Raw genomic sequence first — 115,343 nt, 5'->3', positions numbered from 1 at the left:
TCCACCGGGCGGGTTCCGTCGATCGGCCGCGGTACGTCACCGGTGACGTCCAGCGCGGCAGCCGCGCCGTCCTCGGTCTCGCTGACCGCGTAGAGCACGCCGCAGTCCGGCCCCGCGCCCCGGCCGAGGGCGAGGTACGAGGGGTCGGGCACCGCGTCCGTGGCGCCGAGGGCGGTCAGCGCCCCGGACTTTCCGTCCACGGCGGCGACGGTGATTCCCGGTCCGCCCGCCGAGGTGAACGAGCCGATGAACGCCCGTGTCGCACCGTTGTCGCTGCCCATCGCACTGCCCCTCTCGGCCGACTGATCACGGCCGTGCGTGCGGCTGTGATCTTCCGGGGCGACGGTAGCAGTGACCGCCTTGGTACGGACCAGCACCTCGGTCGCTGGCCGGTGCGAGGGGGTGTCTCACGCTCCGACCAGCGGCGCCCCGGGGTCGGAGCGCAGCGGTGCGGCGAGTTCGGCGAGCGCCCGTTCCAGGCCGTGCAGATGGGCGAGCGCGGGCCCGGCCGCGGCCGGGTGCGGCGGGAGGTTCGGCGCGGTGTCCGTGCCGTGCGGCGGCTTCGGGGTCGTCAGGGCCTCCACGGACGCCTCCACGCGCCAGCAGGCGGCGGCGAGCCGGGCGTCGTGGCTGGCTTCCGGGTCGGCCGCGACGGAGGCCAGTCCGCGCACCTCACGGGCGCAGTCGTCCAGCAGCGCGAGCACCTGCCCGGCGCGGACCCGGCGGGCCCGCAGCGGGCTCAGCGGGTGGACCAGCGGGGCCAGTGACAGCCGTACCCGGCCCAGGAGTGCCTCCAGTTCGGCGATCCGGGGCGCCGGGTCGGCGGTGGGCGATCCCGAGAGCCGGGCGGCGGCCTCCTCGGTGCAGGCGTGCACGCAGCGCAGGGCCCGCTGGATCCAGGCGTCGGTCGTGGCGTGCGTGGTGACGGGCAGGACGAGGAGCACCGCGAGCATCGCGCCGAGCGCGCCCACGCCGGTCTCGGCCAGCCGCAGCGCGAGCAGCGCCGGGTCCAGTACGCCGAGGAGTCCGTAGAGCGCGCCGGCCATCACCGTGACCGAGAGGACCATCCAGGTGTAGGAGACCGCCGCGGTGTAGAAGATGCCGAAGACCCCGGCGGCGACGAGGACCGCGGTGGGCACGGGCGCCCCGTGCAGGGGGACGACGACGGCCAGGCCGACGGGGACGCCGATCAGCGTTCCCAGGATCCGGCGGAAGCCGCGCACCAGTGTCTCGCCGCGCGAGGCGGTGTTCACGAACACCCACCAGGTGGCACCCACGGCCCAGTACCACCGCTCCTCGGAGAGGAGCAGTCCCGCCGCGAGGGCGAGGGCGCCGCCGACGGTCGCCTGGACCGCCTGGCGCGTGGTCGCCCTGGCCAGGCCCCGGCCGGCCACCGGGGCGAGCGCGACGGCGGCCGGCTGCCGCCGCTCGTAGCACCACAGTCCGAAGCGGACGGTCGAGGAGACGAGCAGCGAGAGGGCGATCGCGGTGTACAGCTCGGGCAGTTGCCCCGGCAGGGTGTGGAGGAACTGCGCGGTGAAGAAGGCCATGAACGCGAACACGCCGAGCGAGTGGCCGCGCGGCCCCCAGCGCCGGGCGTACACGCCCGCGCCCACGATCGCGAGGAAGGCCGCGTCGCGGGCCACCGGGTGGTCGTGCAGCCCCGCGGCGAGGGCGAGCACGGGGAAACCGGCGACGGGCAGCAGGGCCGTCGTGACCGCCTGGCCCCGCACCGTGGTGTCCAGCACCGTGAACATGGCCAGCAGCGCGGCGAGCCCGCCGGTGATGGCCGCGACGAGCGAGTGGCCGGCCAGTCCGCACAGCGCGACGGCCGCTCCGATGCCGAGGACGGCCCGGAGGGCGCCGCGCAGCCGCGCCCGGCCCGGATCCGGGGAAACGAACATCCTCTTCAGCACCGCATGCTCCCGCTTCAGCGCACCGGCTCCGTGCACCGGCATGAAAAAGGCGCCGCGGAGATCCGCAGCGCCATCGACGGGTACATCACAACATCTTTCCGAATCATGGCTCAACTCGGTGCGAAAGCGATGGGCCATTGGCACAGTGAACCGCCCGTCCGGCGCACCACGGGTAAGCCAACGGACCGGCCGCGCACCGCGTCCGGGCCGTCCCGTCGCCCCGTGGACCGGCGGCGACGGGACGGCGCTCCCGCAGCGGGAACCGTGCCTCTCAGCGTGTCGGCGCCCGTTCCCCGGCGGGGGTCAGGAGGTGGGTCAGATGGCGGGCCGACGCCTCCCAGGACCAGGTCTCCTCGACCCAGGCGCGGCCCGCGGCGCCCATCGCGGCCCGGCCGGGGTCGAGGAGTACGCGGGTCAGCGCCTCGGCGACGGCCGTGTGGTCGGTGCCGTCCACGATCCGGCCGGTCCTGCCGTCGAGCACGGTGTCCGGGGCGCCGCCCGAGTCGCCGACGACCACCGGCAGCCCGCTCGCCGCCGCCTCCAGGAACACGATCCCGAGCCCTTCGGCCTCCAGTCCGGCCCTGCGGGTGCGGCACGGCATCGCGAAGACGTCCGCCGCGGCGTAGTAGGGGGGCGTGTCGGTGTGCGAGACACCGCCCACGAAGCGGACGGCTCCCCCGCCGTGGCGTTCGGCCAGTTTGCGCAGCCGGGCCTCGTCGGGGCCCTGACCGACCACCACCAGCACCGCGTCGGGCACCTTGCTCCGGATCAGCGGCATGGCCCGGATCAGCATGTCCTGCCCCTTGCGGGGGACGAGCCTGGCGACGCACAGAATGATGCGCGCCCCGTCGGGGCCGAGTCCGGCCCGCAGGTCCGCCGCGGCGCCGGCGGGCGGCCGGTACGCCTCGGCGTCGACGCCGGGCACCAGCCGGCTCATGTGCACCCCCGGGCCGAGGGCGGGCTCGATCCGGTCGCGCGTGTACTGCCCCAGGTAGGTGACGACATCGACGCCGCGGCCCATCCGGCGCATGAGCCCGCGCGCGCCGGGGGTCCGGGCCCACCAGATCTCGTGGCCGTGCGTGGTGGCCACGATGCGCCGCACGCCGCCGCGGCGCAGGGCCGGTGCCATCAGGGCCAGGGGGGCGGCGGCCCCGAACCAGACCCGGTCGCAGCCGTGGCTCCGGGCTATCTCGACGGCCCTGCGGGTCGCCCGGCGGGTCGGCAGCAGCACGCGGCTGCGGTCCCGCACGACGGGGAACGGGAGCCGCGCGTCGTAGGCGGTGTCGCCGGGCTCGTGCGAGGTGTAGACGACCACGTCGTCGTCGGGCACGCGGGTGGCCATCGCGTGGACGAAGGTCTCGATGCCGCCCTGGCGGGGCGGGAAGTCGTTGGTGATGACGAGGGTGGAGCCCATGGGCGTATCGGTTCCTTCGGTTGGACGGGATCGGTCGGTCCGCGGGGAAGCGGGGGCGGGCGCGGTTCCGCACCGTGGTCGCGTGGTTTCGCACCGTGACGGCGTGGCGGAACGGGGCGGCGCGGCGCGGTCCGTACGGCACGGGTCGGTGCCGCACGGCCGTTCTCGGGCAGGCGGATGTCTCCGGGCGCCCGTTTCCGGGCAGGCGGAAACGGACGGCGCGTGCGGGTGGTGGTAGTGGTGGTGCCGGGCGGGCGGCGGCGCCGGATCAGTAACCGGTCGGGCGCACCAGTCCCGTCTCGTAGGCGTGGACCGCGGCCTGGGTCCGGTCGCGCAGCCCCAACTTGAGCAGTATCCGGCCCACATGGGTCTTCACGGTCTGCTCGGCGACCACCAGGCGTACGGCGATCTCGGTGTTGGACAGGCCCTGCGCGATCAGGGAGAGGACCTCGGTCTCACGTTCCGTCAGATCGCCCGTGCGGCCCTTCGCCGGGGGGCGCGGCGCGGCGCTCACCCGGGCGAACTCGGCGATCAGCCGCTTGGTGATGTTCGGGGCGAGCAGGGCCTCGCCGGCCGCCACCACCCGTACCGCGTGGGCGAGTTCGTCGGCCGACGCGTCCTTCAGGAGGAAGCCGGACGCGCCCGCGCGCAGTGCCTCGTAGACGTACTCGTCGAGGTCGAAGGTGGTGAGGACGAGGACCTTGACGGTGGCACCGTCGCGTCCGGTGATGGTGCGGGTCGCCTCGATCCCGCCGAGCCGGGGCATGCGGATGTCCATCAGGACCACGTCCGGGTCGAGTTCGGCCACCTTCTCGACGGCGTCGACGCCGTCCACCGCCTGGCCGACGACCTCGATGCCGGGTTCGGCGTTCAGCAGCACCGTGAAGCCCTGCCGGACCATCATCTGGTCGTCGGCGATCAGAACGCGAATGGCCGTCATCGGTGGTCCTCGGCAGGGTCGGCGGGGGCGGTGTGCCCCGCTGGGGGCTGTGCGGGCAGTATCGCAGCGACTTCGTAGCCGCCGTCGGGGGTGGGCCCGGTGACGATCTCGCCGCCCAGCATCGCGGCGCGCTCGCGCATGCCGAGCAGGCCGTGGCCCGCGCCCGGCGAGGGCGGCACCGCCCGGCCGGGGGCGGTGTTGGTGACCCGTACGGTGACCTCGGACGCACCGTGGCCGATCTCCACCCGTACCCGGGCGCCCGGTGCGTGCCGCATCGCGTTGCTGAGTGCCTCCTGCACGATGCGGAAGGCGGACAGTTCGACGCCCGGGGACAGCGGGCGCGGCTTCCCGGTGGTCCCGGCGGTGACCTCGACCCCGGCGCCCCGCGCGTTGCCGATGAGTTCGTCCAGCCGGTCGAGGGTGGGCTGCGGGGCGTGCCTGGCCGCCTGCGGGAGGGGATCCTCGGAGCGCAGTACGCCCAGGACGCGGCGCAGTTCGGTGAGGGCGTCGACCGCGTTGCGGCGGATGCCCTCGACGTTCTCCCGCAGTTCGTCGGACGGGTTGTCGACCAGGTGCGGGACGACCTGCGCCTGGATGGAGATGACCGACATGTGGTGGGCGACCACGTCGTGCAGTTCCCGGGCGATACGGTTGCGCTCCTCCAGCAGGGTGCGCCGGGCGCGTTCCTCGGCGGTGAGCTCCTCCTGCACGACGAGTCGGGTACGGGCCACGGCCAGGCCGCGCAGGGCGGCGCCCATCACCGCGGCGACCAGCAGGACGGCGGCGGCGACTCCGGGGCCGGGGCCGTCGTCCCAGGGGACGGCCGCGCCGCAGGCGAATCCCACCAGCACGGTGATCGTCAGCGCCTCGGCGGTGATCCGGGGGCGCACCCGCAGGGCGAGCAGGAACAGCACACCGGCCTGCACCGCGATGCCGGCCCCGTTCCAGGGGAACGCCACCCGGTCGGGGACGGTGATCCCCTCCCGGGGGAACACCATCTGACCGGAACCGGCGTTCGCGGCGAACGGGGTGACGACCACCATGACGAGCACCGATGTCCACCAGGCCGGGACCGGGCGGTACAGGGTGACGACGAGCGCCACCGCCTGGATCCCGGCGAACAGGAGGCCGAGCAGGAGGCCCGTCCCGAGTTCGAAGGTGTACTGGTTGGTGTTGGCGACGAGCAGGAACACCGCGAGCAGCACCAGCGGCACCATGATCACCGGTCGCCAGTCCAGCCAACGCGGCTGCCCGTACCGCCCGTTCGGGTCGGTGGCCGATGTCATGAGGTCCTTGTGCAGGGTGCGGGGCAACTCCCGCAGCACCCGCGCCGCCCGCTTCGTCATGTCTCCCCGGTTCACAGGTCGCACCTTATGCACGTCGTGCCGCCGCCCGTCCGGGGTGCCCTTCGCGGACGACCAGGCTCTTCCTCCGCGACCGTCCCTGCTCGTGGCCCCGGAACGCCGCCCAGCAGACCGCCAGCGCGAGGGCGAACACGGGCAGCCAGGCCAGCCGGGCGAGCACCCAGCCGGGATGGTCGGGGACGGTGTGCAGTCCCGTCAGGGCCCCGCCCGCCGACAGGCCGAGCGCGGTGACCGCGATCATCGCGGTCTGGTGCCACAGGAACACCGTCATCGCGGAGAGGTTGAGCACCGCCACCACCGCCCAGACGGCGGGACGTCGCAGCACCCGGCGCAGCGGGCCGAGCAGCAGCAGCGCCGCGCCGCACTGCGCGAGGCCGAAGGTGACCACGGCGAGGGTCGGCGGGTCGAGGTTGGAGACCTCCGTGCCGGGCACGCCGACCATGGCGGCGGGGTAGCCGCCCCAGCCGACCAGTCCGGCGGTGGCCGCGGCCCCGCCGAGCAGCAGGGTCCAGCCGGTCCGGCGACTTCGCAGCTCACCGCGTGCCCACGCCGCGCCCAGGCAGTACGGCACCAGCCAGCCGGCCGCCACGTTGACCGAGGCGAACGCGGTGGGCGTGTCCAGGCCGAACCGGTAGAGGTCGACGACGAGGACGACGGCGAACGGCCAGAGCGGGTGCAGCCTCGCCACCAGCGGGGTGGCCGCCGTCAGCGCCGCGAAGACCGCCAGGAACCACAGCGGGGACCAGACCAGTTTGCACAGGGTCCGCACGGTTTCCTGGTCCGTTCCGGAGACCAGCATCGCGCACGCCGCCGCGGTCCACACGGCCAGTACGACGACCACCGGGCGCAGCAGCCTGGTCATGCGGGCGCGAAGCCACTGGCCGTACCTTTCGCCGTGGGCCATGGCGTTGGCGTGGCTCCTGGCCGCGACCTGTCCGCCGACCAGGAAGAAGAGCGCGAGGGTCTGGAGGACCCAGGAGGCCGGTACGAGTCCGGGCAGGTGCTGGAGCGGGCTGGCGCCGTGCAGGGTGCCGCTGTCCGCGACCAGGGCGGTCACCAGCCAGTGGCCGAGGACGACTCCGAGGATGGCGACGGCGCGCAGGGCGTCGACGGCCCGGTCGCGGTCGGCGGGGGTGGCGGCGTCGATCCGCCGGACGAGGTCACGCACGGCGTCCTCCCGGGGCCGGGGCGGGCGCCGCGTCCGCGGCCCCGCCGTCCGCGCGGTTCTCCCCGGTCACGATCCGGGCCATGCTCCTCAGCGATTCGGAGCCGCTCCGCAGGTAGTCGCTGTGGCCGGCGGAGCCCGCCGCGAAGATCTCGGCGCCGAACCCGGGCGAGACCGGGTCCGTCCCGAACCCGATGTCCGTGAAAGGCAGTCGGAGCCTCACATGGGGCACGTCGGCGATCCAGTCGCCGCTGCCGCGGCCCGCCCAGACGGTGGCCCGGGTGTTCAGGGCCGCGGCGTTCCCGTAGCCGGTGCCGGGGCTGCCGTACAGGACGATGTCGGCGACCCGCAGACCGTGCGCGGCCCGCGCGCAGACGACGGAGCCGTAGGAATGGCAGAGCAGGGTGGTTCTGGCCGTGGGTTTCAGTCTTCTCAACTCCCCGATGAACGAACGCAGTCCGGGGGCCGCCTCGGCGGCCCGACCCGAGGTCAGCGAGGTCGTGCTCACCGTGGTCGGCGTCCGGTAGCCGAGCCAGGCGATCACGGCCGACCGTCCGCCCAGTTCCTCGCGCAGCGCGAGCGCTCCCTTGCGCAGCCGCCAGTAGTGGTCGAGGTCGACGCCCGCTCCCGGGACCAGCACGGCGATCCGCTCGGCGCGGGACAGGTCGCCGACGACCTCGACGCCGCGGCCCCCGTCGCGTCCGTCGAAGGAGAGGAAGTGGCGGCCGGGTCCGGCCATCTCGCGCAGCGCCCCGGCCCGTCCGTGGTCCTTGTGCCGGGTCGCCGCCCGCCCGGCCGCGTCGATGTCGGCACGGGTCGCGGCGTACCGCTCGGCGAGGGCACCGGGGTCGGCGGTGCGCAGCGGTGCGTGCGCGGCCGGGGCGGGCGCGGGCACGGCCGAGGGAACCGCCGCGCCCGAGACCGGCACGGCCACCGAGGCGGCCACCAGCGCGGCGAACAGGCCGTGGCGCAGTCGGGTTCCGCGCGGATGGGACGGCATGAGGGTGTTCCTTCCGTACCGGGTCGACCGGGGCCTCCCGTGCCGGGTGGCCGGGGGCTTCGGGTACAGAAGTTATGGACGGCGCCCCGTAGTCGGCGTCCCACCGGGGTGTGAACCTTCCTCGTAGCTCTGAGGGACTACGGGTATGAGGCGGCATCGAGCCGGGCCGGACATGTCCGTCAGGCCCGCCTTTCGTACCGTTGGTACATTCGCAGCCCCGACCGATTCACCAGGAAGAGACCGACGGAACCATGGCGGTGGACGCCCTCGACACCCGCATCCTGCGGTTGCTCATCGAGCAGCCGCGCACCAGCGTCCGCGAGTACGCGCGCATCCTCTCGATCGCCCGGGGCACCCTCCAGGCCCGGATCGACCGGCTGGAGCGGGACGGGGTGATCACGGGCACGGGACCGGTGCTGTCCCCCGCCGCGCTGGGGCACCCCGTCCTGGCCTTCGTCCATCTGGAGGTCACCCAGGGGCATCTGGACGAGGTGGGCGAGGCGCTCGCCGCGGTGCCGGAGATCGTCGAGGCGTTCTCGACGACGGGGGGCGGCGATCTGCTGGCGCGGGTGGTGGCCCGGGACAACGGGCATCTGGAGGACGTGATCCAGCGGCTGATCCGGCTGCCGGGCGTGGTCAGGACCCGTACCGAGGTGGCGCTGCGCGAGCGGGTCGCGCACCGGCTGCTGCCGCTCGTCGAGTCGGTGGGGCGCGCGACGGCCGGTGGCCGGAAGTGATCGCCGGTCCGGCGTGCCGAGGGGCTCGGGGCCACCGGTCGGCCGGCCGGCTGTCCGCCGACGGTACGGGACGGGGCGGGACGGGGTTCGGCGGACCGATATCCTGATCTTGCCGCGCGCCCCCCACCTCGACCCGATCCCGTCGGGTCGCCGCCGTGGCAGCAGAAGCGGCCCACGATCCGAAATTGGTGCACAGGTGCTGGTAGCTGGTCGGTACCGGTTGATATCCCCCATCGGCCGCGGCGGCATGGGGGAGGTGTGGCGCGCCGCCGACGAAGTGCTCGGCAGGGCGGTCGCGGTGAAGCTGTTGCTGGGCGACCACGCCGACGAGTCGGCCACCGCCCGGTTCCGCCTGGAGGCGCAGACCGCGGCCCGGCTGAGCCACCCCCACCTGGTGGCCGTGTTCGACTTCGGCGCCTGGGAGGACCGTTTCTTCCTCGTGATGGAGCTCGTCGAGGGCAGGAGCCTGGGCGATCTGCTCGCGGCCGAGGAGCGGCTCGGCGCCGAACAGGTCGCCCGGATCGCGGGGCAGGCGGCCGCCGGGCTCGCCGCCGCCCACCGTCAGGGCATCGTGCACCGCGACATCAAGCCCGGGAACCTGATGCTGGACGCCGAAGGGTCCGTCAAGATCGGTGACTTCGGCATCGCCCAGTTCGTCGACGACCCCTCGGCCGCGCTGACCACCACGGGGCAGATCGTCGGCACCAGTCTCTATCTCGCCCCGGAGCGGGCCCTGGGCCGCACGGCCGGCTCGGCGTCCGACATGTACTCCCTCGGCTGCGTGATCTACCAGCTCCTGCTGGGGCGGCCGCCGTTCCGTTCGGACACGGCGACCGCGACGCTCTATCAACATGTCGACACCGCGCCGGTGCCGCTGCGCCAGCAGGGCGTCGAGCTGTCCCCGGCCTTCGACTCCTATCTGCTGGGGCTGCTGGCGAAGCAGCCCGAGGACCGGCCCGGCGCGCAGCAGGTCGCCGACTGGTTCCAGAGCGGTGCCTGGCGGGGACAGCCCGAGCCGCTCCCGATGTACTCCCCCGCGCCCCCGGCGGCGACCGGCGCCCCCCGCACCGCGCCGCCGGGCGCGGGCGCCCCTCATCCCCCGGCGCCCGCGTTCGCGCCCGCTCCCGGCTCCGACCCGCAGGCCGGGGGCCCGGCGACGTACCGCCTGCCGCAGCAGAGCGGTGGCCACCGGCGGCGCGCGGCCGAGCGTCCGGCGTCCGGCCGGCGGGCCGCGCCGGACCGTCCGCTCACCGGTACGCGCGAGGCGATCAGACGGCGCCCGCGGGTGGCGAGCGCCATCGCCGGCACGATCGCCTTCATCGCGGCGGTGTACCTGGGAATGACCCTGTTCTCCCCGGACGACGGGCCGGACGGCACCCCCGAGACCGGTTCGACCGCGACCACCGGGCCCGCGGCACCGGCTCCCTGACCGGGCGTCGGCCCGGATCCGGGCAGAGCGGCCGCACGTCGGGGCCGGGGCGACCGCCCCGGCCCCGTTGCCGTTTCCGGCTGTCGTGCGATCGCACCACCGCGGCTTGACCAAACTTGCCAAGTCCCCCGACGGCCGACGCAGTTCATTGACGAGTTCATGGCGACGTGTGAGTGTTCGGTCGCTCGATCACGGGCGCCGGAAACCGGCGGCCGCCGCCGTCGCGTCTTCGTGCGCTGCTGTCCGCGATCGAGGACCCCCTACACAAGGAGCCTCGATGAAACGCAGACCGTTGACGGCCGGGACCACCCTGGCCGTCCTCGCCGGAATGCTGGTGGTCACCAGCGGCCAGTCGGCGTCCGCCGAACCGTCCCCGCCCGCCCCGTCCGACCTCTCGGCCGCGGTGTCCGCCGCCGACCGGGCCGCCGCCAGCGGCCTCGACACCCTGGCCAAGGGGCCCGAGGAGCGGTACGAGCGGCAGATGGTGACCCCGTGGGTCAAGGGTCTGTACTCCGTCGCGTACCAGCGCACCTATCGCGGCCTGCCCGTCGTCGGCGGGGACGCCGTCGTGGTGGCCGACTCCAAGGGCCGGGTCCGCGGCACCCAGTCGGCGGTCTCCCGGCGGATCAACGTGCCGACCGCCCCGACCGTCTCCGCGAAGAAGGCCGAGGCCACCGCCCGCAAGGAGCTGCGTACGGTGCGGCGGGTCGAATCGCAGCGCCTGGTGGTGCGCGCCACCGAGAAGACCTCCCGGCTGGCATGGGAGACGGTGCTCTCCGGACGCACCGCCAAGGCCCCCAGCAAGCTGCACGTCTTCGTGGACGCGGGCACCGGCAAGGTCCTCGACAGCTACGACGACGTCAAGTCGGGCACCGGCAACAGCCAGTGGAACGGCCCGTCCCCGCTGGCCATCGACACCACCGCGTCGGGCAGCAGCTTCTCGCTGCGCGACCCGAACCGGCCCGGCCTGAGCTGTGCCGACTACAGCACGGGCAGCGTCTTCAGCAAGTCGAGCGACTCCTGGGGCAACGGCAGCGCCACCAGCAAGGAGACCGGCTGCGTCGACGTCATGTGGGGGGCGCAGCACGAGTGGAACATGCTCAAGGACTGGCTGGGCCGCAACGGGCACGACGGCAACGGCCGCAGCTGGCCGGTGAAGGTGGGGCTCAACGACGTCAACGCCTACTGGGACGGCTCGTCGGTCTCCATCGGCCACAACAACGCCAACCAGTGGATCGGCGCGATGGACGTGGTGGGCCACGAGTTCGGCCACGGCATCGACCAGTACACGCCGGGCGGCGCCAACAACGAGTCGGGGCTCGGCGAGGCCACCGGCGACATCATGGGCGCCCTGACCGAGGCGTACACCAATGAGCCCGCCCCGTACGACGACCCCGACTACACGGTCGGCGAGAAGATCGACCTGGTCGGCAACGGGCCGATCCGGGTCATGTACGACCCCTCGCGGACCGGGGACCCGAACTGCTACAGCTCCTCCATACCCAACACCGAGGAGCACGCGGCGGCCGGCCCGCTGAACCACTGGTTCTACCTGCTGGCCGAGGGCTCCAACCCGGGCGGCGGCAAGCCGTCCAGCCCCACGTGCAACAACTCCTCGCTCACCGGCGTGGGCATCCAGAGCGCCGGCAAGGTCTTCTACGGCGGCATGCTGCTCAAGACGAGCGGGATGACGTACAAGCGCTACCGCACGGCCACGCTCACCGCCGCCAAGAACCTCGACGCCGGGTGCACGCTCTTCGACCGCACCAGGGCCGCGTGGGACGCCATCAGCGTCCCGGCGCAGAGCGGCGACCCGACCTGCACGCCCAGCGGGAACAACGACTTCTCGATCTCCCTCGACCCGTCGTCGGGCTCGGTGCAGCCGGGCAGTTCGGTGACGGCCGCGGTGCGCACCTCGGTCAGCTCCGGAAGCGCGGAGGCCGTCGCGCTGACGGCGAGCGGTCTGCCGAACGGGGTCACCGCCTCGTTCAGCCCGTCGTCGGTGCAGTCCGGCGCGTCCTCGACGATGACGGTTTCGGCGTCCTCCGGCGCCGCGCCCGGCTCGTACACCTTCACCGTCAAGGGCCAGGGAACCCAGAGCCACACCGCGCAGTACACCCTGACCGTCGGAGGCGGCGGCACCCCGGGCGGTGACGCGCCCGACATCAGCGTCGCCAACGTGCAGGCGCACCTCACGCAGCTCAACACCATCGCCTCGCAGAACGGCGGCAACCGCCGGGCGGGCAGCGCCGGTTACACGGCCTCGGTCGCCTATGTGAAGAGCAAGCTGCAGGCCGCCGGGTACACCGTCACCGAGCAGACCTGCACCGGCTGCACCTACCGCGGCAACAACCTGATCGCCGACTGGCCGGGCGGCCCGTCCGACCAGACCATCATGTTCGGCGCCCACCTGGACGGCGTCTCGGCCGGCCCCGGCATGAACGACAACGGCTCCGGTTCGGCCACCCTGCTGGAGAACGCGCTCGCCCTGGCCCAGCGCAACCCGACCATGACCAAGCACGTCCGCTTCGCCTGGTGGAACGGCGAGGAGCAGGGCATGCAGGGGTCGGAGTACTACGTCGGCCAGCTCACCTCCGCCCAGCGCGGCGCCATCAAGGCGTACTACAACTTCGACATGGTCGCCTCGACCAACGGCGGCTACTTCATCAACAACCTCAACTCGGCCGCGTCCGCCCCGATGAAGGAGTACTGGGACTCGCTGAACCTCTCTCCGGAGGAGAACATCGAGGGCCAGGGGCGGTCGGACGACTACTCCTTCCAGCAGGGCGGCATCCCCACCTCGGGCTACGCCACCGGCGCCAGCGACACGAAGACGTCGGCGCAGGCCGCCAAGTGGGGCGGTACGGCGGGCCGTTCCTACGACCCGTGCTACCACTCGTCCTGCGACACCACGGCCAACATCAACGCGACCGCGCTCGACCGCAGCGCGGACGGCGTCGCCCACACGCTCTGGAAGACGTCCGTCGGCACCACCGCGCCCGGCGACGACTTCTCCGTCTCGGTGAAGCCGGTCACCGGCAACGTGCAGCCGGGCGCCTCGGTCACCGCGACCGTGTCGACCGCGACCACCAGCGGCTCCGCGCAGTCCGTGAAGCTGTCCGCCTCCGGCGCGCCGAGCGGTGTCACCGTCTCGTTCGACCCGGCGTCCGTGCAGTCGGGCTCCTCCTCGACGATGACCGTCTCCGCCGGGGCGCAGACCGCGGCGGGCACCTACACCATCACGGTGACCGGGACCGGCAAGGCCGCCCACACCACCACGTACTCCCTCGTCGTCGGTGGCGGCGGCAGCTGCCAGGCCCGGCAGGTCGTCGTCAACGGCGGCTTCGAGAACGGGGTGACCCCCTGGACGCAGACGGACGGTGTGATCAACAACCGGACGTCCGAGAAGCCCGCGCACAGCGGCTCGTACACGGCGTGGCTCGGCGGCTGGGGCTCCGCCCACTCGGACACGGTCTCGCAGTCGCTGACCGTCCCGTCGGGCTGCTCGGCCTACAAGCTGTCGTTCCACCTGCGCACCGACACCGACGAGTCGGCGGGCGATCCGACGGCGTACGACACGTTCACCGTCAAGCTGGGCACCAAGACGCTCGCGATGTACTCCAACACGGACGCCACGGGCTCCTACGTCCAGCGGACCTTCGACGTCGGCGAGTTCGCCGGCCAGACGGTCACCCTCGGTTTCACCAGCAACGAGGACGCCTACCTGCAGACCAGCTTCGTCGTGGACGACGTCGAGCTGAACGCCGGCTGATCATCCGTCGGTGAACCACCGGGGCGGGACGTGCGTGCGCGCGTCCCGCCCTCCGCCGTCTCAGCGCACGACGGCGGCCAGCCGGCGGAGGAAGTCCTCGGTCTCCGACCGGTCGTCCCGCCGGGACGCCAGTCTGCCGTGCAGTCCGCGCAGTTCCTGTCCGAGCAGGGTCGAGGCGGTGATCTCGGTGGTGTCGAGCACGGGCCGGGCGATGGCAATGGCCGCCTGCGGGTCCTGGGCGCAGGCGTGGGCGTCCGCCATGCGGACCAGGAACAGCTTCCGCGCCGAGTGCATCCCGGGCGGGAGCAGGTTCAGCGCGGCGCGGGACGCCCCGACCGCGCGCAGCGCCAGCCGGCGGTCGCCGGTCGCCGCGGCGAGGTCCCGCAGCGCCCCCGCGGCGCCGGACTCCACCCGCAGGCGCACGGAGGCGACGGACAGCCAGGGCGCCTCGGTCTCGTCCCGTTCGCCGACCCGGTCCAGCTCCGACCAGGCGTGTTCGATGTGGTCCAGGGTCCGTCGCGCGTCGCCGCGGACGGCGTGGCCGCGGGCCTGGTACAGGTCGCTCATGGCACCCGCCCAGTAGCGGCCGGCGGCCACCTGCCGGATCGCGCCCCCGTAGGCGAGGGCGGACGGGCCGTCGCCCTCCAGCCGGGCCAGGGTGCTCATGTCGCCGAGTGCGGCCACCTCCGTCCCGATGTGCCCGGCCAGTCCGGCCCAGACCAGTGACCGGTCGAGCCAGGCCATCGCCGTCGCGTTGCGGCCCCACAGCAGCCTCAGACAACCGGCCGACTGCGCGTACTCGGCCGCCAGCGGCGCCAGTTGGCGCTGGTAGGGCGCCGCGGGCAGGGCCATCCAGCGGAGCATCGCGTGCAGGGTGCGCTCGACCACGACGGTCGCTCCGGGCCAGGCCCGTTCCTCGTCGGCCCGCAGGCAGACGGCGAGCAGCGCCGTCAGGGCGTGCACCGTGTCGGTGTCCAGCGCGGGGCGGGACGCGGTGGCCGGGTCCAGCGCGCAGAAGGCCGTGTGCAGGGCGACCACGTCGTCGAGCGCGGGAACGGCGCACCCGTCGCGGCCGTGCAGCGGGCACACCAGCCCGTAGGTGGGCAGGCTCCGGGGCAGTTCGGTGTCCGGCGGCAGCATGGCGAGCAGGGAGCCGCCGGCGGGTTCCCCGGGCAGCGGGCCGGTCCGGGCGGGGGCCGGTGCGGGCGGTGCTCCCCCGGCCTCCTCGCCCTGGCCCGCCGCGCTCTCGGCCCGTGCCGCGGCCTCGCAGGCGGCGAGGAGGTCGCCGCCCGCCGCCATGAGTTCGTCCAGTCTGCGGGCCAGCGGCAGCGGCGTCCTGCGGGTGCCGTGCTCCAGTTTGCTGATGGCGGTGTGGTCGTACCCGACACGGGCACCCACCTGGGCCTGGGTGAGCCCGGCGCGCCTGCGCCACTGCCGCAGTCTGGTCCCGAAGTCCTGCCACACCTCTGCGGTACGGGCGTCCGGCAGAGGGCCCATGCCCTCGGTGATCACCCGGAACTCCGCGCGACCCCGTCGAACTCCCCACCCGTGCCACGCTCATGGCTCATGGTCGGGAGAATAGCGAGCACGCGCGCCCGCTGTCCCCTGTGCGAGGTAAAGATGGCGTCTTCCCGTTGCCTCCCGTTCCGTCCCGCGTACGACGCGACGGCGCCGGGGCGCGGCCGGTGACGGACGGGGCGTCATGTTCCCTCCGGTGCACGCGTGATGGGTCGCGAAGGGCGGATGCGCCGTCCCGCTTCGAAGAGTCCCGGAAGATCCGCATGAGTGGGTCGCGCACCGGGCATATGACGGGTTACCGATCAGGAGGTGATGGCAATGGGCCGCATCAGGATCGTCCGACGTCCACAACCGCCGGCCCGGCCGGCGCCCCTCGATCTGCGGACTCCGTCCGGCCGCCCGCTGCCGTACTGAGTACGGGCCCGGCACACCGCCGCCCCCGGCCGGGGGCGGCGGACCGCTTCTGCCCGGCCGGGATCCCGGCCGATGACTCCCCCGGCCGTCGCGTCCGCGCGGCACCGTGACCCCATGACCTCGTGACACCGTGGCCCCGTGGCCTCGCGGTTGAGGAAAACCGCAGGGTGGCCGGTGCGGAGGACCGCACCCGGTTCGGGGGCGATCCTCGTACCGGTGCCGACCGCCGATTCCTAGCGTTGCCGGTGAGGCGCGACGGACTTCTCGCGCCCGTCACCACCGGCCGGGAGTCAGGTCATGGATTTCGTGCAGTCGAGCCTTCCCCAGGAACCCGCGGGAGGCGTCGCGGGCTGGGCCGCCGATCTCGTCGACGCCATGGGAGGTCCGGGAGCCGGCCTCGCCATCGCCCTGGAGAACCTCTTTCCACCGCTGCCCAGCGAGGTCATCCTCCCGCTGACCGGTTTCGCGGCGGGGCGGGGCGTCATCTCCCTGGCCTCCGCGCTCCTGTGGACCACGCTCGGTTCCGTGGTGGGCGCGGTGGCCCTGTACTGGCTCGGGATGCTCTTCGGCCGCGACCGGATGCACGCGATCTGGGCGAGGCTGCCACTGGTGAAGGCATCCGATCTGGAGCGTACGGAGCGGTGGTTCGCCAGACACGGCACCAAGGCCGTCCTCCTCGGCCGCATGGTGCCGATCTTCCGGAGCCTCATCTCCGTGCCGGCCGGGGTGGAGCGCATGCGGCTGCCGCTCTTCGTGTCGCTGACCGCCGTGGGCAGCCTGTTGTGGAACACGGTGCTGGTGATGGCCGGGTACTGGCTCGGCGACCGCTGGGACCTGGTGGAGACCTATGTGGGGGTCCTGTCCAAGGCCGTTCTCGTCATGGTCCTGGCGGCGGTCGCCGGATACGTGTGGCTGCGCCTGGGTGCCCGTGAGCGGGGTCGGCACCGGGACGCCTCATGAGCCCCCGGCCCGTGCCCCTCGCCCCGCGATACCGCCGCGACGGGGCGGCGGCGGTATCGCGGCCGTACATGACGGCGACACCGGTTTCGGGGGCGACGGTGTCGTTGCCGCTGCCCCGCTGCTGACGTCAGGTGATACCGACGTTACCGCCCGGCTCCGGGGCGTGCACTCGGAGGACGGCCGCGGGCCTCCCCGGGTCCGTGAGCGCGGCGCTCACGGACCCGGTGCGTGGCTCCTCGACCGGAACGGTCTCAGGAAGTGGCCGGGGCCGAGCATCCACGGGCCTTCGCCGAGCGCTCGGCGAAGGCCTTCAGCACGGCACGTTCGTACGCGAGGTCCGCCTCGCCGCTCGGAGGCCCCAGGCGCTTCCCCTTTTCGTACCTCTCGTCCAAGGGACGCAGGACGAACAGGGCCCGGCCGTCCTCGCACATGGCCGTGGTCCAGCTCATCCGGCCGTACCGGTCCCGGTGGTGCGCGGGGGTGTCGCTGCCCGGTGCGGCCTCCTCGCTGCCGAGCCGCCGCCGGTGCTCCTCGTAGCCGTACAACCGCTCCCGCGCATAGGGACCGTAGTCCGCTTCGAGTTCGTAGCGTGTCGTGCGGTCGGCGTCACCGAGCCGGCACATCTCGTGGGGTGCTCCTCCGCGAGCGGTCTCGGTGGCGGTCGTCACGCCCCGTGCGGCGGGAATGCCGGAGCAGGTCCCGTCGGCCGTGCCGAGCGGCTCGTACTCGTCCTCGCGCACCGGCAGGTCGAGGCTGCCGACGGGCTTCCCGAGCTCGGCCCCGCAGTGCCGGGCCTTCGAGACCCTGGCCGCGGTGGAGGTGGCGATCCTGGCGAACTCCGGTCGTACGGCCGGGTCGTCCGGGGACTCGTCGAGGATGGTCCCGACAGTGACGGACAGGCTTTCGGGACCGCTCCCCCGGGCACACCGGAGGACCAGGCTCATGGTCACCTCCTCGTCCTCGCCGGCCTCGAAGGGGTCCTCCGTTCCGAAGCGGGCCGGGATCGCGCCGAAGAGCCCCGTCCAGCCGTGGCCGACCGGCACGGCGAGCTCGTCCGACGTACCCCTGTAGTAGAGGTTGTCCAGGTCCTGTACGGCGCGGGTGGTGTCGAGGACCCGGATCTCGGCGGATCCGCCGTCCTGGACACTCACCCTGCAGCCCACCAGGTCCGTACCGCTCGCCTCGGCGGCTTTCCTGTCCAGGGCGTGGATCGGGTCCTCGACCTCGACGGTTCCCGGCCCGAGGACGTCGCGCACCACGTTCCGGTCGAGCAGGCCGTCGCAGGCTCCGTCGAGCGCCGCCTCGTCGCTCCAGCGCTGGAAGTCGCCGTGCACCAGGAGATAACCGGCGACGGCGACGGCCGTCGCGACCACGGCCGCGACCGCTCCCAGAACGATCCGCCTCATCGCCATCCCTCCACCTCTCCCAGGATCTCGGTGTCATGACACCGCTGCTGTCGGGGCCAGCCGTCGGGGTCGGCGAGGTAACTGTCCATCAGTTTGCGGACGTTCCCGGAGAATTCGGTGCGTTCGGCCTCGTCGAGCGTGCGCGCGTCGATGACGGAGGTCTCCGTGCGGACGGTGACCCGGTGGTAGGTGGCGCCCGCGGCGCACTCCGACCGCGCCCACAGGGCGAGTTCGTGCGGCTTCGATTCGGGGATGACCCTCGTCCGCTCCCCCTCGCGGAAGCCGAAGCTGTCACCGGTGCGGTCGTACTGGTCGTTGACCGACTCGCCGAGCGGCCCGGCCCAACTCGCCGCCGAGACCTCCACCACCGCGCCGTCGGACGGTTCCGGATCGGTGGCCATCGGGTCCTCGCGGTCCAGGACGGTGGCGTCGCAGACACTCAACAGCCGTGAGTCCTGCAGATCACCACTGGCGGTCCACTTGCCGGGGAAGCCCGCCCGCGTGCCGAGCCCCCGGCACTTCTTCACGCCCAGACCCGGCTCGTCGATCCTCTCGACCTCCATGTTGGCCCCGTCCTCGTCCGCGGTGACATGGGCCTCGTAGGTGTCGATGATCCGGGTGGGCATCTTCAGTGGGGAGCCACCGCACTTCTGCGCGGCGGTGATCCCGTTGGCGACCCGGACGGCGGTACGGAAATCGGCGAGGTATCCGGCCTTCTTGCCCTTGTCGGGCCCGGGCAGGTCGACATCGGCCGTCACATACATCCCGGGCGCCTCGCGGAACCGCCCCTCCAGCCCGCCGGGGCACTCGGCGACCACCCAGGCCCGCCCGCCCCTGCCCGCCCGGCCGGTGATTCCGGGCGCCTCGTAACCCTCTTCGCCACCGCCGGGCAGGATGTCCTCGGCCCGCACCGTCATCGGTATCCGGTAGACGAGCGCGACGGCCCGCACCCGCACCGACCCGTGCCCCGGCCAGGTGACGGAGCAGTTCACCAGGGAGCGGCTCTCCTCACCGGGATCGAGCACGGTGCCGTACTGACGCACCGCACCGGCGACCTCGTCCGGCACCCGGTCCCGCAGTTCCTCGTACGGCAGCAGCCCCGCACAGGCACGCTTCAACTGCGCCCGGTTCGCCGCCGAATGCCCACCGTCGTCCGCCCGGTCGGCGCCGCGGAAGAACAGCGCCCCGGCGACCACCGCCACGAGCGGCACCCCTATGAACAGCGGCTTGCGCAGCCATGACGGCACCCGGTCCATGGAGCCCCCTCACCGATGGATCAAAACCTGGAACCTATCAGAGCCTCGGCTCGCCACCCCTGGGCGCCTCCGGGCCCGACCGGGCACCGAATCTCCGGACACGGCGGCCCCCTCTCCTCCGGTCCGGTGGCGGGCGCGGCTACCGGTCGCCCACCGCGGCGGCGAGCTCGTCGAGCAGGGCGGCGACGGCGGCATCGGTCATCCGGTAGCCGTCGGCGGTCTCGGCGATGCGCCCCGAGGCGACCCGGGACTCCCACCAGTCCTCGAGGAAGCCGGGGGCGTACCCGCCGGTCCTGAACCCGTAGGGCTCGGCCACGAGACCGAAGACGATCATGAGTTCGTAGTCCGGCGCCGCGTAGGAACGCTCCTGCCCCGCGGGCGCCTTCAGGTACCGGTCGAAGGATTCGACCCGGTTGAAACCGGTGAACAGCCAGAACAGGTAGTCGTACATCAGCGTGGACCGCGCGTCGGCGTGCAGCGCGAAGAACCCCTTGTCGTGCACGACGGCCTCCGCGAGGGCCCGCATCCGCCGGTCCGCGTCGGGCAGGACGTCGGCGACCTCGCGGAAGGCCCGTACCAGCACCGGGGAGAAGCTGCCGTCGCGCACCGTTTCCAGGGCGTCGATCAGGTCCTGTTCCGAGGTGTCGTAGACGGACTCGTCGACCAGGCCCCTGACGAAGGCCTCGAAGCTCTCCGCGACCGGGGTGATCGCGAAGTCGTCCTCCTGGTCGACATGCACCACGGCCGGTTCGCCGTCTCTGCCGCACGCGCGGTAGTCGAGGGCGAGCATGTCGTGGCCGGCCGACGGCGTGTCGGCGAAGTAGACCCCGATGTCCGGGTACTCCCACATCTCGATCCAGAACCGGCTGCCGAACTCGCCGACGAGCGACTGCGGCCTGGTCCGTCCCACGCCCCTGATGCCGTTGATCACGATGTGGTCGTCGGCCCAGGAGGTCGGCTCGGTCATGGGGAAGTGGTCCCGGTTCGGAACGCCGCCGTTCTGCGCGGTCATCAGCGCGATGTAGGAGTCGGGCAGCCGGTACCCGCCGATTTCCTCCTCCACCGACGCGATCAGCTCCCGCGTGGGCGGGACCTCCTCCACGTACTCCTTCAGCGCGTACGCCGAGTCGTCCCAGAACCCGGCCATGTCGAAGCCCTCGAAATGTCCCACTGCGCCCTCCCTGGCCGCTCGCCCGGCGAGCGTACGTTCCGCGACCGGACACGATCGGCCGTGCCGCCCTCTCCCGGTCATCGTGCTGGGACACCGCCGGGCCCCGTCGGGTTCCACCGGTGTCCGGGCCCGGACCGGTCATGTCCCCATGATGGCGACCACCACTGACAAACGGGGTGCCGGGGCTTCCGGGACGATCACGGAACCCGCCCCTCCGGCAGAGACCCGGGCCGGACCCGGCCCGGCCCCGGTGGAACGCCGACGGCCCGGTTCACGGCTGTGGGAACGCGCGCGGTTCCGGGCAGCACGCCGCCCGGAACCGCGCCGGTGGGACCGTCAGCGGCCCATCAGTGCGAAGACCCCCCAGCCGAGGTATTCACGCTGGTAACGCGTGTAGCGGGCGGGCTCGGTGGTGAGTTCGGCCCGCACCTCGGCGGCCAGCTCGTCATCGGGATTCTCGTCGAGCCAGCGGCGGAGGTTGAGCCACTGCGCCGCCTGGTACCGGTCCCAGCTGTCCTGATCGGCCAGCACCATTTCCACGACGTCGTACCCGAGGCCGCCGAACTGCTCGATCAGCTCCGGCAGCATCAGGAAGTCGTCCTTGCCACCGGCGAGGCAGGCCTCGGCGGTTTCCTGGTCCGGCACTTCCCGGCGCCAGTACGGCTCGCCGATCAGCATCAGACCGCCGGGGCGGAGACTGCTGCCCAGCAGCTCGACGGTGCCGGCCACGCCGTTCCCGATCCAGGTGGCGCCGACGCAGGCGGCGAGGTCGACCGGTTCGTCCGAGACGTGGCCGGAGGCGTCGCCGTGCACGAAGGCGACCCGGTCGGCGACACCGAGTTCGACGGCGCGGGCGCGGGCCTTCTCGGTGAACACCGTGCTGATGTCCACCCCGGTCCCGGTGATGTGGTGGTCACGGGCCCAGGTGCACAGCATCTCGCCCGATCCGCTGGCGAGGTCGAGCACGCGGGTCCCGGGCGCCAAACGCAGCGCCCGCCCCAGGGCGGCGAGCTTTCCCGGGGTGAACGGGTTGTGGATGCGGTGGCTGCTTTCACGAATGGTGAAGATGCGAGGAAGATCCACGAGAGGTGTTCCTTGGGTTCGATGAGGTCATGGCGTTTACGGAGGACAGCCGACCGGAGTCGACCGCCGCTGCTCGGACCGTCATCAAAAGCACCTCTTCCGGACGCACGGATCTTGAACGCGGCAAATATAAGCCGCCCGGATCGACGTCTCCAGCGATTTCACCGGCCCTTCGAACGGGCGCGCGGAGGCGGCGGGCGGGCCCGTCGCAGATCACGCGGCGCGGCCCCGGCCGTGGCGGTGACCGCTGCCGGCGCCGGGAATCACGGGGCGGTCCCCAGCCGCTCCACGACGGTGCCCGCCGGCTCCTGTGTGACCTCGGCGAGGCGCGCGTACGTCTCCTCGTCCTCCTGGGCGACGTCGACGTCGTAACCGACGGTGAACACGACGTTGTCCACACGGACGACGGTCCGCGCCGACGGGTGGTGCCCGGGAACCGATCCGGAAGGGCAGCGCCCGAGCGGCGAGACCTCCCGCCGGATTCGCGCCGGGGCCGTACGGGGGCGACGAGGGCCTCGGTACGGCCCTTCCCTCCTCGGTGGCCTCGGCGGGCGGCGGGGCCCGGCCCGGATCAGCTCGGCTTCGGCGGCTTCTGCGCGTCGAAGGCGAACAGCGTGTTCTTGGCCGCGGCCACGACCACCGCACCGCCCGCGACGGTCACACGCGGACTTGCGCCGATCTCGCCCGTCAGGCCATCGGCCCTCGGGTCGGTCGTCCACAGGATCCTGCCGTCGCGCGACGACAGCGCGACCACCCGGCCGGTGGCCGAGCTGAAGTACAGCGCGTCGCCGCCCGCGGCGGGACCCGACGCACCCTCCACGCTCGTCTGCCGCGACCACTTCGCCCTGCCGGTCGCCGGGTCGAGCGCCGTGACGAGACCGGTCTGCCCGCTCACGTAGAGGGTGCCGTCCGCCATGCCGGGCGTCCCCTCGTACGTCTTGGCCAGTCGGGAGTACGTGACCTTCCGCGAGGCCGGGTCGACCCGCGCCACCCCGTCGTAACCGGTCAGTTCCGGTCCCTCCAAGTGCACCCGGAGGAGTACGAGCTCACCGTCGGCGACGCCCATCGGCACGACGGGGCCGTCGACCGCGATGGGCCTGCCCAGCGCCCCCGAGGCGCGGTCGACCGGGTACAGGGTGGAGTGGCGCACCTCCACGGAGTCCACCTCCGCGTTCGGCGCGCACATCGCGAAGAGTCGAGGGCCCACCGGGACGGGGGCGCACTGCGCGTCCGCGGGGAACGGTGTCGTCCAGGCGACCTCACCGCTGTGCGCGTCCCGGGACTCCAGGCGGGAGTTGAAGGCGTCGACCGTCACGACGGCGGAGCCGAGCACCAGGGCGTCCTGGGTCCGGCCCGTGACGGCCTGCGACTGGGCGCCGGACGGTGCGGACCACAGCTCCCGGCCGCTGTTCGCGTCGATGGCCACCACCTCGCTGGGAGGGTCCTGCGGGAAGTTCTCGGCGGCGAAGCGGTAGCCGAGCACCGTGTCGTCGGTGGCGCCCACCAGGTGCATGCCCCGGACGGGGACGCCCGGGCTCTTCACCGTCCACTTCGACGAGCCGTCCGTGACCTCGATACGGGTCGCGACGACGCTGCCGCCCCCGCAGAACAGCGCCTCGTCCCGCGCGACGCAGCGCAGCTCGTCGGGAATTTCCGGGCGACCGCCCCGCACGGTCGTGTGCCACGGCTCGAAACCGGCCGGAAGCGCGGCGCCCGGCGTCGCGACGCTGTCACCGCCGCCACCGCTGCCGTCGTTGCCCCCGGGGCCGGCCACCTTCAGCACGGCCACGCCCCCGCCGATCGCAGCCACCGCGACCGCGGCCGCGAGCACGGGCCGCCACCGGCGCCCCGGACGGCGGCCGGCGGGAGTACCGGTGGTTCCCACACCGGTGCCTCCCGTGTCGGGACCGGCCGGGGTGACGACCGGGGCCGTCGGCGCCGGGGTGTCCCGCGCCGCGAAGTCGTGCTCGGTGGCCACGTCGCGGGTACGGCCCGCGTCGGCCCCGCCCGCGTCGACCCCTCCGAGGTCGGCCGGCAGGTCCCGCAGCAGCACGAGGAGTTCGTCCGCCGAGGGGCGCTTGTCGGGCTCCTTGTCCAGGCACAGTTCGACGACCGCGCGCAGCGCCACCGGCACGGCGTCCAGCGACGGCTCCTCGTGCAGTACCTGGTACGCCGTCATGTAGGGGCTGTCCGCGTCGAAGGGGCCGCGGCCCGTCGCCGAGTACACCAGCAGTGTCCCCAGTGAGAAGACGTCGGACCTCGGCCCCACGCCGCGCGGCGCCTGCAGCTGCTCCGGCGACATGAAGGGCGGCGTGCCGATGACCCGACCGGTCATCGTCAGCGTCTCCTGGTCCGCGGCGCGCGAAATGCCGAAGTCGATGACGCGCGGGCCCTCGGGCGAGAGCACGACGTTCGAGGGCTTCAGATCACGGTGGACGACCCCCACCCGGTGGATGTCGCGCAGCGCCTCGGCCAGCCCGATGGCGAGCCTCCTCAGCTCCGCCCCGTCCAGCGGACCCTTCATGGCGATGTGCTGGGTGAGCGTGTGCCCCTCGATGTAGGCCGTCGCCATCCACGGCTGATCGGCCTCGGGGTCGGCGTCGACCACGGCGGCGGTGAACGCGCCGCTCACCCGCCGCGCCGCCGACACCTCCTGCCGGAAGCGGATGCGGAACTCGTCGTCCCCCGCGAACTGCTGGTGGATCAGCTTGATCGCGACGGGCCGCCCCGAACTCGTACGGGCCAGGAAGACCGTGCCCATGCCACCCGAGCCGAGCCGAGCCTCAAGCGGGTAGCCGCCGATCTCGGTCGGATCACCTCCGCGCAGCGACACTCTTCCCGACCTCCAGTCCCCCGTGCGCCTCTGTCGCCACGGGCCTGCCTATCTTTCCTGCACACAAACTAGCCGCAGGGCAGTGGGGCGGAGCAAAGCGGGTGACGTCGACGCCGGGGCCGCCCCCACCTGGTGTCCGGGCCTGTCCGGCGGGCTGCGGCGGCTTCTCGTCCACGGGTCTCAGCAGGTGGACGGCTCCGTCGGCGCCCGACGCACCCGAAAGGGGCACGACCGATCGCCGAACCGCCCGTCGCGACGGGTATGTCCCCCGTACTGCTCGTCGGGCTCGCCCGGCTCCGCGAGGCGCCCGGAGGGCCGACGGCCGGGACCGTCCGAACTCCCTCCCCGGGACCCGCCTCCCGAGGTGCGCACGGGCGTCTCCCCGGCCTTCGCGGCTGCTGTCAGTGGCCTCTGTCAGGATGCCCCGGTCGACAACGACCCCTGCCCGGAAGGCCACCATGAGCTGGGACGTGCTCCTCCTCCGCCTGCCCGACGACATCACGTCGGTGCAGGAGATTCCCGCCGACCACGCCCCGGCCCCGCTCGGCCCGCGGCACGACGTACTCGCGGCTGTCGCCCGGGCCGTTCCCGGAGCCGATCTCTCGGACCCCGGCTGGGGCACCCTTTCCGGCCCCACGTGGTCGATCGAACTCAACATCGGCTCGAAGGACCCGGTGGACTCGATCATGCTCCACATCCGGGGCTCCGGCGACGACGTGTTGACGCCCGTCTTCCGTCTGGCCGGGTCCCTGCGGTGCGGGGCGCTCGACTGCACCGACGGGGAGCTGCTCGCTCCGGGGCGGCCGTCGGGCTGGCACGCCTTCCAGCAGTTCCGCGACCAGGTGGTCGGGCCGTCCCGGTGACGCCCCGGCACCGGCAGCACCCACGCATGGGCGCCGGTGGCGCTCGCGCGTGGAACCCGGCAACGCTCGCGCGTGGGGCCCGGCGGCGCCGGCCGTCCCGGGCCCCTGTCCGCTCAGACGGCCAGAATGCCGCCGTCCACCGCCACATGGCTGCCGGTGGCGAATGAGGAGCGGTCGCTCAACAGCCACAGGGCCGCTTCCGCCACCTCTCGCGGCTCGGCCATCCGCTTCTGGATCTGGCGCGCGACGAACGCCTCCTCCAGAGCCGGATCGGCCGTCACCGCCGCGTTGATCATTTCCGTCCGGGTGGTGCCCACGATCAAGGAGTTGACGCGGATGCCGGACGCCCCGTATTCGGCGGCCGCGGCCTTCGTCAGGCCCAGGACGGCGTGCTTCGCCGCGACGTAGGGGGATGGCGCGCCGGTGGCGATGAGCCCCGCCGAACTGGCGGTGTTGACGATCGCCCCGCGGCCGGCGTCCAGCATGACGGGGATCTGACGGCGCAGGCAGTTCCACGTCCCGCGTACGTTGACATCCATGACGCGGTCGAAATCCTCTTCCGGCAGCTCGTGCGACCGGCCGAAGGTGGAACCGGCGTAACCGGCGTTGTTGAAGGCGCCGTCGAGGCCGCCGAAGCGTTCGACGGCCGTCGCGACGGCGCGCTCGACGTCGTCGGTCAGCGTCACGTCGCCGACGCTGTGGGCCGCCCGTCCACCGGATGCCTCGATCTCATGGACGAGGTCCTTGAGCCGGTCCTCCCGGCGTGCCATGAGGACGACGGCCGCGCCCTCGGAGGCGAAGAGCCGCGCCGCGGCCTCGCCTATGCCGCTCGACGCTCCGGTGATCATCACGGTCCTGCCGGTCAGCAGGCCGGTGCTGTGCGCTGGGGCTGTTCGCTCGTTCATGACGCGAGTAAACCCGAAGTGGCGATCCGTCACACGGCTTTTGTCGGACGGGTGTTCCCCGATCGGGGTCACCACGGCCACGACAGGTGCTCGCGCCGCTCCCCGCCCGCGGCATCGCTCCGGGGACCGCCCGCAAGGACACCGGCACACGGCTGCGGCCGGGGAAAGGCCCGCGGCGGGCCGTCGGGCGCGCCTCCGCGGCCGGCCCACTTCGTCCCGAGCCTTCGGGGTCAGACGGGCGGCATCAGATCACTCTCGCTGATGGTGTACGCCAGCGGGGGATAGGCGAAGTCCGTTTCGTTGTTCTCACGGCGTCGCAGTCGGTAGAACTCGCTTCTCTGCTCGTCGTCGGCCGACATGAGGCGCGCGCCCTGCGGGAGGTACACGTGTCCGTCGCGAAACCGAACGAGGGTCTTCGACGTACGAAAGGTCATGCCCAGCCATTGATTTTCCACTGCCCGAGCACTCGCCTCCAACACGATTTTATGCTTGAGCCGTCGATTGGATTCGACAGAAAACGCGACGACGCTGTTGTGGGCAAGGGGAATCTCGATTTTCTCGCCCCCGGACTCCTTCGATTCGAAGATCAGCTTCCTCGGCGGGCCGGCCTCGGGATGCCGGTAGCAGGAGAAGACGGCGATGAACGATCCGTCGGCCAGATCGAGGGCCTGATCGGAATGGCTGCCCATGGTCGCGTAAGCGTTCGTATAGCTCTCGACGAGAGCGTTGTTGAAGCCGACCGGAAGCGCCGCGCGTTCCTGGATCCGCTGCGCCAGCCGTTCGTGCACCGTCCGGAAGCGCTGCGCAGGGTCGCCGTATCGGGTGGTGGTGCGTACGAGAGGCACACCGCCCGCCTCGTCGGTCCTGGTGAGTACGGCACCTCGCCGGCCTTTCCCCACGTCTTCCAGACGAGCCGATGCGGACAGTTCCGCGAAGAGGTTCTCCTCGGCCGGAAAAACGCAGGAGAGGATCTCGTCCGAAATCCTAGATCCGAGGGGCACTGTAGTCTCCCGAGTTCATGCTGAAGAGAAATTTTTCGCCGTAATCGACGAAGGACGAGGTTCTGTTCTCCTCGGCGTACAGCCTGCGCAGATCGTCCATTCCGTCCGGCGTGGGCGGCTCCAGCTCCACCAGACCTCCGGCCCTCTTGAGGAATGTCTGGCCGTCCTTGTGAACGGCTTCGGTGCTCGAACAGCGCACCACGTATCCCAGGCGGGTCGGAAGCAGATCGGCGTCCAACGTCGACGGCCGGATTTCGTGCGTATACAAGCGGTTGGTGGACAGCGGCATGAAGAACACGGAACCGGGATAGAGGGTCAGGGCGAACTTCGGCGGGAGCCCGGCCCCGCCGTGTTCCACGGCCGACTCCTTGAGGCGGAACTGAAGCCTGGTCAGCCCGCTGGCCTTCTTCACGCCGTGATCGAAGGCGTCTTCGGCCAGGGGCCGCAGCCTTTCGAGCCCGTCATAGAAAGTGCAGAAGGCCATGATGCCGTTGACGGGCATGTCCTTGGTCTTGTCGGCGTGGGCCGAGATCTTGGCCTTGGACTGCTTGCGCTCGGCCGTGGCAAGGGTGTTGTGATAGGTCTGGGCAAGGACGTGATTCAGCGGTGCATGATTCCGGAAGACGGTGACGGCCTCGCGGTTCAATTCCTCGACGATGCCCGTGTCGGTCGGGCGAAAGCTCTCGGTCGGCCCCGAGAGATTCGTGGAGCACCGGAGCAGGCGGAAATGCAGTTCGTCGCCGTTTCGCGTGACGGGCGTCAGATAGATTCCGCTGCGACGGGCCGTCCCGGGCTTGGTGGACTCCGTCAGGGACTGGAACGCGTGCTCCGCACGGATCCGTCCGAAGTGGTCGGCGTCGAGTCCGAAAAACCGGCGGTAGTACACGCCGACGCCGTGTACGCGGATGGGAACCCGGCCGAGATCGACGAGGGTCCAGGGGCCGTGGGCATGCCCGTGGTAGCCGTGCGACAGCTCCCGGACGACGAACACCCGGGCGGCATCGCGCAGTTGGCGACCGCTGATCCCGGACATGTCACCGCACAGGTAGACGGTCTTCCGCGTGAGGTCGGGCGAACCTGAGGCAAGTTCCTCCGGCGTGATCACGGCCCCGAAGAAGTCCCCGACCAGTTCGTCGAAGTCCCTTCCCAGTTCGTCGTCCTGCAACGCCGAAGGCGCGACCAGGACGTTGCCCGAATCCTCGATGCGGGCTTCTGCCGACTCTGTCGCGTACATCAAACAGCACCCGCCGTTCACAGACCTTGATGAATTTCCCAAAACCTCGGACATGGTAATGGTCCGCACTCTTCCTTTTGCGTTGCACAGCGCAAAGAGCTCGTAACACGATCTTTTTGTAGCACCCTGGTAGAGCGTGACTGGTGTGATGATCCTGGCGTTGGTGAGGGAGTGAGCACTCGGCCGTGGATCGTGGACGATGACTTGTGGGCGCTGATCGAACCGCTGCTGCCACCCTGAGGGCTGTCCCGTGGCCAGAGCGTTCTCCAGGCCCCAGGCCGGTACCGGACAGGCTCTGTTTGCAGGGGATCTTGTACGTTCTGTTCAACGATGTGGCCTGGCAACTCCGGCCGCTGGAACTGGGGTTCGGATCCGGTCAGACCTGCTGGCGATGGCTGGACCGCTGGCAGCAGGGCGGAGTCTTCGACCAGCTCCACCGGCTGCTGCTCGCCCAGCTGAACGCGGCCGACGAACTCGACTGGACTCGCGCGTGCGTGGACGGCTCCCACGTCCGCGCGAAAAAGGGGGCGCCGCGACCGGTCCGTCGCCGGTCGACCGGCGGAAGGCGGGCAGCGAACACCACTTGATCTGTGACGGGAAGGGAACACCGCTCCACGTCATCACCACTGCGGCGAATGTCAACGACATCACGCAGACGCTCAGCCCGGTCGACGGCATCCAGCCGGTGGCCGGACGGCCTGGACACCCGCGGCGGCGCCCCGAATCCGTCCTGGGCGACAAGGCGTACGACTCGACGGCTGTGCGCCGCGAGTGGCGACGCCGACGCATCATGCCGGTGATCTCCCGCAGGGGCGCCCCGAACATCAAGGGCCCGGGCAAGCTCCGCTACGTTGTGGAGCAGACCTTCGCCCTGCTCCACCAGTTCAAACGCCTCGCCGTGCGCTGGGAAAGACACCTCGAACTCCACAACACCTTCATCGCGTTGGCATGCAGCCTCATCCGCCGGCGCCGGCTCAAGAAACCCCAACCATGATCGTGTTTCAGGCTCACCCGACGCAGTTCGGAGCTTGAGGCAGCCTCGCAGATTCATCAACGCATTGGTCGCCACCCGGAGCTGCCGCTCACGGATCGGCCGCCGCCGGGTGTGGTGCCACCACACGCCGGACCGGGCACACTGATCTACTGGGCGGACACCTTGGTGAGCACCAGGGACCACGACCCATCCGGAAGGCTGAACTCCACCTTCCCTCCGCCGCGCGCGTAGAGCTGGACACCGGAGACCTCACCGATGCCACGCTCATCGATGTCCAGGTAGACGAAGTCGCTGCCGCTGCTGTCGACGAACTCCCATTGGCCGTGGAAATCGGCGGGGTCGGACTGCTCGTCTGTCGACAGATCAGTGGCGGTGAATGTGCCGTCGGAATCGAGCGTGATCTCGCCGCCGGTCTTGCCGTTGCGGTACACGCCGGGAAGCTCGTCGGGGTCGACCGAGTACGCACACCCTGAGATGAGTGCCGAAGAAGCGGCCAGTACAGCGACGGACCACCGTCCGACTATCCCCCTGATCATCCTGTCCCCCCTGATCATCACGGCCCCAGCGTATCGAACTGCCGAATCGTCGCACTGGTCACCCCGACCAGGAAGCCTCAACAAGATCGTGTTACGAGCTCAAAGGAAAGGAGACGGACCGTCGAGATCCGCGATGCTCCCACGGAGCCCGACAGCGGGCAACGAGGTTCTGCCGTACGGACAGTGCGCGGAGCCGCCACCCGGTCGGCGGCGTCGCGCTGCTCGTCCCCCGGGCGGTTTCTCGCGCGGCACCGCATCGGGTCCGGGCCGTCGGCGGTGTGATGGCTTCATGCTCCCCGAGCACTGTGTGACCAGGAACCACGTCGAGGTGGGGCATGGACGTGTGCTGCCGCCACAGTCATCGCCCCTCCCGGTTCCGTCCGCGGAGCACTCGTCGAGGAACAGGGCCTCGTGCGTGTCACAGATCCACCGGCTGCCCGGTCCATGGGGTGACGGCATCGGCCGGAGGGCGGGTTTCCTCTCCCCGGGCCTCCGGCGTCATCACCACTCGCAGCACGTGCCACCCGCTCCGTCAGGAATCGTGCGCACCTGCCAGAAAGGAACTCCGGACATGACCGATGACCAGCCGCTCGTCCTCGACCCCACCGGTGCCGACCACCACGCCGAGGACCGAAGCCTGCGCGCCCGCGGGGCGGCCACGCTCGTCGACATCCTCGGGGTGACCGCGTGGTCCATATCCGATCCCGGCCTCCTGAAGCGTCTCCTGACGCGTGCGTGCGTCTCCAAGGACGCCCGAGCGCACTGGCCCGCCTTCGCCGACACCGTCCCCACCTGGCCACTCGCTCTCTGGGTGACGGTCGACAACATGTTCACCGCTTACGGCAGCGACCACCGCCGTCTGCGCCGTCTGGTCGCCCCGGCCTTCTCGGCCCGCCGCGTCGCCGCCCTGACGCCCGTCGTCGAGGACCTCGTCACCGGCATCCTCGACGACCTGGACGCCCTCCCGGCCGGTGAAGTCGTCGACCTGCGCGAGCGCCTGGCCCATCCGCTGCCGATCGCGGTCATCGGCCGGATGCTGGGTCTTTCCCCCGTCCGGCTGAACGGGCTCCGTACCGTGGTGGACCGGGTGTTCGACACGACCCTCTCCGCCGACGAGGCCGTCGCGAACACGACCACCCTCTACCGGCTCCTCGACGAGTTGATCGCCGTGAAGCAGTCCTCGCCCGGCGACGACATGACCTCCCTCCTGATCGCCACCCGCGACGAGGAGGGCGACGGCAGCGCCCTCGGCCACGCCGAACTGCGCGGCACCCTCGTGCTGATGATCAGCGCGGGGTACGAGACGACCCTCAACGTCATCGACCAGGCCATCGCTTCCCTGCTGACCGATCCGGAGCAACTGGCCCACGTCCGCGCGGGCCGGTGCGACTGGAACGACGTCGTCGAGGAGACGCTGCGCCACGAGCCGGCCATCAAGCACCTGCCCCTGCGCTACGCGCTGGAGGACATCCCCCTGCCCGACGGACGGACGATCCGGGCCGGGGAGGCGATCCTCGCCTCCTACGCGGCCGCCAACCGCCACCCGGACTGGCACGGCCGGGACGCCGACCTCTTCGACGCCACCCGGGCCGCCAAGGACCACCTGGCTTTCGGGCACGGCGTCCACTACTGCCTCGGCGCCCCTCTCGCCCGCCTCGAAGTCGCCACCGTCCTGCGTCAGTTGTTCACACGCTTTCCCGACGCCCGGCTCGCGGTGCCCGCCGAAGAACTGCGGCCGCTGCCGACCCTGATCAGCAACGGACACGTGACCCTGCCCGTTCGGCTGCGGCCGGTCGCCCGGTAGCGGCTCCACCGACGACAGGAGCGGCCACGGCCCCGGACGCATCGCCGGGCGGCGCATGGGACCCGGCACCTCGTTTACCGGCCTCGGGGCCGCCGACAAGGGTGCCGTTCACGCCCTCGACGGGGCCGTGGCGGCACTCCGGCGATGATTCGCCACCCCTGGGCCGACCGCTTCCGGACAGCCGCTCACACGCCCGCCCACGACATCGAGGAAAAGGCCCTGACCTGGCATTTTCCTGGGATTCTCCTACTCTGGGGAGTTCTGCCGGACACCATCGGACGGGGCATCGTGGACGAGGAAGCCACCAGGTACGACGCCAGCGACATCCAGGTACTGGAGGGGTGGGAAGCCGTTCGGAAACGGCCCGGAATGTACATCGGCTCGACAGGTGAACGCGGCCTGCGCCACATGGTGTTCGAGGTCGCGGACCGGGCGGTGAACGAGGTTCTGGACGGCCGTGCCGCCTCCGTCGACGTCACCCTCACGCCCGACGGCGGCGTCCGTGTCACCGACGACGGGCCGGGCATTGCCCTCGACGGGACGGGAGCCGTCGGCGGCCCCGGGCTCGAAGCCCTGCTCACCCAGATGCGGACCGGGACGGGAGCCGAAGGCCGCCACAACGTGACGCAGGGCTTCTGCGGCGTGGGGCCCGCCGTCGTCAATGCCCTGTCGCGACGGATGACGGCCGAGGTGCGGTGCGAGGGAGCCCGCTGGGTACAGGAGTACGCGCGCGGCATGGCCACCACCCCGATCACCGAAGCGGGTACGGCAGCTGGAAGCGGGACCACCATCGCCTTCTGGCCCGACGCCGACATCTTCGGAGCCGCGGAGTTCTCGTTCGACGGGCTGGAGGAGCGATTCCGGGAACTGGCCTTCCTGAACCAGGGCCTGGACATCTCCCTGACCGACCTGCGTCGCCCGGACGAGCCCCGGTCGGTGCGGCTCCGCTTCCCGGACGGGGCGCGGGACTTCGTCGCCTTCCTCGACGGCCGCACGGCGGCGTCCGCCCCCATGGACACCATCGCCTTCGAGCACGAGGACCCCCGGATGGCGGGGACGATGGAGGTGGCCTTCCGCTGGTGCGACCGCCCCGGGGAGCGGGTCCGGACCTTCGCCAACAGCCGGCCCACCGTCGACGGCACGCACGCGGTGGGTTTCCGCGACGGAATGACGGCCGCGATCACCGCGTACGCGCGGGAACAGGGGCTGCTGACAGCCACGGACCCCGGCTTCGGCACCGGGCGGATCGGCGAGGGACTGACGGCGGTCGTGTCGGTGAAGCTGGACCGTCCCGAGTTCAAGGGCTCCACGCGGGGCGTGCTGGGCAACGCCGAAGTACGCGACTGCGTCGGACAGGCCGTCCGGGACCACCTCGGCAGGTGGCTGGAGGAAGGCCCGGAGCGGGCCGCAGCCGTCATCGATCGGATCGCCCGGGGGGTCCGCCGGGACTGACCCACGACGAAGCGCCCTGCCGGTCCGGAAAGACGGGGCCGGCGGGGCGTCGGGGAAGGCGGAGCCCTCGAACCCCCTGCCACCGCGGCCATGCGCACGGTCCGGTTCGCCGCCACCATCCTGCGGCCCGACGCCCCCGACGCCCCACTGCCCGGCTTCCGCCAGGACGGCGAACGTCTGCTTCAGCTCGCCGCCGAATGGCGCGAGACGGCGCTCGAACTCGGCGAGTTCGCACCGGAGCGCCCTGCCCTGCGGCTCGTCTCCTCCTCCGGACCGGACGGGAAGCACCCGACCGAGCCGCCGGCCCCGGACGGAACCACGCCCGCGGGCCCGCCCGGACACTCGCCCCCAGGGGCATGATCGCTCTCGGCCCCATCGGCCGTACCGATGCCCCGAGGCCGTATGCGATCCCATGGTTTGCGAGATCACCGCCGCACCGGGTGAGTCCGGGGGCAGGAGGAGCAGGAGCCGGAGGGCCGGGACCGGAGCCGATGATCCGGGCCGGGGCGCTCCCCCGGGTCCCTGGCCCTCCCCCGCGCCGTCCCGGGAAGATCCTCACCCCCGCGACAGTTAGTAGAAGCGTGAACAATTTTGGGGTGGCTGCGGCCCGTACGGTCGATGTCGTCGTGATCGGCGCCGGACAGGCGGGCCTGTCCGGCGCCCACCATCTGCGGCGCACCGGCCTGGAACCCGATCGCGACTTCGTCGTGCTCGACCACGCCCCGCGCCCCGGCGGCGCCTGGCAGTTCCGCTGGCCCTCGCTGACCTACGGCAAGGTCCACGGCATGCACGCGCTGCCGGGCATGGAGCTCACCGGGGCCGATGACGACCGCCCCTCCTCCGAGGTCATCGGCGAGTACTTCGAGCGGTACGAGCACGCCTTCGACCTGCGGGTCCACCGCCCCGTCGAGGTGAGCGCGGTGCGCGAGGGCGGGGACGGACGGCTGCTCGTCGAGACGTCCGAGGGCACGTACGCCACCCGCGCCCTCATCAACGCCACCGGCACCTGGGACCGGCCGTTCTGGCCGCGCTACCCGGGCCAGGAGAGCTTCCGGGGGCGGCAGTTGCACACCGCGAACTACCCGGGCCCGGCCGAGTTCGCCGGACAGCGCGTGGTGGTGGTCGGCGGGGGCGCCTCCGGCACGCAGCACCTGATGGAGATCGCCGACGTGGCGGCCGAGACGTACTGGGTGACGCGTCGGCCGCCGGTCTTCCGGGAAGGCCCGTTCGACGCGGACCGGGGTCGGGCCGCGGTGGCGATGGTGGAGGAACGGGTCAGGCGAGGGCTGCCGCCGCAGAGCGTGGTGAGCGTGACCGGGCTGCCGCTCACCGACGCCGTCCGGCGCGCCCGCGAACAGGGGGTGCTCGACCGGCTGCCGATGTTCGACCGCATCACGCCCGACGGGGTCGCCTGGGACGACGGCCGGACGGTCGAGGCGGACGTCATCCTCTGGGCGACCGGCTTCCGGGCCGCCATCGACCACCTCGCACCGCTGAAGCTGCGCGAGCCGGGCGGCGGCATCCGGGTCGAGGGCACACGGGCGGTGCGGGACCCCCGTGTCCATCTTGTCGGCTACGGGCCGTCCGCCAGCACGATCGGCGCCAACCGGGCGGGGCGGGCCGCGGTGCACGAGATCGCCCGGCTGCTGGAGGGGCGGGACGCCACGGCACGGACCGACGAGGAATTCGCACCCGTCACATCGTGAGGGGACGACACGCCCCCGAACGGCACGAGCCCTGGCCCCTGCGAGCCGGGGCCGCATGCCCCACTCCGGAAAACAGAACACACGAACAAGGGATCGGGTGTTCGCTGGAACGCGTGATCGTTTCGCCATTCGTTGCCCGAGGCACCTGCGACGCATGATGATTACAGGGCGCAAGCGACGGGCTGCAGACCGCGACTGTGCTGTCCCACATATGCATCGCACAAGGAGAAACACCGAATGAACGTCATCACCAACCTGCTCGCCGGCATCGTCCACTTCGTGGGTTGGCTCGTCTGACCATCGCCCCGCCCGACGCCGTCGCTCCCCGTCCCACGGGAGCGGCGGCGTCGCCGCTTTTCCGGACGGATCGCAATCGGGACCGGCGGAACCGGGCGCGTGCGGGCGGGGCGGACCGAGCAAGCAGGAGCAAAGCCGCCCCGTCCCCGATCACCCCGTGACAGGGGCGAGTCGGGTGTCCCGGCGGACCAGGGCGGCATAGCGGCCTTCCCGCGCCAGGAGTTCCTCATGGGTGCCGCGCTCGGCGATCCGGCCGCCGTCCAGGACGACGATCTGGTCCGCGTCGCGGACGGTGGAGAGCCGGTGCGCGATGGTGATGGTGGTGCGGCCCTCGGAAAGCGCGTCGATCGCCTCCTGCACGGCGAACTCCGTGCGGGTGTCCAGGGCGCTCGTCGCCTCGTCGAGCACGAGCACGGGCGGGTCCCGCAGGATCGTACGGGCGATGGCGAGGCGCTGCTTCTCGCCTCCCGAGAAGCGGTGGCCGCGCTCGCCGACGAGGGTGTCGTAGCCGTCGGGGAGCGAGGCGATGTGGTCGTGGATCTGCGCCGCGCGGGCCGCCGTCTCGATCTCCTCGTCGGTGGCGTCCGGCTTGGCGAAGCGCAGGTTGTCGGCGACCGAGGCGTGGAAGAGGTACGTCTCCTGGGAGACCACTCCCACGGCCCTCGCCAGGGTGTCGAAGTCCAGGTCGCGCACGTCGACGCCGTCGAGCGTGACCCTGCCGCCGGTGACGTCGTAGAGCCTGGGCACCAGGTGGCCGAGGGTGGACTTGCCCGATCCGGTCGGTCCGACGACCGCCAGGCTGCTGCCGGCCGGGACGGTGAGGTCGATGCCGCCGAGCGTCGGCCCGCTCTTGTCGTCGTAGCCGAAGTCGACGTCCTCGAAGCGGATCTCGCCGCGGATCTCCGTGGGCCGGACGGGGTTCTCGGGCTCGGTGATGTCGACGTCGAGGTCCAGGTACTCGAAGATCCGCTGGAAGAGCGCGAGGGACGTCTGCATCTGCACCCCGGTGGAGAGCAGGCTCACGGCGGGCCGGAAGAGGCCCTGCTGGAGCGAGACGAAGGCGACGAGCGTGCCGATGGAGACCGCCGGTCCGCCGGACTGCAGGGCGATCCCCGCCGCCCAGTAGATGACGGCGGGCATGGCGGCCATGACGATGCCGATCGTCGACATCCGCCACCGCCCGGCCATGTTGGAGCGCACTTCGAGGTCGACGAGCTTCTCGGACTCCTCGGCGAAGTTCTTGACGAGGGAGTCCGAGCGGCCCATCGTCCGGCCGAGCAGGATGCCGCTGACGGAGAGCGACTCGGTGACCGTGGCCGCCATGGCGGCCATCTGCTTCTGGCGCCGGGTGGTGATCCTCTTGCGTTCCCGGCCGACCCGGCGGCTGATCCACACGAAGACCGGCAGCAGGAGCAGCGAGACCAGGGTGAGCCGCCAGTCGAGCGCCAGCATGGCGACGACCGTGGCGACGACGGCGGTGAGGTTGGAGACCAGCGACGTCGCGGTGGAGGTGACGGTCGCCTGCATGCCGCCGATGTCGTTGGCGATGCGGGACTGCACCTCACCGGTGCGGGTCCGGGTGAAGAAGGCGAGCGACATCCGCTGCAACTGGGCGTAGACCGCGGTGCGCAGATCGTGCATGACGCGCTGGCCGACCGTGGTGGAGATCAGGGTCTGCAGGACTCCGAAGACGCTGTTCATCACGGCGGTGAGGATCATGCCGAGGGCGAGCAGCGACAGCAGTCCCGTACGCCCCTGGGGAATGGCCGTGTCCAGGATCTCGCGCAGCAGGAACGGCGAGGCGACCGACACCAGCGACGAGGCGCCGACGAGCAGTCCGACCAGCGCGAGCCGGCCGCGGTAGGGGCGGAAGAGGCGCAGGATGCGTCGCACCTCGGCGGGCGGGCGCTCCTCGTCCCGCGGCGGGGGCGTCCAGTTGATTTCGTCGGGTTTCATGGGCTCCTTCGTCGGGCGTGCGAGAGCCGTCGGCCGTGCGGCAGCGGCGGCTCGACCCTGAGGGATCGACCGGTCAGGACTTTTGGGAGCATAGCTCATTGTTACCTATACTCACAATGTACAAGGTCCTGATATTGTTCCCCCATGGACTCCTCCGACGCCGACGGCGTCCTCGCCGAGCAGCTGTTGCGGGTCACCCGCAGGCTCCAGCGGATCCAGAGCCGCCAGCTGGAGCCGATCGGCATCACCCCCGCGCAGTTCCGCCTGCTCCGCACCGTCGCGCACTACGACGGCCCGCCCCGGATGGCGGATCTGGCCCAGCGCCTGGACGTGGTCCCGCGTGCCGTGACGAGCCTGGTCGACGGCCTGGAGGCGAGCGGCCGGGTGCGTCGCGCCCCCGATCCGGACAACCGCCGGGTGGTCCGGATCGAGATGACCGAGGAGGGCCGCGCCACCCTCCGGTCGCTGCGCGACGCGCGCCGGGCGGCCGCGGAGGAGATCCTGGCTCCATTGACCGTCGAACAGCGCGAGGTGCTCGGCGGACTGCTGACCGCCCTGGTCAACGGAATGCCGGAGCGCCGCTGTTAGACGCGCGGCCGCGCTCCGCCCGACGGGCGCGGGCGTGTCCGCCGCCGTACCGACCGAACCGCCGAGGAGAACCCGACATGCCACTGCTGGAGCCGAAGCCGGAAGCACTCCGCCCCGAGGTGCCGCGCACGCCCTCCGTGGACAGGGTTCCCGCCCGCCAGGCTCCGGGCACCCCCGATGCGCTGCGCGACGAACTGGTCGCCCTGCTCGGGCCGGAGAAGGTGCTGTGGAAGGTCTCCGACCTGGTGAAGTACGCCTCCGACGCCAGTCCCTACCGGTTCGTCCCCCAGGTCGTCGTGGTCCCGGAGGACATCGACGACGTCTCCGCGATCCTGTCGTACGCGCACGGCAGGGGCCGCGAAGTGGTCTTCCGGGCCGCCGGCACCAGTCTGAACGGGCAGGCCCAGGGCGAGGACATCCTCGTCGACGTGCGCCACCACTGGGCGGGCATCGAGGTCCTGGACGACGGCGCGCGGGCCCGCATCCGCCCGGGGACGACGGTCCTGCGGGCCAACGCCACCCTCGCCCGGTACGGCCGGCTGCTGGGCCCCGACCCGGCCAGCGCCATCGCCTGCACGATCGGCGGAGTCGTCGCCAACAACGCCTCCGGGATGACCGCGGGCACGACCCGCAATTCCTACCGCACGGTCTCCTCCCTCACCTTCGTGCTGCCGAGCGGCACCGTCGTCGACACCGGCGACCCGGCGGCGGACGAGGACCTGGCCCACGCCGAGCCGCGGCTGTGCGAGGCGCTGATGGCGCTGAAGGCGGAGATCGAGGCGGACGCCGGACTCACCGCCCGGATCCGCGCCAAGTACGAGATCAAGAACACCAACGGCTACCGGCTCGACGCCTTCCTGGACGGCGCCACGCCCGTACAGATCCTGCGCGGTCTGATGGTCGGTTCCGAGGGCACCTTCGGTTTCATCTCCGAGGTCGTCTTCGACACCCTGCCGCTCGACCGCCACGTCTCGACGGCCCTGCTGTTCTTCCCGTCCCTGACCGCCGCCGCGGCGGCCGTGCCCCGTTTCAACGAGGCGGGGGCGATCGCCGTCGAGCTGATGGACGGCAACACGCTGCGCGCGTCGGTGAGCGTCCGGGGCGTGCCCGCGGACTGGGCCGGGCTGCCCAAGGAGACCGCGGCCCTGCTGGTGGAGTTCCGGGCCCCCGACGAGGCGGGCCAGGAGGCGTACGAGCGGGCGGCCGCGGCCGTCGTCGAGGAGCTCGACCTGGTCGCCCCGGTGGCGTCGGTGACCAATGGCTTCACCCGTGACGCCGGGACCATCGCGGGCTACTGGAAGGCCCGCAAGGCGTTCGTCACCGCGGTCGGCGGCTCCCGGCCCTCGGGCACGACGCTGATCACGGAGGACTTCGCGGTGCCGCCCTCCAGGCTGGCCGACGCCTGCGAGGCCCTGCTCGCACTCCAGGAGGAACACGGCTTCGACGCCGCCGTGGCGGGCCACGCGGCGCACGGCAATCTGCACTTCCTGCTCGCCTTCGACGCGGCGAAGCCGTCCGACGTCGAGCGCTACGCCGCGTTCATGGACGACTTCTGCCGGCTGACGGTGGAGCGCTTCGACGGCTCGTTGAAGGCCGAGCACGCCACCGGCCGCAACATCGCCCCCTTCCTGGAGCTGGAGTGGGGTCCGAAGGCGACCGAGCTGATGTGGCGCACCAAGCAGGTCATCGACCCCGACGGGGTGCTGGCCCCCCGCATCGTCCTCGACCGCGACCCGAGGGCCCATCTGCGCGGGCTGAAGACCATTCCCGAGGTCGAGCCGGTCGCCGACCCCTGCATCGAGTGCGGTTTCTGCGAACCCACCTGCCCCAGCCACGACCTGACGACCTCGCCGCGCCAACGGATCGTGCTGCGCCGGGAGATGATGCGGCAGCCGGACGGCTCCCCCGTGCAGACGCAGCTGCTCGACTCGTACGGCTACGACGCCGTCGACACCTGCGCCGGCGATTCGACCTGCAAGCTCGCCTGCCCGGTGGGCATCGACACCGGCGCCATGATGAAGGACTTCCGCCATCGGCGGCATTCGCCCCGCGAGGAGCGGATCGCGGCGCTCACCGCGAAGAACTTCAAGGCGGTGGAGGCCGCGGCCCGGCTCGCGATCGCCGCGGCCGACCGGATCGGCGACCGCATCGGCGACGGGCCGCTGGAGACCATCACCGGGCTCGCCCGCCGGGCCGTGCGCCCCGACCTGGTGCCCGAATGGCTGCCCGAGATCCCCGGCGCCGCCGCCCGGCAGCTGCCCCGTACCTCCCGTACCGGAGCGAGCGCCGTCTACTACCCGGCGTGCGTGAACCGCATCTTCGGCGGGCCCGAGGGGCATCGCGGCCCGTCGCTGCCGGAGGCGGTCGTCGCGGTCTCCGCCCGTGCCGGAAAGCCGGTGTGGATCCCGGACGACGTCGCGGGGACCTGCTGCGCGACGATCTGGCACTCCAAGGGGTACGACGAAGGCAACACCGTGATGGCCAACCGCATCGTGGAGGCCGCCTGGGGCTGGACGGCGGGCGGAAAACTGCCGCTGGTCGTGGACGCCTCCTCGTGCACCCTGGGCATCGCCCACGAGGTGGTGCCGTACCTCACCGAGGACAACCTCGAACTGCACCGGGAGCTGACCGTCGTCGACTCCCTCGTCTGGGCGGCCGACGAACTGCTCCCGGAGCTGACCGTGCTGCGGAAGACCGGTTCGGCGGTGCTGCACCCGACGTGCTCCATGCAGCACCTGGGCGATGTGGAGCAGTTGCGCGCGGTCGCCGAGGCGTGCGCGGAGGAGGTCGTGATCCCCGACGACGCCGGATGCTGCGCCTTCGCGGGCGACCGCGGCATGCTGCACAAGGAGTTGACGCAGTCCGCCACGGCGAAGGAGGCCGCCGAGGTGAGGCAACGGGAGTACGACGCCCATCTCTCGGCCAACCGGATGTGCGAGATCGGGATGGACCGGGCCACGGGCCGTTCGTACTACTCGGTCCTGATGGAGCTGGAACGGGCGACGCGACCGGGACCGGTCGGGCGGTGACGCCCTCGTCCCCCGGGCAGCGGTAGACGGCGGCCCCGCGGACCGACCCGCCGGACGGGCCCGAACCCTCGGGCCCGTCCGGCTTTTCCGTGCCCGTGCGCGCGAGGAGTTCGCAGGGCGGACCCGCGGACGCGGCACGTTCGCGTGTGCAGCAGGTTCGCACACACCGCACGTGCGCGTACCTGGAAGCGCACGCGCGCACGAAAGTTCGCACGTGCACGAAAAGTCCTTCCCGCGCGCACAAAAGTCCATGGTTTCAAAGCAGGAGTCCAATCGCTCCCCTTGCGCACCAGCAGTGCCAACTACCAAGGTCCTTACCGAGGTTCATTCAGAAGCCGCGCACGTCAGACCCCCTTCCGGAGGATCGATGAACGACGCAGCACAGCAGGACGACGGCACTCAGGGCGGCGACGAGGGCTCGATGAGCCGTCGCTCGGTCCTGCGCACGACCGCCGGTGTGGCCGGTGCCGGGCTCGGGCTCGGCGCCCTCGCCGGTGGTACCGCGTCCGCCGCCACCCCTGCCCGGAGCCCCGAGGACACCGCCGCGGAACAGACGTCCGTCCCCAGGCGCCAGGGGCGCACCATGGCGGGGGTGCCGTTCGACCGGCGCTCCACCGTCCGGGTCGGCATCGTCGGCCTCGGCAACCGCGGTGGCAGCATGATCGACCTCTTCCTCGCCGTCAGCGGTGTGCAGGTCGTCGCCGTCTGCGACCCGGTCAAGGACAAGGCGCAGCGGGCCGCGGCGAAGGTGACCGCGGCGGGCCAGCCGGCGCCCGCCGTCTACACCAACGGCGAGGACGACTACGAGAACCTCTGCAGGCGCGGGGACATCGACTTCGTCTATGTGGCGACGCCCTGGGACTTCCACTTCCAGATGGCGAAGACCGCCATGCTGAACGGCAAGCACGTCGGCGTGGAGTGCCCGATCGCGCTCCAACTCGATCAGCTCTGGGAGCTGGTCGACCTCTCCGAGCGCACCAGACGCCACTGCATGCAGTTGGAGAACTGCTGTTACGGGCGGAACGAGATGCGGGTGCTGCGCATGGCGCACGCCGGGCTCTTCGGCGACCTCCTGCACGGCGCGGGCGCGTACAACCACGATCTGCGCGGCCTGATGTTCGACCCTGACTACTACGAGGGGCCCTGGCGCAGGCTGTGGCACACCCGGCTGCGCGGCGACCTCTACCCCAACCACGGTTTCGGTCCGGTCGCCAACTACATGGACATCAACCGCGGTGACCGCGCGGTGAGCATCACCAGTGTCGGTTCCCCGGCGCTCGGACTCGCCGAGTACCGCGAGAAGCACATGCCGGCCGGTGACCCGAGCTGGAAGGAGACCTACATCGAGTCCGACCGGACGATCAGTCTCGTCCAGACCGCCAAGGGACGGGTCATCCGGCTGGAGCACGACGTGTCCACCCCGCACCCCTACTCCCGGATCAACAGCCTCGGCGGGACGAAGGGCGTCTTCGAGGACTACCCCGCGCGCATCTACATCGAGCCCGACCACACGAACGACAGCTGGGGCGACTTCTCCAAGTACCAGGACTGGGACCACTGGCTGTGGAAGGAGCACGCCAACCCGCCCGGTGGTCACGGCGGCATGGACTACATGCTGGTGTTCCGGCTGATGCAGTGCATGCGGCTCGGTCTCGTCCCCGACTTCGACGTGTACGACGCGGCGACGTGGACGGCGCCCGTGCCGCTCAGCCACCTGTCGATCAAGGCGAAGGGCGCGCCGCAGCAGATCCCCGACTTCACCCGCGGCGAGTGGAAGAAGGCCCGTTCCGGAATGGACTCGGAGGACCCGGAGAAGGCCTGACGTCCCAGGTCGGGGCCGTGGGTCCGGTGCTGCTCGGCCGAGCCGTTCCGGACACTGCGGCCCCGTCCGGAACGTCCAGAAAATCAATTGCTCCGACTGACGTTCCGGGGCGAACCTGGGACGGTTCGCGGCATTCGCTGCACGAACCGGCACATCGAACCATGGGACGTCATGCAGATTCGCGATCTTCCGTACTCGGATCCCGGCGACCCCGATATCCGGTCGGGCCCACGCTTTCTGCTCTGGCTCGGCCGCAACCAGCTCCGCGGGCAGCTCAAATCGATGGCCTGGGGCCTGCTGCACCAGTGTTCGCTGGCCGGTCTCCCCCTCGCCGCGGGTCTCGCCGTGCAGGCCGTCGTGGACCGTTCCGGCAACCGGCTCGCATGGGCGGGCGGTCTGATCGTGGTCCTGGGCGTGCTGATCGCCCTGGGCGACACCATGCTCCACCGCACCGCCATCACCAACTGGATCACCGCCGCGGCGCGCGTGCAGCAGCTGCTGGCGCGCAAGACCGCCGAGCTCGGCTCCGCACTGACCCGCCGGGTCGCCGCGGGCGAGGTCGTCGCCGTGTCCACCGGCGACGTCGAGAAGATCGGCTGGTTCGTCGAGGCGCTCTCCCGCTTCGCCTCGGCCGCCGCCGCCCTCGTGCTGATCTGCACGGGGCTCCTGCTCTATCTGCCGTCGCTGGGCCTCCTGGTGACCCTCTCCGTGCCCCTGCTGGCCCTGGCGGTGCTGCCGCTGCTCCCCCGGGCCACCCGGCGCGCCGACCTCCAGCGGGAGAAGGCGGGCCGGGCGACCGAGCTGGCCTCGGACACCGTCGCCGGGCTGCGGGTGCTGCGCGGGATCGGCGGCGAGGAGCTGTTCCTCGGCCGCTACCGGCGTGCCTCGCAGGAGGTCCGCGAGGCCGCGGTGCACAGTGCGCGGATGTGGTCGTTGATCTCGGCGATCCAGGTGCTGCTGCCCGGCGTGCTGCTCATCTCGCTGGTCGTGTACGGGGCGGCGCTGGCCCGGGACGGCCGGATCGAGGTCGGCCAGCTGGTCACGGTGTACAGCGCGGCGGCGCTGCTGCTGTTCCCGCTGCGGCACTTCGAGGAGATCGCGATGGCGTACTCCTTCTCCCGGCCCTCCGCCAGGCGCGCGGTGCGGGTCCTGTCGCTGGGCCGCGCGGACCGGCCGGCGAGCCTCGACACCGCGCCCACCGGTGATCTGTACGACCCGGTCACCGGGCTGATGGCCCCGGCGGGCCTGTTCACCGCGGTGGTCTGCGGCGACCCGGACGAGGCGGGACGGCTGGCCGACCTCGATCCGGCCGTCCCGGGCCAGCGCCGCCCCGTACACGACCAGCGAGATGAGCAGCACGCCGGGCAGCAGCACCTGGATCGCCGAGATCAACGACCACATCCGCGCACTGTGCACCGCGGCCTCGCGGACCTCGACGGGAACGGGGACGCGGGCGGGAACGGGGACGCGGCGAAGGACGGGGCGCCCGAAGCCGTGCCGAAGCCGGAAACGGTCCCGTCCGTCCTGCTCGGCGGCGTCCCGCTGGACGAACTCCCGCTGGACACCGCCCGGACCGCCGTGCTCGTCCAGGACAAGGACCCGGTGCTGCTCTCCGGCACGCTGGGCGAGTTGCTGGACGTGCCGTCGTCCGGCCTGGTGGCCGCCGAGGACGCGCTGGCCGCCGCCCGGTGCGGTGACGTGCTGGACGCGTTGGCGCAGGCGTCCGCCGACGCGAGCGGCGATCCGATGACCACGCGCATCACCGAACGCGGCCGTTCGCTCTCGGGCGGCCAGCGCCAGCGCCTGGCCCTGGCCCGCTCGTTGGTGGCCGACCCGGAGGTGCTGGTTCTCGACGAGCCGACCTCCGCCGTCGACTCGCACACGGAGTCCCGGGTGGCCGCCGGGATCAAGGAACTGCGCCGGGGACGCACCACCGTGGTGCTCGCCTCGTCGCCGCTGCTGCTCGACCTGGCCGACCGGGTGGTGCTGGCGCACCGGGGCACGGTCGTCGCGGTCGGTTCGCACCGCGAGCTGTTGCGCACGGAGCCCCGCTACCGGGCGGTCGTGACGCGCGAGACGGACGACGAGATCGCCGCCCCGGGTGCCGGGGACGCGTTCAGGACGATCGAGGAAATAGGGGAACGGGCATGATCGGCGTCGCGGAACCGGCGTACGACCCGGCCGCGCCGGAATCGGCGACGACCCTGCCGGTGGGTACTCCCGCCACCGTGCGGAGCTATGTGCGGGAGCTGTTGCGGCGCCATCGCGGGCCGTTCACCGTGCTGATCTCGTTCAACGCCATCGCGGTGATCGCCTCGATCGTCGGCCCGTACCTGCTGGGCGGGCTGGTCGAGGATCTCTCCGACGGGGTCCGGGACCTGCATCTGGAACGCACGGCCGGGGTGTTCGCGCTCGCGCTGGTGGTGCAGACCGTGTTCACCCGGATGATGCGGCTGCGCAGCGCGATGCTCGGCGAGGAGATGCTGGCCGATCTGCGCGAGGACTTCCTCGTGCGGTCGGTGGGGCTGCCGCCGGGGGTGCTGGAGCGGGCCGGGACGGGTGATCTGCTCTCCAGGATCACCACGGACGTCGACCGGCTGGCCAACGCGATGCGCGAGGCCGTGCCACAGCTGGCGATCGGTGTGGTGTGGGTGGGGCTGCTGCTGGGCGCGCTCGCCGTGACGGCCCCGCCGCTGGCGCTCTCGGTGCTGCTCGCGCTGCCGGTCCTGATCGTCGGCTGCCGCTGGTACTTCCGGCGGGCCCCGTCCGCGTACCGTTCGGAGGCCGCCGGTTACGCGGCGGTCGCGGCGGCACTCGCGGAGACCGTGGACGCCGGGCGGACCGTGGAGGCACACCGGCTGGGCGCGCGCCGGGTGGAGCTGTCGGACCGGCGGATCAAGGAGTGGACGGCGTGGGAGCGGTACACCCTCTTCCTGCGTTCCGTGCTCTTCCCGGTCGTCAACGCCACCTATGTGACGATCCTGGGCGCGGTGCTGCTGCTCGGCGGCTGGTTCGTCCTGGAGGGCTGGCTGACCGTGGGGCAGCTGACGACGGGTGCGCTGCTGGCGCAGATGATGGTCGATCCGATCGGCCTGATCCTGCGCTGGTACGACGAGTTGCAGGTCGCCCAGGTGTCGCTGGCCCGGCTGGTCGGTGTACGGGACGTCGAGCCGGACGCGGGTGACGCGGAGGTGGTCCCGGACGGCCGGGAGGTACGGGCCGACGAGGTGCGCTTCGGCTACCGGGCTGGGCTGGACGTCCTGCACCGGGTGTCGCTGGACGTGGCGCCGGGCACCCGGCTGGCGCTGGTCGGTCCGTCGGGGGCCGGCAAGTCCACGCTGGGCCGGTTGCTGGCCGGGATCTACGCCCCGCGCGCGGGTGAGGTGACGCTCGGCGGCGCGGAGTTGTCCCGGATGAGGGCGGAGCAGGTGCGTGCGCACGTGGCGCTGGTCAACCAGGAGCACCACGTGTTCGTCGGTTCGCTGCGGGACAACCTCCTGCTGGCCCGTGCGGGTGCCGAGGACGCGGAGCTGTGGACGGCGCTCGCGGCGGTCGACGCGGACGGCTGGGCGAGGGCGCTGGAGGAGGGGCTGGACACCGAGGTCGGTTCCGGCGGTCTGGCGCTGACCCCGGCCCAGGCCCAGCAGATCGCCCTGGCCCGGCTGGTCCTGGCCGATCCGCACACGCTGGTGCTGGACGAGGCGACGTCGCTGCTGGATCCGCGGGCCGCCCGGAACCTGGAGCGGTCGCTGGCCCGGGTGCTGGAGGGGCGCACGGTCGTGGCGATCGCCCACCGGCTGCACACCGCGCACGACGCGGACATGATCGCGGTGGTGGAGAGCGGCCGGATCAGTGAACTGGGCAACCACGACGAACTGGTGGCGGCGGACGGCGCGTACGCGGCGCTGTGGCGGTCCTGGCACGGCTGAGGGACGGCCGGTCCCGGTCCCGGGGCAACGAAAAGCCCCGGTCGGAAGGCGTGCGGTCCCGACGGGGGCCTGTGGGGCGGTCGGGGCCGGGGCACCGTGCGGTGCCCCGGCCCCGGTGGTCAGATGATGTTCAGCGCCGCCGCCCCGCCCACTCCCCCGAGCACCATGAAGGCCGGCATCAGCACCTTCAGCTCCACCCAGCTGCCGGCCCGGAACCGCATGGCCTTCGGCGGGCCGACCGGGTACCAGCGCTTGCGGCCGATCGGGATGGGCCACAGGATCGGGCAGCCCGATACGGTCAGCGCGTCACCGATGTCGTGGACGAGGGCGCCGAGCACGATCGGCAGCCCGAGCCACAGGTACTCCTGGCCGGGGGCGGTGAACAGCCAGTCCGAGCCGTTGCCCGGCTCGTCCAGGACGCCCGCCAGTATCCAGGCGCTGGTCGCGCCGAGCAGCCAGACCAGGACGTCGCTGGACATCCGGGCGGCCCGCCACAGCAGTCCTTCGACGGCCAGCACCAGGTGGACGAAGAGGATCCCCAGGACCGCCCAGCGGCCGCCGGTGACCGCCGCGGCGGAGGCCCCGGCGCCGATCAGGACGGCCCAGACCCAGGTGTGCGTCAGGGTCCGGTGACCGCCGTTGCGCTGCGAGTCGCCGCGCATCCTGGTCGCCTTGTAGACGGCGTGCGAGAGCTTGTCGACGATCTCGCAGAGCCCGCGCGAGACCGGTCCGAAGGCGCGCGAGATGGTCGCGGACTTGTGGTCGAGGTCCGGGGCGAGCGCGGCTCCGGCGGTGATGAGCGCGCCCACGACGAGGACGGGCCACGGCATCGCGTGGCCCGTGGCGGCGGCCGCGGCGCCCACCCCCAGCCAGGCCGCCGCCCCTGACAGCGAGTGTGCCGGTCCCATCATGGTGCTTCCGCCCCCAAAATCGTCCTGCCGCCGTTTGCCGTTGTGGCACGGCCGAGTTGAGTGGGCAGCGTATCGCCCATGATCTTCATACGGTCGTCCGGTTCCCTCATCCGGGCGGAAGGCAGGCAAGATGGGGGGCGTGACCCTTATCGATCAGCTGCCCCCGACCGACGACCCCGACGCCCTCTTCGAGGCTTTCTCGTCATGGACCGAGAGCCGGGGCATCTCCCTCTATCCGGCCCAGGAGGAGGCGCTGATCGAGGTGGTCTCCGGTGCGAACGTGATCCTGTCCACCCCGACCGGTTCCGGGAAGAGCCTGGTCGCGGCGGGCGCGCACTTCACCGCGCTGGCCCAGGACAAGGTCACCTTCTACACCGCGCCGATCAAGGCGCTGGTCTCGGAGAAGTTCTTCGACCTGTGCAAGCTGTTCGGCACGGAGAACGTCGGCATGCTCACCGGCGACGCCTCGGTCAACGCCGACGCCCCGGTGATCTGCTGCACGGCCGAGGTGCTGGCCTCCATCGCGCTGCGCGACGGCAAGTACGCCGACATCGGCCAGGTCGTGATGGACGAGTTCCACTTCTACGCCGAGCCGGACCGCGGCTGGGCCTGGCAGATCCCGCTGCTGGAGCTTCCGCAGGCCCAGTTCGTCCTGATGTCGGCCACGCTCGGCGACGTCCGGATGTTCGAGGAGGACCTGACCCGCCGCACCGGCCGTCCCACCTCCGTGATCCGCTCGGCGACCCGGCCGGTGCCGCTCAGCTACGAGTACCGGCTGACCCCGATCACCGAGACGCTCACCGAGCTCCTGGACACCCGGCAGTCGCCGGTCTACATCGTGCACTTCACCCAGGCCGCGGCCGTCGAGCGGGCGCAGTCGCTGATGAGCATCAACATGTGCACCAAGGAGGAGAAGGAGAAGATCGCCGATCTGATCGGCAACTTCCGCTTCACCACCAAGTTCGGCAAGAACCTCTCGCGCTATGTGCGGCACGGCATCGGGGTGCACCACGCGGGCATGCTGCCGAAGTACCGGCGCCTGGTGGAGAAGCTCGCCCAGGCGGGTCTGCTGAAGGTGATCTGCGGTACGGACACGCTCGGCGTCGGCGTCAACGTCCCCATCCGCACGGTGCTGTTCACGGCGCTCACCAAGTACGACGGGACCCGGGTGCGGACACTGCGGGCCCGGGAGTTCCACCAGATCGCGGGCCGGGCGGGCCGGGCCGGTTTCGACACGGCGGGCTTCGTGGTGGCCCAGGCGCCCGAGCACGTCATCGAGAACGAGAAGGCCGTCAAGAAGGCGGGCGACGACCCGAAGAAGAAGCGCAAGGTGGTCCGCAAGAAGGCCCCCGAGGGCTTCGTCGCCTGGTCGGAGACCACCTTCGACAAGCTGATCCAGTCCGATCCGGAGCCGCTGACCTCGCGCTTCCGGGTCACGCACACGATGCTGCTGTCCGTGATCGCGCGCCCCGGCAACGCCTTCGAGGCGATGCGGCGGCTGCTGGAGGACAACCACGAGCCGCGCCGGGCGCAGTTGCGGCACATCCGCCGGGCCATCGCGATCTACCGCTCGCTGCTGGACGGCGGCGTGGTGGAGCAGCTCGACGAGCCGGACGCGGAGGGCCGCATCGTCCGGCTCACCGTCGACCTCCAGCAGGACTTCGCGCTCAACCAGCCGCTGTCCACCTTCGCGCTGGCCGCGTTCGACCTGCTGGCCCCGGACTCCCCCTCGTACGCGCTGGACATGGTCTCCGTCGTCGAGTCGACGCTGGACGACCCGCGGCAGATCCTCGCGGCGCAGCAGAACAAGGCGCGCGGCGAGGCGGTCGGGCAGATGAAGGCGGACGGGGTCGAGTACGAGGAGCGGATGGAGCTGCTCCAGGAGGTCACGTACCCGAAGCCGCTGAGCGAGCTGTTGTGGCACGCGTACGACGTGTACCGCAGGAGCCACCCGTGGGTGGGCGACCACCCGGTGTCGCCGAAGTCCGTGATCCGTGACATGTACGAACGCGCCATGACGTTCACGGAGTTCACCTCGCACTACGAGCTGGCCCGTACCGAGGGCATCGTGCTGCGCTATCTGGCGAGCGCGTACAAGGCGCTGGAGCACACCATTCCGGACGACCTCAAGTCCGAGGACCTGGAGGACCTGATCGCCTGGCTCGGCGAGATGGTGCGCCAGGTGGACTCCAGTCTCCTGGACGAGTGGGAGCAGCTGGCCAACCCGGAGATCGAGACGGCCGAGCAGGCGCAGGAGAAGGCCGACGAGGTGAAGCCGGTGACGGCGAACGCCCGCGCCTTCCGGGTGCTGGTGCGCAACGCGATGTTCCGCCGGGTGGAGCTGGCCGCGCTGGACCGGGTCGGCGAGCTCGGCGAGCTGGACGGCGACGCGGGCTGGGACGAGGACGCCTGGGGCGAGGCGATGGACGCCTACTGGGACGAGTACGACGAGCTGGGCACCGGCCCGGACGCCCGCGGTCCGAAGCTGCTGAGGATCGAGGAGGACGCGGCGCACGGGGTGTGGCGGGTCCGGCAGGCATTCGCCGACCCGAACGGCGACCACGACTGGGGCATCAGCGCCGAGATCGACCTGGCCGCTTCCGACGAGGAGGGCCGGGCCGTCGTCAAGGTCACCTCCGTGGGCCAGTTGTGAGGGCGTCCGCCGTGCGGACACCGCAGCGAGAGTGGAGACGAACCGCATGACGAACCCCGCCGAGCGCCTGGTGGATCTGCTGGACCTGGAGCGGATCGAGGTCAACATCTTCCGGGGGCGCAGTCCCGAGGAGTCCCTGCAACGGGTCTTCGGCGGACAGGTCGCCGGGCAGGCGCTGGTCGCGGCAGGCCGGACCACCGAGGGCGACCGCCCGGTCCATTCGCTGCACGCGTACTTCCTGCGTCCGGGGCGGCCGGGGGTGCCGATCGTCTACGAGGTGGAGCGCGTCCGGGACGGCCGGTCGTTCACCACGCGCCGGGTCACGGCCGTCCAGCAGGGCCGGACGATCTTCAATCTGACGGCGTCCTTCCATCGGCCGGAGGAGGCGGGGTTCGAGCACCAGCTGCCGCCCGCCCGGGAGGTCCCGGATCCGGAGGACCTGCCGACCGTCGCCGAGGAGGTGCGCGAGCACCTGGGCGTGCTGCCGGAGGCGCTGGAGCGGATGGCCCGGCGGCAGCCCTTCGACATCCGGTACGTCGACCGGCTGCGCTGGACGAAGGAGGAGGTCAAGGGCTCCGACCCGCGCAGCACGGTGTGGATGCGGGCGGTCGGCCCGCTGGGCGACGACCCCCTGGTGCACACCTGCGCGCTGACGTACGCGAGTGACATGACGCTGCTGGACGCGGTCCGCATCCCGGTGGAGCCGCTGTGGGGACCGCGCGGTTTCGACATGGCGTCCCTGGACCACGCGATGTGGTTCCACCGGCCGTTCCGGGCCGACGAGTGGTTCCTGTACGACCAGGAGTCGCCGGTCGCGACCGGCGGCCGGGGGCTGGCCCGGGGCCGGATCTACGACCGCGGGGGCAATCTGCTGGTGTCCGTGGTGCAGGAGGGGTTGTTCCGGGCCCTGGGCTCGTAGCCGTACCTCTTCAGACGCCGGGCAGCGGGTCCTGCTCGACCTCGTGGCGGCGGGTGCGGATGTCCGGGGGCGCGGGGTGCAGTTTGGCGTCGCAGGCGGGGCCGAGGCCGGTGCGGCGCGACTCGGCGCCGGTGAGCGGGCGGCCGCACAGGCGGCAGCGCACCACCCGCCGCCGGGCGGCCGGGCCGTCCCCGGGCGCGGGCTCGGCGCCGGGGGCCGGGGCGGGGAGGGGCTCGGGGAAGAGTTCGGCGGACACCACGGAATCGATCTTCCCAGAGCGGCCGTCTACTGTGCGACTTCCGAGCACACGACGGAGGGGGCTCCCTGATGAGCAACGTGCTGGCGCTGAAGCCGGTGATGCGGCCCGAGAAGGGACGCGGGGCAGAGACAGCGGTCCCGGGGGCGGTCGCGCCCGTCGGTCATGTCGTCAAGGCGACCGACGGAACCGACGGCCTGCACCGGGAGGTGGCGCACGTGGAGCGCGAGCTGCCTCCGGGCGGCGTTCCCGCGTATCTGGCGGCCCGCAAGTCGGGGGCGCGTTCCCTCGTGCTGTGGGCGGACCCGGAGCGCCGCAACCGGCTGGCCACGCTGATCACCGAGTCCGCGTCCGACGGCGTCTGCGTCTACCGGGTGCTGGGCGCGGGTGGCGAGACGATCGGCACGCTCGTGCGGGAGAAGGCTCTCTCCGGCAAGGGGCTGCGGACCCGGTGGACGGTGGCGCAGCCCGGCTGCCCGGAGGCGGTCGGCTTCAAGGGCCGGATCTTCTGGTGGTTCGTGTGGTGGCTGCTGCTGCCCGTCCAGACGGCCATCGGCGTGGGCAGTCTCCTGAGCGGGGGCGGCGACGTGGCGCGCGGGCCGCGTCGCATCATCTGGCGGGCCGGCCGGGAGGTTCCGCTGGAGTTCCTCTCGGACGGCAACGAGATCCACGTCCACGCCTCCTGGGTCGACTGGCGGCTGGCGGCCGCGCTGGCGGCGCTGATACCCACCTTCGACAGCTGGCTGGGCACGCCCTGGGACGACAAACGGGACTGATCCGGGCCGTGCCGCCCCGACGACCTCGTCGCGCCGACCGGGCTTGCGGTGTTCCGGGCCCGGGGCCCGGAATGCCGGAAGCCCGTCGAGCCGCGATGATCGGACTCGGGGTCCGCGGGCACCTGCCGGGAAGGCGCCCGTCCCGCGGACCCGTTCCCGGTGCCGTACGGCGCGGCGCCCGCACAGTGGCAGGAGGGTCCCCATGTCCCAGGACCCGGGCTCGACGCCCCAGGACCCGGACCGGCTGCTCCGGACCGCACCGCACGCGACGCCCGAGCAGCGGGCGGCCCGCGGGAAGGCGGCCAGGCGGGACACCCCGCGTTCGAGCCACGCCGAATTCGAACCACCGGCCCACCGGCCCGATCCGCTGGGCATCCTCGAGGTCCAGTCGGCCGCCAGGCTGCCCGAACTCGTACCGATCCGCTACGGGCGGATGATCGAGTCGCCGTTCCGCTTCTACCGGGGCGCCGCCGCGATCATGGCCTCCGACCTGGCCACCACCCCGGACAGCGGGATCAGGGCCCAGCTGTGCGGGGACGCCCATCTGCTGAACTTCCGGCTGCTGGCGTCGCCGGAACGGAACCTCCTGTTCGACATCAACGACTTCGACGAGACGCTGCCCGGCCCCTGGGAGTGGGACGTCAAGCGCCTGGCGACCAGCTTCGTCATCGCGGGCCGCGCGAACGGCTTCACGGACAAGGAGCGCGCGGACATCGTGCTCACCACGCTGAGGTCGTACCGGGAGTCGATGCACCGGTTCGCCGGCATGCGCAATCTCGACGTCTGGTACTCGCGGATCGACATCGACCGGCTCAAGGAGGTGGCGGCCGGGCAGCTGGCGAAGCGCGGCCGCAGACAGCTGGACCGGGTCGCGGCGAAGGCCCGTACCCGGGACAGTCTGCAGGCGTTCGGCAGACTCACCGAGACGGTGGACGGGCAGCCGCGCATCGCGGCGGACCCGCCGCTGCTGGTGCCGGTGGCCGATCTGCTCCCGGACGTCGAGCGCGACGCGGTGCAGCAGTTGTTCCGCGGGCTGATCACGCGCTACGGACACAGTCTGCCGTCGGACCGGCGGGCCCTGCTCTCGGACTTCCGGTTCGTGGACATGGCGCGCAAGGTGGTCGGCGTCGGCAGCGTCGGCACGCGCTGCTGGATCATCCTCATGCTCGGCCGGGACGGCGACGACCCGCTCCTCCTCCAGGCCAAGGAGGCCGACGTCTCGGTCCTCGCGCCCCATGTCGGTGCCTCCTCCTGCGACAACCAGGGCGAGCGCGTGGTCTCGGGCCAGCGGATGATGCAGGCGGCGAGCGACATCTTCCTCGGCTGGGAGCGGGTGGAGGGCCTGGACGGCCGGCGCCGCGACTTCTACGTGCGCCAGTTGCGCGACTGGAAGGGGATCGCCGAGCCGGAGGAGATGGTGCCGTCCGGCATGCGGGTGTTCGGCGAGGTGTGCGGCGCCACGCTGGCACGGGCCCACGCGCGTTCCGGGGACCGGATCGCCATCGCCGCGTACCTGGGTCGCGGGCCCGCGTTCGACCGGGCGGTGGCGCGCTTCGCCGAGAAGTACGCCGACCGCAACGAGCGGGACCACCGGGCACTCGTCGACGCGGTGCGCGCGGGCCGGCTCCCGGCGGCCGAGGCGTCCTGAGACGCCCGGCCGGCCTTTCTCCGCCCCGGGGCCTCCCGCTTCGGATCATGCCGGGCTCGCGTGCCCCGACACGCGCGCCCGCCGACCCGGCCCGACCCGAACGGAAGACCCTAGGTGACCCTCTCCTTGTACGGGTCCGCGCACAGGGCCCAGATGATGAAGACGTTGATGGCGATGAGCACCAGCGCCCAGAACGGGTAGTAGGGCAGCCACAGGAAGTTGGCGAGTCCCGACAGTCCCGCGATCACGATGCCGACGACGCGCGCCCAGGCGGCGCCGGTGAACAGCGCGCAACCCGCGATGAGGATGACGATGCCCAGGATGAGGTGGATCCAGCCCCAGCCGGTGAGGTTGAACCGGAACAGGTAGTCGCGTGCGACGACGAACACGTCGTCCTTGGCGATGGCGGCGATGCCCTCGAAGATCGTCATCGCCCCGCCGAAGATCATCAGGACCGCCGCGAAAGCGGTCCAGCCGAACCGGAAGGGCTGGTGCGAACTCGTGGCGCTGGGCACCGCTCCCGGTGCGTGACCAGTGCTGGCCATTGCGGCCTCCTCGGGTAGCAGAGCGGTCCGGCGGCCCGGGTCGGGCCACCGGGGCCTCCTCCGGACAAGCCTGGCACGTCGCCACCCGTTCGGCAGAACGGACGGGGCGTGCGGCGTCGCCACGGCCCGATCCGTCTCAAGCCCGGGATATTGTCTCCGTCATGGGAGAACCCGAGGAGATGGAGCCCGACTCCGTCGATGCCCGGCTCGCCGCCCGGCTGGGCGGGCTGCGCGCCGAGCGCGGCTGGTCGCTGGACGAACTCTCGCGGCGCAGCGGGGTGAGCCGTTCCACGCTGTCCCGGCTGGAGCGCGGCGAGTTGAGCCCGACGGCGTCCCTGCTCGGCAGGTTGTGCACGGTCTACGGGCGGACGATGTCCCGGCTGCTGCTGGAGGTGGAGGCGGAGGCCCCGCAACTCGTCCCCGCGGCACGGCAGTCGGTGTGGCGGGACGATGCGTCGGGCTTCGTACGCCGGTCGGTCTCGCCGCCGCACGCCGGTCTGCGCGCGGAGGTCGTCGAGGGCATCCTCGACGCGGGGGCCGCCATCGCCTACGAGGACGCGCCCGTGCCGGGGATGGAGCAGCACGTCTGGGTACTGGAGGGAACGGTCGAGATCACCGTCGACGGCACCGCGCACACGGTGCGCAGCGGCGACTGCCTCCGCTTCCGGCTGCGCGGCCCCTCGCACTTCCACTGTCCCGGGCCGGAGCCGGTCCGCTACGCGCTGATGATCGTCCTGCCGTGACGGCCCGACGGCCCCGACGGCCGGGAAGAGGACCGCGGCATCCGTGAACCCCATGAAAGGACTCCGCCCATGACCGGGATCGTCCGTGCGTCCGGACCCGAACTGATCACCTACGCCGATGAGTTGGCCGCACTGCTGATGGACGCCGTGGACGGCGGCTCGTCGGTGGGTTTCCTCGCGCCGCTGGACCGGGGCGTGGCCGCCGCCTGGTGGCGGGAGCGGGCCGAGGCCGTCGACGCCGGTCTCCTCCAGGTCTGGATCGCCCTCGACGCGGAGCGGGTGGCCGGAACCGTCACGCTGGCCCGGGCCCGGCTGCCCAACGCCCGCCACCGCGCGGAGGTGGCCAAGTTGATGGTCCGTTCGTCGGCCCGCGGCCGGGGGCTCGGCCGGTCGCTGCTCGACACCGCCGAGCGGTCGGCCGCCGAGTCCGGCGTCACGCTGCTGGTCCTGGACACCGAGAGCGGCAGCCCCGCCGAGCGGCTCTACCGTTCGGCGGGCTGGACGCGGTGCGGTTCGATCCCGGACTACGCGGGCGACCCGGCCGGGGTCCTGAAGCCGACGACGCTCTACTACAAGGCCATCGGCCCCGCCCGGCCGGGGGCGACGGCGTAGACCGCACCGAACCGGCGGGCAGGGCACGGGAGTCCGGCGGCCCGGCCCGTATCCGGTCACGGGTCGCCCGTCGGGGTCACGCCCCGTCCGGTGCGGGACCGGGCTCCCGCAGGTCGGCGGCGTGTGCGGAATTCGAACAGCTCCGCCACCGGTTTCGTGTCGGCCGGTCGGGGGCGCGACAATGACCGCCGGTAGCCACACCTACGAGGAGGCCCTCATGACGCTGCACGACATCCCCCTGCGCACCCTCACCGGCGAACCCACCTCCCTGGCCGACTACGACGGGCGGGCGGTCCTGCTGGTGAACGTCGCGTCGAAGTGCGGGCTCACCCCGCAGTACGCGGGTCTGGAGCGGCTCCAGAACACGTACGGGGACCGCGGTTTCACCGTGCTCGGCGTCCCGTGCAACCAGTTCGCCGGCCAGGAGCCGGGGAGTGCGGAGGAGATCCAGACCTTCTGCTCGACGACGTACGGGGTCAGCTTCCCGCTGCTGGAGAAGATCGAGGTGAACGGTGAGGGGCGCCACCCGCTCTACACCCGGCTGACCGCCCTCGCGGACGAGGACGGCGAGGCGGGCGACGTCCAGTGGAACTTCGAGAAGTTCCTCATCTCGCCGGCGGGCGTGCCGGTCGCCCGGCTGCGCCCGCGCGTGGAGCCGGAGGCCCCGGAGCTCATCGCCGCCATCGAGGCCCAGCTGCCCGCCTGATCCGTTGCGTCGCGGGCCCGGCCGGGAAGCCCGGCCGGGCCCGTCCGTCGGCCGTCCCGTCCCCGGCGGCCGACGACGGGGCGGGGCGTCCGCCCCGCCCCGTTCCGTCCCGCGTCAGCGGATCGGCATGCCCGACAGGGTGCGGGCGATGACCAGGCGCTGGATCTCGCTCGTGCCCTCGAAGATCGTGTAGATCGCCGCGTCCCGGTGCATCCGCTCCACCGGGTACTCGCGGGTGAAGCCGTTGCCGCCGAGGATCTGGACGGCCTGGGCGGTGACCTTCTTCGCCGTCTCGCTCGCGTACAGCTTGGACATGGAGCCCTCGGCCGAGGTGAACGGCTTCCCGGTGGTCGCCATCCACGAGGCGCGCCAGACCAGCAGCCGGGCCGCGTCGATCTGCGTCCGCATGTCGGCGAGCTGGAAGGCGACGCCCTGGTTGTCGATGATCGGCCGGCCGAACTGGGTGCGGGTCTTCGCGTAGTCCAGCGCGACCTCGTACGCCGCGCGGGCGGTGCCGACGGCCATGGCACCGACCGCGGGGCGGGACGCCTCGAAGGTGGCCATCGCGGCGTTCTTCACCCGCTCGCCGCCGGACGCGGCCCGCTCGCGGGCCCGTGCCAGGCGCTGGTCGAGCTTGTCCTTGCCGCCGAGCAGGCAGTGACCGGGGACGCGGACGTCCTCCAGGACCACCTCGGCGGTGTGCGAGGCGCGGATGCCGTGCTTCTTGAACTTCTGGCCCTGGGAGAGGCCGGGGGTGTTCGGCGGCACGATGAACGAGGCGTGCCCCTTGGAGCCCAGTTCCGGGTCGACCACGGCGACGACCACGTGGACGTTGGCGATGCCGCCGTTGGTCGCCCAGGTCTTCGTGCCGTTCAGCACCCACTCGTCCTTGGCCTGGTCGTACACCGCGCGGGTGCGCATCGAGGCCACGTCGGAGCCCGCGTCCGGCTCGGAGGAGCAGAAGGCGGCGACCTTGACGTCGTCGGGGTCGCCGTACATCTGCGGGATCCAGGTGCCTATCTGCTCCTCGGTGCCGTTGGCCAGGACGCCCACGGCCGCGAGGCCCGTTCCGACGATCGACAGGGCGATGCCCGCGTCGCCCCAGAAGAGCTCCTCCATCGCCATCGGGATGCCCAGACCCGTGGGGTCGAAGAACTGCTGGGCATAGAAGTCGAGGGAGTAGATGCCGACCTTGGCCGCCTCCTGGATGACGGGCCAGGGAGTCTCCTCACGCTCGTCCCACTCCGAGGCCGCCGGCCGGATCACGTCCGCGGCGAAACCGTGAAGCCAGTCACGCACCTGCTTCTGGTCGTCGTTGAGTTCGAGCGTGAACTCCGCCATGTTCCCCTCCACGTACTGCCGTGAAAACCACTCGTTACTTGCGGTAACCGCAGTCTGTTACCGACAAGTAGCCTCTGTCAACCACACCGCTTCCGATCCGCGCTCCCCTGGGCAGAGTGTTACGTTGCGCAGGCAGGACGTACAGGGCACGGCCAGGGCGGGGAGAAACGACATGGAGACCACACGACAGGCCGAGCGCCAGCGGACGGCGGCCGAAAACCGCCGTCGCGAGCTGCTCGAAGCCGCCGACCGCGTGGTGCTCAGGGACGGTCCCGGCGCCTCGATGAACGCCATCGCGGCGGAGGCCGGGATCACCAAGCCCATCCTCTACCGGCACTTCGGCGACAAGGGCGGCCTCTACCGCGCCCTGGCCAAGCGCCACACCGACGCCCTGCTGATCGCCCTGCGCGCCGCGCTCGACGCCCCCGCCGAGCGCCGGCAGCGCGTCGAGTCGACGCTCGACACCTACCTCGCGGCGATCGAGGCCCGCCCCCAGGTCTACCGCTTCCTGATGCACCCCGCCGACGACGCGGCCCCCTCGACGGAGCAGGGGTTCGACGTCGGGCGGCACTCGGCTCCGCTGCTGCGCCGACTCGGCGAGGAACTCGCCCTGGTGATCGCCGAGCGGGTGGACCTCGGCCCGGACAGCGAGGCCACGGCCCGCATCTGGGGCCACGGCATCGTCGGCATGATGCACGCGGCCGGCGACTGGTGGCTCGGCGAACGCCCCTGCTCCCGCGAGCAGTTGGTGCGCAGCCTGGCGGACCTGCTGTGGGGCCGGCTGTCCGCCGCGCAGGACCGGCCCGGCGGGCCGGGCTTCTGAGGCCGGCCGACGGGCGTTCAGCCGGCGGTGCGCGCCCAGGGCGCCCGGCGGGCCGCGCGCAGCGCCCTGCGGCGGCGCAGTCCGGTCAACCGGTCCGTGTAGACGGTGCCTTCGAGGTGGTCGCACTCGTGCTGGAGGCAGCGCGCGAAGAAGCCGGTGCCGGTGACCCGCACCGGCTCGCCCTCCACCGTGAACCCCTCGACGACGGCGCGGTCGAAGCGCGGGGTGCCCGCCTCCAGCCCCGGCAGCGACAGACAGCCCTCCGGGCCGCGTACGGTGATGCCGTCCGCCTCGACGAGCGTCGGGTTGACGAGATGTCCGAGATGGCGGACGTCCTCGTCGTCCGGGCAGTCGTAGACGAACACCCGCAGCGGAACGCCGATCTGGTTGGCCGCGAGGCCGACCCCCTCGGCCGCGTACATGGTGGCGTACATGTCCTCGACGAGCCGGGCGAGCGGGGGGCCGAAGTCCGTGACGGGTTCGCAGGCGCCGTGCAGCACCGGATCGCCGAGCAGACTCATGGCGCGGATCAGGCCGGAACTGCCGGGGATCGGGCGGTTTCGCATGGCCGCAATCGTACGTTCCGCATGGCCACGGCCTCTCCGGCGGTGCCAGGGTGCGGCCGTCGCGCCGGACATCGATAGGCTGGGCACGGACCGATGCAAGGAGGATCTAGGACGATGGCAGGCAACACGGAGCCGCTGTCGCCACGGGCCAAGCTGGCCGTGACGGCGGGCAGGGCCGCGGCGGCGGTGTCGCGCGCCGCGGGGCGCGGCAGCGGATCGGTGATCGGCGGCCGGGTGGCGCTCAAGCTCGACCCCGACCTGCTGGGGCGGCTGGCGCAGCACCTGGACGTGATCCTCGTGTCGGCGACGAACGGCAAGACGACGACCACCCGGCTGATCGCCGAGGCACTGCGGGCCGCCGGCCCGGTCGTGTCGAACGCGCTCGGCGCCAACATGCCCGCGGGCATCACCTCGGCGCTGGCCGGCGGCTCGGACGCGCAGTACGGCGTGATCGAGGTCGACGAGAAGTACCTGGCCGGAGTCGCCCGCGACACGACGCCCAAGGTGATCGCGCTGCTCAACCTCTCCCGCGACCAGCTGGACCGCGCGGCGGAGACCCGGATGCTGGCGGAGAAGTGGCGTGAGGGACTGTCCGGCTCCAAGGCCGTGATCGTCGCCAATGCCGACGACCCGCTGATTGTCTGGGCGGCCTCCTCCTCCCCCAACGTGGTGTGGGTGGCGGCCGGTCAGGCGTGGAAGGACGACGCCTGGTCCTGCCCCGCCTGCGGCGGTGTGATGCAGCGTCCGGGCGACGACTGGTTCTGCGGCGAGTGCGGATTCCGCCGCCCCGCGCCGAGCTGGGTGCTGCACGGCGACTACGTGCTGGACCCGCACGGCTCGGCCTGGCCGATCCACCTCCAGCTGCCCGGCCGCGCCAACAAGGCCAACGCCACCAGCTCCGCCGCCGTGGCCGCCGTCTTCGGCGTGCCGCCGCAGGTCGCACTGGAGCGGATGTACCAGGTGCAGGCCGTCGCCGGCCGCTACGACGTGGTGACCTTCCTCGGCCGCGAGCTGCGGCTGCTGCTGGCGAAGAACCCGGCGGGCTGGCTGGAGACGTTCTCCCTGATCGACCCGCCGCCGACGCCGGTGATCCTCTCCGTCAACGCCCGCGGCGCGGACGGCACGGACACCTCCTGGCTGTGGGACGTGGACTACACCCAGCTCGCCGGTCACCCGATCTTCGTGCTCGGCGACCGCAAGCTGGACCTGGCGGTCCGCCTCGAAGTGGCCGGTCTGGACTTCCGGGTCTGCGAGACCCTCGACGAGGCCGTGCAGCAGGCCCCGCCCGGCCGCATCGAGGTCATCGCCAACTACACCGCCTTCCAGGATCTGCGCCGTCGTGTCGGCAACTGACCCCGGCCCCGGCCACCTCCGGAGAGGACGAAGCATGAGCAACAACGGTCTGCGTCTGGTCTGGGTCTACCCCGACCTCCTCAGCACCTACGGCGACCAGGGCAACGCGCTGGTGGTGGAGCGCCGGGCCCGGCAGCGCGGGCTCGACGTGCAGCGCGTCGACGTGCGCAGCGACCAGCCGGTGCCGACGTCCGGCGACATCTACCTGATCGGCGGGGGCGAGGACCGGCCGCAGCGCCTGGCCGCGGAACGACTGCGCCGCGACGGCGGGCTCAGCCGGGCCGCGTCCAACGGCGCGATCATCTTCTCGGTCTGCGCCGGCTACCAGATCCTCGGGCACGAGTTCATCAACGACCTCGGCGAGCGCGAGCCCGGCCTCGGGCTGCTCGACGTGGTCTCCACCCGCGGCGAGGGGGCCCGGTGCGTCGGTGACGTGCTGGCCGACATCGACCCGAACCTCGGCCTGCCGCCGCTGACCGGTTTCGAGAACCACCAGGGCGTCACCCATCTCGGCCCGACGGCACGGCCGTTCGCCCGGGTGAAGCTCGGCCGGGGCAACGGCACCGGCGACGGCACCGAGGGCGCGTACAACGACACCGTCTTCGGCACGTACATGCACGGCCCCGTCATGGCGCGCAACCCGCAGATCGCGGACCTGCTGCTGAAGCTGGCCCTCGATGTGAACGCCCTGCCGCCGACCGACGACCGCTGGTACGAGGCGCTGCGCGCCGAGCGCATCGCGTCCGCGACACAGCCCGCCTGATGAGGTCGGATTCGCTCGTCTGAGCAGATTCCAGCAGGTGGACGCCCGGTTCGGTCCCGCCACCCTGCGCCGGTAGGGTGGCGGGGAACCAACCGGACGACGGGGTCCGGTCGTCGGCCCACGTTGCAAAGGTTTCCCGGGCAATGCGAATTGGTGTTCTCACCTCCGGCGGCGACTGCCCCGGCCTCAACGCCGTCATCCGTTCCGTCGTACATCGCGCGGTGGTCGACCACGGTGACGAGGTCATCGGCTTCCACGACGGGTGGAAGGGCCTGCTGGAGTGCGACTACCGCAGGCTCGATCTCGACGCGGTCGGCGGCATCCTGGCCCGCGGCGGCACGATCCTCGGCTCCTCCCGGGTCCAGCCCGCCCATCTGCGCGGCGGCGTCGAGCAGGCCCGGGGCCATGTCTCCGACCTCGGCCTCGACGCGATCATCCCGATCGGCGGCGAGGGCACGCTGAAGGCGGCCCACCTGCTGTCCGAGGCGGGCCTGCCGATCGTCGGTGTGCCCAAGACCATCGACAACGACATCGCGTCCACCGACGTGACCTTCGGCTTCGACACCGCCGTCGGTGTCGCCACCGAGGCGCTCGACCGGCTCAAGACCACCGCCGAGTCCCACCAGCGGGTGCTCATCGTCGAGGTCATGGGCCGCCACACCGGCTGGATCGCCCTGCATTCGGGCATGGCGGCCGGCGCGCACGCCATCGTGGTGCCGGAGCGCCCCTTCGACATAGACGAGCTGACCGAGGTGGTCGGCAAGCGCTTCTCGGCCGGGAAGAAGTTCGCGATCGTGGTCGTCGCCGAGGGCGCGAAGCCGCGCGCGGGCTCGTCCATGGAGGTCGAGCAGGGCACCAAGGACATCTACGGGCACGAGCGCTTCGCCGGCATGGCCACCCGGCTCTCCACCGAGCTGGAGCAGCGCCTGGGCAAGGAGGCCCGCCCGGTGATCCTCGGCCATGTGCAGCGCGGCGGCACGCCGACCGCGTACGACCGGGTGCTCGCCACCCGCTTCGGCTGGCACGCGGTGGAGGCCGCGCACCGCGGGGAGTTCGGCATGATGACGGCGCTGCGCGGCACGGACATCGTGATGGTGCCGCTGAACCAGGCCGTGGAGACCCTGAAGACGGTTCCGGCGGAGCGGTACGCCGAGGCGGAGTGCGTGCTCTGAGCGACCTCCCGACCCCGGGACCGCCCCCGGCCGCAACCGCGGCCGGGGGCGGTTCTACTCTGGTCGGGACAACCGGCGCGAAACGGGGATGTCCCCAGCGGGAGTGAACAGATGGACCACAGCGGGCACGGCATGAACATGGACCTGCCGCCGTTCACGCTGGGACGGGGGCTTCAATTCTCCGCCGACCCGTTCTTCCTCATCGGCTGTGTGCTGGGCCTGGCCCTGTACGGGTACGCCGTGGTGCGGCTGCGCAGACGCGGGGACGAGTGGCCGGTCGGCCGGATCGTCTTCTTCGTCGTCGGCGTGCTGAGCATCGCCCTGGTGATGTGCACCAAGCTGAACGACTACGGCATGGTCATGTTCAGCGTGCACATGGTGCAGCACATGGTGATCAGCATGCTGTCGCCGATCCTGCTGCTGCTGGGGGCCCCGGTGACCCTGGCCCTGCGCGCGCTGCCGGTCGCCGGGCGCGGCCGCACCGGTCCGCGCGAGCTGCTGCTCATGCTGCTGCACAGCCGGTACATGCGGGTCATCACGCACCCGGCCTTCACGATCCCGATCTTCATCGCCAGCCTGTACGCGCTGTACTTCACCCCGCTCTTCGACTTCCTGATGGGTTCGAAGACCGGCCACATCGCGATGATGGTGCACTTCCTCGCGGTCGGCCTGGTGTTCTTCTGGCCGATCATGGGCGTCGACCCGGGGCCGCACCGGCCCGGCTACGTCATGCGGATGCTGGAGCTGTTCGCCGGGATGCCGTTCCACGCGTTCTTCGGCATCGCGCTGATGATGGCGTCCACCCCGATGGTGGAGACGTACCAGCATCCGCCGGCCTCGCTCGGCATCGACGCGCTGAGCGACCAGAACTGGGCGGGCGGCATCGCCTGGGCCTTCAGCGAGATCCCGTCGGTGCTGGTGCTGATCGCGCTGGTCTTCCAGTGGTACCGATCCGAGCAGCGGACGGCGAAGCGTTCCGACCGTGCGGCGGAGCGCAACGGTGACCAGGAGCTGGAGGCGTACAACGCCTATCTCGCCTCTTTGCAGGCGCGCGGACGGTAGCGGTGGACACGCCTCAGGGGTGACGATGGCACCCACGGCCGTGCGGCCGACGAGGAGGGTGCGGGCATGTCCGGATCCACGAAGACCATGGGAGTGCTCACGCTGGTAGCCCTGGTGGTGGTCACCGCGTACACGGTGGCGCTGGGGAGCAGCGGCTGGCTCTGGTTCGGCTGGGTCGTGCTCGGCCTGATCACTCTGGGGATGGCCGCGACGCGCGAGTCCTGAGACGGCCTCGGGAGGTGCCGGCCTGCCGGTGTCCGTTCAGGAAATGAGCAGGCGGAGGCCGAGGTCTGCCGCGTCGAGGTCCACGAGGTCGCTGTTGCGCTCGGCCCACCGGCCGGAGTCGAGGTCGTCGCCGAGGCTTCGCACCGCCCGCTGCTCGGCCTCCGGCCCGACCCTCGTCCACACCGACGTCGCACGGCGCACCTGATCCTCCAGATACGCCCCGGGTCGGCGCCAGTACGCCTCGAACAGGCCGTCGGCGCAGTCCCACGGGACGGGTACCGGCTCGGCGCGGGCGCCGATCGCGTCGGCCATCCCGGCAAGCGAGGGAAATCCCGTGAGGACGATGGCGAACTCGGGCAGGTAGTCGCGGGTGAGCCAGAACCGGTCCTGCCATCCGGGCTCGTCGGTGTCGAACGTGAGCACCACCACACGGCGGGCCACGCGCCGCATCTCGCGCAGCCCCGCCAGCGGGTCCTCCCAGTGGTGAACGGTGGAGACGGCCATCGCGACGTCGAAGGACCGGTCCTCGAACGGCAGGCTCTCCGCGGCGGCGGCCACGCACGGCGCCGAGCCGGCGGGCCGCTGCCCCCGCATGACCGCCGATGGCTCCACCGCGGTCACGTCACGACCGGCGGGCTCGTAGGAACCGGTGCCGGCCCCGACGTTCAGCACCCTCTGCGCGTCCCCGAGCGCGTCCAGGATCTGTGCGGCGATCCGGGGCTCGGTGCGCCGGGTCGCGGTGTAGGCGCCGCCGATCGCGTCGTACAGCCGCGCACCGAGCATCTCCAGTTGCTTCTCCGGTGTCACTGTCAGTCCCTTCGCCCGTGCCCCGAGTTCCCCGTCGATGGCCGCCACCATGGCGTCGGCGCGGTCGCGCCGCTCCAGCAGCAGGCCGCGCAGTCGGCGCAGGTGCGCGACCGCGTCGGTCGACGGGTCGCCGACCAGTTCCGCGACCTCTCGCAGACCGAAGCCCAGCCGCCGGTAGGCCAGCACCTCCCGGAGCCGCTCCACGTCACGCGCCGAGTAGGCCCGGTACCCGGCCGGGGTCCGCGCCGAAGGACGCACGAGTCCGATCTCGTCGTAGTGATGCAGCGTGCGGACGGTCACACCGGCCAGCTCGGCCACCCGCCCCACGGTCCAGTGGTCTTTCACGGGTCCGACTATGCGGCCTGACGTCACGTGAGGGTCAAGAGCCCGCGCTCGCCGACCGCTGTTCCGTCGATCCCGCCGGCGCCGATCGCGTCGGGCGCGAAGCCCGAACCGGTCAAGGACCGCGATCGCCCCAGCACCGGCCCCGGTTCCGTCGGCCCCCGAGGCCGTGGGACCGCGTCCCCCTCCCCATCACCCAGGGGCACATCCGTTCGATAGCCCCTTTCACCCGTCGGCGAAGAGGGCGATCGCCGTTTCCCGGGCCGGTCGGCCGGGCACGGGCGGAACGCTCTTCTCCGGTTCCCGGCGACACCGGCCTTCACCTGCGATTGCGCGCCGTCGGGTCGCTCTCGTCCGACTTCCGCCCACCGCGGGACCGCGAGGCGGTTGCGCTTCAACTCTTGACAGGTGCGCATCATCACGCCACCTTGGGAGCGCTCCCACAATCAAGAATCGCACACGGCGACGGCCGTGCGTCCGACGTAGGGAGCACCCCCGCACGCCAGGTTCCACCGTCCCACGGGCCCATTCCGCACCGCGCGCACCCCCCGTACGCCGCTCCTCTTCCGGCACCTCTCCCCCACGACGCACCGACGGCCACCGCCCTCACCGGCGGGGTCCGGTGCGGGGCAGCGCACCCCGAGCCGCTGTCCCGGTACGGCACACCCCCCAGGTCCGCGGGCCGACCTCCCGCGGGCACCCGAGAGAAACATGGAGCCGCAATGAGAAGGACAGGCACCACCTCGCACGGGACACGCCGAAGGCCGGCCGCCTCACGCCGGAGGCCGGCCGCGCTCCTCGCACTCGCACTGGGCGCGGCGCTGACGGTCGCCCTTCCCCCGCCCGCGTCGGCCGCGGCCCGGGTCGACAACCCCTACGCGGGCGCCACCCCCTACGTGAACCCCGACTGGTCCGCCAGGGCCGCSGCCGAACCGGGCGGTGGCGCCATCGCCGACGAGCCCTCGTTCGTCTGGATGGACCGCATCGCGGCCATCGAGGGCACGGGGAACGCGAAGGGGCTGCGCGAGCACCTCGACACGGCGCTGGAGCAGGGTGCCGACCTGTTCCAGGTGGTCGTCTACGACCTGCCGGGACGGGACTGCGCCGCGCTGGCCTCCAACGGCGAACTCGGTCCCACGGAGATCGACCGGTACCGGAACGAGTACATCGACCCCATCGCCGACATCCTCGCCGACCCGGCCTACGCGGGCCTGCGCATCGTCACCCTCATCGAGCCGGACTCGCTGCCGAACCTGGTGACCAACGCCGGCGGCACGGACGGCTCCACCGAGGCCTGCGCGACCATGAAGTCGAACGGCAACTACGAGAAGGGGGTCGGTTACGCCCTGCACACCCTGGGCGCGATCCCCAACGTCTACAACTACGTCGACGCCGCCCACCACGGCTGGCTGGGCTGGGACTCCAACTTCGTACCGGCGGCGCAGGAGTTCAAGAAGGCCGCCACCACGGAGGGGGCGACGGTCTCCGACGTGCATGGCTTCATCGTGAACACGGCCAACTACTCGGCCCTGGAGGAGCCCCACTTCAAGGTCACCGACGCGGTGAACGGGACGACCGTGCGCCAGTCCAAGTGGGTGGACTGGAACTACTACGTCGACGAGCTGTCGTTCGCGCAGGCGCTGCGCACCGAGCTGGTGCGCCAGGGCTTCGCCCCGGACATCGGCATGCTGATCGACACGGCCCGCAACGGCTGGGGCGGCTCCGCCCGGCCCACCTCGGCGGGCCCGCTGACCGGTGTGGACGCCTATGTCGACGGCGGCCGGGTGGACCGGCGCATCCACGCCGGCAACTGGTGCAACCAGAGCGGTGCGGGCATCGGCGAACGGCCGACCGCCGCCCCCGAGCCGGGCATCGACGCCTACGTCTGGGCGAAGCCGCCGGGCGAGTCGGACGGCAACAGCCGGCCCATCGACAACGACGAGGGCAAGGGCTTCGACCGGATGTGCGATCCGACGTACACCGGGAACGGCCGCAACGGCTACAACCCGTCCGGGGCCCTGCCGGACTCCCCGCTCGCGGGCCACTGGTTCTCCGCCCAGTTCCAGGAGCTGGTGCGCAACGCCTACCCGCCGCTGGGCGGCGGGAGCGCGTGACCCCGGGCGCGTCGTCCCCGTCGGGCGGCTGCGCCGCCTGACCGTCCTCCTCGCCGCCCACGTGGGCGGCGAGGGGGACGGGACCGGATACGGACCGCCCCCGCCGCTCTCCCGGCGGGGGCGGTCCGCCGTCCGCTCGGGCCCGCCGCCCGCTCAGGCCTGCTGGAGTCCGGGCCTGCCCGCCTCGGTGACGAAGGAGGTCCGGGTCGAGACGGGTGCGCCGGGGGCGGTCACGTACGGCAGGACCCGGAAGTCGGCCCGGCAGGTCTCCCGGGTCAGCGCGCAACGCACGTATCCCCGCTGGAAGTTGGTGAACTTTATGTGCTCGTTGGCGGCGAGCAGCTTGGCTCCCGAGGGGTCCAGGTCCATGCCGTCCTTGCTGGTGGAGATGGACGAGCCGACGAACTCCACGCCCAGCGTGGGTGATTCCGGGTCGTCGAAGTTCTGCTTGAGGTCGGCGGCCAGGTGCCGGTGCATGTCGCCGGTGAGCACCACCGGATTGTTCACGCTGCGGTCGGTGATCTCCTTGAACAGCCTCTGGCGCGCGTCCACGTAGCCGTCCCAGAAGTCCATCACGAAGGTCTGGCCGGGGCCGGGGTCAGTGTCGACCTGGGTCACCGGGATCTGCTGGGAGATCATGTTCCAGGTCGCGTCGGAGCGGCCGAGGCCGCGGTACAGCCACTGCTCCTGCTCCGGGCCGAGGATGGTGCGGCCGGGGGTCAGCCGGTCGGTGCAGCCGCTCCTGGAGCCGTCGCCGCAGGGCTGGTCGTCGCGGAAGAGCCTGGTGTCGAGGATGTGGAAGGTCGCCATCCGCCCGTAGCGCAGGCTGCGGTACATCCGTGCCCGGAATCCGTTCGGCCGGTTCGGCAGCCGCAGCGGCAGGTGCTCGTAGTACGCCTGGAAGGCCGCCGCCGCCCGCTCGCGGAAGACCGCGGGGTCCTGGTCGGGCTCGGTGTCGACCTTGGACCTGTCGCGCGCCCAGTTGTCCTCGACCTCGTGGTCGTCCCAGACGACGGCGAACGGGTGGGCGCGGTGGGCGGCGATGAGGTCGGGGTCGAAGCGGTGCAGGGCGTGGCGGTTGCGGTACTGGGCGAGGTTCATCGGCTCGGGGCGCAGTTCGGCGGCGACGGGGATGTTGCGCACGCCGCCCATGGCGTCGATGGGGTTCTCGTAGATGTAGTCGCCCAGGTGCAGGACCAGGTCGACGTCCTCCTCGGCCAGGTGCCGGTAGGCGGTGTAGAAGCCCTCGAACCACGCCTGGCAGGAGACGAAGGCGAAGTCGAGTTCCTTGGGCCGGCTGTGCGGCGGGGGCGCGGTGCGGGTGCGTCCCACGGGGCTGTGCACGCCGCCGGCCCGGAAGCGGTAGTAGTAGTGCCTGCCCGGCTGCAGTCCGGAGACCTCGACGTGGACGGAGTGGGCGAGTTCGGGCACCGCGCGGGTGCGTCCCCGGCGCACGACGGACCTGAAGCGTTCGTCGCGGGCGATCTCCCACTGCACGTCGACGGCGTACGGCGGCATGCCCCCGGCTCCGTCGGGGGCGAGGGGCTGGGGGGCGAGGCGGGTCCACAGCACGACCCCGTCCGGCCACGGGTCGCCGGACGCGACCCCGAGGGCGAACGGGTCCTCGTGGAAGGGCGTGTCGCCCCATGCCCTGCCCGCGGAGGCGCCGGCCGCGGCCAGGGCCAGGCCGATCGTTCCGCCGAGCATCATCCGTCTGCCGAACGCTCCGGTACCACTTGACGCACTGTCCATCTGCATGAAACTCGTCCCTTCGTCGGGCGGAATTCCGTCCGGTACGAGCCGGGAGCGGCACGTGATTTCACGTCCGTCCATGTGGTAATCACAGGGTGAATATCACAGGGAATCACGTGCCACAAGACCACCCGCCGACGTCCGCAATACCGTTCACAGACGGTTAGTTGGGGCAACATCACCCCTTTTCCGAGGTGAACGGGAGACACATCGGCAACACCCTTGACACCCCCCAGGGCGGCTCATAGTCTCCACGCCACAGAATTAACGTTAGATTTCACATCGGGAAATTCGGTGCGACGGAAGGACGTGCTCGTGTCCGGTTCCCCGGCAGCCGATCCACCCGTCTCCCGACCCTCCGAAGGGGCGGCTCACAGCCGTTCCGGAACCACGACGCTGCGACCCCACGCCCTGCGGTGCGAGCACCGCACCACCCCGCTGGGGATCGACGAGGCCGCGCCCCGGCTGTCCTGGCGGCTCGTGTCCGACCACCGGGGCGACGATCCCGTGGCTTACCGGGTCCGGGTCGCCGAACGCGTCGAGGACCTGGACGGGGACGGCCAACTCCTGTGGGACACCGGCCGGGTGGCCGACACCGGTGCGACGGCCGTCCAGTACGCCGGGCCGCCCCTGACGCCCCTGACGCGCTGTCACTGGCGGGTGTCCGTGTGGCGGGCCGGGACGGACGTCCCCGCCGAGGCCACGTCCTGGTTCGAGACGGCGTTCACCGGCGCCGCCCGGTGGCGGGCGGCGTGGATCGCCCACGAACCGGGCCCGGTCGATGTCATGGATGCGCCCACCGAGGGCGAGTTCGCCCTCGACGACCACGGGCTCGCCCCGTGCCCGATCCTGCGGCGTTCCTTCACCTCGGCGGCCGGCACCCGGGCCCGGCTGTACGTCAGCGCGCGCGGGCTGTACGAGGTGCGGCTCAACGGCGTACGGGTCGGCGACGCCGAACTGGCACCCGGCTGGACGGACTACCGCCACCGCGTCCAGTACCAGACGTACGACGTGACCGGGTTGCTGCGCGACGGGGAGAACGTGCTGGCGGCCACCCTCGCCGACGGCTGGTGGAGCGGGTTCGTCGGCTTCGAGCCACGCCGGGCGGGGGCCCATTACGGCTCGTTCCCCCAGTTCCTGGCGGAGCTCCGGACGACCGGCGCGGACGGCACCGACGCCCCGGTGGTCACCGACGGGACCTGGCGCACCGCCACCGGGGCGGTGCGGCACGCGGATCTGCTGATGGGCGAGTGCCACGACCTGCGCCACGCGCGCGACGGCTGGGAGCTGCCCGGTTTCGACGACTCCGACTGGTCCCCCGCCCTGGTCACGGACACCGACCACCGACTGCTCGTGGCGTCCGTCGACGAGCCCGTGCGGGCGACGCGGGAGCTGCGCCCGCGCTCGGTCCGCCGGGTCTCGTCCGGCACCCATGTCGTCGACTTCGGCCAGAACATCGCCGGCCGGGTGCGGCTGAGGGTGGCCGGGCTCGCGGCCGGGGCCCGGGTGACGGTCCGTCACGCCGAGGTCCTGGACGGAGCCGGGCAGCTGTACACGGCGAATCTGCGCACCGCCGCCGCGACCGACGTGCTCGTCGGGGACGGGCGCGGCCCCGTCGTGTTCGAGCCGCGGTTCACGTACCACGGGTTCCGGTACGCCGGGATCAGCGGGCTGCCGGAGCTGTCGGAGGACGATGTCGTCGCCGTCGTCCTGCACAGCGACACCCCGTGGGCCGGGGAGTTCGACTGCTCGGACGCCGAGCTGCGGCGGCTCCACGACTGCGTGGCGTGGGGGCAGCGCTCGAACTTCGTCAGCGTGCCCACGGACTGTCCGCAGCGCGACGAGCGGCTCGGCTGGCTGGCGGACGCGCAGGTGTTCCTGCCCACCGCCGCGCTCAACGCGGACGTCGCCGCGTTCTTCACCAAGTGGCTGCGCGACGTCGACGACGCCCGCACCCCGGACGGCGGCTTCCCCAACGTCGCCCCGCGGCTCGTGGGGGTGGCCGACGAGGGCGCGCCCGGCTGGGGCGACGCGGGGGTGATCGTCCCGTGGCACCTGCACCGCGTCTACGACGATCCGCGCTTCCTCTCCCGGGCGCTGGACGGCATGTGCGCCTGGGTCGACCTGATCCGCCGTCACAACCCCGATCTGGTCTGGCGCCACCGGGTGGGCCCGCACTTCTCCGACTGGCTCGCCCCCGGCACCCCCACCCCGCGCGACGTCATCGCCACGGCGTACTTCGCGCACAGCGCCCGGCTCACCGCGAAGGCCGCCGGTGTCCTCGGGCAGGAGGACACCGCCCGGCGGTACCACCGGCTGGCCGACGACATCCGTCGCGTCTTCGCCGAGCGCTTCGTCACCGTCGACGACGCCGGGGCGGACGGCCCCCGGGTGCGCGTCGCCGGGGACACCCAGACCGGGTACCTCGTCTCGCTCGCCTTCGAGCTGCTGCCCGCACCCCTGACCGGGGCCGCCGCCGGCCGGCTCGCAGAACTCGTCGGTTCGGCCGGTCCCGCCCTGCTGACGGGCTTCCTCGGGGTCGCGCTCGCCGCCCCCGTCCTCGACGCCCACGGACACTCCGACCTCGCCCACGCCCTCCTGCTGCGCGACGAGGTGCCGTCGTGGCGCTTCCCCCTGCGGCACGGCGCCACCACGATCTGGGAACGCTGGGACGGGTGGACGCCCGACGCGGGGTTCCGCGCCCCTTCGATGAACTCCTTCAACCACTACGCGCTCGGCTCGATCGGCGAATGGCTCTACCGGGGTGTCGCGGGCCTGGACCAGGCGCCGGACTCCACGGGGTACCGGCGGCTGCTGATCCGGCCGCGGCCCGGCCCCCTCCGCCGCGCGAGCGCCCGCCACGAATCGGTCCGCGGCACCGTCGCGGTCTCCTGGGAGCGGGACGAAGAAAGGATCATCCTGTGCGTACGGGTGCCGCCCGGCGCCACCGCCGACGTGTACGTGCCCACCACGGACCCCGGCTCGGTCCGCGAGTCGGGAGCGGTGCCGGGGGCCGGCGACCCCCATGTCGCACCGGTCACCGCCGCCTGTGGCCAGGTGTTCCACCGCGTGTCCTCGGGCACGTACCGCTTCACCGCCGCCTACGCCCCGACGGGCACTCCCCCCGGGGCGCCCGGCACGGTCCGGCCGTCGCCCGTCCCCGGCCGCGGCACATCGAACCCGCCCGTCCGTCAGCACGAGGAGGACACACCATGACGACGCCTTCCCATCCCCGGCCGGGCCGGGGCGCGGTCGGCCGCCGCGGCTTTCTCCGCATCGGTGGCGGGGCCGCGGCGCTCGCCGCGCTTCCCCCCGTCCTGACGGCCTGCTCCGGCTCGGACGGCGGCTCCGGGAAGCTGCGCGTCGTCGGCGTCGCCGACCAGCAGAAGCCGATGGAGGACATGGTCGCGCGCTACCGCAAGTCCCACCCCGACGCCTCGTTCGCCACCTCCTTCGCGCCCACGGACCAGGTCCAGACGGTGGTGCGCACCCAGCTCGCCGGCGGCAACGCCCCCGACGTGCACGTGCTCTATCCCGGCAGCGGCAGCGCCATGTCCATGGTCGAGCTGGCCAGGGCCGGGCTGCTGGCCGATCTCAGCGGGCAGAGCTGGACCGAGGAGGTCCCGAAGAATTTCCACCCCGCCTACCGGCACGAGGGCAAGACCTATCTGTATTCGGCGGGCAGCAGCGTCATCGGTGCCATCCACAACAAGAAAGTCTTCGCCGACGCCGGGGTCGAACCGCCCCGGACCTGGAACGAACTCCTCGCCGTCTGCACGAAATTGAAGGCGAAGGGCGTGATCCCGATCGCGCTCGGCGCCCAGACCCCCTGGGTGACCCAATTGATCACCTACGCGCTGGTCCCCAATGCCGTCTATGCGAAGAATCCTGGATTCGACGCCGAAATGGCCTCCGGCAAGGCCCATTTCCGTGGTTCCGGATGGGCCGAGGCCATGGGCAGGTACAAGGAGTTGCAGCGCCGGGGTTTCTTCAACGACAACCCCAACGGGACGACGTACGAGCAGCAGACCTCGATGGTCGCCGGCGGCAGGGCGGCGATGGCCGTCCAGGTCTCCGCCGTGCTCGCCAACTTCCGCCAGGCCGCCCGGAACCCCGACGACCTCGGCATGTTCCCCTTCCCCGGCGGTGACGACGCCGGGAAGCTGTGGATCCCGGCGGGCATCGTCGTCGGGGTCGGGATCTCCGCGCGGTCCAGGAAATCGGCCGGGGCGAAGGCGTTCGTCGAGTTCCTCGGGAAGCAGGAGAACGTCGACCGCTGGGCGCAGTCCGTGGCCGCGATCCCGTTCAAGCGCGACTCCTCGACCAGGATCGATCCGGTCCTCGGCTCCTTCCTGCCCCTCATCGACGACAACCGTGCCGTCCCCTTCATGGACCAGAGCTGGCCCAACGCCGAGGTGCAGCCCGCCCACTTCGCCGCCGTGCAGGAACTGCTCGCGGACAAGACGGACGTCGAAGGCGCGCTGGCCCGGATGGACGAGGCCTACGGGAAGGCACTGTGACGAGCACCTCCTCCGAGGAACGCGCGGTCGCCGGGAAGCGGCCGGGGCCGCGCCCCGGTCCCGGCCGTCCGGCCCGGCGCCGTGACCACACCCTCCCGCCCCGGCTCTTCGTCGTGCCCGCGCTCGTCGTCTACGCGGTCGTCGTCCTCTATCCGAGCCTCGCCGGGGTGATGTACGCCTTCACCGACTGGTCCGGCATCGGCGGTTTCTCCTTCACCGGCCTGGACAACTTCCGCACCCTGCTCGACGACGACCGGGCCCTGGAGTCCGTCGGCAACACCCTGCTGCTGACCGTCGCCGTGGTCGTCGTCCAGAACGGCATCGGGCTGTTGCTCGCCCTCGGCGTCCATGCCCGCATCCGGTCCCGTGCCGTGCTGCGGCTGATCTTCTTCGCGCCCGCGATAGTCAGCCCGGTCATGGTCGCGATCCTGTGGAAGTACATCTACAACCCCGACAACGGCGCCGGGCTCAACGGGGTCCTCGGTGCGATCGGGCTCGGCGGGCTGCGCCAGGACTGGCTCGGCGATCCCTCGCTCGCCCTGTGGTCGGTCGCCGCGATGGTCGTGTGGCAGTACGCGGGCTACTCCATGGTCGTCTTCCTGGCCGGGCTCCAGGGCGTGCCGGCCGAGCTGCACGAGGCGGCGCGCATCGACGGGGCGGGCCCCTGGCAGCGCTTCCGCTACGTCACCTGGCCCCTCCTGGCCCCGGCGCTGACGATCAACCTCATGCTGTCGACCATCGGCGGCCTCAAGCTCTTCGACCAGGTGTACGCCGCCACGAACGGCGGCCCCGGCACCTCCAGCGAGACGCTGTCGACCGTGCTGTACAAGGAGGCCTTCGTCTACGGGAAGTTCGGATACAGCACCGCGGTGGCCCTGGTGCTCGCCCTGTTCGTGGCCGCGGTGTCCCTGGTACAGCTCCGCTACCTGCGCGCGAGGGAGGTCACCGCGTGAGCGTCGCAACGGCCCGCGGTCCGGTGGGAAAGCGGCCCCGCGGCGGCCGCGGACCCCGTTTCGGACGGTACGCCCTCGAACTGGTCATGATCGCCGTCGCGGTCGTCTTCCTCTTCCCGGTGTACGCCCTGGTCACCCTGGCGATGAAGGACCCCCGGCAGATCGCCGACTCGCCCCTGGCGCCGCCCTCGCCGCCCACCTTCGACAACTTCGGCAACGCCTGGTCCTCCGCGTCGCTGGGGCCCGCCCTGCTCAGCAGCACGGTCATCACCGCCGTCAGCCTGCTGCTCCTCGTCGTCCTCGGGTCCACGGGGGCCTACTACCTGGCGCGCCGGGCCCGCGGCATCGGCTACGGGCTGTACGTCCTGTTCCTGCTGGGCATCGTGCTGCCGTTCCAGCTCGGCATGATCCCGCTCTACAAACTCGTCGACGACCTGGGCTGGCTCGGTACGTACCACGGCATGGTGCTCTTCTACACCGGCATCCAGCTGCCGTTCACCGTCTTCCTGTACACCGGTTTCATCCGCGCGCTGCCGCAGGACTACGCCCAGGCCGCGCTGATCGACGGCTGCAACCACCGGCAGGCCTTCGCCCGGGTGGTCTTCCCCCTGCTGCGCCCCATCACCGGCACCGTGATCATCCTGAACGCCGTGTTCGTCTGGAACGACTTCTTCACCCCGCTGCTGTACCTGGGCGGTTCCGGCCGGGAGACCGTGCCGGTGGGCATCTTCGCCTTCGTCGGGCAGTACGTCTCCGACTACGGCCTCGTCTTCGCGGGGCTGGTGCTGGCCGCCCTGCCGATCCTGGTGGTCTTCGTGCTCCTCCAGCGCTATGTGATCAAGGGTTTCGCAGGCGGCCTCAAGGGGTGAGGACATCCCATGGCACTTCCCGGACACCGGCCCCTCCCGCCGGACGTGGCGGCGGCGTTCGCCGATCCGCCGCGCGCCTTCTCGCCCGTCGCCATCTGGTGGTGGAGCGGGGAGCGGCTCGAACGGTCCCGGCTGCGGGCCCAGCTGGAGCGGTTCACCGAGGGCGGGGTGCACCAGCTCGTCCTCCTCAACCTGGCGCCGTCGGGCCCGCTGTTCGGCTCCGACGCCGATGATCCGCCCTTCCTCTCCGACGCCTGGTGGGCGCTGCTCGACGGCGTGTGCGAGGACGCCCGCGAACTCGGTGTCGGGCTCTGGTTCTACGACCAGCTCGGCTTCTCCGGCGCCGATCTCCAGGCCCGTCTCGTCGACGAGCGGCCCGAGCGCGCCGGGCGCCGACTCGACCGGACCCGCGCCGTGGTCGAGTCCTCGGCCGCCCGGCCCGGGGAACTGCGCTGTCCCCCCGGCGCCCGGCCGCTGGCGGGCGGTGCCGAACCGGTCGACGGCGACGGCCGGGGCACCGGTCCCGCGGTGCGGGTCCCGGTGGCCGACGGGGTCGTGCGGGCGCCCGGCCCCGGACGCTGGCGCCTGACCGTCCATCACCACGACGCGCTCGGTTTCGACTACCTCGGGAAGGAGGCGTGCGCGGCGCTGCTGGACCGGGTGCACGGGGAGTTCGGGCGCCGGCTCGGCGACCGCCTCGGGACCGTCGTCGTCGGCTCCTTCCAGGACGAGCTGCCCGCCCTGCCCACCTGGTCCACCGGTTTCGCCGCGTCGTTCCTGCGCCGCCACGGGTACGACGTCACCGCACGGCTCGACGCCCTGTACGCCGACAGCACGGACCCGGACGCCCACCGGGTCCGCCGCGACTACCACGACACCCGTGCCGAACTGGCCGAGGAGGCGTTCTTCCGGCCGCTGGCCGCCTGGCACGAGCGGCACGGTCTGCTCGTCGGCTGCGACCAGCAGGACCCCGCCCGTGCCGGGCACCCCGTCGGGGGCGTGCGGCTGTACGCCGACTACGCCCGTACCCACCGCTGGTTCTCGGCCCCCGGCTGCGACCACCACGGCGACGCCCGCGTCCACTCCTCGCTCGCCCACCTCTACGGCCGCCCCCGCACCTGGATCGAGGCGTTCCACTCCACCGGCTGGGGCGGGACGCCGGAGGAGACGTTCGACTGGCTGCTGCCGTGGCTGCGGGCCGGGGCGACGCTCTACAACCCGCACGCGGTCTACTACACGACCAAGGGCGGCTGGTGGGAGTGGGCGCCGCCCGCGACCGACTGGCGGCAGCCGTACTGGCGTCACCACCGGGTCCTGGCCGACGCGGTGGCCCGGCTGTGCGCGGCCTTGAGCCTGGGCCGCCACCTGTGCGACGTCGCGGTCCTGCTGCCCACCGCCACGGCCCAGGCCGGTGCCGCCCTGGACGGGGTCACGGACGCGGCGGAGCACGCCCAGTCGGTGTACCTCGGCCTCGTCGGGGAGATGTCCTGGTTCCGCACCCGGCCGGGCGCCCTGGACTGGCTGGGGCTGGACGCCGACGTCGTCGACGACGCCTCCCTGGCCCGTGCCCGGCTCTCCCGGTCCCGCGACGGGGTGCGGCTGGAGGTGGCGGACGAGGCGTACGGCACGGTCGTGCTGCCCGCGTGCACCGTCGTCGAGCGGGAGACGGCGCACCGGCTCGTCGAGTTCGCCTCGGCCGGCGGTCGGTTGATCGCGCTCGGCGCGCTTCCCGAGCGTCTCGTCGGCCCGGGTCCGGCCGTCACGGCGGCCGAGCTGCGGGCCTGCTTCACGGACGGCCGGGCCGTGCACGTCCCTGCCGCGGACGACTCGGACGGTTCCCTCGCCGCCGCGCTGGCCGGGGCGGTCCCGGCCGTCCGCGCCCCGGTGCCCGCGCTCGCGCGCCGGGTGGACGGTGCCACGGTGGTGTTCCTGACCGCGGGCAGCCCCCGGGCGACCCGGGCGAGCGTCGCCGCCCCCGACGAGCGGGGCGCCGCGCTGGGCTGGCTGGACGCCCGCTACGACTTCGATCCCGGCCGCTACGCGCGAAGTGCCCGGGTGCGGGTGCGGGACGTGGCGGGGCCCGCGGTCCTGCTGGACCCGTTCGGCGGGGCGCCGCGGGCCCTGCCGGCGGTGCCCGCGGAGGGTGACGCCCGCGCCGTGGAGGTCGAGGTCCCCTTCGACACGGGGCCGGCGGCGCTGCTGGTCTTCCCGGCCGGGAACGGGACCCCGGCGACGACCGTGCCCCCGTCCTCCCCGGTCGCGTCCGGTGCGGATCCGGCCGTCGTCACCGTCGAGGTCCCCCCGGACGCGGACTGGCGGATGACGCTCGTCCCGACCCTCGACGACACCTGGGGCGACTTCGCCCGCCCCGCGACGGGTCCGCCGTCCGCCGGCCCCGCGGTCACCGAGTGCCGGACCTTCGGGCACCGGGTGGAGGCGGCGGGCGAGGACGGTGTGCGGGACGGCTGGGCGGGGGCGGAAGGAGCCCGCCGGGCACGGGCCACGGTGCACGCGACGTTCGGTCCGCGGGCGGTCGTCTCCCGCGGCGCCCCCGGGCGGGTCCGGTCGTCGGTCCTCGAATGGTCCGACTCGCTGGGCGTGCGCAAGGACCCGGTGCACCGCGCCGTGCTGGGTCCGAAGGGGCACGTGCCCGAGGAGTTCGCACACCTGGGCCACGCGGTCGCCGGGGAGCCGGTGCGGCTGCGCACGGTGCTGCACCTCGACGAGGACTTCGACGGTCACCTCGCGATCGGGGCCGCGGCGGCGAAGAGCGTCCGGCTCGACGGCGCGCCCGTGCCCCTGGACGACCGGGGCCATCTCGCGACGGGCCGGGTGCGGGCGGCGGCCGGCCCCCGGCTGCTCCGCCTCGACCTGGTCCCCGACCGGGACTGCGAGCTGCGGGCGCACCTGGCGCTCGTCCGTGATCCGGAGCGCTACCGGCGCCCGGAGTGGATCCTCGCTCCCGGGACGGTGGGCACGACGCTGCGCCTGCCGGTCCTCCCCGTCCGGGCCGTGGTCCAGCTGGCCTCCCGGGTGCCCTGCGCGCTGCGGGTGAACGGGCGGCTCATGGGCAGGCAGGGCGGCTTCGACCCGTACGCCGAGCACGCGGTCCCCCGGGTGCGCCGGCACGAGGTGACGGCGGCCCTGCGCCCCGGCGACAACGACATCACCGTGGAGACCTCCGGCGACGGCGAGCGCGCGGTGCTCGTGGACGCGGTCCTCGACGACGGGGCCGGGGGACAGGTGGTGACGCTGCACAGCGACGCCACGTGGTGGACCGAAGGAGCCCGGGGGCGCGAGCCGGCCGCGGTGCGCCGCGAGCCGGTGGGCGACCCTGCGGCCCTGCATCTGCGCCGTCGCCCGCACCCGCTGCCGGGAGCCCGCTGGCTGGACCCGGACGCGGACGACGGCACGGTGGTGCCGGTCCGGTTCGCGGTCCCCGGCCGTCGGCCCGCCGTGGAGTGGCTGTGGTGCCTGCTGCCGCCCGGCGCGACCCGGCTGACGGTGCCGGTGCACGGCGGGGCCACGGTGTACGTGGACGGCGCCGAGTGCGCCGCCGGGGTGGGCGCCGTCGGGGAGCGGGGGGTGCGCACCGTGACGGTCGAGCTGCCGGCCGACGGGCCGCGCGGTCCGCGGACCGCGGCCCTGCGCCTTCGCACCCGCCCCGGCCTGGAGGGCGGTGCCGCGCTGGCCGGCCCGCTGCGCTGCACGGTCGGTCCCGGGCTGATCCGCCTGGGCGACTGGGAGACCCTGGGCCTGGCCGAGTACAGCGGCGGGGTGCGCTACAGCCGTGAGGTGACGGTGCCCGACGGGGCCGCCGGGGGTCGCGTCCTGCTCGACCTCGGGCGGGTCCGGGGGACGGCGGAGGTGCGGATCGACGGGGTGGCCGCCGGGGTGCGGGTGTGCTCCCCGTACGTGTTCGACCTGACGGAACTGGCCGGTCCCGGCACCCGTACCGTCGACATCACCGTGTTCGGGACGCTGGCGCCCCGGCTGGACGCGACGAGCCCGACGCATTTCGTCTTCCCCGGGCAGCGGGTGAGCGGGCTGTCGGGCCCCGTGCGGCTGCGGGTGGAAAGGACGTGACGGGGCGATGGACCGGTCCGGGCCCGGTGCGGGGATGGCGTGCGCCGGGGCGTGCGGGCACACTGGCGGCGTGTCGTACGACGAACTCCGGGCGGAGCCCCGATGGCGGGCGACGGGGCACACGTCCTTCCCCGCCGCCGCCGAGGTCGGGGGCCGGTGGTGGGTCCTGCGGATCAACCGCTTTCCCGATCACCCGCTCTGGACGCTGTTCGTGGACGGCGTCAGGCGCTTCGACACCGACGGCACCCCGCCCGCCTGGGGACGGCCCCTGAGTCCCTCGTCGCCCCCGCTGGACGCGCGTACCGGGCGGGAACTGCTCGGTCCCCTCCTGGACTTCGCCGCGTACGGCAGCGAGGTCGGCGATCCCTGCGACAACCCGTTCTGCTGCGGCTGACCCGGGGCCGGGGACGGGCCGCGCCTTCTCGCCGACCTGCGCCAACCCGTGCCCCGGCCGTGCGCGGGCGCGCGCCGCGGCCACGGGATGCGGCCCGGTCCGCCGGACGGCTCGCGCCGCCGGTGGACCGGGCGGTTCACGGACGGGGCGGGGTCACGCCGGGTCGCCCGCGGCGACCGGGGGCCGCTTCGCCGTCCGCTCCTCGTCCCGGCTGCGGGCGAGGTCGCGGCCGAGGGTCTCCCGGGTGACCGCCACGGTGACCGTGGTGACCACGGCCGCCGCGCAGAGGTAGAGGCTGACGGGCGTGGAGGAGCCGAATTCCCGGAGCAGTTCGACGGCGATGATCGGGGCGAGGGCCCCGGCGACGATGGAGGCGAGCTGGGAGCCCATGGAGGCGCCGGAGTAGCGGACCTTGGTGTCGAACATCTCGGAGATGAACGCGGCCTGCGGCCCGTACATCGCGCCGTGCAGCACCAGGCCGGTGGTGACGGCCAGGGTGATCACGGCGAACGACTCGGAGTCGACGAGGGCGAAGAAGGCGAACGCCCAGACGGCCATGCCCACGGAGCCGATCAGGGTGACCGGGCGGCGCCCGATCCGGTCGGACAGCGCGCCCCAGGCCGGGATGGTGACGAAGTGGATGGCGGAGCCGATCAGGACGGCGTTGAGCGCGGTGCTCTTGGGCAGTTCCAGGTGCGTGGTGACGTACACGAGCACGAAGGAGGTCAGGATGTAGTACGAGATGTTCTCGCCGAAGCGGACCCCGATGGCCGAGAGGACCTCGCGCCAGCTGCGCCGGAACACCTGGACGACGGGGGCCTGTTCCTTGACGCCCCGGGCGGCTTCCGCCTCCGCCCTGGCCTGTGCCTCCAGGAACACCGGGGACTCCGAGACCGACACCCGGATCCACAGCCCGATCACCACGAGGAGCCCGGACAGCAGGAACGGGATGCGCCAGCCCCAGGACTGGAAGGCGGCTTCCGACTGGAACGAGGCCAGCAGCGCCAGGACCCCGGTGGCCAGGAGGTTCCCGCCGGGGGCGCCGCCCTGCGGCCAGGACGCCCAGAAACCGCGGTGCTTGTCCCCGCCGTGCTCGGAGACGATCAGCACGGCACCGCCCCACTCGCCGCCCAGCGCGAAGCCCTGCACCAGCCGGAGCACGGTCAGCAGGATCGGTGCCCCGACGCCGAGGGTCTCGTAGGTGGGCAGCAGGCCCATGGCGAAGGTCGAGCCGCCCATCATCAGGAGGCTGACGACCAGCAGCTTCTTGCGGCCGATCTTGTCGCCGAAGTGGCCGAAGACGATGCCGCCCAGCGGCCGGGCCAGGAATCCGATCGCGTAGGTGACGAAGGCGATCAGGGTGCCCACCAGCGGGTCGGCTGAGGGGAAGAACAGTGTGTTGAACACCAGCGCGGCGGCCGAGCCGTACAGGAAGAAGTCGTACCACTCGATGGTGGTGCCGATCAGGCTCGCGGCGACGATGCGGCCGATGCCGCCTCTTGGCCTGGGGGTGTCAGACATGGATTCACCGGGTTTCACGAGTGGGGACGGAAGGGCGTGGTGCGGGGTGGTGCGGGACGGGGCGGGGTGGTTCAGCCGGCGGTCCAGCCGCCGTCGAGCGGCAGGGACGCCCCGGTGAGGCAGCTCGTGTGGGGACCGCACAGCCACAGGACGGCGGCGGCGACCTCCTCGGCCTCCAGGAGCCGCTTGACCGGTGAGCGGGCCAGCATGACGTCGGAGAGCACGTCGCCCTCGCTGATGCCGTGCGCGGCGGCCTGGTCCCGGATCTGGCCCTCGACGAGCGGGGTGCGGACGTACCCGGGGTTGACGCAGTTGCTGGTGACGCCGTGGGGGGCGCCCTCGATCGCGGCGACCTTGCTCAGCCCCTCCAGGCCGTGCTTGGCCGCGACGTAGGCGGACTTGTAGGCGCTGGCCCGCAGTCCGTGGACGCTGGAGATGTTGACGATCCGGCCCCAGCCCTGTCCGTACATGTGCGGCAGGACCCGCCGCATGAGCAGGAACGGGGCGGTGACCATCACCTTCTGGATCAGCTCGAAGCGCTCCACCGGGAACTCCGTGAGCGGGGCCACGTGCTGCAGGCCGGCGTTGTTGACCAGGATGTCGACCTCCGCGGGAAGGAGGTCGACGGCGTCCCGGTCCGCGAGGTCGGCCACGTGGACCGGACCGCCGGTGATCTCCGCCACCGCACCGGCCGCCGCCGCGTCCCGGTCGACCACGTGCACGGTGGCTCCCGCCTGTGCCAGGGCGAGCACACAGGCCCGGCCGATGCCGCTGCCGCCGCCGGTCACGAGGGCCGTGCGTCCGTTCAGGTCGCCCGCGGCGGGCGGCGGCAGCGGAGCCGGGGTGGGAAATGTGTTCGTCATGGCCGGAAACAGTAAGGAGCACTCCGGGTTCGTCCCATGTGATGAACCGCTACAAAGTGATGGTCTTCGGTGGCCCTCTCCGCCACAGTCCGGCCGGAGGCGGTTCACGCCGGGACGCCGTCCGCCGGTTTCGTCCTTCCTTCGGATCGACGACGGCCGGATCGCTGAAGCCGGATCGACGACGGCCGGATCGCGAGGGGCGATCCGGCCGGGTCGGGCGGTGGCGGTGCGGTGGTGCCGGTCAGGTCCGGGGTGCGGGACGGCCGGTTCCCCGTCCGCCGAGGGAACAGTCGTTGACGAGGGTCGCGGCATCCGCCCCGGCGGGCCGTGCCACGGTCCGGGAGGCGGGGGGCCGCCGTCCCTCGGTGAGCCAGCCCTCCAGCGCGGTGAACGCCGAGCGGTGGCAGGGGGTCAGCGGCCGCAGCCGGTCCGGGAAGACGTCGAACAGGGAGTCGGTGTGGGTGCCGCCCTCGATGCGGTAGTAGCGGTGCAGAAAACCGCGGCCCGATTCCTTCACCATGCGGGCGTAGACGTCCGAGTCCCGGCTGATCGGCAGCAGGACGTCGAGGGTGCCGTGCACGGTGATCAGCGGTTTGCCGATGCGCCCGGTGAGCCCGATCTTCCGCACGGCCCGGCGCACCTCCTCGGGGCGCGTCGAGTAGTCGTAGTCGGCGTCACAGGCCGGTGTCCCCGGCGCGCAGTACGGGGTGCCCGCTTCGAGTGCCCCGTCGAAGTCCGGGTCGACCTCCTCGCGGTAGATGCGCTGCGTCAGGTCCCAGTAGACCTGGTGGTGGTACGGCCAGAGGAACTCCGAGCCCGCCGGGTAGCCGGCGGCGTGCAGGGCGTCCCGGGCCGCCCCGGCGCCCTCGCCCCCGGCCGCGTACACCGGGTAGTGGCGCATCGCCTCGGGCAGGAAGTCCAGCAGCGTGGGCCCGTCGGAGCGCCACAGGGTGCCTTCCCAGTCGACTCCCCCGTCGTAGAGCTCGGGGTGGTTCTCCAGCTGCCAGCGCACCAGGTAGCCGGCGTTCGACAGCCCGGTCACCAGGGTGCGGGCCGGCGGCCGGTGGTAGCGCTGGGCGACCGTGGCGCGGGCGGCCCGGGTGAGCTGGGTGAGCCGGTCGTTCCACTCGGCCAGGGCGTCGCCCGGCGCCTTTCCGTCCCGGTGGAACGCGAGGCCGGTGTTGCCCTTGTCCGTGGCGGCGTAGGCGTAGCCGCGGGAGAGCACCCAGTCGGCGATGGCCCGGTCGTTGGCGTACTGCTCGCGGTTGCCGGGGGTGCCGGCCACGACGAGGCCGCCGTTCCACCTGTCGGGCAGCCGGATGACGAACTGGGCGTCGTGCTTCCAGCCGTGGTTGGTGTTGGTGGTGGAGGTGTCGGGGAAGTACCCGTCGATCTGCGTGCCGGGTACTCCGGTGGGCACGGGCAGGTCCTTCGGGGTCAGCCCGGCCCAGTCGGCCTCGTCGGTGTGTCCCGAGGCGACGGTCCCGGCCGTGGTCAACTCGTCGAGGCAGGCGGTCTGTTGGCGCTCGGCGCCGGGGACCCGCAGTTGTGCGGCGTTCACGCAGCGGCCTTCGCGGTGGCCGGTGTCGGCCGTCGCCGCCGAGGGGGTGAACGCGAGGGCGGCCAGGGCGAGTACGGCCGGGGCGCCCCGTTTCCAGAAGCGGGGCGGGGAATCGGTGGAGCGGCGCATCGGGCTGCCTCCGGGGTCGTGTGGTCGGACGCGCGGAGGCTATGCCGCCGGTTCGGCCGGTTCCATGGGTCCGCGGACCACCGTCAGGATCCCGGCGATGGTGCGGGACGCCACCCCGGGCCGTACGGAAGGGCCGGGGAGGAGGGATGATGACGCCCCGTCGGAAATCTGGGCGGGCGCACGGGCGGGAGGCGCCGCCCGTACCGCCGTCCTACCGCCTGTTCGGGGACGCGGCCATGGATGGCCGTCACACAGGGGGTCCGCCAAGCCTGGCTGCCGAGCCCATGCCGGCCCCGGCACGGGCGCCCGGATGATGGGCGCCACGCCGACGGGCGGCCCCGCCCGGTACCGGCCCGGAGAACGTACTCGTCGTCCCAGGAGGCAGTCCACATGCGACAGCCGAACCCCCCGCACCGCTCCACGGGAAGCCGCCGCACGGGAGGTGTCCGCCGCCTGCTCACGGTCGCGGCGGGCGCCCTGGCCCTCGCCGCGGGTCTGCTGACCGTCGCCCCGCGGGCGTCCGCCGCCGGCCTCACCGAGATCACCGGTTTCGGCACCGACCCCGGCAACCTCTCCATGTACGCGTACGCGCCCGACGGGCTGCCGGCCGAGGCGCCCGTCGTGGTCGCCCTGCACGGCTGCACCCAGAACGCGAACGACTACTACACCCACTCGGGCTGGCCGGAGTTCGCCGACCGCTACGGCTTCTCGCTGGTCCTCCCGCAGACGAGCGCCGCCAACAACGCCAACTCCTGCTTCAACTGGTTCGAGCCGGGCGACAGCACGCGCGGACAGGGCGAGGCGCTGTCGATCAAGCAGATGGTCGACGAGGCCGTCGCCCGGTACGACGGCGACCCCGGCCGGGTGTACATCACCGGCCTGTCGGCGGGCGGCGGCATGACCGCGAACATGCTCGCCGCGTACCCCGACGTCTTCGCGGCGGGGTCCATCGCCTCCGGTCTGCCGGCGCACTGCGCGAACAGCGTGGCCGCGGCCTACACCTGCATGTACGCCCCGGCCGACAGGACCCCCGGCCAGTGGGGCGACCTCGTGCGGTCCGCCGCTCCCGCCGGGACCGCGTCCTGGCCCCGGGTGGCGATCTGGCAGGGCACCGCCGACACCACCGTCCGGCCCGCCAACGCCACCGAGCTGCGCGACCAGTGGACCGACGTGTGGGGCATCGGGCAGACCCCCTCCCGCACCGAGGAACTGGCCGGGGGCACCACGCTGAGCGTCTACGACGACGCCTCCGGCGCGCCCGCGGTCGAGGTCTACTCGGTCGCGGGCATGGCCCACGGGCTCGCGGTCGACCCCGGCAGCGGCGCCGAGCAGTGCGGCACCGCCGGCACGTACTACCTCGACACCATCTGCTCCAGCTACCGCACCGCCCGGTTCTGGGGGCTGGACGGCGGCGGCGAGTCCCCGGGGACCCTGCCGGCCCCCACCGGGGTGACCGTCACCGGGACCACCGACACCACCGCCGCGCTGAGCTGGGACGCGGTCACCGGCGCGGCCTCGTACGACATCCACCGCGACGGCACGAAGGTGGGCACCGCCACGTCGACCGGCTACACCGACACCGGTCTGGCCACCGGCACGGCGTACCGCTACACCGTGGCCGCGGTCGACTCCTCGGGCGCGCGGGGCGCGGCCTCCGCCGCGGTGACCGCGACCACCACCGGGTTCACGCCCACGTGCCACACGGCGGACAACTACGCGCACACGGTCGCCGGACGCGCCCGCCACAGCGGCGGGTACACCTACGCCCTGGGGTCCGGCCAGGCCATGGGGCTGTGGAACACCTCCGTCGTGCACACCCTCGAACAGACCTCGCCCGGCCACTACGTGATCGCCGACTCCGGCTGCCCCGCCTGACCCCCACCCGCGGTCCCGGGCGGATTCCGCATCGGGGCCGCGGGCGGAACCAGCGCCTCCGTCATGCACCTCGACAAGTGTTTCACCCACACCCCCCTCCGGGGTGAAGTGTGTTTGGCACCCATGGCCGCGCCCGGCACGCCTTCCTAGGCTCACTGCCCGTCGGTTGTACTGGCACCGGCTCCGACCTGCGAGGTCATCCCGGTTGCCCGAGGGAAAGGGACCGTATGGGTCTGGACAAGACAGTCGCGAGCGCGATGGAGGCGGTGGCCGACATCCCCGACGGGGCCTCGCTCGCCGTGGGCGGCTTCGGTCTGTGCGGCATACCGGGCACGCTGATCGACGCCCTCCGGCGCCGTGAGGTGGGCGGCCTCCACATCGTCTCGAACAACTGCGGCGTCGACGACTGGGGGCTCGGCATCCTGCTCGCCGGCGGGCAGATCTCCCGGATGACGAGTTCGTACGTCGGGGAGAACAAGGAATTCGCCCGCCAGTACCTGAGCGGGGAGCTGGAGGTCGAACTCGTGCCGCAGGGAACGCTGGCGGAGCGGCTGCGGGCCGGCGGCGCCGGCATCCCCGCCTTCTACACCCCGGCGGGCACCGGCACCCAGGTCGGCGAGGGCGGGCTGCCCTGGCGGCACGCCGCCGACGGATCGGTCGCCGTGGCCTCGCCCGCCAAGGAGACCAGGGAGTTCGGCGGGCGCCCGTATCTGCTCGAACACGGCATCACCACCGACTTCGCGCTGGTCCGCGCCGAGGTCGGCGACCGGCACGGGAACCTCGTGTTCCACTCGTCCGCGCGCAACTTCAACCCCCTGGCCGCCATGGCGGGCCGGATCACCGTCGCCGAGGTGGACCGGCTCGTCGAACCCGGCGAGCTCGACCCGGACGAGATCCACCTCCCCGGCGTCTTCGTCCGGCGCGTGGTCCGCGTGGATCCCGGCGACCCCGCGGCCGAGCGGCGCGTCGAACGCCGTACCGTCCGGCGGGAAGGAGGTGTCTGACATGGCCCTCACCCGTGAGCAGATGGCGGCCCGGGCCGCCCGGGAACTGACCGACGGCAGCTACGTCAACCTCGGCATCGGCCTTCCCACGCTCGTCCCCAATCACCTGCCGTCCGGCATCGAGGTGGTGCTGCAGTCCGAGAACGGCATTCTGGGCGTGGGCCCGTACCCGGTCGAGGACGAGCTCGACGCCGACCTCATCAACGCCGGCAAGGAGACCGTCACCACCCTGCCCGGCGCCTCCTTCTTCGATTCCGCGCTGTCCTTCGGCATGATCCGCGGCGGCCACATCGACGCGGCCGTGCTGGGCGCCATGCAGGTCTCCGCCTCGGGCGACCTCGCCAACTGGATGATCCCCGGCAAGATGGTCAAGGGCATGGGCGGTGCCATGGACCTGGTGCACGGCGCGGGCCGGGTCATCGTCCTCATGGAGCACACCGCCAAGGACGGCAGCCCGAAGCTCGTGCCCGAATGCACCCTGCCGCTCACCGGCCGGGCCGTCGTGCAGCGGGTGATCACCGATCTCGCGGTCGTCGACGTCACCCCGGACGGCTTCGTCCTGGCCGAACTGGCCCCCGGCGTCACCGTCGACGAGGTCCGGGCCGCCACGGCGGCGGACCTGACCGTGCCGGACGGCTTCGACGCCGCACCGGTGCGCTGAGCGGGACTCCTTCGCAGGCTCCGACCGGTCGCCGCCGGGCCCGTCCGGTCCCTCCCGGGACCGCGGACCCGGCGGCGCTGCCGTGCCATCACCTTTTCGAACACGGTTGACCGGGGCGGCAGTTGTACCGGGACCACCCTCCGGGGAGGCGTTCACCGCCCTGGCAGAATGCAGCCCTGGAGCCGACCCGGCAGTGCTAGGGCCTTTCGTTTGGATCAGGCCGGATCAGTGAGCGGGGTCCGGTACGTGCGATCGCAAGGCGGAGGAGGAAGACAATGGCGGAGCCCTGGCGAGTGACGACAACGCGGCGAGCGATGGGGTCTCCCCTGCCCGAGCGCAGCCGAGAGCTCGGGGAAGTACCGGGGCACGCGAGCCCGGCATGATCCAACCGAAAGGCCCTAGGAGCCGCCCTGTGTTCTACTACGTGCTCAAGTACGTCGTCATCGGACCACTTCTGCGGTTGTTCTTCCGCCCCAGGATCGAGGGCCTGGAGCACGTGCCGGAGGACGGCGCGGCCATCATCGCCGGCAACCACCTGTCGTTCTCCGACCACTTCCTGATGCCCGCGATGCTCGGACGGCGCATCACCTTCCTCGCCAAGGCGGAGTACTTCACCGGGCCGGGCCTGAAGGGACGGCTGACCGCCGCCTTCTTCCACAGCATCGGGCAGATCCCGGTGGACCGTTCGGGGAAGGAGGCCGGACAGGCCGCCATCCGGGAAGGGCTCAAGGTGCTGGGCCGGGGCGAGCTGCTGGGCATCTACCCGGAGGGCACCCGTTCGCACGACGGCCGGCTCTACAAGGGCAAGGTGGGCGTGGCCGTCATGGCGATCAAGGCGCAGGTGCCGGTGGTGCCGTGCGCGATGGTGGGGACCTTCGAGATCCAGCCGCCGGGTCAGACCATCCCGCGCATCAAGCGGGTCACCATCCGCTTCGGCGAACCACTGGACTTCTCCCGCTACGCGGGCCTGGAGAACCAGAAGGCGGCGGTCCGGGCGGTCACCGACGAGATCATGTACGCGATCCTGGGGCTTTCGGGGCAGGAGTACGTCGACGAGTACGCGGCCAAGGTGAAGGCCGCGCAGGCCGAACAGGCCGGTCCGTCGGAAAAGTTCCCGAAACTGCGACGCCGACGGCGGATCCGCGCTCGGTGAACTCCGCTGCCCCGGCCCGCGGTCCCGGCCTAGCGTCCTTGCCATGACCAAGGGAAGCGCATGGGTTCTGGGAGCGACGGGACAGATCGGGCGGGTAGCCGTGCGGGCGCTCGTCGAGGACGGCTGGGAGGTGACGGCCGCCTCGCGCGGCGGCGGCGGGGACGACCGGTGGGACGACGCGGTGCGCACGGTCGCACTCGACCGGAACGAGGAGGGGGCGCTCGCGGCGGCACTGGGCGACGGCTGCGACGTACTGGTCGACATGGTGGCGTACGGCGCGGACCACGCCGGGCAGTTGACCGGTCTCGCCGACCGGATCGGTTCGGCGGTGGTCATCTCCAGCGGTGCGGTGTACGAGGACGACCGGGGCCGCAGCTTCGACACGCAGGAGGAGCCCGACGGCTCCCCGTGCTACCCCGTGCCGATCCCGGAGTCGCAGCGCACCGTGGAGCCGGGGGACGCGACGTACGGGACGCGGAAGATACGGCTGGAGCGGGATCTGCTGGCGGCCGGGGAGGCGCTGCCGGTGACGTTGCTGCGGGCCGGGGCGATCCACGGGCCGTACTGCCGCACACCGCGCGAGCTGTACTTCGTGAAGCGGCTGCTGGACGGCCGGACGCGGCGGGTGCTCGCCTTCGACGGGCGGTCGCGCTTCCACCCGGTCCATGTGTCCAACCTGGCGGAGCTGATCCGGCTCGCCGCCCTGCGGCCCGGTTCGCGGGTGCTCAACGCCGGGGACCCGCAGGCGCCGACGGTCCTCGAGATCGGTACGGCGATCGACGCGGTGCTCGGCCGGAGCACCGAGACGGTGCTGATGGCGGGCGCGCCCGGGGAGGACTTCGTCGGCGTGACGCCGTGGACTTCCGCCCACTCCATCGTGTACGACATGACGGCCGCCGAGCGGGAACTCGGGTACCGGCCCGTGACGGATTACGTGGAGTCGTTGCCGGAGACCGTCGAGTGGCTCGCCGCGCAGTTGGCGGACGGGGACTGGACGGAGATGTTCCCCGCCATGCTGCGGACCTACGGCAAGAAACTGTTCAACTACGCGCCGGAGGACGCCTGGCTGGAGGCCTACGACCGGAAGGCCTGAGGAGGGGGCGCGGGCGGCCGGTGGTGCGGCCGCCCGCGCCGGTGTCCGCGGTCCGTTACGGCTTCGGCGTGGCGTGCGGGGCGCACGTCACGTCGCGGCGGTCGGTCCGGCCGGTGAGCAGGTAGGTGTCCACCCGCTCGTTGACGCAGGGGTTGGTGATGCCGGTGACACCGTGCGAACCGGCGTCCCGCTCGGTGATGAGCCGCGAGCCCTTGAAGCGCCGGTGCAGTTCGACGGCGCCCTCGTACGGGGTGGCGGCGTCGCGCTCGGACTGGACGATCAGCACCGGCGGCAGGCCCTTGCGGGTCTTCACGTTCAGCGGGGTCTGCTGCTTGGCCCCCCAGGTGGCGCAGGGCAGGTTCATCCAGGCGTTGGCCCAGGTCATGAACGGGTAGTCCTTGTGCAGCCGGGTGTTGTCACGGTCCCAGGTGCGCCAGTCGGTGGGCCACTTGGCGTCCGCGCACTCGACCGCGGTGTACACGGCGTTGCCGTTCTCCGAGGAGATGTTCCCCGCGATGTCCGACATGTCCGGCCCGGCGGCGTCGATCAGGGCCTGGGTGTTTCCGCTGCGGTAGTCGCTCCAGGTGCGGGCGATGGAGACCCAGGTGGAGTCGTAGTAGGGCGCCCGCTGGAAGAAGCCGATGAGTTCGGCGGGGCCGACGACGCCGCCGAGCGGGTTCTTCTTGGCCTCGGCGCGCAGCTTCAGCCACTCCTGCTCGACCTTCTCGGGGGTGTCGCCGATGTGGAAGGCGGCGTCGTTGCGGGCGACCCAGGCCTTCCAGTCGTCCCAGCGCTTCTGGAAGGCGATGTCCTGGTTGAGGTTGGCCCGGTACCAGATGTTGTCCTTCGCCGGGTTGACGACGCTGTCGACGACCATGCGGCGGACGTGGTCCGGGAAGAGCGTGCCGTAGACCGCGCCCAGGTAGGTGCCGTAGGAGACGCCCAGGAAGTTGAGCTTCTTCTCGCCGAGCGCGGCGCGGATGACGTCCATGTCGCGTGCGGTGTTGGGGGTGGTCATGTGCGGCAGCATGTCGCCGCTGCGTTCGGCGCAGCCGGCCGCGTACTCGGCGGCGAGTTTGCGCTGGGCGAGCTTGTCGGCCTCGGAGTCGGGCACGGGGTCGGCCTTGGGGGCGCTGACGTACTCCTGCGGGTCGACGCAGGAGATCGGCGCGGAGTGGCCGACGCCCCGCGGGTCGAAGCCCACGAAGTCGTAGGCCTTCGCGGCGTTCGCCCAGATCGGGTTCTTGGTGGCGACGCGCTTGGGGAACGCCATGCCCGACCCGCCGGGGCCGCCCGGGTTGTAGAGCAGCGCTCCCTGGCGCTCGTCGGGGGTACCGGTGCTGACGTGCCGGTCGACGGCTATTCGGATCTTCTTGCCGTCGGGCCTGGCGTAGTCGAGCGGCACGGTCACCCAGCCGCACTGGATGGGTGCGGCGATGCCCCAGTCGGCCGGGCAGTCCTTCCAGTCGATGCCTGCCCTGGCTGCCCGGGCCGCGGCGAGCTCGACGCCACGGGCCTCGGAGCCACGGTGGTGACGGCTCTCGGCAGTGGCCGCGGGCGCGGACATCACGCCCGCCACGAGTGTGCCCGCGATCAGAGCGCCGGCCGGGCCGAGCACTGCGGTGCGTCTCAAGTGGAACCCCCATCGGATCCGAAGCGCCACCGGTGGTGGCGCGGTTCATTCGGGACCTTTCGCGGATCCTGTCTCCTGTGAGGTTCCTGAGAACAGATCGCACATCCACTTCTTTATCGAATCGATAACCGGACACCGGTGTCCCGCTGACCGGTGTTCAGCCTCCGGTCGTCCTGCGCGTGACCGATTCCTCGTCGTACGCGTTCAACGCCTCGTCCAGGACCCGGCGCAGCAGGCGCGCGTCGGGGGCGGTGGCGGTGACGAGTGCGGCGGGACCGGTCAGCGGGGCGAGTACGGCCGTCGGTCCCAGCAGCCGTGCTTCGGGACGACGTTCGGCGAACGCCGGATCCACCAGGAGGAGTTGCCCGACGGCCCGGTGGCCGCCGAGGACCGCCGGCCCGTCCCAGCCGCCGGGCGCACCCGGCCCGTACGACGTCTCCTGGTCGAGCAGCGGACGGCCGTCGCGGTGCGCGGTGATGCGGCTGGTGAGGGTGCCGGGATCCTCGGCGTGCCGGCCGAGGACCTGTTCCTCGCGCAGCACCAGCCGCGCGGTGGGGGCGAGCCGGATCCGGGTACGCGTGCGCAGCACGCTGCCGCGCACCGAGACGAGCTGTTCCGGGAGCCAGCGCAGTTCGGCCTCCTCCCCCACGGTCAACTCGATGTCGTACGAGGCGGGTTCGGCGCTCCTTCCGGGCAGGGCGACGGTCGCCGCCGCGGCGTCGACGGTGAGCCGGGCACCGCCCTCCACCCGTGCCTCGACGGCCAGCCGGTCGCCGCCGAGCGGTGCGCTCATGGCTCCGACGACGGTGACCCGGGCGCCGGGCCCGTTCACCGCCCGGGTCCGGCGCAGTGCCAGCGGCCCGTCGCTCTCCAGCACGGGGAGCGAGGTGCGGCCCCGGCCGTCGGGGACCGCGACGATCCGGGCGGTGGCCCGGACGCTCATGCCGTCCAGGCGGCGAGCCGCCCGCGCACCCAGTCGGCGACGGGGCCGACGCCTTCCCCGGAGGTGAGCGAGGTGAGGACCACGGGGAGCGGTCCGCGCTGCTGTGCGGCGTCGCGGGTCATCCGACCGAGGTCCGAACCCACATGGGGGGCGAGGTCGGTCTTGTTGATGACGAGCAGGTCGGCGGTGGTGACGCCGGGGCCGCCCTTGCGGGGGATGTCGTCGCCGCCGGCCACGTCGATGACGAAGACCTGGGCGTCGACGAGTCCCCTGGAGAAGGTGGCGGTGAGGTTGTCGCCACCGGACTCGACCAGGATCAGATCGAGCGGTCCGACGGTGTCCTCCAGGTCCTCGACGGCTTCGAGGTTGGCGGAGATGTCGTCGCGGATCGCGGTGTGCGGACAGGCGCCGGTCTCCACGGCCTGGATGCGCTCGGGCGGCAGGACGGCCTCGCGGAGCAGGAATTCGGCGTCCTCGCGGGTGTAGATGTCGTTGGTGACGACGGCGATGGAGTACCGGTCGCGCAGGGTGCGGCAGAGGGCGGCGACGGTGGCGGTCTTGCCGGAACCGACCGGCCCGCCGAGACCGATCCTGAGGGCCCTGCGGGTGCCGTCGGGGCGGGCGGCGTCGGCGCTCACGGCGGCGGGGCCGTGGGATGTGTGGTCGAGGTGCATGGGTTCGGCTCCTGGTCCGTGCGGGGTCACGAGGCGAACAGGCGGACCTGGCGGGCCGCGTGCGCCTCGGCGGTGATGTCGAGGAGGGGGGCGGAGGCCGCGGGCAGTTCGTCGACGGTTCCGTGCGCCGCGGCGGCGGCCCGTTCGGCGATCCGGTCGAGGTCGGGCGCGAGTCGGGCGAGGACGGCGGTGGCCTCGAAGGGGTCGAGGGAGAGCAGCCGGACGACCGCGGTGGCGGGGCCGCCGACGGATTCGTACGCCGCCGCGTACGCGGCGTCCAGCGGTGCGAGACCGGCCGACCGGGCGGTCAGACCCAGCACCACCGGTTGGTGGGCGCCGCGCGGCCGGGCCGCGGCGAGCGCGTCGAGTTCGGGGCCGGGCCAGGTGGCGCGGGCAGCCCGCATCAGTTGCCGGCCGAGTCTGCGGGCGACGGCGCGCAGTGCGGGCGAGGGGGTGCGGGCGTCGGCGGCCTCGTCGAGGGCGAGCGGGTCGTGGCCGTGGGCGGCCGCCGCGGCGAGTGCGGCGGCTGTCAGCCCGGTGGTGTGCAGTCGGCCCCGGCAGAACGCGGCGAGGTCCCCGGCGTCGCGGACGCGCCCCTGTTCCACGGCCGCTTCGGCACCACCGGAGTGGGCGTGGCCCCCGGCGGGGAAGCGGCCGTCGGCGAGGACGAGCAGGGCCGCCCGGCTCATCGCCCGGTCCTCGTCATCGGCCGCGGCCGCACGGTCCGTGCTGTCGGCCGCGCGGTCCATGTCATCAGTCGCATGGTCCGTGCCGTCGGCCGCACGGTCCGCATCGGTCGCACGTTCCGCATCAGAAGAGGAAGTAGCGCTGGGCCATGGGCAGTTCGGCGGCCGGTGCCGGTTCGACCGGCTCGCCGTCGATCGTCACGGCGAAGCTGTCGGGGTCGACGTGGACCCGTGGCAGCGCGTCGTTCTCCCGCATGTCGGCCTTGGTGACGCCGCGCGTGCCGGCGATGGGCACGAAGCGCTTCCCGAGCCCGAGGCGTTCGGGCAGGCCGTCCTCGACGGCCGCGCCCGCCACGAAGTTGAGGGAGTTGGCCGCGGGGGAACGGCCCACCGCACCGAACATCGGGCGGGGCAGCATCGGTTGCGGCGTCGGGATGGAGGCGTTGGCGTCACCCATCTGCGCGTACGCGATCTGGCCGCCCTTGATGACCAGGTGCGGCTTCACGCCGAAGAACGCCGGCTCCCACAGCACCAGGTCGGCGAGCTTGCCCGTCTCCACCGAGCCGGTCTCCCGGTCGAGTCCCTGGGCGACGGCCGGGTTGATGGTGTATTTGGCGACATAGCGACGCACCCGGTGGTTGTCGGCCCGCCCGTCGCCGGGCAGTGCGCCGCGGCGCTTCTTCATCACGTGGGCGGTCTGCCAGGTGCGCAGGACGACTTCGCCGATGCGCCCCATGGCCTGGGAGTCCGAGGAGATGATCGAGATGGCGCCGAGGTCGTGGAGGATGTCCTCGGCCGCGATCGTCGAGGGCCTGATGCGTGATTCGGCGAAGGCCAGGTCCTCCGGCACCGCCGGGTTGAGGTGGTGGCAGACCATCAGCATGTCGAGGTGTTCCTCGATGGTGTTGACGGTGTGCGGCCGGGTCGGATTGGTGGAGCTGGGCAGGACGTACGGCTCCGAGACGACGCCGATGATGTCCGGGGCGTGCCCGCCGCCGGCACCCTCGGTGTGGTACGCGTGGATGGTGCGCCCGGCGACGGCGGCGAGGGTGTCGGCGACGAACCCGGCCTCGTTGAGGGTGTCGGTGTGGATGGCGAGCTGGGCGCCCGTCTCCTCGCAGACACCCAGGCAGGCGTCGATGACGGCGGGGGTGGCGCCCCAGTCCTCGTGGATCTTGAATCCGAGTGCTCCGGCCCGCAGTTGGGAGTGCATGGCCTCGCGCGACATGGTGTTGCCCTTGCCGAGCAGACCTATGTTGACGGGGTACGCGTCCAGCGCCTCGAACATCCGGGCGAGGTGCCACGGTCCCGGTGTGACGGTGGTGGCCCTGGTGCCCTCGGCCGGTCCGGTGCCGCCGCCGACCAGGGTGGTGATCCCGGCGGAGAGCGCCTGGTCGACCAGGGTCGGCGAGATGAAGTGGACGTGGGCGTCGATGGCGCCCGCGGTGAGGATCCTGCCGTTGCCCGCGATGATCTCGGTCTCGGGGCCGATGACCAGGTCGGGGTGGACACCGTCCATGGTGTCCGGGTTGCCGGCCTTGCCGATCCCGGTGATCCGGCCGTCGCGGATGCCGACGTCCGCCTTGACCACGCCCCAGTGGTCGATGATCACGGCGCCGGTGACGACGGTGTCCGGGGCGCCCTCGGCGCGGGTGGTACGGGCCTGGCCCATCGATTCGCGGATCACCTTGCCGCCGCCGAACACCGCCTCGTCCCCGGCGATTCCGGGGCCGCCCGAGCGGTCCTCCTCGATCTCCACGAGCAGGTCGGTGTCGGCGAGCCGGATGCGGTCGCCGGTCGTCGGCCCGAACAGGTCGGCGTACCCGGCGCGGTCGAGCTCAGCCATCGAGGGCACCTCCGGTCTCGCCCCGCAGGCCGGGGACGACGCGCCGTCCGGCGATGGGGACGAGTTCGACGTCGACGGGCACGCCGGGTTCGAAGCGCACGGCGGTCCCGGCGGGAATGTTCAGCCGCAGGCCGCGGGCGGCCGAACGGTCGAAGCCCAGGCCGGGGTTGGCCTCGGCGAAGTGGTAGTGCGAGCCGACCTGGACGGGCCGGTCGGCGGTGTTGAGCACGGTGAGGCGGGTGACGGGGCGGCCCTCGTTGAACGGCACGGGCCCGTCCGCGTACAGAATCTCTCCGGGAATCATCGGCGGTCCCCCGTCAGACGATCGGCTCGTGGACGGTGACGAGCTTGGTGCCGTCCGGGAAGGTGGCCTCGACCTGGACGTCATGGATCATCTCGGGCACCCCGTCCATGACGTCGTCGCGACCGAGCACCGCACGGCCCGACACCATCAGTTCGGAGACGGTACGGCCGTCGCGGGCGCCCTCCAGCAGGTGCACCGTGATCAGCGCGACCGCTTCGGGGTGGTTGAGCCGCAGCCCGCGCTCCCGGCGTTTTCGGGCCACGTCGGCGGCCACATGGACGAGCAGGCGCTCCTGCTCGTGCGGGGTCAGTCGCACGCTTCCACCTCACAGTCCCGTGCCCGGCCCCGGGCACAGCGGGACACTAGCCGCGCTCAACAGACTGTTGAACGCCGTAAGGGTGCCCCGCGGCGAGGTATTGCACGTTAGGGCCGAAGTTTTTCCGGCGCGTTAACTGACCCTTTGCCGATCCATGGACGTACGGCCCGCGCGCGGGCCGACGCGAGAACCGGTACGCAGGCCGGTGCACGGGGCGGCGTGCGGGCCGACGCGAGGGGCCGCCCCGGTACCGCGGACCGGGGAGGCGGCGGGCCGCCCCGCCGCGGCCCTCAGCTGCCCGGCTCCCGGTGCCGGGGGTGTTCCGCCGCGATGCCGAAGCGCTGCCGTTCGCCGGGAGCGGACGGCGGGGAGCCGATCGAGGAGACCGAGCTGATCGCCCGCTCCTCGGCCGCCGCCTCGTCGTTCTCGAGTCGTTCCAGGTCAGCGGCCGAGACCAGCGCCACCAACGGCTTGCCGTGCCGGGTCACGACCACGCGTTCGCCGCCGTAGACGACACGGTTGATCAGTTCGGCGAGCTCAGCCCGTGCTTGCGTCACCGGAATCTCATAGGCCATGCCCCCCATCATAACCTTCTGTACGTCCTGTACATTTTTTACAGAAGCATATGCAGGCTGCCGTGCAGACCCGGAGGAGAGGCATCGCCATGCTGTTCCACCCCACCGCCCGCCACGTGCTGCCCGAGTTCACCGAGCGCACCAGCAGCGGGACCCGCACCCTCGACCCGTACTCCAAGCTGCTCTCCGAGCGGATCGTCTTCCTCGGCACCCCGGTCGACGACGCCGCCGCCTCCGACCTGATCGCCCAGTTCATGTACCTGGAGCACGACGCCCCGGACCGGCCCGTCTCGCTCTACATCAACTCCCCCGGGGGCTCGTTCGGGGCCATGTCGGCGATCCACGACACGATGCAGTACCTCAGCTGCGAGGTGGAGACCTACTGCCTCGGCCAGGCCGGCTCCTGCGCGGCAACGCTGCTCGCCGCGGGCACCCCCGGCCGCCGTCACGCACTGCCCGGGGCCCGGGTGGTGGTGCAACAACCCGCGCTCCCCGAGCCCCTGCGGGGCCAGCCGTCCGATCTGGAGATCGAGGCGCGGGAGCTGGAACGGGTCCGGGGCATGCTCATCGACCTGTTGGCCCGTCACACCGGCCGCGACGCCGAACGCATCGCCACCGACATCGAACGCGACCTGGTCCTCGACGCGGCGGAAGCCAAGGCGTACGGCCTGGTCGACCACATCGTGACGAGCCGCAAGGCGTCGCTCCCTCCGCACGGCACGCGGTGAACGCCCGATGCAGCCGCCCGACTTCCCGCCGCTGCCCGCACTGACCCGCGCCGAGGGGGAGTTCATCGACCACTACCTCGAAGTCCTCGACCAGCTGGGCCGGATCAACCCGGCCCGGGGCAGTGACACCTACGGCGCGTTGCGCGCCGCGCAGGCACTGGTCTCACGGGCCGGCGACCTGCGGGACGCGCTGGCGCTGATGCACGAGCGCGGGGAGGCCCGGATCCATGCCGCCACCCTGGCCCGGGCGCTGCGCGTGCTGGACGGGGAGCGGCGGGCCGGGCGCGTCACCGTACCGCCCGCTCCGGCGAGTTGACCGGCGCCCGGCCCTTCGCGTCCGCCGGAGTGCGCGCCGCCCCCTCCCGTTCCGGAGCACGGCGCGCGTCACTCAACTCCCGTACTCGACACGCCCGGAGCGCACGGCGAAATTCCTCGCTCGTTCGGCGTAGGGAGTCCCTCGCGCGAGGGACTTGCCAACTTGCGTTTTCTGCGTGACCAGTGGACGGAATCGGCCGTTCCGTCCCTGGTACGAGACCGGGGCGAATGTCCCGAACAGCCGTCGGAATCGCCATGTCCACTCGAACGGGTCAGTCGTGAGGAGCCTCACAAATCACTGTTTCGACTCGGAAATCCGACAGTGAGTGCGTCAAGATCCCCTGGACGACAAGCCCCCGCCACCGCGGCGGGGCGGTCCGGGCGGACGCCGAGTCCTGCCGCCGCCCGGATGCCTGGTCGACGGAAGTGGATCGGCAGGAGTGGAGGACCCGAGCACAACGGGTCGGCCGGAACATCGGTCGTCCCTCGGGGTGAAGCCGCCGAAAGCGGCCGGGCAACTTCGCCAGCCCGAACCCGACAGGTCATCCTTCACAGGCGGCTGACGAAGGGTTGCGCATGACTGCGCAGGTTCATGTCCCGTCTCTGCTCGCCCGGGCCGGTACGGCCTCGGTTCTGACGCTCGCCGCCGTGGGCGGCACCATGATCGCCCCGGGTGCCACGACGGAGGCCCAGGCCGCGACCCGGTCGATGAAGGCACTCAGCATCGCCGCGTCGAAGAAGGGTTCGCCCTACCGCTGGGGAGCCACCGGCCCCAACCGTTTCGACTGCTCCGGCCTGACGCTCTACTCGTTCAAGAAGGCGGGCAAGAAGCTGCCCCGCACGGCCCAGCAGCAGTACAACAAGACCCGTCACATCTCGGCCTCGAACCGGCAACGCGGCGACCTGGTCTTCTTCCACTCCGGCCGCAGCGTCTACCACGTGGGGATCTACGCCGGGAAGGGAAAGATCTGGCACTCGCCGAGGACCGGCGCGGTGGTCCGGCTGGAGAAGATCTGGACGAGGAGCGTCTACTACGGGCGGGTCCGCTGAAGTACGCCCGACGGCCCGGGGCCCTCCCCCGGACCGCGCCCCGGGCCGCGCCCCGGACGGGCGGTGGCGGCGCCCATCGCCCGTCCGCCCCGCCCTCAGCCGTGCACGGGACCGGGCCAGGGGAGCACGATCCACACCGTCTTGCCGCCGTCGGCGGTGGGGGTGACCGCGAGCCGTCCCCCGTACTCCTTGGCCAGGGTCCGGATGATGACCATGCCTCGTCCGTTGTCCTGCTGGACGGCCGCGGGCAGTCGCCGGGGCCAACGCGGGTGACTGTCCGTCACCCCCAGCGACAGTTGTTCCTCCCGGTCCAGCCGGAGGTCCACCGTGAAGGTGGGCGACTGCCCGAAGGTGTGCTGAACCGCGTTGGTCGCGAGTTCCGAGACGATGAGCCGGACGCCGTCGGCGAATTCGCCGTCGACGGCCAGACCCCATTCGGTGAGCACCCTGGCCACGTACTTCCGGGCCGCCGCGACCGATACCGGCTCGCTCGGCAGGGTGACGCTTGCTTCCTGATGATCCGCCATGGCAAGCCGCCCCTTTCCCACCCGGACCGACCGGCTGTCTGTCCGGGTCGTGCTTCGCGCCAGATTGCCACCGATGCTGCCCTCTGCAACGGTGATCCACCAAGATATGCATATATCTGTCGCTCGATGCGGTGAACCCCTTCACGCGAAACCGTGAGCGGGCGACAGACTGTCCGTCCGGCGGGCGAGGGAGGGAGGCCGCGGATGCGGCACGGTCCTGCGGTACGGCGTCGCAAGCTCGGGGAGGAACTCCGGAGCCTGCGCCACACATCGGGGCTGACCAGCCGGGACGCCGCGCGGATACTCGGCTGGCACCAGTCGAAGGTCAGTCGGATCGAGACCGGTGTCAGCGGGGTGCGGCCGGCCGATGTGACCCGGCTGCTGGACGCCTACGGGGTGAACGACACGCAGTTGCGGGATCTCCTGGCGGCACTGGCGGGTTCGGCGGGCGGGGGCGGCACCGGGTGGTGGCACGCCTATCGCGGCCTGATCCCGCCCCAGTACCGCGATTTCATCAGCCTGGAGTCCCAGGCGCGGACCGCGCGCACTCTGGAGACCTCGGTGGTGCCGGGGCTCCTCCAGACGGCCGACTACGCGCGTGCGGTGACCCGGGCGTCGCTGGACGGACTGCCCGCCGCCCGGCTGGACTCACTGGTGGAGGTGCGCCTCGCCAGGCAGGGAGTGCTGTGCAGCGATCCGCCGCTGCGGCTGAGCGCGGTGCTCGACGAGGCGGTCCTGCGGCGGGAGGTCGGCGGGCGCCGGGTGATGAGGGACCAGCTGCGGCATCTGACCCGAGTGGCTCAACTCCCCCATGTGCAACTCCAGTTGCTGCCGTTCTCGGTCGGCGGCTACGCCGGCCTCACCGGACCTTTCGTTATTTTCTCTTTTCCGAACACTTCTGATCTCGACGTGATTGTTCTTGACCATTTGACGAGTAGCCTCTACCTGGAGCGGAAAGAAGACCTTGAGGCGTACAGCTCGGCCTTCCGCACCATGCAGGCCCACGCGCTGTCGCCCGAGCACTCGTTGGACCTCATCGCCGCGATCGACCGCGGCGACCGGTGACTTCGGACCGCCCGAGAGGACGTCATGTCGGATTCCCTCGCACAACACGACTTACGGTGGCGGCGCAGCAGCCGCAGCACGGGTATGAACAACTGTGTGGAAGCCGCTCCGTTCACGGACGGGCGGCTGGCCGTACGGGACTCCAAGGACGTGTCCAGGCCACCGCTGCGGTTCTCCGCGGTGGCCTGGACCTCCTTCGTCTCCGGGCTGTGCCGGGATCCGTTCAGCTGACGGGGGCGGTCCGCCGCACGGTCGCCACGGCCGCGCCGATCTGTTCCTCGGTCAGGTCGGCGCGCGCGGTCAGTCGCAGCCGGGACACCCCGTCCGGCACCGACGGCGGCCGGAAGCAGCCCACGACGACCCCGGCGGCACGGCAGTCGGCCGCCCAGCGCACGGCGGCCTCCGCCGACGGGGCGCGCACCGACACCACCGCCGCGTCGGGGCGCACGGCGGTCAGACCGGCCGCCGTCAGCCGCTCGTACAGGGCGGTGGCCACCTCACGGGCCCGGCCCGCGCGCTCGGGTTCCCGGCGCAGCAGCCGCAGACCGCCCAGCGCGGCACCCGCCGCGGCCGGTGCGAGACCGGTGTCGAAGATGAACGTACGGGCCGTGTTGACCAGGTGCTCGATGACCCGGACGGGGCCGAGGACGGCTCCGCCCTGGCTGCCGAGGGACTTGGAGAGGGTGAGTGTGGCGACGATCCCCGTGCCGCCCGCGAGACCGGCGGCGGCGAGCGCGCCGCGGCCGCCTTCCCCCAGTACGCCCAGCCCGTGCGCGTCGTCGACGAGCAGCGCGGCGCCCTCCGCGCGGCAGACCTCGGCCAGGTGGGGCAGCGGTGCCGCGTCGCCGTCGACGGAGAAGACCGAGTCGGTGACGGCCAGCGCCCTGCCGCCGTGCGCCCGCAGTTCCTTGCGCACGGCGTCGGGGTCGGCGTGCGTGACCACGGCGGTCTCGGCGCGGGAGAGCCGGCAGCCGTCCACGATCGAGGCGTGGTTGCCCGCGTCGGAGACGATCAGCGAGCCGCGTCCGGTGAGCGCCGTGATGGCCGCGAGGTTGGCCGCGTAGCCCGACGACAGCACCAGGGCCGCTTCGAAACCGCAGAAATCGGCCAGCTCACGCTCCAGTTCGGCATGCAGTGCGGTGGAGCCGGTGACAAGTCTGGATCCGGTCGCGCCCGCGCCCCACCGGTGTGCGGCCCCGGCCGCGGCGGCGGTGACCTCGGGGTGCCGGGTCAGCCCCAGGTAGTCGTTGCTCGCGAGGTCCAGGACGTCGGACCCGGCGGACCGGGGGCGGAGCGTGCGGACGAGACCGGCGTCCGCGCGGCGGCGCGCCTCGTCGTCGATCCAGCCGAACGGGTCGAGGGGCATGAGCGATCCCTTTTGTAGGCAGCTCACAGACCCTAACCGCGGGCGCCACAGGTCATGGTGTGGCAATACACACACCCTCGACAGGCTCTGTTGTCCGGTTCCTCCTTGGCTGCGGGCCGTGCGGTAGGCCAGGATCATCGCCATGGACCTCCTGAACACGCTGGTGGACAAGGGGCTGCGGCGCGAGCTGCCGACCCGCGAAGAAGCACTCGCCGTACTGGCGACGTCGGACGACGATCTGCTCGAAGTGGTGGCCGCGGCCGGAAAGGTGCGCCGTCAGTGGTTCGGGCGGCGCGTGAAGCTGAACTATCTGGTCAACCTCAAGTCCGGTCTGTGCCCCGAGGACTGCTCGTACTGCTCGCAGCGGCTCGGCTCGAAGGCCGGCATCCTCAAGTACACCTGGCTGAAACCCGATGAGGCGTCCAAGGCCGCCGCCGCGGGCGTGGCCGGTGGTGCCAAGCGGGTGTGTCTGGTGGCGAGCGGTCGCGGTCCGACGGACCGCGACGTCGACCGGGTGTCGGAGACCATCGAGGCGATCAAGGAACAGAACGAGGGCGTCGAGGTGTGCGCCTGTCTCGGCCTGCTCTCCGACGGGCAGGCCGAACGGCTGCGCTCGGCGGGCGCCGACGCGTACAACCACAACCTCAACACGTCCGAGGGGACGTACGGGGAGATCACCACCACCCACACCTATGCCGACCGGGTGGAAACCGTGCAGCAGGCGCAGGACGCCGGGCTGTCGGCGTGCTCCGGGCTGATCGCCGGGATGGGCGAGAGCGACGCCGATCTGGTCGATGTCGTCTTCTCGCTGCGCGAGCTGGACCCGGACTCGGTGCCGGTGAACTTCCTGATCCCGTTCGAGGGGACTCCACTGGCCAAGGAGTGGAACCTCACCCCGCAGCGCTGCCTGCGCATCCTGGCGATGGTCCGGTTCGTCTGCCCGGACGTGGAGGTACGGCTCGCGGGCGGGCGCGAGGTGCATCTGCGCTCGATGCAGCCGCTCGCCCTGCATCTGGTCAACTCGATCTTCCTGGGCGACTACCTCACCAGCGAGGGACAGGCGGGCCAGGCGGACCTGGACATGATCGCGGACGCCGGTTTCGAGGTGGAGGGAGCGGACACCACGACGCTGCCCGCACACCGTGCGGAGTCCGGCGGCGGCTGCGGTTCGCACGAGGGCGGCTGCGCACCGTGCGGCGACGCTCCCGAGGAGGCCGCGGCTGCTCCCCGGGAGGCACCGGCCGCGCGCACGGACCTGGTGGCGGTCCGCCGTCGCGGCGCGGGAACGGATCTCGCCCCCAATGCCTGAGGTCCTCTCCCCGGCCGAGCTGCGCGCCCTGGACCGGGCCCACGTCTGGCATCCGTACGGCCCGATGCCGGGCCGGCAGGAGCCGCTGGTCGTGGAGTCCGCGTCCGGGGTGCGGCTGCGGCTGGCCGAACCGGCCCATGGGCAGCGCGAGTTGGTGGACGGCATGTCGTCCTGGTGGTCGGCGGTGCACGGCTACAACCACCCGGTGCTCAACGAGGCGGCCCGCGGCCAGCTGGACCGGATGAGCCATGTGATGTTCGGCGGGCTGACCCACGAGCCCGCCGTGCGGCTGGCCACCCGGCTGGTCGAGATCACCCCGGAGCCGCTGCGGCACGTGTTCCTGGCCGACTCCGGGTCGGTCTCCGTCGAGGTCGCGGTGAAGATGTGCCTGCAGTACTGGCGCTCGGCCGGGCGACCGGCCAAGCAGCGGCTGCTGACCTGGCGGGGCGGCTACCACGGGGACACCTGGCAGCCGATGTCGGTGTGCGATCCGGAGGGCGGGATGCACGAGCTGTGGTCGGGCGTCCTGCCCCGGCAGGTCTTCGCCGACGCGCCCCCGGCCGGTTTCGACGCGGAACCGGACGCCGCGTACGCACAACACCTGCGGGAGCTGATCGCCGAGCACGCCGACCGGCTGGCCGCGGTGATCGTGGAACCGGTGGTGCAGGGCGCGGGCGGAATGCGGTTCCACTCCCCCGCGTACCTGCGGGTGCTCCGCGAGGCGTGCGACGCCCATGACGTCCTGCTGGTGTTCGACGAGATCGCCACGGGTTTCGGCCGCACGGGCGAGCTGTTCGCCGCCGGGCACGCGGGGGTGTCGCCCGATGTCATGTGCGTGGGCAAGGCCCTGACCGGCGGCTATCTGACGATGGCGGCGACGCTGTGCACCTCCCGGGTGGCGGAGGGCATCTCGCGCGGCGACGTGCCGGTGCTCGCGCACGGTCCGACGTTCATGGGCAACCCGCTCGCCTCCGCCGTGGCCTGCGCCTCCGTCGACCTGCTGCTCGGCCGGGACTGGCGGCAAGAGGTGGAGCGGATCGGCACGGGGCTGCGGGACGGCCTCGCCCCTGCGGCGGAACTGCCGGGGGTGAGGGACGTACGGGTGCTGGGCGCGATCGGCGTCGTACAGCTGGACCATGAGGTGGACATGGCGGCCGCGACCCGGGCGGCGGTGCGGGAGGGCGTGTGGCTGCGGCCGTTCCGCGACCTCGTCTACACGATGCCGCCGTACGTGACCGACGACGAGGACGTGGCGCGGATCTGCCGTGCCGTGCGCGCGGCTGCGCGGGAGGGCTGAGATGACCGTTCTGGTGGTGACGGGTACGGGCACGGAGATCGGCAAGACGATCGTGACGGCGGCCGTGGCGGCGGTGCGCCCGGACCGTTCCGTCGCGGTGCTCAAGCCCGCGCAGACGGGGCTCGCGCCGGGTGAGCCGGGGGATGCGGCCGAGGTGGCGCGGCTGGCCGGCGGTCATGTCACCGCGGTCGAACTGGCGCGTTTCCCCGAGCCGTTGGCGCCCGCCACGGCCGCCCGCAGGGCGGGGCTGCCTCCGGTGCGGCCGCACGAGATCGCCGACGCGGCGGAGAAACTGGCGACCGAGCACGATCTCGTGCTGATCGAGGGCGCGGGCGGTCTGCTGGTGCGGTTCGACGACGAGGGCGCGACCCTCGCCGACGCGGCCCGGCTGCTGGCCGCCCCGGTGCTGGTCGTGACGCCCGCCGGGCTGGGCACGCTCAACACCGCGGCACTGACCTCGGAGGCGCTGCGGGCCCGGGGGCTCGAATGCCGCGGCCTGGTGGTGGGCAGCATGCCCGCCGAGCCGGACCTGGCGGCGCGCTGCAACCTGGTGGACCTGCCGGTGGTGACGGGCGCGCCGCTCCTGGGCGCGGTACCGGCCGGTGCGGGTGCGCTGGCGCCCGCCGACTTCCGTGCGCGGTCCGGGAGTTGGCTCACCGCGGAGCTGGGCGGGAACCGGCCGCCCCGCTGAGCGGCCGTGCCGTACGGAACGGAACCGGCCGGGCGGGCCGACGGGGAGAATTTGTTGCACGGAGCGGGAAGAATCCAAGGAGAGCCGCACTCTTCGCTCGTGCGCCCGGCCGAGGAGGTCCGTCATGCGTCTGCGCAACGAGAGAATCCCGCAGGACGCGGTGCACCATCCCGTCTTCGCCCGGTTCTACGCCTTGGTGAGCGTGGTCGCGGAGACCAGGGCGGGGCTGGGCGCGGTGCGTGCGGAGCTGCTGGCCGGAATGTCCGGCCGGGTCATCGAGGTGGGCGCGGGCAACGGGCTGAACTTCGCGCACTACCCGCCCGGGGTGGCGGAGGTGGTGGCCGTCGAACCCGAGCGCGGCCTTCGGCAGTTGGCGGTGCGGTCGGCGGTGCGCGCCGGCATTCCGGTGGACGTGGTGCCGGGCACGGCGGAGGCGCTGCCGGTCAGGAGCGAGGCGTTCGACGGAGCCGTCGCGTCGCTGGTGCTGTGCACCGTACGGGATGTGGAGCGCTCGCTCGCGGAGATCAGGAGGGTGCTGCGGCCCGGTGGTGAGCTGCGCTTCTTCGAACACGTGCGGGCCGAGGGCCGGGCCATGGCGCTGACGCAGCAGGTACTGGACCGTACGGTCTGGCCGCTGCTGACGGGCGGGTGCCATACGGCGCGCGACACTTTGGCGGCCATCGAGGGGGCCGGGTTCGTGGTGGAGTCCTACCGCAGGGTCAGGATGCCGGAGCGGGGCGTCCAGCTGCCCACCTCGTCATGCGTACTGGGCACAGCCCGGCGACCGGACGGGCCGGACTGACGTCCCGTGCCGTCTCCGGGCCCGAACCGCCCGCCCGTCGCGCCGTCACGGACCGGGGCGGGCGCGTCGCCCACCGTGCCGCCCTGCGGTGCTGCGGTGCTGCGGTGCTGCGGTGCTGCGGTGCTGCGGTGCTGCGGTGCTGCGGTGCTGCGGTGCTGCGGTCACAGGCTCCACTGGCGCAGCTCGTCGGCAATGGCCCGGACGTCGGCCTTGCCTTCCTTGACCAGCCTGGCCAGATCGCGTACCTGCTCGGGCGAGGTGATGACCTTGAGCCCGGAGGCCACGAGGTAGCCGTACGCGACGGCGGAGGAGAACATCGCGTTGGAGTGTTCGAGCGCGGGAACGTGGAGCAGCAGCTGCAGGAGCGCGGCGGCCCTGGTGTGCGGGTCGCTGTAGACGGGGCTGCCGAAGATCTCGGCCTCATGGCGGGCCACCGCGGCCACGAGCGCGCCCCAGTCGACGACCTGAGGATCGCCGGGGGTCTTGTGCTCGGCCACCATGAGCAGCCAGGACAGGTCGATCTTGAGGTTCAACGCGTGCCTTTGCGCTCCGGGCCGAACTCCTCGGCGAACACCGACTCGTACTGCTTCATGAAGTCGGCCGCTGCTTCGACGAAGGTGTGTCCGACCTCGCCCGCGTCCTGCCGCACGAGCTCCTCTATGTAGCGGTTCACGCTCATCCCCCTTTGCAACGCGCGTTGCCGCGCGGCCTCGGCGGTGGCCTCGTCCACTCTCACGTTCAGCTGAGTCTTGGGCACGAAACCACGCTAGCGCGCTTGCGCTAGCACCGGCAACAGCTGCTCCCGATGCCTCGTACACCCTTCGGCCGCACCCCTCGCGAGGGGCTCATCAGGGCCCGTGGATGTGATGCCACCCATAGGAGCTGGATCACATACCAAGGCGCTTAGTAGCAACGAACCCTCTTCGGACGCCTCAAAGAGCCACCAAAACTCYCATTTCGGACATTGCTCCGTATTCRGGTAGTACGTCACATCGTTGACCCCTGCCGGGGCCGCCGCTAACCATGGCTGTCATCGCGGAACCGCCGGACCGGCCGAGCACGTACGAGGCCGTCCGTGCCACCCGCACCGCAGGATCCGTACCCGCACCGCCCCCACCCGCGGCACTCCCGTGCCCGGACCGGGGCACCGCACCGCATCGCACACCAGGAGAACCCACCCGCATGATGATCACCCGTACCCGTCTGCGCGCCCTGACCGCCACCGTCGCCACCACCACCGCCGCCGCGGCCGCCGCCCTCACCCTCACCTCCACCTCCGCGCAGGCCGCCGAGGCCCCCCAGGCCGTCCCCGCGGCCAAGACCTCCACCGTCACCACCGCCGCCCAGGGCGACAAGGGCAACGCCGGCAACCTCGACGGCTGGATCAAGGAAGCACTGGCCATCATGAAGGCCAAGGGCATCCCCGGCACCTACGAGGGCCTGCACCGCAACATCATGCGCGAGTCCAGCGGCAACCCCAACGCCCAGAACGGCTGGGACGTCAACGCCCAGAAGGGCACCCCCTCCAAGGGCCTGCTCCAGGTCATCCAGCCCACCTTCGACGCCTACCACGTCGACGGCACCGCCCACAGCCTCACCGACCCCGTCGCCAACATCACCGCGGCCGCCAACTACGCCGCCGACCGCTACGGCTCCATCGACAACGTCAACTCCGCCTACTGACAAGGGCGTCACGGGTCGATCGGACCGGGCGGCGAACGCCCACGACCCCATGCGGAACCACTGCGGGACGGCCCTCAGAGCTGCCGCAGGTGATCACGCAACGTGCGGGCCACCTGCGCCATGAGGGCGTCGGCACCGGGCTGGACACTGGCCGGTACGAGCGACTCGGTCAGGACGGCGACGGCGAAGGCCTGACCGTCGGAGTGCTCGACGACACCGATCTCGTGCCGGAGATTGAGGAATGTGCCGGTCTTGGACGACCACGTGGTGGCGTCGGAGCTGAAGTCGGGCGCGAGCCGGTGCCGCAGGACGTTGTGGGACATCAGCTCACGCACGCGCGCGGCCGCCTCGGGATGGATCTTCGACGGCTTCCACAGGGCCTCCAGCAGCTCGACGTAGGCACGTGCGCTGCCGGTGCTGGCACGGGTGGTGTCGAGCTGGGGCATCCGGTGCCCCCGGCCGTCGGTACCGGCGCCGATGGCGAGCGAGAGCGCGAGATGGGCCTGGGAGGCGTCCAGGCGCTCCAGCGGGGTGTCGCTGAGCTCGTCCAGGCCGTGCCGGACGGTGATGCCGAGAAGACCGAACCCGCGCAGCATGCTGGTGACCCGGGCGGGCGGAGTGAGGCCGAACAGCACGTCGGCGGCCACGCCGTCGCTCACACAGGTACTCAGGTAGAGCAGATCGTCGATCGCTATCCGGGCGGGGTGCCGGAACCGGCTCAGCCCGGTGGGGCCGGGCGTGGCGATGCGTCCGGGCGGCACGTCGAGCATCGTGGCCCCGTCGAGCTCGCCCAGCCGGATGCGTTCCGCCGTCGCCAGCGCGAGCGGGACCTTGGCCAGGGACGCGGCGGGCAACGGGGTGTCCGGATCGATCCCCACCTCCTCGCCCGTGTGGAGATCCCGCACGAGCAGACAGCCGTTCAGCCCGCCGTCGAGCAGTTGCCGGCGCAGGTCGCTCAGCAGCGCCTCGGTGTTCACTTCTCAGCCCCTCCCGTACCGCCCGCCGCTCCCGTACCACTCGTCGCAGCGTCCGCGCCCAGGCAGCGGCCGATGGCCCCGCCCAGCCGCGCCTCGACGTGTTGTGGATTGCCGCCCGCCGACGCGGCGAGGGCGAACCCCCGGCCGAGCGCGATCTCACCGATGGGCCGCCAGACCAGGGAGAGCTCCTCGGCCTGCGCGGGGGAGCACAGCAGCAGGTCGTGCGTGCGGAACACCTCCGCCGCGGCAGTCGTCAGATCGGCCGCCGCGACGAGCTGGGCGGGCCGCAGACCGACCGCGTCCCGCAGCCGGGTCAGCGGGTCGCGGATGTGCGGCACGTCGTCCTCCGGCTGGATCCAGACGCGGCGGGCCGGGCCCGGCGACGCCCGCCCCATCCGTAACGTCTCGATGTAGACGCGCCGCACGCCGGGATCCCGGACCCCGGCCAGCCCGAGCGGCACGGACCACGTCGCCTCGTCGGCGGGCACCGCGAGCAGGGCGGCACGCACCAGCTGCGAGTGGATGAGCTCGACGCGCTGCGCGGGCGCGGCGATGCGGAGGTCGAGCACGATGCCGTGCTCCCGGGCCTCCGCGACCAGCCGGGCCAGACCGGCCGTCGAGCACAGGCCGGGCATCGCGAGCCGCCAGGGCTTGGACTTCGCGGCGTCGGCCTCGTGCAGCAGCACATCGGCCGTCTGCACGAGCTGTCTGGCCGCCGGCAGCATGTCCCGGCCGAAGGACGTGAGAACGGCCCGCCGCGACATGCGCTCGAACAACTGCTCCCCGAAGAGCTCCTCCAGGGCGGCGACGCGACGACTGGCCACCGGCTGCGACATCCGGGCCGCGGCGGCTCCGACGGTGAAACTGCTGTGCTCGCTGACGCTGACGAATGCCCGACACGCTCCGACCAGATCCACGCCCCGAACCCTATGTCAGATCCGCATGGAACGGCACGTGAGCGTATTGGACCGCATGACCGCCGAACGGTGAGGGTTGCACCGGCACTCGTGACCACGTTCCGGGACGGGGCCGTGCCGCCCCGTCCCCCCCATGCGCCCTGCCCGAAGGGCGCCCTGTGGAGGTTCGGACCCATGCAGCAGCACAACAGCCGTGTCCGGCGCGCCCTTCTCGGCGCGCTGACCGCCCTCGCCCTCGTACCGCTCGCGGCATGCGGCGGTGAGGAGCCCCGCTCCTCGTCCCCCGTTTCCCCGGCGGCGTACTCCTCGCCCGTCGGGATGGTGCAGCCGGGCGGGAAACCGAAGCCGTTCACCCAACAATTCAAGCAGCTGGAGCGCGAGTTCGACGCCCGGTTGGGCGTGTACGCCATCGACACCGGCACCGGCCGCGAAGTCACCCACAACGCCGACGAGCGTTTCGCCCACGCCTCCACGTTCAAGGCGCTGGCCGCCGCTGCCGTGCTGCGCAAGTACTCCCTGGACGGGCTGGACGAGGTGGTCACGTACTCCCGGGACGACCTGGTCAGCGACTCCCCGGTGACCGAGAAGCACGTCGACACCGGGATGACCCTGAAAGCCCTGTGCGACGCCACCGTCCGCTACAGCGACAACACCGCGGGCAACCTGCTCCTCGACCGGCTGGGCGGTCCCCGGGGACTGCAGGCCGTGCTCGCCGGGCTCGGCGACGACGTCACCCGGATGGAACGCTACGAACCGCAGCTCAACGAGTGGTCCCCGGGCGCCACGGCCGACACGAGCACGCCGCGGGCGCTCGCGAAGGACCTGCGCGCGTTCGTCCTCGGAGACGTTCTCGGCGAGAACGAGCGCGCGCAGCTGGCGCAGTGGCTGCGGACCAACACCACCGGGGACGAGCTCATCAGGGCCGGGGTGCCCGGGAACTGGGTGGTCGGCGACAAGACGGGAGCCGGTGGTTTCTACGGCACCCGCAACGACATCGCCGTGGTGTGGCGTCCCGGCGCCGCCCCGATCGTCATGGCGATCCTGTCGAACCGGGGCGAGGCGGACGCCGAGTACGACAACGAACTCGTCGCGCGGGCGGCCTCCGTGGTCGCCGACACGCTGTCGTAGCGGGTACCGCCCTCAGGCGGTACGGGGCCGGATGCCGTGCCGTATCCAGACGTTGGGTTCGACGTAGACGGCGTGGTCGCGCGCGGTGTCGCAGTGCACCGGTGCCAGGGCGCCGGGCACCTCGACATCGCCGTCCCGGTCGAAGGGCAGACCGGTCCACTCCCGCCACTGGGCCAGCGAGGCGCTGACCGTCATCGAGGCGGGGGCGACCTTCTCGACGGTTCCGCCGGCCCTGACGTGCACCCGCACCCACGGGTCGGCGGGCAGTCCGTCGTCCCGCAGCCGACGGAGGTATTCGGCCATGGGGACGCGCGGTTCCAGGTGCTTGGCCGTCGGGCGGACCGGCGCCAGCAGGGCGTCGTGCCCCTGGCGGCCGGCCGCCTGCCGCATCGCCGTCAGCATGCGGGGGGACAGACCGCGGCCCAGGTAATCGACGTCCACCGAGATCTCGAGCGCGCTGGCCGCGGTCGGGGCGTTCCCGTACCGCCGGTCGCGGAACGCCCAGACCAGCACCCGGTCCCAGCCCTGGTCGGGCATCTCCTCGCGCCCGTCGGGCTCGGCGTCGAACGGCACGGCGAACCCCCGCGCGACGACTCGGTCGCCGTCCGTCGCCACCACGCAGTACTGCGGGAACTCCTCGGGAACGCGGCTCAACAAGGCGTTGGCGACCGGCTCGTGGGACGTGAAGGCGGGCCACGCGTCGTCGATCTCGTAGACGCGGTCGATCAACGACGGATTCTCGTGGAGCGGGACGATCCGGATGCTGTCTTTCTCTGTCACGACGGAGCACCCTGCCACAGGCCCATGTCGGAACCAAGCCAATTGTCCCGCGGGCGTCCCCGCCCCTCGAAGCCATTGGGGACGCCGGATCCGGGACGCCCTCACCGCTTGGCGAAGGTCACTTCCTTTCCGCCCTCGTCGTAGTCGTAGTTGCCGGTGAAGCCCCAGTTCTTCCATCCGCCGTCGCCCTTGTTGGTGACGGTTCCCTCGTCGATGGCGAACACGTCGACACCGTTCACCACCGCGAGGTGCTCAAGACCGGACACCTTGGTGAAGGAGAGGTCGTTGAACGACTTCGCCGTGATGATGTTCTTGCCGGGGAAGGCGCGGCTGTACTCGTCGATCAGCGAACGGGTCAGCTCGGAGGCGTCGCCCGGCACCTTGCCGGAGTAGTCGGTGCCGGGGTACGGGCCGCCGTCCGTGTACTTCGGGGTCCCGTCGTCGAAGTTCACCGTGCCCGACCCGACGGGGTAGGGGTCGGCGTCCAGGTCGGCGGGGTCCGGGGTGTCGAAGCGGACCTTCGAGCCGTCGCGGTCGAAGTCGCCGTACCACGCCCAGTTGGTGTAGCCGCCGTCGCCGTCGTTGCTGAACTCGCCCTTGTCGAAGACGTAGACGTCGAAGACGGCCCGGCCGGAGGCGATGTCGTCCCCCTGCTCCTCGGCGTGGTACTCGTTGGAGTTCAGCCGGTACCTGCCCTCGTGGACGAACGCGTCCGGTTTCTCGACCCAGTGCGACTTCTGTTCCGAGTGCATCGCGACCACGTTGTAGTCGGGGTAGCAGCGGCGCATGTCGTTCACCAGCATCCGTACCGCCTGGGTGGATGCCTCGGGGTGCAGCGGGGAGTACGTGTCGTAGTACCGGTTCCGGTCGGGCGGTTCCTGCCCCTCGACCTGGCAGCCCTCGTCGCCGGGCTTCCAGCCCTCCTTGCGCCGGGGCTTCGGCGGCTCCTCGAACGTGACGGTGCGGCGGTCCTCGCTGACGTCGAACACGCCGCGGAAACCCCGGTTCTTCCACCCGAGTTCCGCGTCGTCCGCCCAGGTGAACCTGCCGGTCTTGAACGCGTAGACGCGGTAGGTCGTGCCGCTGATCGAGACGGTCTCGACCATCGCCGTGCCATCCATCTCCTGCAGATTGCCCTCGTGGGGCTGCGCGATGACGATGTTGTAGCCGGGGAGGCACCAGGCGAGGTCGTCGAGCGTCTGCTTGACCCGTTTCTCCTTGTTCTTCTCGTTGTCGATCTTGTCGATGACGAAATTGACCAGCCAGGAGTACCCCCAGGCGGCTGCCTCGCCGAGCACGCCATCGCCCGGAACGGACACCGAGGACTGTGATTCCCGCGCCTCGAAGCACATGTCGGGGAGCGCGTTCACCGTCTTGTCGGGGGGCGTATCGGCGGACTTGGCGACCGCCCTGCCGGCGGGGCCGTCGGCCCTGCTGCGCAGAAGGGTGCCCGGCTTGACGGGATCGTGGGAGTCGGTCGGCCCGCTACCGATGACATCGTTGTCTTCCGGGCAGGAGCTGCCCAGGGACACACCGATGCGGCACACCTGGCGGTGCGCGGAACGGGAGATGTCGCCCCCGATGGTGGTGGCGGCGATCGCGCCGACCACGACGGCGACGACACCCAGCAGGGCCAGGTACTCGATCGCCGTCTGCCCCGTACCCGAGTGCATGCCCACGCGTATCCGATCGCTTCGTCTCATGTGTCACCTCGTCATGGTTTCCGCGTGTCACCGGGGCCGTCCGGCTGCCGGGGCTCGGACTGTACCGATGGCCCCCGGGCCCACGGACAGGGTCCGGGGGCCTGTCACCGGGCCCCAAGGAGTCCCACGACGGGGCGACGACGGGCGGGCACGGGGCATACGACCCGTGCCCGGTGGGTCCCACCGGGCACGCCGTCCGGCCGTCGGGCGGCGCACCCTGGTGGGACGGAGGTCACCCGGCCCGTTCCTGCGGGGCCGCGGCATCGGCGGGCACGGGCATGCGCCAGGCCACGACCGCGCCGATCACGAGCCCCGCGGCGGCCGACAGGGCGGCGACCGGGAACGGGTCGAAGGAGTGCAGGCCCGGAGCGAACCCGATTCCGACGAAGACCGCCACCCCGGTCGCACCGCCCAACTGGTCGGCCGCGCGCTGGACGCCCGAGGCGATCCCGGCGTCGTCCCCGGTGACACCGCTGACCGCGACGTACTGCAGTCCCACGAGGCCGAAGCCCATTCCGGCCGCGATCAGGAGCATGGCCGGGACCAGTGCCGCCCCGCCCGCCCGCAGGACGGAGGCGAGTGCGATCGCGGCCATCGCGGCCGCGGTGAACCCGATGCCGGCGAGCACGCACGCGCGCGCTCCCCAACGGCCCAGCAGACGCGGCACGAGCACGGAGAACACGATCAGCGGGACCGCCAGGGGCAGCATGGCCAGGCCCGCCCCCAACGGGCCGACGCCCAGCCGGTCCTGCAGGTAGAAGGTGAACAGCAGGAACGAGGTCGACAACGCCCCGCTCAGCAGCATCGTGGCCAGATTGGCCGCCACCCGCGTGCGGTCGGCGAAGAAACGTGGCGGCAGCAACGGATCGCGCGAGCGCGCCTCGACGCGCACGAACCCGAACCCGGCCGCCACCGCCCCGGCCAGCGCCCCCGGGACCACCCATGCGGGCGTTCCGGGTTCACCGGCCCCGACCACGCCGAAGGTGAACAGCAGCGGGCAGGCGGTCAGCAGCAGCGCGCCGGGAAGGTCCGGCGGCGGGGTGCCCCCGGCCGCGGCCCGGTCGTCCTCGACCAGGAGGACGGCCGCCAGCAGCACGACCACGATGAACGGGACCGGAGCCAGGAAGACCCACCGCCACCCCAGATGGGCGGTGATGACTCCGGACAGGACGAATCCGAGCACGAGACCGCAACTGGCCACCGCCGCCCACACGCCCAGGGCCCGGGACCGGCGTGGACCCTCGGGAAACATCAGGACGACGGCGGCCATCGCGGCGGGCAGCGCGACGGCCTCACCGGCGCCCTGCAGCAGGCGCGCGACCACCAGCAGGGAAAAACTGGGGGCCAGGCCCGCCAGCAGCGACGCGGCGCCGAACAGGCCGGTGCCGAGCAGCAGTACGCGCCGCCGCCCGAACAGGTCGCCCAGTCGGCCACCGAGCATCAGCAACCCGCCGCCGGCGACCGTGTAGCCGACCACGACCCAGGTCAGGGAGTGCCCGCCGACACCGAAGGCGGCGCCGATCGAGGGCAGGGCGATGTTGACCACGGTCACGTCGACCGCGATGAAGAACTGCAGCATGGAAACCGCGCACAGCACCAGCCACGCGCGTACGGGGGACGGGCCGTGCCCGTGCGAGGAGGGAATGCCGGGGAACATCAGGTGCTCCGTTGCTCAGAAGAGGTTCCGAGCAGCACGAATGTGCCGCTCCGGTCTGATCACGAAGCGGCCGGACGTCCGGGGGAGTGTGCGTCGAACGCCCCGCCGCTAGCGGGGCATCCTGGTCACCGCGGCGCAAGCGGCCGCGCACGAAGCAGCAGACATGCCGTGAACGTTAGCAGGGCGGGGTGCCCGGCAGGACTGCTTCCGGGCACCCGCTCCCGTCGTACGGGGAAGGGCGCGGACCCGAAGTCCGGGGGCCTCCCCGCCGGCTCAGGTGCGCTTGTAGAACTCGACCTCCCCGACCGCGACGGGACGCCCCTCGCCCCGCCCCGACGCGTCCCGCAGCACGATCCGGACGGAGACGACGTCGCTGATGCCGGTCCGTATCGTCTGCGGGCCCGGCTTGTCGGCGAGCGGCATCGCCTTCCTGCGCACCTCGCCGTCCGCCGTGGTGATGAACAGATCGGCCCGCGTGGGCCTGGCCCCCCGCCGGAACTCCCGGGGATCCTTCGACACCCCGGTGTGCACCGTGACGCCGACCAGCCGGAACGGCTTGTTGAAGGCACAGGTCAAGGACGAGTCGAGCGCGGGCGCCCCCCAGTAGGTGTTGGTCACCCCGTCGACGGCGTCGGCCGCCGGATGGCCGGGGACCTGGGCGCTCGCGGTGGTCCTCGACGGGCCGATCTCCGCCGTCCCGCCGAGCTTGTCCCGCACGTCCTCGAAGAGGTAGCGCCCGACGGGCAGGAACAGGAAGCCCGTGAACAGCAGCCCGACGACCACCAGCACCAGCAGGATCCGCCGCAGCATCCGGCCCGACCCGCCCCGCGCACGGCGGCGCAGCGGCCACACCGTGCGCCACCACGGCAGCGGCTTCGGCTGCTCCCGGGACCGCAGCGGTGCGGCACAGCGTCGGCAGAACCGGCGTTCCGGAAGGTTCGGGGTGCCGCACGCCGGGCACGGCGGCCCGTCCGGGGCCTCCTCCGCAGTCACCGGCCGGACGACGGGGCGCCGGGCGATCGGCTCGGCCGGCTGCACCGCGATCACCGGCGCCTCCTCCGCCGGTGGTTCCGGCCGGTGACTGCGGAGGAGGCCCCGGACGGGCC

At 72.1% G+C, this 115,343-nt stretch carries 97 protein-coding genes, 1 pseudogene and 1 riboswitch (1 of these 99 only partly in view); of the genes and pseudogenes, 51 read left to right on the top strand and 47 right to left on the bottom strand.

What is annotated here, in order from left to right; genetic code table 11:
* The 7 genes from EAO76_RS23425 to EAO76_RS23395 form a co-directional block, all read right to left on the bottom strand.
* Positions 1-281, bottom strand: partial view of a lactonase family protein gene (locus tag EAO76_RS23425; RefSeq protein ID WP_148837908.1) — the start only. The gene continues 790 nt to the left of window position 1, outside the view; the window shows 281 of its 1,071 coding nt (coding positions 1-281); the start codon lies at positions 279-281; its stop codon lies off the left edge, out of view.
* 126 nt (positions 282-407) lie between these two features.
* Positions 408-1,916, bottom strand: a complete 1,509-nt coding sequence (locus EAO76_RS23420; protein WP_148837907.1) for an FUSC family protein — start codon at positions 1,914-1,916, stop codon at positions 408-410.
* Positions 1,917-2,187: 271 nt separating this feature from the next.
* On the bottom strand, positions 2,188-3,330 hold the full coding sequence (locus tag EAO76_RS23415) for a glycosyltransferase family 4 protein (protein WP_148837906.1): 1,143 nt from the start codon (positions 3,328-3,330) through the stop codon (positions 2,188-2,190).
* Positions 3,331-3,598: 268 nt separating this feature from the next.
* Positions 3,599-4,270, bottom strand: a complete 672-nt coding sequence (locus EAO76_RS23410) for a response regulator transcription factor (RefSeq protein WP_148837905.1) — start codon at positions 4,268-4,270, stop codon at positions 3,599-3,601.
* Positions 4,267-5,616 (bottom strand): sensor histidine kinase, encoded by a 1,350-nt coding sequence (locus EAO76_RS23405; protein WP_148837904.1) that lies wholly within the window; start codon positions 5,614-5,616, stop codon positions 4,267-4,269. Before EAO76_RS23405 ends, EAO76_RS23410 begins: the two co-directional genes overlap by 4 nt.
* Before the next feature lie 25 nt (positions 5,617-5,641).
* Positions 5,642-6,802 (bottom strand): acyltransferase, encoded by a 1,161-nt coding sequence (locus tag EAO76_RS23400; protein WP_148837903.1) that lies wholly within the window; start codon positions 6,800-6,802, stop codon positions 5,642-5,644.
* Positions 6,795-7,799 (bottom strand): alpha/beta hydrolase, encoded by a 1,005-nt coding sequence (locus EAO76_RS23395; RefSeq protein ID WP_148837902.1) that lies wholly within the window; start codon positions 7,797-7,799, stop codon positions 6,795-6,797. Before EAO76_RS23395 ends, EAO76_RS23400 begins: the two co-directional genes overlap by 8 nt.
* 251 nt (positions 7,800-8,050) lie before the next feature.
* Between EAO76_RS23395 and EAO76_RS23390 the strand changes: the two genes are divergently transcribed.
* The 3 genes from EAO76_RS23390 to EAO76_RS23380 all read left to right on the top strand — a co-directional run bounded on the left by EAO76_RS23390 (position 8,051) and on the right by EAO76_RS23380 (position 13,737).
* The gene (locus EAO76_RS23390; protein ID WP_148837901.1) at positions 8,051-8,536 is read left to right on the top strand and encodes an Lrp/AsnC family transcriptional regulator; all 486 of its coding nucleotides are present in this window, start codon (positions 8,051-8,053) and stop codon (positions 8,534-8,536) included.
* Between the two features lie 247 nt (positions 8,537-8,783).
* Positions 8,784-9,965, top strand: coding sequence for a serine/threonine-protein kinase (locus tag EAO76_RS23385; protein ID WP_262375694.1), 1,182 nt, complete (start codon positions 8,784-8,786; stop codon positions 9,963-9,965).
* A 277-nt stretch (positions 9,966-10,242) separates the two neighbouring features.
* Positions 10,243-13,737 carry a M28 family peptidase gene (locus EAO76_RS23380; protein WP_187438757.1) on the top strand — a complete coding sequence of 1,165 codons (3,495 nt, stop codon included), beginning with the start codon at positions 10,243-10,245 and terminating at the stop codon, positions 13,735-13,737.
* A gap of 60 nt (positions 13,738-13,797) precedes the next feature.
* Here EAO76_RS23380 and EAO76_RS23375 read toward each other — a convergent pair whose 3' ends face one another.
* On the bottom strand, positions 13,798-15,234 hold the full coding sequence (locus EAO76_RS23375) for a helix-turn-helix transcriptional regulator (RefSeq protein WP_262375683.1): 1,437 nt from the start codon (positions 15,232-15,234) through the stop codon (positions 13,798-13,800).
* A gap of 732 nt (positions 15,235-15,966) precedes the next feature.
* Here EAO76_RS23375 and EAO76_RS23370 point away from each other — a divergent pair.
* Positions 15,967-16,629: a DedA family protein gene (locus tag EAO76_RS23370; RefSeq protein WP_148837899.1), complete on the top strand. Its 663-nt coding sequence runs from the start codon at positions 15,967-15,969 to the stop codon at positions 16,627-16,629.
* A gap of 251 nt (positions 16,630-16,880) precedes the next feature.
* Here the strand turns inward: EAO76_RS23370 and EAO76_RS23365 are convergent, their stop codons facing one another.
* From EAO76_RS23365 to EAO76_RS23345, 6 genes are all read right to left on the bottom strand, one after another.
* A complete protein-coding gene (locus EAO76_RS23365; RefSeq protein WP_148837898.1) occupies positions 16,881-18,035 on the bottom strand; it encodes a hypothetical protein in 1,155 nt (384 codons plus the stop codon).
* Positions 18,032-19,291, bottom strand: a complete 1,260-nt coding sequence (locus EAO76_RS23360; protein WP_148837897.1) for a hypothetical protein — start codon at positions 19,289-19,291, stop codon at positions 18,032-18,034. Before EAO76_RS23360 ends, EAO76_RS23365 begins: the two co-directional genes overlap by 4 nt.
* A gap of 139 nt (positions 19,292-19,430) precedes the next feature.
* Positions 19,431-20,462 carry an SMI1/KNR4 family protein gene (locus EAO76_RS23355; protein WP_187438756.1) on the bottom strand — a complete coding sequence of 344 codons (1,032 nt, stop codon included), beginning with the start codon at positions 20,460-20,462 and terminating at the stop codon, positions 19,431-19,433.
* Positions 20,463-20,798: 336 nt separating this feature from the next.
* Positions 20,799-21,545 carry a cyclopropane-fatty-acyl-phospholipid synthase family protein gene (locus EAO76_RS23350; protein ID WP_148837895.1) on the bottom strand — a complete coding sequence of 249 codons (747 nt, stop codon included), beginning with the start codon at positions 21,543-21,545 and terminating at the stop codon, positions 20,799-20,801.
* Positions 21,546-21,808: 263 nt separating this feature from the next.
* Positions 21,809-21,943 (bottom strand): hypothetical protein, encoded by a 135-nt coding sequence (locus EAO76_RS46525; protein WP_262375682.1) that lies wholly within the window; start codon positions 21,941-21,943, stop codon positions 21,809-21,811.
* Between the two features lie 173 nt (positions 21,944-22,116).
* The gene (locus EAO76_RS23345) at positions 22,117-24,378 is read right to left on the bottom strand and encodes a serine/threonine-protein kinase (RefSeq protein ID WP_148837894.1); all 2,262 of its coding nucleotides are present in this window, start codon (positions 24,376-24,378) and stop codon (positions 22,117-22,119) included.
* A gap of 458 nt (positions 24,379-24,836) precedes the next feature.
* On the opposite strand from EAO76_RS23345, the gene EAO76_RS23340 reads away from it, so the two are divergent.
* Entirely contained in the window at positions 24,837-25,241 is a 405-nt protein-coding gene (locus tag EAO76_RS23340) for a hypothetical protein (RefSeq protein ID WP_148837893.1), read from the top strand.
* Between the two features lie 113 nt (positions 25,242-25,354).
* On the opposite strand, the gene EAO76_RS23335 is transcribed toward EAO76_RS23340, so the two are convergent.
* The 3 genes from EAO76_RS23335 to EAO76_RS23325 form a co-directional block, all read right to left on the bottom strand.
* Complete coding sequence (locus tag EAO76_RS23335; RefSeq protein WP_262375681.1) at positions 25,355-26,146, bottom strand: SDR family NAD(P)-dependent oxidoreductase; 792 nt, start codon at positions 26,144-26,146, stop codon at positions 25,355-25,357.
* Between the two features lie 230 nt (positions 26,147-26,376).
* Positions 26,377-27,147: an alpha-ketoglutarate-dependent dioxygenase AlkB gene (locus EAO76_RS23330; protein ID WP_148837892.1), complete on the bottom strand. Its 771-nt coding sequence runs from the start codon at positions 27,145-27,147 to the stop codon at positions 26,377-26,379.
* Positions 27,131-28,381 (bottom strand): hypothetical protein, encoded by a 1,251-nt coding sequence (locus EAO76_RS23325; RefSeq protein WP_187438755.1) that lies wholly within the window; start codon positions 28,379-28,381, stop codon positions 27,131-27,133. Before EAO76_RS23325 ends, EAO76_RS23330 begins: the two co-directional genes overlap by 17 nt.
* Positions 28,382-28,570: 189 nt before the next feature.
* Between EAO76_RS23325 and EAO76_RS23320 the strand changes: the two are divergent.
* A pseudogene (locus tag EAO76_RS23320) lies at positions 28,571-29,375 on the top strand (IS5 family transposase).
* Positions 29,376-29,521: 146 nt separating this feature from the next.
* On the opposite strand, the gene EAO76_RS23315 reads toward EAO76_RS23320, so the two are convergent.
* Positions 29,522-29,929 (bottom strand): hypothetical protein, encoded by a 408-nt coding sequence (locus tag EAO76_RS23315; RefSeq protein ID WP_399462655.1) that lies wholly within the window; start codon positions 29,927-29,929, stop codon positions 29,522-29,524.
* Between the two features lie 553 nt (positions 29,930-30,482).
* Between EAO76_RS23315 and EAO76_RS23310 the strand changes: the two genes are divergently transcribed.
* The 4 genes from EAO76_RS23310 (at position 30,483) to EAO76_RS23295 (ending at position 34,873) form a co-directional block, all read left to right on the top strand.
* Complete coding sequence (locus EAO76_RS23310; RefSeq protein WP_148837891.1) at positions 30,483-31,715, top strand: cytochrome P450; 1,233 nt, start codon at positions 30,483-30,485, stop codon at positions 31,713-31,715.
* Between the two features lie 288 nt (positions 31,716-32,003).
* Positions 32,004-33,167, top strand: coding sequence for an ATP-binding protein (locus EAO76_RS23305; protein WP_262375680.1), 1,164 nt, complete (start codon positions 32,004-32,006; stop codon positions 33,165-33,167).
* Between the two features lie 90 nt (positions 33,168-33,257).
* Positions 33,258-33,527, top strand: a complete 270-nt coding sequence (locus tag EAO76_RS23300; RefSeq protein WP_148837889.1) for a hypothetical protein — start codon at positions 33,258-33,260, stop codon at positions 33,525-33,527.
* Positions 33,528-33,763: 236 nt separating this feature from the next.
* The gene (locus EAO76_RS23295) at positions 33,764-34,873 is read left to right on the top strand and encodes an NAD(P)-binding domain-containing protein (RefSeq protein WP_148837888.1); all 1,110 of its coding nucleotides are present in this window, start codon (positions 33,764-33,766) and stop codon (positions 34,871-34,873) included.
* Positions 34,874-35,320: 447 nt separating this feature from the next.
* On the opposite strand, the gene EAO76_RS23290 is transcribed toward EAO76_RS23295, so the two are convergent.
* Positions 35,321-37,126 carry an ABC transporter ATP-binding protein gene (locus EAO76_RS23290; RefSeq protein WP_148837887.1) on the bottom strand — a complete coding sequence of 602 codons (1,806 nt, stop codon included), beginning with the start codon at positions 37,124-37,126 and terminating at the stop codon, positions 35,321-35,323.
* Between the two features lie 144 nt (positions 37,127-37,270).
* On the opposite strand from EAO76_RS23290, the gene EAO76_RS23285 reads away from it, so the two are divergent.
* The 5 genes from EAO76_RS23285 to EAO76_RS23265 all read left to right on the top strand — a co-directional run bounded on the left by EAO76_RS23285 (position 37,271) and on the right by EAO76_RS23265 (position 46,494).
* Entirely contained in the window at positions 37,271-37,714 is a 444-nt protein-coding gene (locus EAO76_RS23285; RefSeq protein WP_148837886.1) for a MarR family winged helix-turn-helix transcriptional regulator, read from the top strand.
* A gap of 77 nt (positions 37,715-37,791) precedes the next feature.
* Entirely contained in the window at positions 37,792-40,743 is a 2,952-nt protein-coding gene (locus EAO76_RS23280) for an FAD-binding and (Fe-S)-binding domain-containing protein (RefSeq protein ID WP_148837885.1), read from the top strand.
* Positions 40,744-41,110: 367 nt separating this feature from the next.
* Positions 41,111-42,565, top strand: coding sequence for a Gfo/Idh/MocA family protein (locus EAO76_RS23275; protein ID WP_148837884.1), 1,455 nt, complete (start codon positions 41,111-41,113; stop codon positions 42,563-42,565).
* Between the two features lie 171 nt (positions 42,566-42,736).
* On the top strand, positions 42,737-44,716 hold the full coding sequence (locus EAO76_RS23270) for an ABC transporter ATP-binding protein (RefSeq protein ID WP_148837883.1): 1,980 nt from the start codon (positions 42,737-42,739) through the stop codon (positions 44,714-44,716).
* On the top strand, positions 44,713-46,494 hold the full coding sequence (locus EAO76_RS23265) for an ABC transporter ATP-binding protein (protein WP_148837882.1): 1,782 nt from the start codon (positions 44,713-44,715) through the stop codon (positions 46,492-46,494). The genes EAO76_RS23270 and EAO76_RS23265 overlap by 4 nt, the downstream gene beginning before the upstream one ends.
* A 119-nt stretch (positions 46,495-46,613) precedes the next feature.
* Here the strand turns inward: EAO76_RS23265 and EAO76_RS23260 are convergent, their stop codons facing one another.
* On the bottom strand, positions 46,614-47,405 hold the full coding sequence (locus EAO76_RS23260; protein ID WP_148837881.1) for a metal-dependent hydrolase: 792 nt from the start codon (positions 47,403-47,405) through the stop codon (positions 46,614-46,616).
* 139 nt (positions 47,406-47,544) lie between these two features.
* Here EAO76_RS23260 and EAO76_RS23255 point away from each other — a divergent pair, with 139 nt between their 5' ends.
* Together EAO76_RS23255 and EAO76_RS23250 are read left to right on the top strand one after the other, a co-directional pair.
* The gene (locus EAO76_RS23255) at positions 47,545-50,058 is read left to right on the top strand and encodes an RNA helicase (protein WP_148837880.1); all 2,514 of its coding nucleotides are present in this window, start codon (positions 47,545-47,547) and stop codon (positions 50,056-50,058) included.
* A gap of 46 nt (positions 50,059-50,104) precedes the next feature.
* The gene (locus EAO76_RS23250) at positions 50,105-50,977 is read left to right on the top strand and encodes an acyl-CoA thioesterase II (RefSeq protein WP_148837879.1); all 873 of its coding nucleotides are present in this window, start codon (positions 50,105-50,107) and stop codon (positions 50,975-50,977) included.
* 10 nt (positions 50,978-50,987) lie between these two features.
* Here the strand turns inward: EAO76_RS23250 and EAO76_RS23245 are convergent, their stop codons facing one another.
* Entirely contained in the window at positions 50,988-51,236 is a 249-nt protein-coding gene (locus tag EAO76_RS23245; protein ID WP_148837878.1) for a DUF6011 domain-containing protein, read from the bottom strand.
* A 68-nt stretch (positions 51,237-51,304) separates the two neighbouring features.
* Here EAO76_RS23245 and EAO76_RS23240 point away from each other — a divergent pair, with 68 nt between their 5' ends.
* Positions 51,305-52,009 carry a hypothetical protein gene (locus EAO76_RS23240; protein ID WP_262375679.1) on the top strand — a complete coding sequence of 235 codons (705 nt, stop codon included), beginning with the start codon at positions 51,305-51,307 and terminating at the stop codon, positions 52,007-52,009.
* A 202-nt stretch (positions 52,010-52,211) separates the two neighbouring features.
* A complete protein-coding gene (locus tag EAO76_RS23235) occupies positions 52,212-53,657 on the top strand; it encodes a DUF2252 domain-containing protein (RefSeq protein ID WP_148837877.1) in 1,446 nt (481 codons plus the stop codon).
* A gap of 110 nt (positions 53,658-53,767) precedes the next feature.
* Here the strand turns inward: EAO76_RS23235 and EAO76_RS23230 are convergent, their stop codons facing one another.
* On the bottom strand, positions 53,768-54,202 hold the full coding sequence (locus tag EAO76_RS23230) for a hypothetical protein (protein WP_148837876.1): 435 nt from the start codon (positions 54,200-54,202) through the stop codon (positions 53,768-53,770).
* A gap of 161 nt (positions 54,203-54,363) precedes the next feature.
* Here EAO76_RS23230 and EAO76_RS23225 point away from each other — a divergent pair, with 161 nt between their 5' ends.
* The 3 genes from EAO76_RS23225 to EAO76_RS23215 all read left to right on the top strand — a co-directional run bounded on the left by EAO76_RS23225 (position 54,364) and on the right by EAO76_RS23215 (position 56,263).
* Positions 54,364-54,945 carry a helix-turn-helix domain-containing protein gene (locus tag EAO76_RS23225; RefSeq protein WP_148837875.1) on the top strand — a complete coding sequence of 194 codons (582 nt, stop codon included), beginning with the start codon at positions 54,364-54,366 and terminating at the stop codon, positions 54,943-54,945.
* Positions 54,946-55,014: 69 nt separating this feature from the next.
* Entirely contained in the window at positions 55,015-55,557 is a 543-nt protein-coding gene (locus tag EAO76_RS23220) for a GNAT family N-acetyltransferase (RefSeq protein ID WP_148837874.1), read from the top strand.
* 217 nt (positions 55,558-55,774) lie between these two features.
* Positions 55,775-56,263 carry a glutathione peroxidase gene (locus tag EAO76_RS23215; protein WP_148837979.1) on the top strand — a complete coding sequence of 163 codons (489 nt, stop codon included), beginning with the start codon at positions 55,775-55,777 and terminating at the stop codon, positions 56,261-56,263.
* A gap of 114 nt (positions 56,264-56,377) precedes the next feature.
* Here EAO76_RS23215 and EAO76_RS23210 read toward each other — a convergent pair whose 3' ends face one another.
* The gene (locus EAO76_RS23210; protein ID WP_148837873.1) at positions 56,378-57,604 is read right to left on the bottom strand and encodes an acyl-CoA dehydrogenase family protein; all 1,227 of its coding nucleotides are present in this window, start codon (positions 57,602-57,604) and stop codon (positions 56,378-56,380) included.
* Between the two features lie 172 nt (positions 57,605-57,776).
* On the opposite strand from EAO76_RS23210, the gene EAO76_RS23205 reads away from it, so the two are divergent.
* Positions 57,777-58,427 (top strand): TetR family transcriptional regulator, encoded by a 651-nt coding sequence (locus EAO76_RS23205; RefSeq protein WP_148837872.1) that lies wholly within the window; start codon positions 57,777-57,779, stop codon positions 58,425-58,427.
* Positions 58,428-58,444: 17 nt separating this feature from the next.
* Here EAO76_RS23205 and def read toward each other — a convergent pair whose 3' ends face one another.
* Positions 58,445-58,993, bottom strand: coding sequence for a peptide deformylase (def, locus tag EAO76_RS23200; RefSeq protein ID WP_187438754.1), 549 nt, complete (start codon positions 58,991-58,993; stop codon positions 58,445-58,447).
* Between the two features lie 114 nt (positions 58,994-59,107).
* Here def and EAO76_RS23195 point away from each other — a divergent pair, with 114 nt between their 5' ends.
* The 5 genes from EAO76_RS23195 (at position 59,108) to EAO76_RS23175 (ending at position 63,568) form a co-directional block, all read left to right on the top strand.
* A complete protein-coding gene (locus tag EAO76_RS23195) occupies positions 59,108-60,346 on the top strand; it encodes a MurT ligase domain-containing protein (protein WP_148837871.1) in 1,239 nt (412 codons plus the stop codon).
* Between the two features lie 34 nt (positions 60,347-60,380).
* Positions 60,381-61,109 carry a type 1 glutamine amidotransferase gene (locus EAO76_RS23190; RefSeq protein WP_148837870.1) on the top strand — a complete coding sequence of 243 codons (729 nt, stop codon included), beginning with the start codon at positions 60,381-60,383 and terminating at the stop codon, positions 61,107-61,109.
* Positions 61,110-61,252: 143 nt separating this feature from the next.
* The gene (locus EAO76_RS23185; protein ID WP_148837869.1) at positions 61,253-62,281 is read left to right on the top strand and encodes a 6-phosphofructokinase; all 1,029 of its coding nucleotides are present in this window, start codon (positions 61,253-61,255) and stop codon (positions 62,279-62,281) included.
* Between the two features lie 111 nt (positions 62,282-62,392).
* Positions 62,393-63,343 carry a cytochrome c oxidase assembly protein gene (locus EAO76_RS23180; RefSeq protein WP_148837868.1) on the top strand — a complete coding sequence of 317 codons (951 nt, stop codon included), beginning with the start codon at positions 62,393-62,395 and terminating at the stop codon, positions 63,341-63,343.
* Between the two features lie 66 nt (positions 63,344-63,409).
* Positions 63,410-63,568: a hypothetical protein gene (locus EAO76_RS23175; RefSeq protein ID WP_148837867.1), complete on the top strand. Its 159-nt coding sequence runs from the start codon at positions 63,410-63,412 to the stop codon at positions 63,566-63,568.
* Positions 63,569-63,604: 36 nt separating this feature from the next.
* On the opposite strand, the gene EAO76_RS23170 is transcribed toward EAO76_RS23175, so the two are convergent.
* On the bottom strand, positions 63,605-64,702 hold the full coding sequence (locus EAO76_RS23170; protein ID WP_187438761.1) for a MerR family transcriptional regulator: 1,098 nt from the start codon (positions 64,700-64,702) through the stop codon (positions 63,605-63,607).
* A gap of 737 nt (positions 64,703-65,439) precedes the next feature.
* Here EAO76_RS23170 and EAO76_RS23165 point away from each other — a divergent pair.
* Positions 65,440-66,831, top strand: coding sequence for a glycoside hydrolase family 6 protein (locus EAO76_RS23165; RefSeq protein WP_148837865.1), 1,392 nt, complete (start codon positions 65,440-65,442; stop codon positions 66,829-66,831).
* 153 nt (positions 66,832-66,984) lie between these two features.
* Here EAO76_RS23165 and EAO76_RS23160 read toward each other — a convergent pair whose 3' ends face one another.
* Positions 66,985-68,589, bottom strand: coding sequence for an alkaline phosphatase (locus EAO76_RS23160; protein ID WP_262375678.1), 1,605 nt, complete (start codon positions 68,587-68,589; stop codon positions 66,985-66,987).
* A 309-nt stretch (positions 68,590-68,898) separates the two neighbouring features.
* On the opposite strand from EAO76_RS23160, the gene EAO76_RS23155 reads away from it, so the two are divergent.
* The 6 genes from EAO76_RS23155 to EAO76_RS23130 all read left to right on the top strand — a co-directional run bounded on the left by EAO76_RS23155 (position 68,899) and on the right by EAO76_RS23130 (position 79,405).
* Positions 68,899-71,799 (top strand): alpha-L-rhamnosidase, encoded by a 2,901-nt coding sequence (locus EAO76_RS23155; protein ID WP_148837864.1) that lies wholly within the window; start codon positions 68,899-68,901, stop codon positions 71,797-71,799.
* The gene (locus EAO76_RS23150) at positions 71,796-73,103 is read left to right on the top strand and encodes an extracellular solute-binding protein (RefSeq protein WP_148837863.1); all 1,308 of its coding nucleotides are present in this window, start codon (positions 71,796-71,798) and stop codon (positions 73,101-73,103) included. The genes EAO76_RS23155 and EAO76_RS23150 overlap by 4 nt, the downstream gene beginning before the upstream one ends.
* Positions 73,100-74,056, top strand: a complete 957-nt coding sequence (locus EAO76_RS23145) for a carbohydrate ABC transporter permease (protein ID WP_262375677.1) — start codon at positions 73,100-73,102, stop codon at positions 74,054-74,056. The genes EAO76_RS23150 and EAO76_RS23145 overlap by 4 nt, the downstream gene beginning before the upstream one ends.
* Entirely contained in the window at positions 74,053-74,925 is an 873-nt protein-coding gene (locus tag EAO76_RS23140; protein ID WP_262375676.1) for a carbohydrate ABC transporter permease, read from the top strand. Before EAO76_RS23145 ends, EAO76_RS23140 begins: the two co-directional genes overlap by 4 nt.
* Positions 74,926-74,934: 9 nt before the next feature.
* The gene (locus tag EAO76_RS44750; protein WP_187438753.1) at positions 74,935-79,011 is read left to right on the top strand and encodes a hypothetical protein; all 4,077 of its coding nucleotides are present in this window, start codon (positions 74,935-74,937) and stop codon (positions 79,009-79,011) included.
* Between the two features lie 70 nt (positions 79,012-79,081).
* Complete coding sequence (locus EAO76_RS23130; protein WP_148837862.1) at positions 79,082-79,405, top strand: hypothetical protein; 324 nt, start codon at positions 79,082-79,084, stop codon at positions 79,403-79,405.
* Positions 79,406-79,558: 153 nt separating this feature from the next.
* Here the strand turns inward: EAO76_RS23130 and EAO76_RS23125 are convergent, their stop codons facing one another.
* From EAO76_RS23125 to EAO76_RS23115, 3 genes are all read right to left on the bottom strand, one after another.
* Complete coding sequence (locus EAO76_RS23125; RefSeq protein ID WP_148837861.1) at positions 79,559-80,926, bottom strand: MFS transporter; 1,368 nt, start codon at positions 80,924-80,926, stop codon at positions 79,559-79,561.
* Between the two features lie 71 nt (positions 80,927-80,997).
* Positions 80,998-81,789 carry a 3-hydroxybutyrate dehydrogenase gene (locus EAO76_RS23120; RefSeq protein WP_148837860.1) on the bottom strand — a complete coding sequence of 264 codons (792 nt, stop codon included), beginning with the start codon at positions 81,787-81,789 and terminating at the stop codon, positions 80,998-81,000.
* A 241-nt stretch (positions 81,790-82,030) separates the two neighbouring features.
* Positions 82,031-83,479, bottom strand: coding sequence for a 3-hydroxybutyrate oligomer hydrolase family protein (locus EAO76_RS23115; protein ID WP_148837859.1), 1,449 nt, complete (start codon positions 83,477-83,479; stop codon positions 82,031-82,033).
* 390 nt (positions 83,480-83,869) lie between these two features.
* On the opposite strand from EAO76_RS23115, the gene EAO76_RS23110 reads away from it, so the two are divergent.
* The 5 genes from EAO76_RS23110 to EAO76_RS23090 all read left to right on the top strand — a co-directional run bounded on the left by EAO76_RS23110 (position 83,870) and on the right by EAO76_RS23090 (position 89,265).
* Complete coding sequence (locus tag EAO76_RS23110) at positions 83,870-85,354, top strand: PHB depolymerase family esterase (protein ID WP_148837858.1); 1,485 nt, start codon at positions 83,870-83,872, stop codon at positions 85,352-85,354.
* 227 nt (positions 85,355-85,581) lie between these two features.
* Positions 85,582-86,358, top strand: a complete 777-nt coding sequence (locus EAO76_RS23105; protein WP_148837857.1) for a CoA transferase subunit A — start codon at positions 85,582-85,584, stop codon at positions 86,356-86,358.
* Position 86,359: 1 nt separating this feature from the next.
* Positions 86,360-87,019 carry a CoA transferase subunit B gene (locus EAO76_RS23100; protein ID WP_148837856.1) on the top strand — a complete coding sequence of 220 codons (660 nt, stop codon included), beginning with the start codon at positions 86,360-86,362 and terminating at the stop codon, positions 87,017-87,019.
* Between the two features lie 412 nt (positions 87,020-87,431).
* On the top strand, positions 87,432-88,172 hold the full coding sequence (locus EAO76_RS23095; protein WP_148837855.1) for a 1-acyl-sn-glycerol-3-phosphate acyltransferase: 741 nt from the start codon (positions 87,432-87,434) through the stop codon (positions 88,170-88,172).
* A gap of 43 nt (positions 88,173-88,215) precedes the next feature.
* Positions 88,216-89,265: an NAD(P)-dependent oxidoreductase gene (locus EAO76_RS23090; protein ID WP_148837854.1), complete on the top strand. Its 1,050-nt coding sequence runs from the start codon at positions 88,216-88,218 to the stop codon at positions 89,263-89,265.
* Positions 89,266-89,320: 55 nt separating this feature from the next.
* Here the strand turns inward: EAO76_RS23090 and EAO76_RS23085 are convergent, their stop codons facing one another.
* The 8 genes from EAO76_RS23085 to EAO76_RS23050 all read right to left on the bottom strand — a co-directional run bounded on the left by EAO76_RS23085 (position 89,321) and on the right by EAO76_RS23050 (position 96,242).
* Positions 89,321-90,832 (bottom strand): alpha/beta hydrolase, encoded by a 1,512-nt coding sequence (locus EAO76_RS23085; protein ID WP_187438760.1) that lies wholly within the window; start codon positions 90,830-90,832, stop codon positions 89,321-89,323.
* Between the two features lie 223 nt (positions 90,833-91,055).
* Complete coding sequence (locus EAO76_RS23080) at positions 91,056-91,841, bottom strand: urease accessory protein UreD (RefSeq protein WP_148837853.1); 786 nt, start codon at positions 91,839-91,841, stop codon at positions 91,056-91,058.
* Positions 91,838-92,515, bottom strand: coding sequence for an urease accessory protein UreG (gene ureG / locus EAO76_RS23075; protein ID WP_148837852.1), 678 nt, complete (start codon positions 92,513-92,515; stop codon positions 91,838-91,840). Before ureG ends, EAO76_RS23080 begins: the two co-directional genes overlap by 4 nt.
* 26 nt (positions 92,516-92,541) lie before the next feature.
* Complete coding sequence (locus tag EAO76_RS23070; protein WP_148837973.1) at positions 92,542-93,204, bottom strand: urease accessory protein UreF; 663 nt, start codon at positions 93,202-93,204, stop codon at positions 92,542-92,544.
* A gap of 121 nt (positions 93,205-93,325) precedes the next feature.
* Positions 93,326-95,047: an urease subunit alpha gene (locus EAO76_RS23065; protein WP_148837851.1), complete on the bottom strand. Its 1,722-nt coding sequence runs from the start codon at positions 95,045-95,047 to the stop codon at positions 93,326-93,328.
* Positions 95,040-95,351 (bottom strand): urease subunit beta, encoded by a 312-nt coding sequence (locus EAO76_RS23060; RefSeq protein WP_148837850.1) that lies wholly within the window; start codon positions 95,349-95,351, stop codon positions 95,040-95,042. The genes EAO76_RS23065 and EAO76_RS23060 overlap by 8 nt, the downstream gene beginning before the upstream one ends.
* A 13-nt stretch (positions 95,352-95,364) precedes the next feature.
* Positions 95,365-95,667 carry an urease subunit gamma gene (locus tag EAO76_RS23055; protein WP_148837849.1) on the bottom strand — a complete coding sequence of 101 codons (303 nt, stop codon included), beginning with the start codon at positions 95,665-95,667 and terminating at the stop codon, positions 95,365-95,367.
* A 290-nt stretch (positions 95,668-95,957) separates the two neighbouring features.
* Positions 95,958-96,242: a type II toxin-antitoxin system Phd/YefM family antitoxin gene (locus EAO76_RS23050; protein WP_148837848.1), complete on the bottom strand. Its 285-nt coding sequence runs from the start codon at positions 96,240-96,242 to the stop codon at positions 95,958-95,960.
* A 92-nt stretch (positions 96,243-96,334) separates the two neighbouring features.
* Between EAO76_RS23050 and EAO76_RS23045 the strand changes: the two genes are divergently transcribed.
* The 3 genes from EAO76_RS23045 to EAO76_RS23035 all read left to right on the top strand — a co-directional run bounded on the left by EAO76_RS23045 (position 96,335) and on the right by EAO76_RS23035 (position 98,335).
* Complete coding sequence (locus EAO76_RS23045) at positions 96,335-96,970, top strand: ATP-dependent Clp protease proteolytic subunit (RefSeq protein ID WP_148837972.1); 636 nt, start codon at positions 96,335-96,337, stop codon at positions 96,968-96,970.
* A gap of 7 nt (positions 96,971-96,977) precedes the next feature.
* On the top strand, positions 96,978-97,286 hold the full coding sequence (locus EAO76_RS23040; RefSeq protein WP_148837847.1) for a hypothetical protein: 309 nt from the start codon (positions 96,978-96,980) through the stop codon (positions 97,284-97,286).
* 391 nt (positions 97,287-97,677) lie between these two features.
* Positions 97,678-97,858, top strand: a riboswitch (cyclic di-AMP (ydaO/yuaA leader).
* A 3-nt stretch (positions 97,859-97,861) separates the two neighbouring features.
* Complete coding sequence (locus EAO76_RS23035; protein ID WP_148837846.1) at positions 97,862-98,335, top strand: C40 family peptidase; 474 nt, start codon at positions 97,862-97,864, stop codon at positions 98,333-98,335.
* Between the two features lie 95 nt (positions 98,336-98,430).
* On the opposite strand, the gene EAO76_RS23030 is transcribed toward EAO76_RS23035, so the two are convergent.
* Complete coding sequence (locus EAO76_RS23030) at positions 98,431-98,862, bottom strand: ATP-binding protein (RefSeq protein WP_148837845.1); 432 nt, start codon at positions 98,860-98,862, stop codon at positions 98,431-98,433.
* A gap of 204 nt (positions 98,863-99,066) precedes the next feature.
* Here EAO76_RS23030 and EAO76_RS23025 point away from each other — a divergent pair, with 204 nt between their 5' ends.
* Complete coding sequence (locus EAO76_RS23025) at positions 99,067-99,927, top strand: helix-turn-helix transcriptional regulator (protein ID WP_148837844.1); 861 nt, start codon at positions 99,067-99,069, stop codon at positions 99,925-99,927.
* Between the two features lie 24 nt (positions 99,928-99,951).
* Complete coding sequence (locus EAO76_RS23020; protein ID WP_148837843.1) at positions 99,952-100,158, top strand: DUF397 domain-containing protein; 207 nt, start codon at positions 99,952-99,954, stop codon at positions 100,156-100,158.
* Here EAO76_RS23020 and EAO76_RS23015 read toward each other — a convergent pair.
* Positions 100,151-101,293 carry an 8-amino-7-oxononanoate synthase gene (locus tag EAO76_RS23015; RefSeq protein WP_148837842.1) on the bottom strand — a complete coding sequence of 381 codons (1,143 nt, stop codon included), beginning with the start codon at positions 101,291-101,293 and terminating at the stop codon, positions 100,151-100,153. The two genes, EAO76_RS23020 and EAO76_RS23015, sit on opposite strands and share 8 nt — an antisense overlap.
* A gap of 142 nt (positions 101,294-101,435) precedes the next feature.
* Between EAO76_RS23015 and bioB the strand changes: the two genes are divergently transcribed.
* The 4 genes from bioB (at position 101,436) to EAO76_RS22995 (ending at position 105,392) form a co-directional block, all read left to right on the top strand.
* Entirely contained in the window at positions 101,436-102,602 is a 1,167-nt protein-coding gene (bioB, locus tag EAO76_RS23010) for a biotin synthase BioB (RefSeq protein ID WP_148837841.1), read from the top strand.
* Complete coding sequence (locus EAO76_RS23005; protein WP_148837840.1) at positions 102,595-103,899, top strand: adenosylmethionine--8-amino-7-oxononanoate transaminase; 1,305 nt, start codon at positions 102,595-102,597, stop codon at positions 103,897-103,899. Before bioB ends, EAO76_RS23005 begins: the two co-directional genes overlap by 8 nt.
* Position 103,900: 1 nt before the next feature.
* Positions 103,901-104,590 (top strand): dethiobiotin synthase, encoded by a 690-nt coding sequence (gene bioD / locus EAO76_RS23000; protein ID WP_148837839.1) that lies wholly within the window; start codon positions 103,901-103,903, stop codon positions 104,588-104,590.
* 124 nt (positions 104,591-104,714) lie between these two features.
* Positions 104,715-105,392, top strand: coding sequence for a class I SAM-dependent methyltransferase (locus tag EAO76_RS22995; RefSeq protein ID WP_148837838.1), 678 nt, complete (start codon positions 104,715-104,717; stop codon positions 105,390-105,392).
* Positions 105,393-105,553: 161 nt separating this feature from the next.
* Here the strand turns inward: EAO76_RS22995 and EAO76_RS22990 are convergent, their stop codons facing one another.
* Both EAO76_RS22990 and EAO76_RS22985 read right to left on the bottom strand, forming a co-directional pair.
* Positions 105,554-105,925, bottom strand: a complete 372-nt coding sequence (locus EAO76_RS22990; RefSeq protein WP_148837837.1) for a fic family toxin-antitoxin system, toxin component — start codon at positions 105,923-105,925, stop codon at positions 105,554-105,556.
* Positions 105,922-106,149 (bottom strand): antitoxin, encoded by a 228-nt coding sequence (locus tag EAO76_RS22985; RefSeq protein WP_093551072.1) that lies wholly within the window; start codon positions 106,147-106,149, stop codon positions 105,922-105,924. Before EAO76_RS22985 ends, EAO76_RS22990 begins: the two co-directional genes overlap by 4 nt.
* 266 nt (positions 106,150-106,415) lie before the next feature.
* Here EAO76_RS22985 and EAO76_RS22980 point away from each other — a divergent pair, with 266 nt between their 5' ends.
* Positions 106,416-107,075: a transglycosylase SLT domain-containing protein gene (locus EAO76_RS22980; RefSeq protein WP_399462604.1), complete on the top strand. Its 660-nt coding sequence runs from the start codon at positions 106,416-106,418 to the stop codon at positions 107,073-107,075.
* Between the two features lie 74 nt (positions 107,076-107,149).
* Here EAO76_RS22980 and EAO76_RS22975 read toward each other — a convergent pair whose 3' ends face one another.
* Together EAO76_RS22975 and EAO76_RS22970 are read right to left on the bottom strand one after the other, a co-directional pair.
* Entirely contained in the window at positions 107,150-108,052 is a 903-nt protein-coding gene (locus EAO76_RS22975; protein ID WP_148837835.1) for a serine hydrolase, read from the bottom strand.
* A complete protein-coding gene (locus EAO76_RS22970) occupies positions 108,049-108,969 on the bottom strand; it encodes a LysR family transcriptional regulator (protein WP_148837834.1) in 921 nt (306 codons plus the stop codon). The genes EAO76_RS22975 and EAO76_RS22970 overlap by 4 nt, the downstream gene beginning before the upstream one ends.
* Before the next feature lie 174 nt (positions 108,970-109,143).
* On the opposite strand from EAO76_RS22970, the gene bla reads away from it, so the two are divergent.
* On the top strand, positions 109,144-110,097 hold the full coding sequence (gene bla / locus EAO76_RS22965) for a class A beta-lactamase (protein WP_148837833.1): 954 nt from the start codon (positions 109,144-109,146) through the stop codon (positions 110,095-110,097).
* Between the two features lie 12 nt (positions 110,098-110,109).
* Here the strand turns inward: bla and EAO76_RS22960 are convergent, their stop codons facing one another.
* The 4 genes from EAO76_RS22960 to EAO76_RS22945 all read right to left on the bottom strand — a co-directional run.
* Positions 110,110-110,877 carry an N-acetyltransferase gene (locus EAO76_RS22960; protein WP_148837832.1) on the bottom strand — a complete coding sequence of 256 codons (768 nt, stop codon included), beginning with the start codon at positions 110,875-110,877 and terminating at the stop codon, positions 110,110-110,112.
* A gap of 101 nt (positions 110,878-110,978) precedes the next feature.
* Entirely contained in the window at positions 110,979-112,580 is a 1,602-nt protein-coding gene (locus tag EAO76_RS47340) for a hypothetical protein (RefSeq protein ID WP_148837831.1), read from the bottom strand.
* Positions 112,581-112,812: 232 nt separating this feature from the next.
* The gene (locus EAO76_RS22950) at positions 112,813-114,159 is read right to left on the bottom strand and encodes an MFS transporter (protein ID WP_262375692.1); all 1,347 of its coding nucleotides are present in this window, start codon (positions 114,157-114,159) and stop codon (positions 112,813-112,815) included.
* A gap of 351 nt (positions 114,160-114,510) precedes the next feature.
* Positions 114,511-115,343 (bottom strand): zinc ribbon domain-containing protein (locus EAO76_RS22945; protein WP_316248365.1); only part of this gene is annotated, 833 nt, incomplete at its 5' end.

This window comes from Streptomyces sp. sk2.1 (assembly GCF_008120935.1).
GTDB lineage: Bacteria > Actinomycetota > Actinomycetes > Streptomycetales > Streptomycetaceae > Streptomyces.
This window is presented reverse-complemented; position numbering and strand designations above follow the sequence as displayed.

Bases quoted from the DNA above. Each gene is read 5' to 3' on its own strand.
- EAO76_RS23415 (WP_148837906.1), bottom strand. From the start codon at position 3,330: ATGGGCTCCACCCTCGTCATCACCAACGACTTCCCGCCCCGCCAGGGC.
- EAO76_RS23410 (WP_148837905.1), bottom strand. From the start codon at position 4,270: ATGACGGCCATTCGCGTTCTGATCGCCGACGACCAGATGATGGTCCGG.
- EAO76_RS23405 (WP_148837904.1), bottom strand. From the start codon at position 5,616: ATGACGAAGCGGGCGGCGCGGGTGCTGCGGGAGTTGCCCCGCACCCTG.
- EAO76_RS23395 (WP_148837902.1), bottom strand. From the start codon at position 7,799: ATGCCGTCCCATCCGCGCGGAACCCGACTGCGCCACGGCCTGTTCGCC.
- EAO76_RS23390 (WP_148837901.1), top strand. From the start codon at position 8,051: ATGGCGGTGGACGCCCTCGACACCCGCATCCTGCGGTTGCTCATCGAG.
- EAO76_RS23385 (WP_262375694.1), top strand. From the start codon at position 8,784: ATGGGGGAGGTGTGGCGCGCCGCCGACGAAGTGCTCGGCAGGGCGGTC.
- EAO76_RS23380 (WP_187438757.1), top strand. From the start codon at position 10,243: ATGAAACGCAGACCGTTGACGGCCGGGACCACCCTGGCCGTCCTCGCC.
- EAO76_RS23375 (WP_262375683.1), bottom strand. From the start codon at position 15,234: ATGGGCCCTCTGCCGGACGCCCGTACCGCAGAGGTGTGGCAGGACTTC.
- EAO76_RS23370 (WP_148837899.1), top strand. From the start codon at position 15,967: ATGGATTTCGTGCAGTCGAGCCTTCCCCAGGAACCCGCGGGAGGCGTC.
- EAO76_RS23365 (WP_148837898.1), bottom strand. From the start codon at position 18,035: ATGAGGCGGATCGTTCTGGGAGCGGTCGCGGCCGTGGTCGCGACGGCC.
- EAO76_RS23360 (WP_148837897.1), bottom strand. From the start codon at position 19,291: ATGGACCGGGTGCCGTCATGGCTGCGCAAGCCGCTGTTCATAGGGGTG.
- EAO76_RS23340 (WP_148837893.1), top strand. From the start codon at position 24,837: ATGAGCTGGGACGTGCTCCTCCTCCGCCTGCCCGACGACATCACGTCG.
- EAO76_RS23335 (WP_262375681.1), bottom strand. From the start codon at position 26,146: ATGAACGAGCGAACAGCCCCAGCGCACAGCACCGGCCTGCTGACCGGC.
- EAO76_RS23325 (WP_187438755.1), bottom strand. From the start codon at position 28,381: ATGTACGCGACAGAGTCGGCAGAAGCCCGCATCGAGGATTCGGGCAAC.
- EAO76_RS23315 (WP_399462655.1), bottom strand. From the start codon at position 29,929: ATGATCAGGGGGGACAGGATGATCAGGGGGATAGTCGGACGGTGGTCC.
- EAO76_RS23310 (WP_148837891.1), top strand. From the start codon at position 30,483: ATGACCGATGACCAGCCGCTCGTCCTCGACCCCACCGGTGCCGACCAC.
- EAO76_RS23300 (WP_148837889.1), top strand. From the start codon at position 33,258: ATGCGCACGGTCCGGTTCGCCGCCACCATCCTGCGGCCCGACGCCCCC.
- EAO76_RS23290 (WP_148837887.1), bottom strand. From the start codon at position 37,126: ATGAAACCCGACGAAATCAACTGGACGCCCCCGCCGCGGGACGAGGAG.
- EAO76_RS23285 (WP_148837886.1), top strand. From the start codon at position 37,271: ATGGACTCCTCCGACGCCGACGGCGTCCTCGCCGAGCAGCTGTTGCGG.
- EAO76_RS23280 (WP_148837885.1), top strand. From the start codon at position 37,792: ATGCCACTGCTGGAGCCGAAGCCGGAAGCACTCCGCCCCGAGGTGCCG.
- EAO76_RS23275 (WP_148837884.1), top strand. From the start codon at position 41,111: ATGAACGACGCAGCACAGCAGGACGACGGCACTCAGGGCGGCGACGAG.
- EAO76_RS23270 (WP_148837883.1), top strand. From the start codon at position 42,737: ATGCAGATTCGCGATCTTCCGTACTCGGATCCCGGCGACCCCGATATC.
- EAO76_RS23265 (WP_148837882.1), top strand. From the start codon at position 44,713: ATGATCGGCGTCGCGGAACCGGCGTACGACCCGGCCGCGCCGGAATCG.
- EAO76_RS23260 (WP_148837881.1), bottom strand. From the start codon at position 47,405: ATGATGGGACCGGCACACTCGCTGTCAGGGGCGGCGGCCTGGCTGGGG.
- EAO76_RS23250 (WP_148837879.1), top strand. From the start codon at position 50,105: ATGACGAACCCCGCCGAGCGCCTGGTGGATCTGCTGGACCTGGAGCGG.
- EAO76_RS23240 (WP_262375679.1), top strand. From the start codon at position 51,305: ATGAGCAACGTGCTGGCGCTGAAGCCGGTGATGCGGCCCGAGAAGGGA.
- EAO76_RS23235 (WP_148837877.1), top strand. From the start codon at position 52,212: ATGTCCCAGGACCCGGGCTCGACGCCCCAGGACCCGGACCGGCTGCTC.
- EAO76_RS23230 (WP_148837876.1), bottom strand. From the start codon at position 54,202: ATGGCCAGCACTGGTCACGCACCGGGAGCGGTGCCCAGCGCCACGAGT.
- EAO76_RS23225 (WP_148837875.1), top strand. From the start codon at position 54,364: ATGGGAGAACCCGAGGAGATGGAGCCCGACTCCGTCGATGCCCGGCTC.
- EAO76_RS23220 (WP_148837874.1), top strand. From the start codon at position 55,015: ATGACCGGGATCGTCCGTGCGTCCGGACCCGAACTGATCACCTACGCC.
- EAO76_RS23215 (WP_148837979.1), top strand. From the start codon at position 55,775: ATGACGCTGCACGACATCCCCCTGCGCACCCTCACCGGCGAACCCACC.
- EAO76_RS23210 (WP_148837873.1), bottom strand. From the start codon at position 57,604: ATGGCGGAGTTCACGCTCGAACTCAACGACGACCAGAAGCAGGTGCGT.
- EAO76_RS23205 (WP_148837872.1), top strand. From the start codon at position 57,777: ATGGAGACCACACGACAGGCCGAGCGCCAGCGGACGGCGGCCGAAAAC.
- def (WP_187438754.1), bottom strand. From the start codon at position 58,993: ATGCGAAACCGCCCGATCCCCGGCAGTTCCGGCCTGATCCGCGCCATG.
- EAO76_RS23195 (WP_148837871.1), top strand. From the start codon at position 59,108: ATGGCAGGCAACACGGAGCCGCTGTCGCCACGGGCCAAGCTGGCCGTG.
- EAO76_RS23190 (WP_148837870.1), top strand. From the start codon at position 60,381: ATGAGCAACAACGGTCTGCGTCTGGTCTGGGTCTACCCCGACCTCCTC.
- EAO76_RS23185 (WP_148837869.1), top strand. From the start codon at position 61,253: ATGCGAATTGGTGTTCTCACCTCCGGCGGCGACTGCCCCGGCCTCAAC.
- EAO76_RS23180 (WP_148837868.1), top strand. From the start codon at position 62,393: ATGGACCACAGCGGGCACGGCATGAACATGGACCTGCCGCCGTTCACG.
- EAO76_RS23175 (WP_148837867.1), top strand. From the start codon at position 63,410: ATGTCCGGATCCACGAAGACCATGGGAGTGCTCACGCTGGTAGCCCTG.
- EAO76_RS23160 (WP_262375678.1), bottom strand. From the start codon at position 68,589: ATGCAGATGGACAGTGCGTCAAGTGGTACCGGAGCGTTCGGCAGACGG.
- EAO76_RS23150 (WP_148837863.1), top strand. From the start codon at position 71,796: ATGACGACGCCTTCCCATCCCCGGCCGGGCCGGGGCGCGGTCGGCCGC.
- EAO76_RS44750 (WP_187438753.1), top strand. From the start codon at position 74,935: ATGGCACTTCCCGGACACCGGCCCCTCCCGCCGGACGTGGCGGCGGCG.
- EAO76_RS23125 (WP_148837861.1), bottom strand. From the start codon at position 80,926: ATGTCTGACACCCCCAGGCCAAGAGGCGGCATCGGCCGCATCGTCGCC.
- EAO76_RS23120 (WP_148837860.1), bottom strand. From the start codon at position 81,789: ATGACGAACACATTTCCCACCCCGGCTCCGCTGCCGCCGCCCGCCGCG.
- EAO76_RS23115 (WP_148837859.1), bottom strand. From the start codon at position 83,479: ATGCGCCGCTCCACCGATTCCCCGCCCCGCTTCTGGAAACGGGGCGCC.
- EAO76_RS23110 (WP_148837858.1), top strand. From the start codon at position 83,870: ATGCGACAGCCGAACCCCCCGCACCGCTCCACGGGAAGCCGCCGCACG.
- EAO76_RS23105 (WP_148837857.1), top strand. From the start codon at position 85,582: ATGGGTCTGGACAAGACAGTCGCGAGCGCGATGGAGGCGGTGGCCGAC.
- EAO76_RS23100 (WP_148837856.1), top strand. From the start codon at position 86,360: ATGGCCCTCACCCGTGAGCAGATGGCGGCCCGGGCCGCCCGGGAACTG.
- EAO76_RS23090 (WP_148837854.1), top strand. From the start codon at position 88,216: ATGACCAAGGGAAGCGCATGGGTTCTGGGAGCGACGGGACAGATCGGG.
- EAO76_RS23085 (WP_187438760.1), bottom strand. From the start codon at position 90,832: ATGTCCGCGCCCGCGGCCACTGCCGAGAGCCGTCACCACCGTGGCTCC.
- EAO76_RS23080 (WP_148837853.1), bottom strand. From the start codon at position 91,841: ATGAGCGTCCGGGCCACCGCCCGGATCGTCGCGGTCCCCGACGGCCGG.
- ureG (WP_148837852.1), bottom strand. From the start codon at position 92,515: ATGCACCTCGACCACACATCCCACGGCCCCGCCGCCGTGAGCGCCGAC.
- EAO76_RS23070 (WP_148837973.1), bottom strand. From the start codon at position 93,204: ATGAGCCGGGCGGCCCTGCTCGTCCTCGCCGACGGCCGCTTCCCCGCC.
- EAO76_RS23065 (WP_148837851.1), bottom strand. From the start codon at position 95,047: ATGGCTGAGCTCGACCGCGCCGGGTACGCCGACCTGTTCGGGCCGACG.
- EAO76_RS23060 (WP_148837850.1), bottom strand. From the start codon at position 95,351: ATGATTCCCGGAGAGATTCTGTACGCGGACGGGCCCGTGCCGTTCAAC.
- EAO76_RS23050 (WP_148837848.1), bottom strand. From the start codon at position 96,242: ATGGCCTATGAGATTCCGGTGACGCAAGCACGGGCTGAGCTCGCCGAA.
- EAO76_RS23040 (WP_148837847.1), top strand. From the start codon at position 96,978: ATGCAGCCGCCCGACTTCCCGCCGCTGCCCGCACTGACCCGCGCCGAG.
- EAO76_RS23035 (WP_148837846.1), top strand. From the start codon at position 97,862: ATGACTGCGCAGGTTCATGTCCCGTCTCTGCTCGCCCGGGCCGGTACG.
- EAO76_RS23030 (WP_148837845.1), bottom strand. From the start codon at position 98,862: ATGGCGGATCATCAGGAAGCAAGCGTCACCCTGCCGAGCGAGCCGGTA.
- EAO76_RS23025 (WP_148837844.1), top strand. From the start codon at position 99,067: ATGCGGCACGGTCCTGCGGTACGGCGTCGCAAGCTCGGGGAGGAACTC.
- EAO76_RS23020 (WP_148837843.1), top strand. From the start codon at position 99,952: ATGTCGGATTCCCTCGCACAACACGACTTACGGTGGCGGCGCAGCAGC.
- EAO76_RS23015 (WP_148837842.1), bottom strand. From the start codon at position 101,293: ATGCCCCTCGACCCGTTCGGCTGGATCGACGACGAGGCGCGCCGCCGC.
- bioB (WP_148837841.1), top strand. From the start codon at position 101,436: ATGGACCTCCTGAACACGCTGGTGGACAAGGGGCTGCGGCGCGAGCTG.
- EAO76_RS23005 (WP_148837840.1), top strand. From the start codon at position 102,595: ATGCCTGAGGTCCTCTCCCCGGCCGAGCTGCGCGCCCTGGACCGGGCC.
- bioD (WP_148837839.1), top strand. From the start codon at position 103,901: ATGACCGTTCTGGTGGTGACGGGTACGGGCACGGAGATCGGCAAGACG.
- EAO76_RS22995 (WP_148837838.1), top strand. From the start codon at position 104,715: ATGCGTCTGCGCAACGAGAGAATCCCGCAGGACGCGGTGCACCATCCC.
- EAO76_RS22980 (WP_399462604.1), top strand. From the start codon at position 106,416: ATGGCTGTCATCGCGGAACCGCCGGACCGGCCGAGCACGTACGAGGCC.
- bla (WP_148837833.1), top strand. From the start codon at position 109,144: ATGCAGCAGCACAACAGCCGTGTCCGGCGCGCCCTTCTCGGCGCGCTG.
- EAO76_RS47340 (WP_148837831.1), bottom strand. From the start codon at position 112,580: ATGAGACGAAGCGATCGGATACGCGTGGGCATGCACTCGGGTACGGGG.
- EAO76_RS22950 (WP_262375692.1), bottom strand. From the start codon at position 114,159: ATGCTGCAGTTCTTCATCGCGGTCGACGTGACCGTGGTCAACATCGCC.